The organism is Asanoa sp. NPDC049573 (genome assembly GCF_040676615.1).
Classification (GTDB): Bacteria; Actinomycetota; Actinomycetes; order Mycobacteriales; family Micromonosporaceae; genus Asanoa.
This window is the reverse complement of sequence record NZ_JBFAPI010000005.1, coordinates 180,953-266,262: the sequence shown is the minus strand read 5'-3', so window position 1 is coordinate 266,262 and position 85,310 is coordinate 180,953. Positions and strand designations below refer to the sequence as shown.

General features: G+C 71.7%; 91 protein-coding genes, 2 pseudogenes and 1 riboswitch. Of the genes and pseudogenes, 40 read left to right on the top strand and 53 right to left on the bottom strand.

The window, feature by feature from the left end:
* Together AB0J74_RS14245 and AB0J74_RS14240 are read right to left on the bottom strand one after the other, a co-directional pair.
* Nucleotides 1-518: hypothetical protein (locus AB0J74_RS14245; RefSeq protein ID WP_363448152.1), on the bottom strand; the 518-nt coding region annotated here is incomplete at its 3' end.
* Nucleotides 519-906: 388 nt separating this feature from the next.
* Nucleotides 907-1,395, bottom strand: coding sequence for a MarR family transcriptional regulator (locus AB0J74_RS14240; RefSeq protein WP_363448150.1), 489 nt, complete (start codon nt 1,393-1,395; stop codon nt 907-909).
* 95 nt (nt 1,396-1,490) lie between these two features.
* Between AB0J74_RS14240 and AB0J74_RS14235 the strand changes: the two genes are divergently transcribed.
* Nucleotides 1,491-2,543, top strand: a complete 1,053-nt coding sequence (locus AB0J74_RS14235) for an SGNH/GDSL hydrolase family protein (RefSeq protein WP_363448149.1) — start codon at nt 1,491-1,493, stop codon at nt 2,541-2,543.
* A gap of 474 nt (nt 2,544-3,017) precedes the next feature.
* Nucleotides 3,018-3,434 carry a DUF3883 domain-containing protein gene (locus AB0J74_RS14230; RefSeq protein ID WP_363448148.1) on the top strand — a complete coding sequence of 139 codons (417 nt, stop codon included), beginning with the start codon at nt 3,018-3,020 and terminating at the stop codon, nt 3,432-3,434.
* Between the two features lie 16 nt (nt 3,435-3,450).
* Here the strand turns inward: AB0J74_RS14230 and AB0J74_RS14225 are convergent, their stop codons facing one another.
* Nucleotides 3,451-4,080 carry a glyoxalase gene (locus AB0J74_RS14225; protein ID WP_363448147.1) on the bottom strand — a complete coding sequence of 210 codons (630 nt, stop codon included), beginning with the start codon at nt 4,078-4,080 and terminating at the stop codon, nt 3,451-3,453.
* Between the two features lie 78 nt (nt 4,081-4,158).
* On the opposite strand from AB0J74_RS14225, the gene AB0J74_RS14220 reads away from it, so the two are divergent.
* Nucleotides 4,159-4,506, top strand: coding sequence for an MmcQ/YjbR family DNA-binding protein (locus AB0J74_RS14220; protein ID WP_363448146.1), 348 nt, complete (start codon nt 4,159-4,161; stop codon nt 4,504-4,506).
* Nucleotides 4,507-4,660: 154 nt separating this feature from the next.
* Nucleotides 4,661-4,909: a DUF6529 family protein gene (locus tag AB0J74_RS14215; protein WP_363448145.1), complete on the top strand. Its 249-nt coding sequence runs from the start codon at nt 4,661-4,663 to the stop codon at nt 4,907-4,909.
* Between the two features lie 26 nt (nt 4,910-4,935).
* Here AB0J74_RS14215 and AB0J74_RS14210 read toward each other — a convergent pair whose 3' ends face one another.
* The 7 genes from AB0J74_RS14210 to AB0J74_RS14180 form a co-directional block, all read right to left on the bottom strand.
* Complete coding sequence (locus AB0J74_RS14210) at nt 4,936-5,247, bottom strand: hypothetical protein (RefSeq protein WP_363448143.1); 312 nt, start codon at nt 5,245-5,247, stop codon at nt 4,936-4,938.
* A gap of 17 nt (nt 5,248-5,264) precedes the next feature.
* Nucleotides 5,265-5,669, bottom strand: coding sequence for a cytidine deaminase (locus AB0J74_RS14205; RefSeq protein ID WP_363448142.1), 405 nt, complete (start codon nt 5,667-5,669; stop codon nt 5,265-5,267).
* A 5-nt stretch (nt 5,670-5,674) separates the two neighbouring features.
* Complete coding sequence (locus AB0J74_RS14200; protein WP_363448141.1) at nt 5,675-6,802, bottom strand: hypothetical protein; 1,128 nt, start codon at nt 6,800-6,802, stop codon at nt 5,675-5,677.
* The gene (locus AB0J74_RS14195; RefSeq protein ID WP_363448140.1) at nt 6,792-9,035 is read right to left on the bottom strand and encodes a xanthine dehydrogenase family protein molybdopterin-binding subunit; all 2,244 of its coding nucleotides are present in this window, start codon (nt 9,033-9,035) and stop codon (nt 6,792-6,794) included. The genes AB0J74_RS14200 and AB0J74_RS14195 overlap by 11 nt, the downstream gene beginning before the upstream one ends.
* Nucleotides 9,036-9,105: 70 nt before the next feature.
* Nucleotides 9,106-10,089, bottom strand: coding sequence for a xanthine dehydrogenase family protein subunit M (locus AB0J74_RS14190; RefSeq protein ID WP_363448369.1), 984 nt, complete (start codon nt 10,087-10,089; stop codon nt 9,106-9,108).
* A 2-nt stretch (nt 10,090-10,091) separates the two neighbouring features.
* A complete protein-coding gene (locus tag AB0J74_RS14185) occupies nt 10,092-10,628 on the bottom strand; it encodes a (2Fe-2S)-binding protein (protein WP_363448139.1) in 537 nt (178 codons plus the stop codon).
* 85 nt (nt 10,629-10,713) lie between these two features.
* Nucleotides 10,714-11,967, bottom strand: coding sequence for an FAD-dependent oxidoreductase (locus AB0J74_RS14180; protein ID WP_363448138.1), 1,254 nt, complete (start codon nt 11,965-11,967; stop codon nt 10,714-10,716).
* A gap of 77 nt (nt 11,968-12,044) precedes the next feature.
* Between AB0J74_RS14180 and AB0J74_RS14175 the strand changes: the two genes are divergently transcribed.
* Both AB0J74_RS14175 and AB0J74_RS14170 read left to right on the top strand, forming a co-directional pair.
* A complete protein-coding gene (locus AB0J74_RS14175; RefSeq protein WP_363448136.1) occupies nt 12,045-13,103 on the top strand; it encodes a methyltransferase domain-containing protein in 1,059 nt (352 codons plus the stop codon).
* Nucleotides 13,104-13,230: 127 nt separating this feature from the next.
* A complete protein-coding gene (locus AB0J74_RS14170) occupies nt 13,231-13,467 on the top strand; it encodes a hypothetical protein (RefSeq protein ID WP_363448135.1) in 237 nt (78 codons plus the stop codon).
* A gap of 1 nt (nt 13,468) precedes the next feature.
* Here AB0J74_RS14170 and AB0J74_RS14165 read toward each other — a convergent pair whose 3' ends face one another.
* Together AB0J74_RS14165 and AB0J74_RS14160 are read right to left on the bottom strand one after the other, a co-directional pair.
* Nucleotides 13,469-14,680: a deoxyguanosinetriphosphate triphosphohydrolase gene (locus tag AB0J74_RS14165; protein ID WP_363448133.1), complete on the bottom strand. Its 1,212-nt coding sequence runs from the start codon at nt 14,678-14,680 to the stop codon at nt 13,469-13,471.
* Nucleotides 14,681-14,690: 10 nt separating this feature from the next.
* Nucleotides 14,691-15,044: a VOC family protein gene (locus AB0J74_RS14160; protein ID WP_363448131.1), complete on the bottom strand. Its 354-nt coding sequence runs from the start codon at nt 15,042-15,044 to the stop codon at nt 14,691-14,693.
* Nucleotides 15,045-15,379: 335 nt separating this feature from the next.
* On the opposite strand from AB0J74_RS14160, the gene AB0J74_RS14155 reads away from it, so the two are divergent.
* From AB0J74_RS14155 to AB0J74_RS14140, 4 genes are all read left to right on the top strand, one after another.
* Nucleotides 15,380-15,760: a hypothetical protein gene (locus tag AB0J74_RS14155; RefSeq protein ID WP_116066072.1), complete on the top strand. Its 381-nt coding sequence runs from the start codon at nt 15,380-15,382 to the stop codon at nt 15,758-15,760.
* Between the two features lie 104 nt (nt 15,761-15,864).
* Nucleotides 15,865-16,890 (top strand): ADAM 12 protein, encoded by a 1,026-nt coding sequence (locus AB0J74_RS14150; RefSeq protein WP_363448129.1) that lies wholly within the window; start codon nt 15,865-15,867, stop codon nt 16,888-16,890.
* Nucleotides 16,891-16,947: 57 nt separating this feature from the next.
* A complete protein-coding gene (locus AB0J74_RS14145) occupies nt 16,948-17,442 on the top strand; it encodes a roadblock/LC7 domain-containing protein (RefSeq protein ID WP_363448128.1) in 495 nt (164 codons plus the stop codon).
* A 71-nt stretch (nt 17,443-17,513) separates the two neighbouring features.
* Nucleotides 17,514-17,885 (top strand): hypothetical protein, encoded by a 372-nt coding sequence (locus tag AB0J74_RS14140; RefSeq protein WP_363448127.1) that lies wholly within the window; start codon nt 17,514-17,516, stop codon nt 17,883-17,885.
* A 57-nt stretch (nt 17,886-17,942) separates the two neighbouring features.
* Here the strand turns inward: AB0J74_RS14140 and ppdK are convergent, their stop codons facing one another.
* The 4 genes from ppdK to AB0J74_RS14120 form a co-directional block, all read right to left on the bottom strand.
* Nucleotides 17,943-20,630, bottom strand: coding sequence for a pyruvate, phosphate dikinase (gene ppdK / locus AB0J74_RS14135; RefSeq protein ID WP_363448126.1), 2,688 nt, complete (start codon nt 20,628-20,630; stop codon nt 17,943-17,945).
* 172 nt (nt 20,631-20,802) lie between these two features.
* Entirely contained in the window at nt 20,803-21,180 is a 378-nt protein-coding gene (locus AB0J74_RS14130) for a VOC family protein (RefSeq protein WP_363448125.1), read from the bottom strand.
* Nucleotides 21,181-21,230: 50 nt separating this feature from the next.
* Nucleotides 21,231-22,931 carry a lysine--tRNA ligase gene (gene lysS / locus AB0J74_RS14125; protein ID WP_363448124.1) on the bottom strand — a complete coding sequence of 567 codons (1,701 nt, stop codon included), beginning with the start codon at nt 22,929-22,931 and terminating at the stop codon, nt 21,231-21,233.
* Nucleotides 22,932-22,976: 45 nt separating this feature from the next.
* A complete protein-coding gene (locus AB0J74_RS14120) occupies nt 22,977-23,567 on the bottom strand; it encodes a TetR/AcrR family transcriptional regulator (protein ID WP_363448123.1) in 591 nt (196 codons plus the stop codon).
* Nucleotides 23,568-23,689: 122 nt separating this feature from the next.
* Between AB0J74_RS14120 and AB0J74_RS14115 the strand changes: the two genes are divergently transcribed.
* Nucleotides 23,690-24,376, top strand: a complete 687-nt coding sequence (locus tag AB0J74_RS14115) for a hypothetical protein (RefSeq protein WP_363448122.1) — start codon at nt 23,690-23,692, stop codon at nt 24,374-24,376.
* Between the two features lie 40 nt (nt 24,377-24,416).
* Here AB0J74_RS14115 and dusB read toward each other — a convergent pair whose 3' ends face one another.
* Nucleotides 24,417-25,535 carry a tRNA dihydrouridine synthase DusB gene (gene dusB, locus AB0J74_RS14110; RefSeq protein ID WP_363448121.1) on the bottom strand — a complete coding sequence of 373 codons (1,119 nt, stop codon included), beginning with the start codon at nt 25,533-25,535 and terminating at the stop codon, nt 24,417-24,419.
* Nucleotides 25,536-25,579: 44 nt separating this feature from the next.
* Here dusB and AB0J74_RS14105 point away from each other — a divergent pair, with 44 nt between their 5' ends.
* Genes AB0J74_RS14105 through AB0J74_RS14095 form a run of 3 tightly spaced genes read left to right on the top strand, consistent with a single transcriptional unit; the run spans nt 25,580 to nt 28,424 of the window.
* Entirely contained in the window at nt 25,580-26,746 is a 1,167-nt protein-coding gene (locus AB0J74_RS14105) for a crosslink repair DNA glycosylase YcaQ family protein (protein WP_363448120.1), read from the top strand.
* A gap of 2 nt (nt 26,747-26,748) precedes the next feature.
* Complete coding sequence (locus AB0J74_RS14100) at nt 26,749-27,270, top strand: XdhC family protein (protein WP_363448119.1); 522 nt, start codon at nt 26,749-26,751, stop codon at nt 27,268-27,270.
* Complete coding sequence (locus tag AB0J74_RS14095; protein WP_363448118.1) at nt 27,270-28,424, top strand: DUF6236 family protein; 1,155 nt, start codon at nt 27,270-27,272, stop codon at nt 28,422-28,424. Before AB0J74_RS14100 ends, AB0J74_RS14095 begins: the two co-directional genes overlap by 1 nt.
* Before the next feature lie 81 nt (nt 28,425-28,505).
* Here AB0J74_RS14095 and AB0J74_RS14090 read toward each other — a convergent pair whose 3' ends face one another.
* On the bottom strand, nt 28,506-28,997 hold the full coding sequence (locus AB0J74_RS14090; RefSeq protein WP_363448117.1) for a tetratricopeptide repeat protein: 492 nt from the start codon (nt 28,995-28,997) through the stop codon (nt 28,506-28,508).
* Between AB0J74_RS14090 and AB0J74_RS14085 the strand changes: the two genes are divergently transcribed.
* Nucleotides 28,996-30,063: a DUF5937 family protein gene (locus tag AB0J74_RS14085; protein ID WP_363448116.1), complete on the top strand. Its 1,068-nt coding sequence runs from the start codon at nt 28,996-28,998 to the stop codon at nt 30,061-30,063. The two genes, AB0J74_RS14090 and AB0J74_RS14085, sit on opposite strands and share 2 nt — an antisense overlap.
* 29 nt (nt 30,064-30,092) lie before the next feature.
* Here AB0J74_RS14085 and AB0J74_RS14080 read toward each other — a convergent pair whose 3' ends face one another.
* The 5 genes from AB0J74_RS14080 to AB0J74_RS14060 all read right to left on the bottom strand — a co-directional run bounded on the left by AB0J74_RS14080 (nt 30,093) and on the right by AB0J74_RS14060 (nt 34,514).
* Nucleotides 30,093-31,238: a hypothetical protein gene (locus AB0J74_RS14080; protein ID WP_363448115.1), complete on the bottom strand. Its 1,146-nt coding sequence runs from the start codon at nt 31,236-31,238 to the stop codon at nt 30,093-30,095.
* Entirely contained in the window at nt 31,235-31,807 is a 573-nt protein-coding gene (locus AB0J74_RS14075; protein WP_363448113.1) for a sigma-70 family RNA polymerase sigma factor, read from the bottom strand. Before AB0J74_RS14075 ends, AB0J74_RS14080 begins: the two co-directional genes overlap by 4 nt.
* A 272-nt stretch (nt 31,808-32,079) precedes the next feature.
* Nucleotides 32,080-33,450, bottom strand: coding sequence for a glycine--tRNA ligase (locus AB0J74_RS14070; protein ID WP_363448112.1), 1,371 nt, complete (start codon nt 33,448-33,450; stop codon nt 32,080-32,082).
* 103 nt (nt 33,451-33,553) lie between these two features.
* The gene (locus tag AB0J74_RS14065; protein ID WP_363448111.1) at nt 33,554-34,147 is read right to left on the bottom strand and encodes a hypothetical protein; all 594 of its coding nucleotides are present in this window, start codon (nt 34,145-34,147) and stop codon (nt 33,554-33,556) included.
* Between the two features lie 25 nt (nt 34,148-34,172).
* A complete protein-coding gene (locus tag AB0J74_RS14060; RefSeq protein ID WP_363448110.1) occupies nt 34,173-34,514 on the bottom strand; it encodes an antibiotic biosynthesis monooxygenase in 342 nt (113 codons plus the stop codon).
* Nucleotides 34,515-34,541: 27 nt separating this feature from the next.
* On the opposite strand from AB0J74_RS14060, the gene AB0J74_RS14055 reads away from it, so the two are divergent.
* The 8 genes from AB0J74_RS14055 (at nt 34,542) to AB0J74_RS14020 (ending at nt 39,529) form a co-directional block, all read left to right on the top strand.
* Complete coding sequence (locus tag AB0J74_RS14055; RefSeq protein ID WP_363448108.1) at nt 34,542-34,799, top strand: hypothetical protein; 258 nt, start codon at nt 34,542-34,544, stop codon at nt 34,797-34,799.
* 60 nt (nt 34,800-34,859) lie between these two features.
* On the top strand, nt 34,860-35,792 hold the full coding sequence (locus tag AB0J74_RS14050) for a zinc ABC transporter substrate-binding protein (RefSeq protein ID WP_363448107.1): 933 nt from the start codon (nt 34,860-34,862) through the stop codon (nt 35,790-35,792).
* Complete coding sequence (locus AB0J74_RS14045) at nt 35,789-36,544, top strand: ATP-binding cassette domain-containing protein (protein ID WP_363448106.1); 756 nt, start codon at nt 35,789-35,791, stop codon at nt 36,542-36,544. Before AB0J74_RS14050 ends, AB0J74_RS14045 begins: the two co-directional genes overlap by 4 nt.
* Entirely contained in the window at nt 36,541-37,449 is a 909-nt protein-coding gene (locus AB0J74_RS14040; RefSeq protein WP_363448105.1) for a metal ABC transporter permease, read from the top strand. Before AB0J74_RS14045 ends, AB0J74_RS14040 begins: the two co-directional genes overlap by 4 nt.
* A 25-nt stretch (nt 37,450-37,474) precedes the next feature.
* Nucleotides 37,475-37,774: a metalloregulator ArsR/SmtB family transcription factor gene (locus AB0J74_RS14035; protein WP_363448104.1), complete on the top strand. Its 300-nt coding sequence runs from the start codon at nt 37,475-37,477 to the stop codon at nt 37,772-37,774.
* Nucleotides 37,771-38,163, top strand: a complete 393-nt coding sequence (locus tag AB0J74_RS14030) for a Fur family transcriptional regulator (protein WP_363448103.1) — start codon at nt 37,771-37,773, stop codon at nt 38,161-38,163. Before AB0J74_RS14035 ends, AB0J74_RS14030 begins: the two co-directional genes overlap by 4 nt.
* Before the next feature lie 36 nt (nt 38,164-38,199).
* Nucleotides 38,200-38,802, top strand: coding sequence for a hypothetical protein (locus AB0J74_RS14025; protein ID WP_363448102.1), 603 nt, complete (start codon nt 38,200-38,202; stop codon nt 38,800-38,802).
* Between the two features lie 82 nt (nt 38,803-38,884).
* A complete protein-coding gene (locus tag AB0J74_RS14020; protein WP_363448101.1) occupies nt 38,885-39,529 on the top strand; it encodes a DedA family protein in 645 nt (214 codons plus the stop codon).
* A 23-nt stretch (nt 39,530-39,552) separates the two neighbouring features.
* Here AB0J74_RS14020 and AB0J74_RS14015 read toward each other — a convergent pair whose 3' ends face one another.
* From AB0J74_RS14015 to AB0J74_RS14005, 3 genes are all read right to left on the bottom strand, one after another.
* Complete coding sequence (locus AB0J74_RS14015) at nt 39,553-41,472, bottom strand: acyl-CoA dehydrogenase family protein (RefSeq protein WP_363448368.1); 1,920 nt, start codon at nt 41,470-41,472, stop codon at nt 39,553-39,555.
* Nucleotides 41,473-41,578: 106 nt separating this feature from the next.
* On the bottom strand, nt 41,579-42,118 hold the full coding sequence (locus AB0J74_RS14010; RefSeq protein ID WP_363448100.1) for a DUF6328 family protein: 540 nt from the start codon (nt 42,116-42,118) through the stop codon (nt 41,579-41,581).
* A gap of 93 nt (nt 42,119-42,211) precedes the next feature.
* Complete coding sequence (locus tag AB0J74_RS14005; RefSeq protein WP_363448099.1) at nt 42,212-42,352, bottom strand: hypothetical protein; 141 nt, start codon at nt 42,350-42,352, stop codon at nt 42,212-42,214.
* A 133-nt stretch (nt 42,353-42,485) separates the two neighbouring features.
* On the opposite strand from AB0J74_RS14005, the gene AB0J74_RS14000 reads away from it, so the two are divergent.
* Nucleotides 42,486-42,854 (top strand): hypothetical protein, encoded by a 369-nt coding sequence (locus AB0J74_RS14000; protein ID WP_363448098.1) that lies wholly within the window; start codon nt 42,486-42,488, stop codon nt 42,852-42,854.
* Here AB0J74_RS14000 and AB0J74_RS13995 read toward each other — a convergent pair.
* Together AB0J74_RS13995 and AB0J74_RS13990 are read right to left on the bottom strand one after the other, a co-directional pair.
* The gene (locus AB0J74_RS13995; RefSeq protein ID WP_363448097.1) at nt 42,851-43,666 is read right to left on the bottom strand and encodes an AAC(3) family N-acetyltransferase; all 816 of its coding nucleotides are present in this window, start codon (nt 43,664-43,666) and stop codon (nt 42,851-42,853) included. The two genes, AB0J74_RS14000 and AB0J74_RS13995, sit on opposite strands and share 4 nt — an antisense overlap.
* A complete protein-coding gene (locus tag AB0J74_RS13990; protein ID WP_363448096.1) occupies nt 43,663-44,487 on the bottom strand; it encodes an alpha/beta hydrolase in 825 nt (274 codons plus the stop codon). Before AB0J74_RS13990 ends, AB0J74_RS13995 begins: the two co-directional genes overlap by 4 nt.
* Before the next feature lie 49 nt (nt 44,488-44,536).
* A riboswitch (TPP riboswitch) is annotated at nt 44,537-44,641 on the top strand.
* Nucleotides 44,642-44,710: 69 nt separating this feature from the next.
* On the opposite strand from AB0J74_RS13990, the gene AB0J74_RS13985 reads away from it, so the two are divergent.
* From AB0J74_RS13985 to AB0J74_RS13970, 4 genes are read left to right on the top strand one after another with little or no spacing between them, the layout of a single operon-like run.
* Nucleotides 44,711-45,292: an ECF transporter S component gene (locus tag AB0J74_RS13985; protein WP_363448095.1), complete on the top strand. Its 582-nt coding sequence runs from the start codon at nt 44,711-44,713 to the stop codon at nt 45,290-45,292.
* A gap of 4 nt (nt 45,293-45,296) precedes the next feature.
* Complete coding sequence (locus AB0J74_RS13980; RefSeq protein WP_363448094.1) at nt 45,297-46,700, top strand: ABC transporter ATP-binding protein; 1,404 nt, start codon at nt 45,297-45,299, stop codon at nt 46,698-46,700.
* A complete protein-coding gene (locus AB0J74_RS13975) occupies nt 46,697-47,497 on the top strand; it encodes an energy-coupling factor transporter transmembrane component T (protein WP_363448093.1) in 801 nt (266 codons plus the stop codon). The genes AB0J74_RS13980 and AB0J74_RS13975 overlap by 4 nt, the downstream gene beginning before the upstream one ends.
* A gap of 37 nt (nt 47,498-47,534) precedes the next feature.
* Complete coding sequence (locus AB0J74_RS13970) at nt 47,535-48,155, top strand: N-acetyltransferase (RefSeq protein ID WP_363448091.1); 621 nt, start codon at nt 47,535-47,537, stop codon at nt 48,153-48,155.
* A gap of 21 nt (nt 48,156-48,176) precedes the next feature.
* Here the strand turns inward: AB0J74_RS13970 and AB0J74_RS13965 are convergent, their stop codons facing one another.
* From AB0J74_RS13965 to recO, 3 genes are all read right to left on the bottom strand, one after another.
* Entirely contained in the window at nt 48,177-48,350 is a 174-nt protein-coding gene (locus AB0J74_RS13965; RefSeq protein WP_363448090.1) for a hypothetical protein, read from the bottom strand.
* Nucleotides 48,351-48,529: 179 nt separating this feature from the next.
* Nucleotides 48,530-49,345, bottom strand: a complete 816-nt coding sequence (locus AB0J74_RS13960; protein WP_363448089.1) for an isoprenyl transferase — start codon at nt 49,343-49,345, stop codon at nt 48,530-48,532.
* A complete protein-coding gene (gene recO, locus AB0J74_RS13955) occupies nt 49,342-50,118 on the bottom strand; it encodes a DNA repair protein RecO (protein WP_363448088.1) in 777 nt (258 codons plus the stop codon). Before recO ends, AB0J74_RS13960 begins: the two co-directional genes overlap by 4 nt.
* A 76-nt stretch (nt 50,119-50,194) precedes the next feature.
* On the opposite strand from recO, the gene AB0J74_RS13950 reads away from it, so the two are divergent.
* Nucleotides 50,195-51,187: an SMP-30/gluconolactonase/LRE family protein gene (locus tag AB0J74_RS13950; protein ID WP_363448086.1), complete on the top strand. Its 993-nt coding sequence runs from the start codon at nt 50,195-50,197 to the stop codon at nt 51,185-51,187.
* Nucleotides 51,188-51,385: 198 nt separating this feature from the next.
* Here AB0J74_RS13950 and AB0J74_RS13945 read toward each other — a convergent pair whose 3' ends face one another.
* The 9 genes from AB0J74_RS13945 to AB0J74_RS13905 all read right to left on the bottom strand — a co-directional run bounded on the left by AB0J74_RS13945 (nt 51,386) and on the right by AB0J74_RS13905 (nt 59,403).
* Complete coding sequence (locus tag AB0J74_RS13945; protein WP_363448085.1) at nt 51,386-52,588, bottom strand: acyltransferase; 1,203 nt, start codon at nt 52,586-52,588, stop codon at nt 51,386-51,388.
* Nucleotides 52,589-52,653: 65 nt separating this feature from the next.
* The gene (locus AB0J74_RS13940) at nt 52,654-53,427 is read right to left on the bottom strand and encodes an NAD(P)-dependent oxidoreductase (RefSeq protein WP_363448084.1); all 774 of its coding nucleotides are present in this window, start codon (nt 53,425-53,427) and stop codon (nt 52,654-52,656) included.
* A 15-nt stretch (nt 53,428-53,442) separates the two neighbouring features.
* Nucleotides 53,443-54,327 carry a GTPase Era gene (era, locus tag AB0J74_RS13935; protein WP_363448083.1) on the bottom strand — a complete coding sequence of 295 codons (885 nt, stop codon included), beginning with the start codon at nt 54,325-54,327 and terminating at the stop codon, nt 53,443-53,445.
* Nucleotides 54,324-54,689, bottom strand: a complete 366-nt coding sequence (locus AB0J74_RS13930; protein ID WP_363448081.1) for a cytidine deaminase — start codon at nt 54,687-54,689, stop codon at nt 54,324-54,326. Before AB0J74_RS13930 ends, era begins: the two co-directional genes overlap by 4 nt.
* The gene (locus AB0J74_RS13925; RefSeq protein ID WP_363448367.1) at nt 54,682-56,031 is read right to left on the bottom strand and encodes a hemolysin family protein; all 1,350 of its coding nucleotides are present in this window, start codon (nt 56,029-56,031) and stop codon (nt 54,682-54,684) included. Before AB0J74_RS13925 ends, AB0J74_RS13930 begins: the two co-directional genes overlap by 8 nt.
* Nucleotides 56,031-56,498: an rRNA maturation RNase YbeY gene (gene ybeY / locus AB0J74_RS13920; protein WP_363448080.1), complete on the bottom strand. Its 468-nt coding sequence runs from the start codon at nt 56,496-56,498 to the stop codon at nt 56,031-56,033. Before ybeY ends, AB0J74_RS13925 begins: the two co-directional genes overlap by 1 nt.
* 18 nt (nt 56,499-56,516) lie before the next feature.
* A complete protein-coding gene (locus tag AB0J74_RS13915) occupies nt 56,517-57,581 on the bottom strand; it encodes a PhoH family protein (protein WP_363448078.1) in 1,065 nt (354 codons plus the stop codon).
* A gap of 98 nt (nt 57,582-57,679) precedes the next feature.
* Nucleotides 57,680-59,026 (bottom strand): serine hydrolase domain-containing protein, encoded by a 1,347-nt coding sequence (locus AB0J74_RS13910; protein ID WP_363448077.1) that lies wholly within the window; start codon nt 59,024-59,026, stop codon nt 57,680-57,682.
* Nucleotides 59,023-59,403: a histidine triad nucleotide-binding protein gene (locus AB0J74_RS13905; RefSeq protein WP_363448366.1), complete on the bottom strand. Its 381-nt coding sequence runs from the start codon at nt 59,401-59,403 to the stop codon at nt 59,023-59,025. The genes AB0J74_RS13910 and AB0J74_RS13905 overlap by 4 nt, the downstream gene beginning before the upstream one ends.
* Before the next feature lie 10 nt (nt 59,404-59,413).
* Here AB0J74_RS13905 and AB0J74_RS13900 point away from each other — a divergent pair, with 10 nt between their 5' ends.
* A complete protein-coding gene (locus tag AB0J74_RS13900) occupies nt 59,414-61,855 on the top strand; it encodes a glycoside hydrolase family 3 C-terminal domain-containing protein (protein WP_363448076.1) in 2,442 nt (813 codons plus the stop codon).
* A 168-nt stretch (nt 61,856-62,023) separates the two neighbouring features.
* Here the strand turns inward: AB0J74_RS13900 and AB0J74_RS13895 are convergent, their stop codons facing one another.
* The 3 genes from AB0J74_RS13895 to hrcA all read right to left on the bottom strand — a co-directional run bounded on the left by AB0J74_RS13895 (nt 62,024) and on the right by hrcA (nt 64,993).
* A complete protein-coding gene (locus tag AB0J74_RS13895) occupies nt 62,024-62,767 on the bottom strand; it encodes a 16S rRNA (uracil(1498)-N(3))-methyltransferase (RefSeq protein WP_363448075.1) in 744 nt (247 codons plus the stop codon).
* A 3-nt stretch (nt 62,768-62,770) separates the two neighbouring features.
* The gene (dnaJ, locus tag AB0J74_RS13890; protein ID WP_363448365.1) at nt 62,771-63,907 is read right to left on the bottom strand and encodes a molecular chaperone DnaJ; all 1,137 of its coding nucleotides are present in this window, start codon (nt 63,905-63,907) and stop codon (nt 62,771-62,773) included.
* 66 nt (nt 63,908-63,973) lie between these two features.
* On the bottom strand, nt 63,974-64,993 hold the full coding sequence (gene hrcA, locus AB0J74_RS13885; RefSeq protein ID WP_363448074.1) for a heat-inducible transcriptional repressor HrcA: 1,020 nt from the start codon (nt 64,991-64,993) through the stop codon (nt 63,974-63,976).
* Nucleotides 64,994-65,155: 162 nt separating this feature from the next.
* On the opposite strand from hrcA, the gene AB0J74_RS13880 reads away from it, so the two are divergent.
* On the top strand, nt 65,156-65,740 hold the full coding sequence (locus AB0J74_RS13880; protein ID WP_363448073.1) for a DUF4870 domain-containing protein: 585 nt from the start codon (nt 65,156-65,158) through the stop codon (nt 65,738-65,740).
* A gap of 35 nt (nt 65,741-65,775) precedes the next feature.
* Here AB0J74_RS13880 and hemW read toward each other — a convergent pair whose 3' ends face one another.
* Entirely contained in the window at nt 65,776-66,984 is a 1,209-nt protein-coding gene (hemW, locus tag AB0J74_RS13875; RefSeq protein ID WP_363448072.1) for a radical SAM family heme chaperone HemW, read from the bottom strand.
* A gap of 18 nt (nt 66,985-67,002) precedes the next feature.
* On the opposite strand from hemW, the gene AB0J74_RS13870 reads away from it, so the two are divergent.
* From AB0J74_RS13870 to AB0J74_RS13860, 3 genes are all read left to right on the top strand, one after another.
* Nucleotides 67,003-67,785, top strand: coding sequence for an enoyl-CoA hydratase family protein (locus tag AB0J74_RS13870; protein WP_363448071.1), 783 nt, complete (start codon nt 67,003-67,005; stop codon nt 67,783-67,785).
* 52 nt (nt 67,786-67,837) lie between these two features.
* Nucleotides 67,838-68,695: a hypothetical protein gene (locus AB0J74_RS13865; RefSeq protein WP_363448070.1), complete on the top strand. Its 858-nt coding sequence runs from the start codon at nt 67,838-67,840 to the stop codon at nt 68,693-68,695.
* Between the two features lie 321 nt (nt 68,696-69,016).
* Nucleotides 69,017-69,919 (top strand): phytanoyl-CoA dioxygenase family protein, encoded by a 903-nt coding sequence (locus AB0J74_RS13860; protein WP_363448069.1) that lies wholly within the window; start codon nt 69,017-69,019, stop codon nt 69,917-69,919.
* A 147-nt stretch (nt 69,920-70,066) separates the two neighbouring features.
* Here AB0J74_RS13860 and AB0J74_RS13855 read toward each other — a convergent pair whose 3' ends face one another.
* The 3 genes from AB0J74_RS13855 to AB0J74_RS13845 form a co-directional block, all read right to left on the bottom strand.
* Complete coding sequence (locus tag AB0J74_RS13855; protein WP_363448068.1) at nt 70,067-70,702, bottom strand: MOSC domain-containing protein; 636 nt, start codon at nt 70,700-70,702, stop codon at nt 70,067-70,069.
* Nucleotides 70,703-70,771: 69 nt separating this feature from the next.
* On the bottom strand, nt 70,772-71,038 hold the full coding sequence (gene rpsT, locus AB0J74_RS13850; protein WP_363448067.1) for a 30S ribosomal protein S20: 267 nt from the start codon (nt 71,036-71,038) through the stop codon (nt 70,772-70,774).
* 160 nt (nt 71,039-71,198) lie between these two features.
* Nucleotides 71,199-72,182, bottom strand: a complete 984-nt coding sequence (locus tag AB0J74_RS13845; RefSeq protein WP_363448065.1) for a phosphotransferase — start codon at nt 72,180-72,182, stop codon at nt 71,199-71,201.
* Between the two features lie 78 nt (nt 72,183-72,260).
* Here AB0J74_RS13845 and lepA point away from each other — a divergent pair, with 78 nt between their 5' ends.
* The 6 genes from lepA (at nt 72,261) to AB0J74_RS13815 (ending at nt 78,300) form a co-directional block, all read left to right on the top strand.
* A complete protein-coding gene (gene lepA, locus AB0J74_RS13840; protein ID WP_363448064.1) occupies nt 72,261-74,141 on the top strand; it encodes a translation elongation factor 4 in 1,881 nt (626 codons plus the stop codon).
* Nucleotides 74,138-74,662, top strand: a complete 525-nt coding sequence (locus tag AB0J74_RS13835) for an NUDIX domain-containing protein (protein ID WP_363448062.1) — start codon at nt 74,138-74,140, stop codon at nt 74,660-74,662. The genes lepA and AB0J74_RS13835 overlap by 4 nt, the downstream gene beginning before the upstream one ends.
* A 92-nt stretch (nt 74,663-74,754) precedes the next feature.
* Nucleotides 74,755-75,042 (top strand): GlsB/YeaQ/YmgE family stress response membrane protein, encoded by a 288-nt coding sequence (locus AB0J74_RS13830; RefSeq protein WP_089249282.1) that lies wholly within the window; start codon nt 74,755-74,757, stop codon nt 75,040-75,042.
* A gap of 149 nt (nt 75,043-75,191) precedes the next feature.
* The gene (locus tag AB0J74_RS13825; RefSeq protein ID WP_363448060.1) at nt 75,192-76,484 is read left to right on the top strand and encodes a sugar ABC transporter substrate-binding protein; all 1,293 of its coding nucleotides are present in this window, start codon (nt 75,192-75,194) and stop codon (nt 76,482-76,484) included.
* Nucleotides 76,481-77,473, top strand: a complete 993-nt coding sequence (locus tag AB0J74_RS13820) for a sugar ABC transporter permease (protein ID WP_363448059.1) — start codon at nt 76,481-76,483, stop codon at nt 77,471-77,473. Before AB0J74_RS13825 ends, AB0J74_RS13820 begins: the two co-directional genes overlap by 4 nt.
* Nucleotides 77,470-78,300, top strand: a complete 831-nt coding sequence (locus AB0J74_RS13815; protein ID WP_363448058.1) for a carbohydrate ABC transporter permease — start codon at nt 77,470-77,472, stop codon at nt 78,298-78,300. The genes AB0J74_RS13820 and AB0J74_RS13815 overlap by 4 nt, the downstream gene beginning before the upstream one ends.
* Nucleotides 78,301-78,742: 442 nt before the next feature.
* Here the strand turns inward: AB0J74_RS13815 and AB0J74_RS13810 are convergent, their stop codons facing one another.
* The 6 genes and pseudogenes from AB0J74_RS13810 to AB0J74_RS13785 form a co-directional block, all read right to left on the bottom strand.
* Entirely contained in the window at nt 78,743-79,192 is a 450-nt protein-coding gene (locus AB0J74_RS13810; RefSeq protein ID WP_363448364.1) for a heme-degrading domain-containing protein, read from the bottom strand.
* Nucleotides 79,193-79,239: 47 nt separating this feature from the next.
* A complete protein-coding gene (locus AB0J74_RS13805) occupies nt 79,240-79,551 on the bottom strand; it encodes a hypothetical protein (protein ID WP_363448057.1) in 312 nt (103 codons plus the stop codon).
* A 335-nt stretch (nt 79,552-79,886) separates the two neighbouring features.
* A complete protein-coding gene (locus AB0J74_RS13800; RefSeq protein ID WP_363448056.1) occupies nt 79,887-80,579 on the bottom strand; it encodes a hypothetical protein in 693 nt (230 codons plus the stop codon).
* 131 nt (nt 80,580-80,710) lie between these two features.
* Nucleotides 80,711-81,721, bottom strand: a pseudogene (gene holA, locus AB0J74_RS13795) (DNA polymerase III subunit delta); the annotation flags it as partial.
* Nucleotides 81,722-81,814: 93 nt separating this feature from the next.
* Nucleotides 81,815-83,974: pseudogene (locus AB0J74_RS13790) on the bottom strand (ComEC/Rec2 family competence protein); the annotation flags it as partial.
* A 665-nt stretch (nt 83,975-84,639) separates the two neighbouring features.
* Nucleotides 84,640-85,310: ComEA family DNA-binding protein (locus tag AB0J74_RS13785; RefSeq protein ID WP_363448055.1), on the bottom strand; the 671-nt coding region annotated here is incomplete at its 5' end.

Below are 85,310 nucleotides of genomic sequence, written 5' to 3'. Positions count from 1 at the left end.
GTCCTCGCTGACTCTCGGGCCGCCGTCTCCTTCGCCACCTCGGTCGCGGTCCTCGCTGACTCTCGGGCCGCCGTCTCCTTCGCCACCTCGGTCGCGGTCCTCGCTGACTCTCGGGCCGCCGTCTCCTTCGCCACCTCGGTCGCGGTCTTGGTAGCTACCTTGGCTGGTTCCTCGTCGGGCGACTCGTCCTCCTCGGTCTGGTCGTCCCGAGCTGGCTCGTTCTTGGCCTTCTCACCCTTGGCCTGGCCGCCGTCTTCCGAATCCTGGTCGTCGGCGCGGTCGTCCTGGGCGACTACCTCGCTGTCGCGGATCACGGCGTCGTCCTCAACCACATCTTCCGGCGAGCCACTCTCATTGATGGACTCACCGCCATGGCGGGAACCGCCGTCGCCGCTGGAGGCGTATTCGGTGAGTCTGTCCGTGAGTTCACCGGCGAGCGCGCCCACGAAGTCCCGCAGGCCCGCGACCAACTTGCCGCCGGTTGTACCGATTCCGTTACCGCTCGTACCCTGGCTCACCTGTCGTCCCCTCCGGAACCCCGCATCGACGCCGCCCATTCGGTGAGGCGGTCACCGATCCTGCCGGCGGCGCGCGCGAAGACGCCGATCGCGGCAGACTTGCGCAACGCGACCGAGCTTGCGCACTAGGCCTCGGCCCGACGCCGATGAGTGACCGCCCCGACGGTTGCCGGGGCTCCCGGCGCTGGCCGCGCGGCCACAATGGCCGCGTACCCGCGGTCGGCGCGGCGAAACGCGGCTTACGTCACGAAGAGAAGGTTTGGTCAGCGCTTCGGCTCGTCAACAACGTCAGAGCCCGACCCCGGCGGGTCCGGCAAATGACGGTTCTCACCGACCACGTTTTTCTGATCCTCCAAGGTCTGACCCTTCCGGGTGCCCTGCACCAGCCTCAACCGGCCGTGCGGCGTTTCCGTGGCGCGGCGGAGCGCGGGGGTTGCGATCGCATGTGGTCGCGGACCCGGGTCATGATGTCGCCCAGGTGGTGCACGTCCGCATCGGACAGAGACTCGAACAACAGCCGTTGTACGACCTGGATGTGCCCCGGCAGCACGCGCTCGACCAGGGCGGCCCCCTTCGGCGTGATGGTGACGAGGGTGGCGCGCTCGTCGTCGGGGCTGGGCCGGCGGGTGATGAGGCCGGCCTTCTCCAGCAGGCCGGCCTGGTAGGTCAGCCCGCTGCGGCTGTAGACCACCCCGTCGGCCAGCTCGGTCATCGTCAACCGGCCGTCGGCGGCGGCGAGCCGGGTCAGCAGTTGAAACTGCACGTAGCTGAGGTCGCCCTCGGTGCGCAGATGCTGCTCGACCTGGTGTTGGAGCAGGCTGACGGCTTCCGTGAGGGCGAAGTAGGCCCCGGGCTGCCGGGGATCGGGGCTGGTCATCACGATCACCGTACCTGTTTCGAACTCGAAGCAAGTGGCGAGCGTCACCCTCGTTTCGCTGTGCTTCGAATTCGAAGCAGATTACCGTCGTACGCATGACCTGGATCGCTGGTTTCCGCTCCGCCGTGATCAGTCCCTACGAGCAGATCAAGCTCAGCGAGCCGCGCGGCTTCGCCGACCAGACCGTGCGTCAGGTGCTCCATCTGGCCGGTGGTGGCTCGCGTCTGCGGGTACGCCTGACGAACCACTATGGCCGCGCCCCGCTGACGATCGGGTCCGCCGCGGTCGACGGTCGCGACCTTGCCTTCGACGGCGCCGGGAAGGTCGTCATCCCGCCCGGGCAGGAGGCGGTCAGCGACCCGGTCGACCTGGCCGTCGCCGACGACCTCGAGCTCAGCCTCTCCTTCCCCGAGGAGACCGGGCTGGCCACCTATTCGCACAAGCCGGCCGAACTCGCGCACATCGTGGGCGGCGAGTCGGTCGAAGGCCGGTTCTTCGTCTCGGGCGTCGACGTGGACGCCCCCGCCGACACGGCGATCGCGGTCGCCTTCGGTGACTCCTGGTTCGAGGGCGTCGGTTCGACGGTCGGCGCGAACCACCGCTCCGTCGACTACCTCAACCGCCGCCTCGACCGCGGTTGGGTGGTCAACCAGGGCATCGCCGGCAACCGCCTGCTCCGCGACGAGATCGGCGAACACGCGTTGGCCCGCTTCGACCGCGACGTGCTCGCGACGCCCGGCGTGACCCACGTGCTGGTGCACTTCGGCATCAACGACCTCGGGCTGCCCGGCATGGTCGGCGAGCCACCGGCCACCGCCGAGGCCCTGGTCGCGGGCTTCACGGAGCTGGCCGACCGCGCGCACGACGCCGGCTTGAAGATCGTGGTCGCCACCATCGGTCCGTTCGCGGGTGCCGTCTATCCCGGGATCAGCACGCCGGAGGGGCTGGCCACCCGGCGCGAGGTGAACGAGTGGATCCGCACCACCGACGCGTTCGACGGCATCTTCGACGTGGACCGGGCGGTCGCCGACCCAGCGTCCCCGGACCACATCCACCCGTCCCTCGACGCCGGCGACGGCATGCACCTCAACGACCTCGGCGCGCAGGCCATGGCCGGCGCCGTGGACCTGCGCACCCTCGCTCTGTAACGCGGCATCGCTGATCGTCGTCACACCCTGCCCGCTCACCCGGTGCCGCGGCAGGTCCGCCGGTCGTACGGTGAGCGGCCCAGAGGCTCTGCGGTGCGGGAGGACAACTGGTGCACTTCGTGCTCAACGGGGTCGGCCGGGACCTCGACCCGGAGGCTGTCATAACGAGGCTGCGAGACGTGGGCTACGTCGCGCTGCGGCACCTGCGCGCACTCGGATTCGAGATCGTGAACGGCGGCGCCCAGCCGGCACCGCGGTTCGCCTCGGTATCAGCCCCCGCCCTCACCCGACCCACGGGTAGGAGCTGGCCGCGGGAGGGCGCTGTGCAGGAGGCGCTCGCCGACCTTTTGAGGCGCCCGCGTACGACCGCTACCGCGACCTTGCTGCCCGCACCCGCACCGGTCGCCGCGCGGCGAACATTCACGTTGTCCTGCTCTCGGCTGACGGGACCTACAGCAGCGAATGGTGGAAACCATGACCGATCCACTCCGGCTGACAGGAAACCGGACCGTTGAGGATGCCGCGATCGCCTTCGTGGTGCGGTGGGAGGCCGAGCACGGCCGGACCGCCCGGGACATCCGCGGCACCGGAGCCGCCGCGGACGTCGCCGGGAGCGAGCGTGTCATCGAAGTGAAGGCGTACGGGCAGTCGGCGCGGGGTCAGGACCTCTGGCTCGAGCCGAGGCAGAGGTCCGAGGCGGCCGTCAACCCGCGGTTCTGGCTCTACGTCGTCGAAAACGTCCGGCAGGGCAACCCCGCCCACTTCCGGCTCCTCCAGATCGGCGGTGAAGATCTTCGGCGTCTTATGGAACGGGCCGTCGAACGTCGGTACTTCACCGTCCCGTGGCCGGTCGCCGTCTACGACGCGCTCGCCGCTCACCCGCCGACCTGAGAGCTCCGGTTCGCGGCTAACGCAGGGACCTGTCGTGGGCCGCTTCCCAGGCGAATCCGTCCGGGTCGGTGAAGGGGTCCGTGTCGCCGGCGATCGTGATTCGGTGCGATCCGGTGCCGTCCGGGGCGACGCCGGCGTCCTTGGCCAGGGCGCGACGGCGGTAGAGGGCCAGCTTGATCGGGCTCGACTCGGCCGCGAACTCGACGTACACGCGACCGAAGCTCTTCCCGACGGTCAGGCCCTGTTCGACGTAGAAGCGCTTGCTCGCGGCGATGTCCGCGACACCCAGCAGCAGCACGATCTGGTCGATCTTCCGGTCGGCGGGGCCGGTGTCCTTCTTCGCGGACGTCGCGATCTTCCAGATCGCCCCGTCCGGCGCTTGCAGGACACCGCCGTAGCCCCACAGCGACTTCGCCGCCGGCTTCAGCGTCGTGGCGCCGGCGGCGAGGCCCGCCTCGAACAAGGCGTTGACCGTGGCCGGCTGCGAGACCGTGAGCGAGAGCGTAAAACCGCGGAAGCCCGTCGTCGGCGGTTGCGCGTCGCGTAGCCGGATCCGGGTGGTGTCCAGGCCGAAGGCGGTGGTGTAGAAGCGGTGGGCGGCCGAGACGTCGGCCACGTCGAGGGTTACGGATTCGATTGCTGTCATGCCCACGACGCTATTGGCCCTGGGGCGACCGACGCTTCTTCATTCCTGACCGGTCCGGCCGGCGATATGGTGACCACCATGACCCGGGACGATCTGGTGGCGTATTGCCTGGCCAAGCCGGGTGCGTGGCCGGACGAGCCGTGGGAGGGCGACACGGTCGCCAAGGTGGGCAGCAAGATCTTCGCATTTCTCGGTGCCGGGCCGCCGCCGACGGTCGGGCTCAAGTGCGGCCCCAACCGCGAGGTCGCCGACGAATGGCTCAGGCGCTACCCCGACTCGGCGAGATCGATGGCCTACATCGGACGCTCGGGCTGGAACACGCTCACCGTCGGCACGGGCATCCCCGACGACGAGATCCTCGAGGCGATCGACACCTCCTACGACACGGTGGTCAGCAAGCTCCCGAAGCGCGAGCGCCCAACGTGAACGCTCGCGCTCGGCGTCTTCGGCAGGGTGCACACGCCGTGGGCGACGTTCCCTGGGCCCGGCCCTTCCGTCGATCTACGCGATGAAGGTCTGGTTCGGTCCAACTGGTCACGGTGCTGGCGATGTACGGCAAGCTCGGCCTACGCCGCCGGCCGTGGGTCGGCCCCGTGACCGCACGAGCGGCTTGCTGGCGTTCCTGCTGAGCCTGCCGGTCGCGGCCGCGTGCCTCTGGGCGTTCGGGCTCCAGTCCCTACGACGCCCGCGTGCTCACCCACGGCCTCGGCGCGATGTCTACGGCGCCTTAGTCGCCAAGATCCTCGTCCTGCACAGCAGCCGCCTGCAGGCTGGGCCCAGTCTGCTCCTGGCGACCGTGGTCGGCGCGGCCACGAGCAGCGCCTTCTAGTACGTCGCCACCCACGGCCTGCCGACCTAGCGCAGGCGCCGGAAGAGCGGCGTGCGGTGCGGCACGATCAGGCTGCGGATCATCTCATCGAGCGACTCTCCGCTGACCCGGTTGCGCGACGTCACCCGCTGAAGGTCCGCCACCGCGGCGTCGTAGGCGTTGTCGTCCGTCGAGGCGACGAAGACGTCCTCGCCGCGCGCGGTGATCTCCAGAACGTTTCCGAGGGCGTCGTACCCGTGGAACTCGCCGTCGACGACGTCCGTCGCCTCGAGCCACTGCGCGGCCAGGTCCGCGCTGGCGAAGGCAAACGCCTCGGCATCGGTGTCGACCACGACCACCGGGATGTCCCTGGCCGTCATGCGATCGCTTCCGGCCACTCGTGCTCGGGCAGCAACTCGCGCAGCGGCGCCCACCGGGTCGAGCCCAGGACCACCTCGGTGTCGAGGTTGTCCGGGTGCAGTTGGCGGATGAACTCGCGGCAGCGGCCGCAGGGCGGCAACACGTAGATGCGGTCGTCGCGTTCGTCGCGCCACACCGCGACGATCCGGGCGATCCGCTCCTCCCCCGCCGTCAGCATCGCCGCGATCGCGCTCGCCTCCGCGCAGAAGCCTGTCCCGCAGGCGGTGTCCACACAGACCCCGACGTAGCGGTTGCCGTCGAAGGTCAGCAGGGCCGCGCCGACGTCGCCGACCAGACGGCCCTGCAGGCGGCGCGGCGCGACCACCGCCAGCGCCGACGCGATCAGCTCCTCGAAATCCATGGACATCAGGCTAGGTCGCGGGCGAACGGCCAGCGGCGGCCGACGGCGACGTGGGTGATGACCGAGAAGGCCAGCGCGTTGAGGCAGGCGTGCACCACGAAGTCGCTGGGCTCCAAGTGGCCGAAGTCCACGGTGTGCGCGTAGGCGGTCAGGACCACGTAGAGGATCAGGGCCACCGCCGACACCACCGTGACCGACAGCCATTTGTCCATCACCGCCGTGATGTGCGGGCGGACCGCGTTCTCGAACAGCATCGAGACCGACAGCGCCGCCGCCGTGAAGGCCGCCGCGCCGGCGATGATCAGGCCGGGGCTGACCGCGAGATGGATCAGGGTGTACGTGGCCCAGCCACCCAGGATCACCACGGCGTTGGCCGCCGACAGCCGCAGCCAGCGCCGCCGGATCAGGTTGAACGGCCAGCCCCGCCACGTCACGTAGAGCCACGTCTGCCAGGCCCCCGTCGTCACGAGCAGCGCACCGAGCGACCCGCCGGACATCGGCCCCGTCTGCGTGTGCAACCCGGACCCGGGAGGCGGCCGCACATCGGCGACGAAGTAGTAGACCAGCAGCGCGGCGCCGAAGGCCAGCACGCCGGCCAGCAGCCCGGCCGGGATCCGCGGCAGCTTGCGCAGTGGCCAGCCCTCGCACACCAGCGTGAACTGGAGGATCGCCGCGAACGCGGCGCCGGCCAGCGGCAGCGTGGCGGGGAACGTCGGCAGGTGCCCGGGCCCGGGATTCGGGTCGAAGACGCCGCGCGGGTCGACGCCGCCGGCTATCAACTGGCCGAGAAACGTGAGCCCGACGCCTGCGGCGACGATGAACAGGGTGTTGAGCCAGCCGGCCAACCAGCGCGGCGCCAGTGCCGTGCCGGGCCAGTCCTCCCACCAGAACGCCACGACGGCGACCGGGACCAGGGAATAGGTGACCAGCGGGCCGATCACCACCAGCGATCGGGCCGGGCCGTCGAGCGCGAACGCCAGCGCCGCCGCGATCGGGATCACCAACAGCAGGCCGGACAGGCCGAGCCAGGGCTGGCGCGCGACGCTGCGCTGGATGGAGGCACGGACGGCCGGTCGTTGCTCCTGCGGCGGGGCGCTGATGACCGGCCGTTCGGATAACGCCTCAGCCGGCACCGTTCATCACTACCTCGGCGGTCATCGGCAGTTCGTTCATCCGCCGGCCGGTGGCGTGGAAGACCGCGTTGGCGATCGCCGCCGCCGCACCGACCTGGCCCACCTCGCCGACGCCCTTGACGCCCAGCGGGCCGACGACGTCGTCCTCGACCTCGACGAACTCGACCTGGATGTCGGGGATGTCGGCGTGCACCGGCACCAGGTACTCGCCCAGGTTGTTCAGCGCCCACCGCCCCGTGGCGCGATCGATCTGGTTGCCCTCCAGCAGCGCCTGCGAGAGCCCCCACAGCATCCCGCCGAGCAGCTGGCTGCGCGCCAGCTTCGGGTTGAGCACGCGACCGGGCGCGAACACGCCGACCATCCGCCGCACCCGGACCAGCCCCAGGTCCTTGTCGACCGCCACCTCGGCGAACTGCGCGCCGAAGGTGAGCAGGCCGTGCGGGGTGTCGAAGGGCGGCGGCGTCCACGAGCCCAGCGCCTCCAGGTCCAGCAGCCGGTTGCGCCGCAACAGGTCCGAATAGGACTCGGAGATCGACGGGTCCAGAGTGGAGGTCATCCGGCCGCCGGCGACCCGCACCGAACTGGGCGAGAGGCCGTGCAGCGGCGAATGCGAGTCGTTGACCGCGTGCGCGATCAGCTCGTTGCGCAACGTCGTGGCCGCGTTGTGCACGGCCGACGACGCCATCGTGGCGCCCATCGAGCCGACCGCCGATGTCGAGTTGGGCAGGTCGGTGTCGCCGGCCTCGAAGCGCAACACCCCCATGTCGACGCCCAGCCCGTCGGCGCCGACCTGCGACATCGACGTGGTCACGCCGATGCCGAACTCCTGCGCGCTGGTCTGGATGACGACGCTGCCGTCGTTGAAGATCCGGGCCCGGGCGTGCTGCACCGGCATGAAGAACGCCACCGGATAGCCGGCGCCGGCCACGCCGGTGCCGATCAGGTCGTTGCCTTCCTGCCGCACACCGGGCCTCGGGTCGCGGTAGGCCCAGCCGAACAGCGAAGCGCCCTTGCGCAGGCAGTCGGCCATGCCGTCGCTGGACCAGGTGTTGCCGTGGTTGTCGACCGGCGGGTGGTTCATGATGCGCAACTCGACCGGGTCCATGTCGAGCTCGTACGCCAGCCGGTCCATCCCGGTCTCCAGCGTGAACGAACCGAGGGACTCCCCCGGCGCCCGGGTGAACGTCGGCGTCATCGTGTTGCCCTTGATCAGGCTGTGCGTGCCGAGGTAGTTGTCACAGCCGTAGATCTGCGTCGAGACGCCGGTGGCCGGCTCGGCCCAGTCGTCGAACGGCGAGGTGACCGACGTCTTCTGGTGCCGGATCGCGGTCAACCGGCCGTCCCGGCCGGCGCCCAGGGTGATCCGCTGCTCCTGCTCCTCGCGGTGCCCGTTGGAGGTGAAGCTCTGCGGCCGGGTCAGCGCGAGCCGCACCGGGCGGCGGACGTGCCGGGCGGCCATCGCGGCCAGCGTCACGTGCGGCCAGACCATCGCCTTGGAGCCGAACCCGCCACCGACGAAATGGGTGATCACCCGGACGTCGGACAGCGGGATGCCCAGCAGGGTCGCGACCGTGAGCTGGCTCGCGCGGACCCCCATCGTCGAGTCCCAGACGGTGAGCCGGTCACCGTCCCACTGCGCGGTCGTCACGCCGGTTTCCAGTGGATTGTGGTGGTTGGCCGCGAAGTGATAGGTCGCGTCGACGGTGACCTCGGCCGAGGCCAACGCCGCCTCGACGTCGCCGCGCTCGTCGCGGGCCGGCAGCAGGCCACCGAAGAGCATTTCCGGCACGTACGCCTGGGAGCGCCCGTCTTCGATCGTGGCGATCGGCACGCCCACGTCGTAGGTGATGTCGAGCAGCCGGGCGGCGTGTGCGGCCTGCTCCTGCGACTCGGCGACCACCAGCGCGACCGGCTGACCCCAGTAGTGCACGACCTCGTCCTGCATCGGGAAGAAGCTCTCGCCCGGTGCGGGCTGGCCGGCCAGCGAGGGCAGCAGGTGCGGCTGGTTGGCGACCTTGGGCGTGTTCTGGTGGGTCATGATGCCCAGCACGCCGCCGGCCGCCTCGGCCGCGGTGGTGTCGATCGAGACGACCCGCCCGTTGGCGATCGAGGAGCCGACGATCAGCCCGTAGGCCAGGCCCGGCAGCACGACCTCGCCGCAGTAGCGGCCCGACCCGGTGACCTTGTCAGGCCCGTCGACCCGGTTGACCGGCTTGCCCACGACCGGACTCATGCCGCCGCCTCCCTTCGGTCGGCGGAGCACGAGCCCGCAGGGCTGAGTCGACTCCGCTCGCTTCGCTCGCTCATGCGATCACCTCGCTCAGCTCGCGGACGATAGCCCGCTTCGTGAACGGCACCTTGAAGGCGTTCATCGGACGGATGTCGGCGTCGTGCAGTTCGGCGTCCGCCGCGGCCGCGAAGTTCTCGACCGTCGCCGGCCGGCCGATCAGCGCCTCCTCGGCGCGGTGCGCCCGCCACGGCACGGTGCCCACGCCGCCGAGCGCGAGCCGCAGTTCGGCGACGTTGCCGGCGTCGTCGACCCGCATCGCGGTGAAGACCGAGACCAGCGCGAACTCGTAGGAGGCCCGGTCGCGGTGCTTGGCGTAGCGGGACGCGCGGGCGACCGGCAGGTCGGGAACGTCGATCGCGACGATCAACTCGCCGTGGGCCAGGGGGTGCTCGACGCTCGGGGTGTCGCCCGGCCGCAGGAAGAAGCTCTCGATCGGGATCGTCCGGGTCCCGTCGGGGCCGATCGTGCGGACCACCGCGTCGAGCGCGACCAGCGCCACCGCGACATCGGACGGGTGGGTCGCGATGCACTGGTCGGAGGTGCCCAGGATGGCGTGGCCGCGGTTGACGCCGTTCATCGCGGAACAGCCGCTGCCCGGCTCGCGCTTGTTGCACGGGGACTGGCCGTCGCGGAAGTAGGCGCAGCGGGTGCGCTGGCACATGTTGCCGCCCATCGACGCCATGTTGCGCAACTGTTCGGAGGCGCCCAGCAGCAGCGCCTGCGACATGCCGGGATAGCGCTCGAGGATGCGCGGTGCCCGGGCGACGTCGGTCATCCGGGCCATCGCGCCGATGCGTACGCCGCCGTCGTCGATGTCTTCGAGATAGGTCAGCGGCAGGTCGTTGACGTCGACCAGCAACGACGGCGAGACCACGCCGAGCCGCACCAGATCGATCTCGGTGGTGCCGCCGGCCAGGAACGCGCTGTCCGGGTTGGCGCTGACCGCGGCGACCGCGTCGTCGATGGAACCGGCCCGGAAGAAGCTCAACGGCCGCATCGTCACCGACCCCCGTCGCCGTCGTCGTCGGCGTCGCGGACCGCGCGGATCGCGGCGTGGATGTTCGGGTACGCCTGGCAGCGGCAGATGTTGCCGCTCATGTGCTCGGCGATGTCGGCGTCGGTGGTGGCGTTGCCCTCGCGGATCAGCGCGACCGCCGACATGATCTGCCCCGGGGTGCAGTAGCCGCACTGGAAGGCGTCGTGGTCGATGAACGCCTGCTGCATCGGATGCAGTTCGCCTTCCTGCGCGAGCCCCTCGATCGTGGAGATCTGGTGTCCCTCGCAGGTCATCGCGAGCGTCAGGCAGGCCAGCACCCGCCGGCCGTCCTGCCAGACCGTGCAGGCGCCACAGGTGCCCTGGTCGCAACCCTTCTTGGTGCCGGTCAGGTCGAGATGGTCGCGCAGCGCGTCGAGCAGGCTGACCCGCGGTTCGAGCTCGACCACGTAGGTCGAGCCGTTGACGTCGAGACTGACCGGCACGCTTTCCGGACCTTGCACACCCGTGACCGCGGCCGCGGTCGACTGGTTGATAGCCATCGCTCGCTCCTCGGCACTTAGCAGCCAGAACCCCAGCATTGCCGGGCCGGCCGAGGGCGTGCGGACGATCGGGGAATCCGGCGTGCTATCCGTCGAGAAGCGTGGTGAGGGGCACGTTGGGGTCGGCGAGGCGGTCGAGGTCGACGTCCTTGCCGGTGTAGCCGGCACGCACGAGTTTCTGGATATCGTCCTGGACGTCCCATACGTTGACGTTCATCCCGGCCAGCACGTGCCCGCGCCGCGTCCAGAACACCATGAACTCCGGCGCCTTGCCGTCCACGATGGACGGGTCGCCGCGGAACACCACCCGGTCGTAGCCGCCGCGCGGGAACCAGCCGGCCAGCTCCATGCCCAGGTCGTACTGGTCGGTGAAGAAGTAGGGCAGCCGGTCGTAGGAGACCTCCTGCCCGAGCATGGACCTGGCCGCCACCGGCCCACCGTTGAGCGCGTTGGCCCAGTGCTCCACGCGTACGTGCTCGTGCAGGAGCGGGTGGTAGGAGGACGCGACGTCGCCGCAGGCGTGGATATCGGGGTCGCTGGTGCGCAGGGCGGCGTCGGTGACCACGCCGTTGTCGACCCGCAGCCCGGCCGAGCGGGCCAGCTCGACGTCGGGCGCGATGCCCACCGCGACCACCGCCGCCGACGCCGGCACCTCGGTGTTGTCGTCGAGCACGGCGTGGGTGATCCGGTCGCCGAGGCCGCCGAGCTCGCGGACCTGCGTGTCGAAGTGGAACTCGACGCCGTGCGCCTCGTGCAGCGCGCGGAACACGGCGCCGGCCTCGTCGCCGAGCACCTGCCGCAACGGCGTCCGGTCGGACTCCACCACCGTCACGTCGCAGCCGTAGTGGCGGGCCGCGGCGGCGATCTCCAGCCCGATCCAGCCCGCGCCGATCACCAGCACCGGGTCGCCGGCCCGCAGCGTGGCGCCGAGCGCCTCGGACTGCTCGATCGTGCGCAGGTAGTGGACCCGGGGGCCTTCACCGCCGGGCAGCTCCAGGGTGCGCGGCGAGGAACCGGTGGCCAGCAGCAGCTTGCGGTAGGGCAGCGACTCGCCACCCTCGAGGGTGACCCGGTGGCCGGCCGGATCGATCGCGGTCGCCCGGGTGCCGAGCCGCAACTCGATCCGCTGCTCGGCGTAGAACGCGGCATCGTGGACGAACGCCTTCTGCCGCTCCTCCTTGCCGAGCAGGTAGCCCTTGGACAGCGGCGGGCGCTCGTATGGCAGCTGCTCCTCCGCGCCGACCAGCACGATGTCGCCGTCGAAGCCCTCGGCGCGCAGCGTCGACGCGGCACGCGCCCCGGCCAGCGAAGCACCCACGATCACGAACTGGTCGCTCATCCGGACAGTCTCCCAGAAACCACACACGGTCGCGTTTTACGCGGTGCGATGTTCGCCCGGTGGCTAACGTCCTTTTGATGACGCAGACCGCGGAAGAGTTCGCCGACCGCATGTTCCGTTCGGCGCTGGGCACGGCGGAGATGCTCTCGGTCTACCTGGGCGAACGGCTCGGCTGGTACCAGGCGCTGGCCGACGGCGGCCCGGCCAACCCGCAGGAGCTCGTCGAGCGGGCTTGCGGGGTGGAGCGGTATGCCCGCGAATGGCTCGAGCAGCAGGCGTCGTACGGCATCCTGACCGCTTCCGGCGACGGCCGGTTCACCCTTCCCCCGGGCGCCGCGGAGGTGCTCACCGACAGCAGCAGCCTCAACTACCTCGCGCCGATGGCCAGCGCGTTCGCGGCGGCCGCGATGCAACTGCCGGCACTGGTCGGCGCCTACCGTGACGGCGGCGGGGTCGGCTGGTCGGCCTACGGCACCGAGATGCGCGAGGCGCAGGCCGAGCTGAACCGGCCCTGGTTCGAGCACGCGCTGCCCGCGGCGCTGGCCGGCGTGCCGGCGCTCGACGAGGCGCTGCGCCGGCCCGGCGCCCGGATCGCCGACGTCGGCTGCGGCGCGGGCTGGTCGTCGATCGCGCTGGCCCGGGCCTACCCGCAGGCGCGGGTCGACGGCTTCGACGTCGACAAGCCGTCGGTGGCGATTGCCACCGCGAACGCCCGCGACGCGGGCCTGCGCGGCCGGGTGGCGTTCCAGCTCGTCGACGCGGCCAGCGGGCTGCCCGGCACCGGCGACTACGACGCGGCGTTCGCGTTCGAGTGCGTGCACGACCTGCCCCGGCCGGTCGAGGTGCTGGCGGCGATCCGCGGCGCGGTGCGGCCCGGCGCGCCGGTCGTGGTGATGGACGAGGCCGTCGGCGAGTCGTTCCTGGCACCTGGCGACGACGTAGAGCGGCTGATGTACGGCTTCAGCACGCTGGTCTGCCTGCCCGACAGCATGTCGCACGCGGACTCGGTCGGCACCGGCACCGTGATGCGCCCCAGCGTGCTGCGCCGCTATGCCCGGGAGGCCGGCTTCGCCGATGTGGAGGTCCTGCCGATCGACGACTTCGGGTTCTTCCGGTTCTACCAGCTGACCCACTAGGTATACCTACACGCTTGGTCCGGTGCGGCTAAGGAGGGTGCGGCCGGGAAGTTAGGGAACGGCTCCCGATGTCGGGGTGCGCCCGTCCGAACAGGATGGATACATCACCGAGACCGAGGAGCCCCCGATGTATCAGCACCCCGACCTGATGCTCACCATCGCCCACGACCACCAGCGCGACCTGATCGCCGACGCCGACCGCAAGCGGCTGTTCAACCGGATCAACCGCCGCCGGCACGGTCGCGGCCGCGCACGCGCCGACCAGGAGCCCTCCAGACGCGTCCGGCTGACCCCGGGTGCCTTCGCGGTGCGGGCCCAGGCGGTGGGCGCGCTCGCCCTGCGCGACGTCGGCCCGGCGCACTGAGCTACCGCGTCAGGCGGTGGTGCCACTCGACCGCCGAGGGGTCGGTCAACGACGCGACCTGGTCGATGACCACCCGCAGCCGGGCCGGGTCGTCGGCGGCCGCCTTCCATTGCGCCGAGAACGCCGGGTCGAGGCCCTCCGGTGCCCGGTCGAGCAGCACCGCGGCGAGTTCGGTGAGCACGTCGCGCTGCCGCTCGTAGCGGTCCCGGGCGCCGGGCCGGCGCATCACATAGCGCAGCGCGATGCCCTTGAGCAGCGCGCACTGCGCCCTGATCAGCGGCGGCACGACCAGGTCGGCGGCGTAGCGGCGCAGCGCGCGGGCGCCGTGCGCGGCCCGGGTCGCCTCGACCGCCGCCGCCACGAACCGGCCGGTCAACACGCTGGTCATCGCCTTGAGCGCGGCCTGTGCCCGCTGGCTGCCGTCGTGGTCGGCGACCGAGACCAGCGCCGGGTCGGCGAGTAGGTCGTCGAGCACCGGCGCGAGCGCCGAGGGCGGCTCCGGCGAGTACGCGTCGGCGGCCGCCCGGCAGACCGCCGCGCGCTCGTCGGCATCGTCGATCAGCAGGCGCACCCGCACATACCCGCCGTGGATGCCGTCCTCCACGTCGTGCACCGAGTAGGCGACGTCGTCGGCCCAGTCCATCACCTGGGCCTCCAGGCAGCGCCGCTCCGGCTCCGGCGCCGCCTGCCGCAACCACCCGAAGACCGGCAGGTCGTCGGCGTAGACGCCGAACTTGCGCCGACCCTCCTGGCGCTGCCAGGGATATTTGCAGGTGGCGTCCAGCGAGGCCCGGGTCAGGTTGAGCCCGGCGCCGAGCACCTTGGCCTCCAGCCGGGTCAGCACCCGCAGCGTCTGCGCGTTGCCCTCGAAGCCGCCGCACGCGCGGGCCAACTCGTCGAGGGCGGCCTCGCCGTTGTGCCCGAACGGCGGATGCCCGAGGTCGTGTGCGAGCCCGGCCACGTCGACCACGTCGGGGTCGCAGCCGAGCCGGGCGCCCATCTCGCGGCCGATCTGGGCGACCTCGAGCGAGTGGGTCAGCCGGGTGCGCAGGAAGTCGTCGGTGCCGGCCATGTGCACCTGGGTCTTGGCCGCCAGCCGGCGGAACGCCGCCGAGTGCAGCACCCGGGCCCGGTCGCGCTCGAACGGGCCACGCCCCGCGCCGGTGTCCTTGGGCGGCTCGGGCACCCAGCGCTCCGGGTCGCCTGTGATCACACGGTTAAACCTACTGTTTCGGTGACAGGACGCAGAACTCGTTGCCCTCCGGATCGGCCAGCACGATCCAGCCGGCGCCGGCCGACTGGCCGACGTCGACGTGCCGCGCACCCATGTCGACCAGCCGCTCGACCTCGGCCTCCTGGTCGTCGGGGCGCAGGTCGATGTGCAGCCGGTTCTTGCGCTCCTTGGCCTCGGGCACCGGCACGAAGATCAGGCCGGGCACCTCGTCGGGCAACCGCCGGATCTCCACCTCGTCGGGCTTCTCGTAGGTGATCTGGTAGTTGAGCGCCTCGGCCCACCACCGGGCTAGCCGGGCCGGGTCGCGCGCGTCGACCACCAGGTTCTCCCAGCGATTGCCCATGAAAGACCTCCGATGCGGACACGCGGATGGACGGGAACGACAAGGTGTCCGCCAGGTTACGCCCACGATCGCCGGTGCGCCCTCCTTGGTGGCCATGAGGGCGCAGCGGGGCACATGCCCATCTCGACCCGGTTTGGCAATACCCGATCAGTCCATAGTTGCTGGCCGATCGCCGAGGGTGAGACAGCTGCGGACGATCTTCGCCCCGGAGTAGTTTCGCGGAAGCACATCGTCATGGCCGGCGCAGCCGCCGGCCCCGACCCGTTACCCGGGATTCTCGTGCGCCCTCTGGCCGGAGTGGACGCGGGAGGCAACACCCGGGTGGAGGAGCACGTGTGTCCGGCATAGACGACTGCCTCCGGCAGGCGATGACCATCCCCGGCGCGATCGGGGCGAGCGTGGTCGACTACACGACCGGTTTCGCGCTCGCCTGGGCGGGCAATGCGCCCACCGGCGACCCCGACGCGTCCGCCGCTGGTTCGTCCGACGTCATACACGCGGCGACCAGCCGCGCACCTTTCGCGTCGACGCGCCCCAACGACCTGGTCGAAGACGTGGTCATCACGACGCACGGTGGCTACCACCTGCTCCGGATGATCCGCACCGACTTCGACAGCCGGTTGCTGCTCTACGTGTGGCTCGACCGCCACGAGGGCAACCTGGCCGTCGCTCAGCGGCGCATCCGCATCCTCGCCGACGACCTCGTCGCGGCTTAGCCGCTCCACCGACCCCGGTGACCTACCCGCACGCGGCCTCGGCCGCCCCGGACATGTCCCCTAGATCCGAAAGGCCCGTCGCAATCGACCTGTCAGGAGGAGCGTTGGCCAAGTCCGTCCGGATCCCCCGCACGGGCTCGCCACGGCGCGCCCTGACCCAGCTCGCCACCGCCGGCGCGACCGGCGCGCTGCACATCGGCACCGACGACTGCCTCTACCTGTTCGCCGGCGAGGTGGTCTTCGCCGAGTCGGGCAGCTCCCCCGGCATCGGCGACCTGCTCACCGCGTCCGGCCGGCTGGCCGAGCAGACCTGGCTGGCCGCGCTGGCCCGGGGCGGCGCGGCCGGCAAGGCCGACGTGCGGCCCGGCGCCTGGCTGGTCCAGCAGGGCCACCTCACGCACGGCGAGCTCGAGCTGTGCGTGCTCGGCGCGATCTACGACGCCGCCTACTTCGCGCTCGGTTCGGCCAGCGCGGTGTTGCGCTTCGTCGACGGCGAGACACACGGCATGGGCGCGGTCACCTCGGTCGAGGCCGCCGTGCTGAGCAAGGAGTCGGCCCGCCGGCGCAAGCTGCTCGACGAGATCTACCCCGAGCCCGGGCTCGACCACGCCCCGCTGCTGCCGATCCGCCGCCCACCCACGCCGCGGGTGGTGCTCTCCGCGCTGCAGTGGGAGATCGTCGGCCGCGCCGACGGCTCGCTCGCGCCGACCGCCATCGCCCGCGCGCTCGGCCGTGCCGGCTACGCCGTGCTCACCGAGGTCCGCAGGCTCGCCGCCAGCGGCCTGGTCGCGCTGCCCGCCGGCGCCCTGCCGCTGCCGATACACAGTGGACGCGACGAGCGGCCCTCGCGCGGCGCGCCGCCACGGGTCGCCGAGCCCGCCACCAGGGCCCGGGTCGAGGTGCCCCGGCGCCGCGCCCCGGCCGAGCCAGACGGCGCCGCCCCACCCATCCGCGCCTCCGTCCCGGCGCCGCCGGCCCCACCCGGTGCGCTGCCCGCATTGCCGCGGCGGGCGCCGGGCGAACGACTACCTGTCCTCCCGGACCCGCCCGAGAGCACCTCCCCACCGCCCGTCCCGGCCGACGAGGCGCTACTCAAGCGAATCCGCACGGCGCTCAAGGCGCTGCGATGAGCCGCGGCCCGCCGGCACTGCCGGCCGCCGACACCCAGACCGAAGGAGAGACCGCCAGTGGACACCGATCACGCGATCGCCGCCGCACTACGCACGCTGCGCGAGGTCCCAGACGTGGTCGGGTCGGTCCTGGCCGGCCCCGACGGGCTGCTCATCGCCAGTGACGTCGACCGGGTCGAGCCCGACACGGTCGCCGCGATGGCCGCGGCGACGGTCGGCCTCGGCCGGCGCTTCGCGGAGACGGTCGGCCTCGGCATCCACCGCGAGACGGTCATCCAGGCCGACGGCGGTTGCCTGGTCAGCTACGTCGCCGGCGCCGGCGCGCTGTTGACCGTCGTCGCCATGCCCCAGGCCAACCTGGCCCTGGTGCACCGCACCTCCCGCGTCGTGGCGCAACGGCTCGGCGCTCTCGTCGAGACGCTCGCCGCCCAACCCCCGGGGCGGTCACCCGCCGGCGGCAACCCGCCACCGGCGCCGCCGGCGCGCGAACCGCTGCCCCGCCGCAACACCCGCACCACCGGATCGGGCCGACCCAGCGCCGCCCGGTCCTGAACACCGGCCCCCGGCCGTCGTCGGCTTCGACGGCCTGGGCCGCAGGCCCGAACCCAACGGAGGACAGGCTCATGACTGACATGGACACCGCACTCAAAGAGTGCATGACGATCGAAGGCGCCATCGGTGTCGCGCTCGTCGACTACACCAGCGGCATGTCGCTGGGCGTGGTGGGCGGAGGAAAAGACCTCGACCTCACGGTCGCCGCGGCCGGCAACACGGATGTGGTGCGGGCGAAGCTGCGCACGCTCGAGATGCTCGGGCTCAAGGAGGGCATCGAGGACATCCTGATCAGCCTCGACACGCAATACCACCTGATCCGGCTGCTGACCGGTCGGGCCGGCAAGGGCCTGTTCCTCTACATCGCATTGCAGCGCAGCCGCGCCAACCTGGCGATGGCCCGCCACCAGCTCCGCAAGATCGAAGCGGAGATGGAGCTCTAGGCCGTCCCCTCGCACGCCGCGCCCGCCATGGGAGGTGGTGGGCGCGGCGCGCCGGGCTCAGCGGCTGTCCGAGCCGCCCGTCTCGACGGCGGCGCGGCCGGCCTCGAGGCGGGCGATCGGCACCCGGAACGGTGAGCACGACACGTAGTCGAGGCCGACCTCGTGGAAGAAGTGCACCGAGTCGGGGTCACCGCCGTGCTCGCCGCAGACGCCCAGCTTGAGATCGGGACGGGCGGCCCGGCCCTCGTCGATCGCGATCCGGATCAGCCGGCCGACGCCGTCGCGGTCGATCGACTCGAACGGCGAGATGCCGAAGATGCCCAGTTCCAGATAGCGCCAGAAGAACGCGCCCTCGACGTCGTCACGGCTGAAGCCCCACGACATCTGGGTCAGGTCGTTGGTGCCGAAGGAGAAGAACTGGGCCGCCTCGGCGATCTGGCCCGCGGTCAGCGCGGCGCGCGGCACCTCGATCATCGTGCCGATGAGCACCTCGACGCCGCTGTCGGCGACCACCTCGGCGATGATCCGCTCGGCCTCGGTGCGCACCGTCTCCAGCTCCTGCACGGCGCCGACCAGCGGCACCATGATCTCGGGCTTGGGCGCGCCGCCGGCCTTGGCCCGTTCGACCGCGGCCTCGACGATCGCGCGCACCTGCATCGCGAACAGGCCCGGGATGACCAGGCCGAGCCGCACACCGCGCAGGCCCAGCATCGGGTTCTGCTCGTGCATCCGGCGCACGGCGGCCAGCAGCTTCTCGTCGCGGCCGGCGTCTTCGCCCCGCTCGTGCGCGACCGCGACGTGCACCGCGAGCTCCTCCAGCGACGGCAGGAACTCGTGCAGCGGCGGGTCGATCAGCCGGATGGTGACCGGCAGCCCGTCCATCTCGCGGAAGATCTCGACGAAGTCGGCCCGCTGCAACGGGAGCAGTTCGGCCAGCGCGGCTTCCCGCTCGGGCGGGGTGTTGGCCAGGATCAGCCGCTCGACCAGCTCCCGCCGGTCGCCCAGGAACATGTGCTCGGTGCGGCACAGCCCGATCCCCTGCGCGCCGAACCGGCGGGCCCGCGCCGAGTCGGTGCCGGTGTCGCTGTTGGCCCGCACCGCGAGCCGGCGCCGGGCGTCGGCGTGCGACATGATCCGGTGGACGGCGGTGACCAGGTGGTCGTCGGCCTGCTCCGGGTCGAGCGTGCCCTCGAAGTAGCGGACCACCTCGGAGGGCTGCACCGGCACCTCGCCGAGGTAGATCTTCCCGGTGGTGCCGTCGATGGAAATCACGTCGCCCTCGGCGACCGTGGTGCCGTTGACCGCGAACTTCTTGCCGCGCACGTCGACGTCGAGCGTGTCGGCGCCGCAGACGCAGGTCTTGCCCATCCCCCGGGCGACCACGGCCGCATGGCTGGTCTTGCCGCCGCGGGAGGTCAGGATGCCCTGTGCGGCGATCATGCCGGGCAGGTCGTCGGGGTTGGTCTCGCGGCGCACCAGGATCACGTCGTCACCGCCGGCCGCCATCTCCTTGGCCGTCTGCGCGTCGAAGACGACCTTGCCGACGGCCGCGCCGGGCGAGGCGCCGACGCCCTTGGCGAGCTGGCCCGGATTGCTGGACAGGTCGAAGCGGGGGAACATCAGCTGGGCCAGTTGCGCCCCCGTGACCCGGTGCATCGCCTCGTCGAGGTCGATCACGCCCTCGTCGACGAGCTGGTTGGCGATGATGAACGCGGCCGCGGCCGTGCGCTTGCCGACCCGGGTCTGCAGCATCCAGAGCTTGCCGCGCTCGATGGTGAACTCGATGTCGCAGAGGTCCTTGTAGTGCTCCTCCAACGTGGTCATGATCCGCATCAGGTCCGCGTACGACGTCTGGTCGAGCTTTTCCAGGTCTTGCAGTGGCACGGTGTTGCGGATGCCGGCGACCACGTCTTCGCCCTGTGCGTTGGCCAGGTAGTCGCCGTAGACGCCCTGCGCCCCCGAGGCCGGGTCGCGGGTGAAGGCGACGCCGGTGCCGGAGTCGGAGCCGAGGTTGCCGAAGACCATCGCCACCACGTTGACCGCGGTGCCCAGGTCGGTCGGGATCCGCTCCTGCCGGCGGTAAAGCACCGCGCGGTCGGCGTTCCACGACTCGAAGACCGCGCGGATCGCCAGGTCGAGCTGCTCCTTCGGGTCCTGCGGGAAGTCACGCCCGGTGTGCTTGGCGAAGATCTTCTTGAACGAGCCGACCAGGGTACGCAGGTCGTCGGCGTCCAGATCGAGGTCGTTCTCCGTGCCCTTGCTCTGCTTGGCCGCGTCGATCGCGTGTTCGAACTCGTCGCCCGGCACGTCGCAGACCGTCTTGCCGAACATCTGGATCAGCCGCCGGTAGGAGTCCCAGGCGAACCGGTCGTTGCCGCCGGCCTGCCGGGACAGCCCGTCGACGGACGCGTCGTTGAGCCCGACGTTGAGGACCGTCTCCATCATGCCGGGCATCGAGAACGCCGCGCCGGAGCGCACCGAGACCAGCAGCGGGTCGCCGGGCTCGCCCAGCTTGCGGCCCATCGCCGACTCGAGGGCGTCGAGGTGCTTGGCGATCTCGTCCGCCAGGCCCTCCGGCTGCTGCCCCGAGTCGAGGTAGGCCCGGCAGGCCTCCGTGGTGATCGTGAACCCGGGCGGCACCGGCAAGCCGATGTTGGTCATCTCGGCCAGGTTGGCGCCCTTGCCGCCGAGCAGGTCGCGGAGGTCCTTGTTCCCTTCCGCGAAGTCATAGACGAACTTTGTCACCGGAGTCCTCCCGCGCGCTCAACACTGAACGACCACTCAGTTACCCATTCCCACCGTGGGCGCAGGTTAAGCGAGGTTCCAGGCCGGTTGGGAGCCCTCGGTGACTATCAGCACAACGCTACGCACACGGACGGTGGTGGGAGCGTTTTCCCGAGCAAATCCACGCACGCCACTATGCGGACTGCCACAGCCCGATCAGGTTGCCCTCGGTGTCGGAGAAGTAGCCCGTGAAGCCCATCTCGCCGACCGCCTGCCGGCCCATCCGGGTCTTCCCGCCGTTCTTCTCGACCGTGGCGAGGGCGGCGTCGATGTCGTCGACGTCGATCGTGACCACCGGCGTCTTGAACATGCCGCTGCGCTTCATCATCCCGCCGTTGATCGCGCCGGGGTCCTTCGGACGCCCGTCCTGCCCGCTCGGCGTGGTGCCCAGCATCGCGTACGACATCTCGGGCATGTCCTGGATGTTCCAGCCGAAGGACTCGGCGTAGAAGCGCTCGGCGCGCGCTACGTCGTCGGCCGGGATCTCGAAATGGGTCACGCTGCCCTTCATCGGACGACCTCCTCACGTCGGCCGGCGCGGTGCCCTCCCCTGCTTCGAGCCTACGACCCGCCGAGCAGTGCCCGGACCCGGTCGGCACCCGTGGCCAGCAACAGCGTGGGCAGCCGCGGGCCGGTCTCCTTGCCGATCAGGAGGCGGTAGAGCAGGGCGAAGAACGACCGCTGGGCGACCTTGAGCTCCGGGGTCGGCTTCACGTCCGAGGGAAGGCCGAGCAGCTGCTTGGGTACGCCGTAGACGAGCGTCGTCAGCCCGGCCAGCGACCAGTTGTCGTCGAGCCCGTCGCGCAGCATCCGCAGCGCCTGGCGCTGGTCGTCGTCGATGCCGCCGAGCAGCACCGCGTCGGGCTCCTCACGGACCCGGGTGCGCTCGTCGGGGGTGAGCTGGGTGCGCACCCAGTTGCTGGCGCAGTCGAGCCGGGGCCGGGTCTCGTCGAGGTCCTTGACCGGGTCGGCCGGGTCGAGGTCGCGCAGGATCCGCAGCGTCTGGTCGTCGTTGCCGGTGGTGATGTCGACGATGGAGGCCAGGGTGCGGTAGGGCACCGCGCGCGGCGTCAGCGGCAGCGGCCCGGCGGCGGTGCTGGCGCTGCGCCCGTAGGCGGCGACGTCGCCGCTGGTGGCCGTGCCGTTCTCGACCCGCGCGGTGAGCCCGTCCCACTCGTCGTAGAGCCGCTGGACCTCCTGGTCGAACGCGATGTCGAAGGACTGGTTGGGCCGGCGGCGGGCGTAGAGCCAACGCAGCAGCGGCGGCTCCATGATCTCCAGCGCGTCGGCCGCGGTCGGCACCCCGCCGCGCGAGCTGCTCATCTTGGCCATGCCCTTGATGCCGACGAAGGCGTACATCGGGCCGATCGGCGGCTCGGCGCCGAACACCTCGCGGACGAGTTGGCTGCCGACCACGAAACTGGAGCCGGGCGAGCTGTGGTCGACGCCGCTGGGCTCGAACAGCACGCCCTCGTAGGCCCAGCGCATCGGCCAGTCGACCTTCCAGACCAGCTTGCCGTAGTTGAACTCGTTCAGCAGCACGGTCTCGGTGTGGCCGCAGGCGCAGGTGTAGGTCAGCGCGGTGGTCGCGTCGTCGTACGCCGTGACGGTTGTCGTGTCCTTGCCGCAGTCGGCGCAGTAGGGCTTGTAGGGGTAGTAGCCGCTCGCGGTGCCGCCGTCTTCCTCGCTCGCCGCGCCGGAGCCCTCGACGGCCGCAAGCTCGTCGGGGTTGGTCACGGCCTTGCCCGGCTTCTTCTTCGTGCGGTAGCGGCCCAGCACCTCGTCGATCTTGGCGCGCTGGCTCATCGCGTGCAGGATCTGCGCCCGGTAGGCACCGGAGGTGTACATCGCGGTCTGGCTGATCGGCGTGACCTCGATGCCGAGCCGGGTCATGGCGGCCATCAGCGGCGCCTTGAAGTGCTCGGCCCAGTTGGGGTATTCGCTGCCGGCCGGCGCCGGGACCGCGGTCAGCGGCTTGCCGATGTGCTCGGCCCAGGACGGGTCGATCCCGGCCGGGACCTTGCGGAACCGGTCGAAGTCGTCCCAGGAGAGCAGGTGGCGGACCTCGCGGCCGCGGCGCCGGATCTCGTCGGCGACCAGGTGCGGCGTCATCAGCTCGCGCTGGTTGCCCAGGTGCACCGGGCCGGACGGGCTCAGGCCGCTCGCGCACACGATCGGCTTGCCGGGCGCCCGCCGGTCGGCTTCAGCGATCACCTCGTCGGCGAACCGCGCCACCCAGTCCGACTCGATTGCCTGCGCCACTGTCGCCCCTTCGCCCGTTTTCTCGCTCTTGCCGCCCGAACGAAATTACCCCACCGGCGCGGGTGGGTTGAGGCCGCGTCGAACCAGCTCCAGGACGTCGTCGACCTGGGCCAGCGTGACCGGTCGGGTGCGGATCAGGGCGCGGTAGTAGAACGGGCCGTAGAGCAGCTCGACCACGTCTTCGAGGTCGACGTCGGCGCGGAGTTGGCCCTGCTCCTGGGCCCGGCGCAGCCGTTCGCGGGCCGCCTGGACGCGGGGCAGGATGATCGCGTCGAGAAATGACTTCGCCACGTCCGGATCGTCCTGGGCCGCGCCGATCAGGCTGAGGTAAGGCGACAGCCGGGGGCTGGACAGCAGCGTGGCCACGCCGGTCATCTGGGTGTGCAGGTCGGCGTAGAGGTCGCCGGTGTCCGGGAAGTCGGTCGCCCGGCCGGCGAGCTCGTTGACGGCCTCCAGCAGGACCGCAGCCTTCGAGGGCCACCAGCGATAGATCGTCTGCTTGCCGACCTGCGCCTTCTTGGCGATCTCCTCCATCGTCGTGCGGGCCAGCCCCTGCTCCCGGCACAGGTCGAGCGCCGCGGCCAGGATCGCCGACCGGGCTCGATCGCTGCGTCGTTCCTGGTTGGGCTGGGTCATGGCGTCGATCATAGCAACTCGGCGAGACGAGACGTCTTGACTCGTGGGTCGCGGCGGGCTTAGTGTCTGGCTACGGCGAGACGAGACGTCTCGTTTCGAACCTCTCGTGGAAGGACCCCGCCATGAGCGAGGCAGCAACCCGCAGGTCAGTCGGCATCTTCGGCATCGTGGCCAGCCTGTTCATCGTCGCCCAGGTGCCGCTCTACTTCCTCTACTCCGGTGCCCCGCCGGACTCGAACATCCTCACCCGGAGCTTGATCGGCTGCGTGGGCTGCACGGTCTACCTCGTCTTCTTCACCGGCCTGCGGCATCTGGTCCTGGGCGTCGACCCGCGCTACGACTGGGCGGCCACGGTCCTGCAGACGGCGGGCGTGCTCTGGGTGGCGATGGTCTTCGTGCCGCAGTCGATGGAGGTCGGCGCCGCGATCTCGGTCGACCACGACATCGACACGACCACGGAGGGGCCCTTCGCGGCAGCGCAGTACCTGCTGCAGGGCGGCATCTCCCGCCTGCTGATGGCCCTGTTCCTGATCACCCTCGGCATCGTGGTCACCCGGCTGCGCTTCCTGCCGTCGTGGGTGGGCCGCTCGGCGTACGTCCTGGCCGTGATCAACCTGGCCTTCGTCCCGGCGGTCTTCTTCGGCGACGACGCGGCCGACTTCTACAGCGCACAGGGCTGGGGCACGACGGCCACCATGGGCGCGGTCTGGAGCCTGTGGACGCTGGCGGTGAGCATCAGCATCCTGCGCAGCGCGCGCCGGGTGCGGGCCTCGGCCCGACAGGCAGAGCCGGCACCGGCGTACGCCTGAGATGTGTTTGGTGCCCAGGGCTTGCACCCTGGGCACTCGCCTACCCGCCCGAGTCGGCCATCTCCGCGCCCTCGGGGACCAGGTCGGTGTCGCGGGAGGCCAGCCAGCCGTCCGGGAGGTGGACCTTGCCCGGTGCGTTGGTGCGGCCGCGGGGTTGGCCCAGCGTTTCCAGGGGGAACGGGGTGTCTGCGTCGAGCTTGCCGAGCAGGTCGTCGAGTTCGGCCAGGGTCGAGACCATGGCCAGGCTGCGGCGCAGTTCGGCGCCGACCGGGAAGCCCTTCAGATACCAGGCGACGTGCTTGCGGATGTCGACGCAGGCGTCGCGCTCGCTGCCGAACGCGTCGGTGAGCAACTCGGCGTGCCGGCGCAGGACGTGGGCGACCTCGCCCAGCGTCGGCAGCTTCCGGGTCGGGCGGCCGGCGAACGCGGCCTCCAGGTCGGCGAACAGCCACGGGCGGCCGAGGCAGCCGCGGCCGACGACGACGCCGTCGGCGCCGGTCTGGTCGACCATCCGGAGAGCGTCTTCGGCCTCCCAGATGTCGCCGTTGCCGAGGACCGGCACGTCGAGCGCCTGCTTCAACGTGGCGATCGACTCCCAGTCAGCGGTGCCCGAATAGCGCTGGGCCGCCGTGCGGGCGTGCAGCGCCACCGCCGCCACGCCGGCGTCCTGGGCGGCCAGGCCGGCTTCCACGTACGTCAGGTGGTCGTCGTCGATGCCCTTGCGCATCTTGACCGTGACCGGCACCGCGCCGCCGGCGGCGTCGACGGCCGCGCGGACCAGGCGGGCGAACAGGTGCCGGCGCCAGGGCAGGGCCGCGCCGCCGCCCTTGCGGGTGACCTTCGGGACCGGGCAGCCGAAGTTGAGGTCGACGTGGTCGGCCAGGTCCTCCGCGACGATCATCCGCACCGCGGCGGCGGTCACGTCGGGGTCGACGCCGTAGAGCTGGAGGCTGCGCGGGCGCTCGTCACCGCCGAAGGCGATCATCTTCAAGGTCTTGGGGTTGCGCTCCACCAGCGCCCGCGTCGTGATCATCTCGCAGACGTAGAGGCCGCCGCCCTGCTCACGGCAGAGTTGCCGGAACGCCACGTTGGTGATCCCGGCCATCGGGGCCAGGACCACCGGCGGGTCGACCAGGTGCGGTCCGAGGGTGAGCGACACGCCTTCGAGCGTACGTTGTCGTACCCGCGAGGCATCCTGCCCTCATGGCTGACGCACAGCTCAGCACCGCCGCCGTCGCTGCCCATCGGGTCGCCGTGCACGGTGGCGGCGGCGTTCTCGAGGTCGGCATTCAGGACACGCCACCGGGTACGAGCGCCCACCAGGCCCTGGCCGTCCGCGGCGTGGTGGTGGCCGACGACGGGCTCGCGCACGGCGCCCGCGGCGCGGTCGTGGCCGGCGACGGGCTCGCGCACGGCGCCCGCGGCGCGGTCGTGGCCGGCGACGGGCTCGCGGACGGCGCCCGCGGCGCGATGGCCGGCGACGGGCTCGCGCTCGTGCACGGCGCCCGCGGCGCGATGCACCTGCATTGGGCCGCCGACCTGCCCGCGCTGGCCGCCGCGCTGCGCCCAGATGAACAGGGCGACCTGCGCAAACAGGCCTTCGGGCCGTTCTTCGCGGGCCTTTCCGGGTCGGTCGGGGCCGCCCTCGACGAGGTGGCCGGCGCGATGGCGGCGGTGATGGGCGACGGGGTGCGGCGGAGCAAGGGTGAGCTGTCGAGTGCGCTTCGTGGCACGGTCGACGCGCGGCTGCGGCCGTTCTGTGAGCGCTGCGGCGCCGATCACGTCGCCGACGCGCTGTTCCGGCTGGCGTCGCTCCCCGCCGGGCTGCGCCTGCTGCCCAACGGCGACGGCTCGGCCGATTTCGTGTCCGGCCCGCTTCTCGGCGGCCTTCCAGACGTCGATGCGGCTCGACGGGAGTTGGTCCGGCGGTTCCTCCGCTATGCCGGCCCGACCGACCGCGACGGCCTCGCCGGCTGGCTGGGCCTGTCCCCTTCCGCCGCGCGCCGGTGGTGGGCGCTGGCCGAGGTGGTGCCGGTCTCGGTCGCCGGGCGCCGGCTCTACCTGCATCCCGACGACCTGGCCGCGGCCCGCACGGCGCCGGGCCCGCGGGCCGTGTGGCTGCTGCCGCCCAACGACCCGGTGCTCGAACTCGGCGACCGCACATTGCTCGTGCCCGAGGCCGCCGACCGCAAGCGGGTCTGGCGGCCCACCGCCAACCCCGGTGTGCTGCTCGTCGACGGCATCGTGGCCGGCATCTGGCGGCGGCGGGCCGGCACGGTCACGGTGACGCCGTTCGGGTCGCTGTCCCCGGCCGGCCGCCGCCGGCTCGCGGCAGTCACCGAGGGCGAGGTGGTCGTGGCAGAGTCATAGGCGTGACCGACCACGTGCATGACGCCTCCTGCGCCGTCGCCCATGGCGAGGCGCCGGCACCCCGCGACGAGCCCAAGACGCTGGTCGCCATCTTCGCCTCGCCGATGTCGGCGCAACTGCTGCGTTACGCGGCCGACCTCGGCTACAACACGGTGCTCGTCGAGCCCGACCCGACCAAGCTGGACCGCACCGTCGTCGGGGCGGTGGCCACTGTGGACGCGGCGGGCCTCGACAGCAACACCGACGTCGTGGTCTGCGACCACCACCGGGGCGAGCTCGGCACGCTGCTGCGCGATGCGCTCGCCGGCCAGACCCGATGGATCGGGCTGATGGGCAACCCGCACCACGAGGGCCCACACGTCAAGGCGCTGCGCGACTTGGGCGTCCCCGACGACGAGATCGCCCGCGTGCACCGGCCGATCGGGCTCAACATCGGCTCGCGTACGCCCGCTGAAATCGCCGTGGCCACGCTCGCCGGCCTGATCGCCGACCGCAACGCCCGCCCGGGTGGCTTCGAGTTCTGATGGGTGCGCTGGCGCTCTACTACCCGTGGATGCACTTCCAGTCGGACAACTGGGTCAAGCTGGCGCTGCTCACCTGGGACGGCGTGGTCCGGATCCGGTCCACGGCGATCTTCGACCGCGACAGCGACGCGGTGCGGCGGATCGCGGCGGAGACCGACTTCCTGACCGACGTCGTCCCGGCGCGGCCCGTGCTGCACCGCGTCGCGACCACGTTCCTGGAGATCGTCAGCAACCACCGCGACCAGCTCGCCGAACGCTACGGCGTCGAGGCGCCGCAGCATGAGTTCCGGATGCCGCCGTCGCAGCTGCCCGACGGCGGCTCGGACTCGTCAAGGTTCTGGATCTACACCGGTCCGCACCTCACCAAGGTCACCGCCATCCTCCGGGACGCCCTGGTGGACGCGGGCCTGGCCGTCCAACGCGAACGGACCAACGGGACCTGGCTCGGCCTGCACCCGACGTTGGGCGCGGTCTACACGGCCTGCCTCGCCGACGCGGTCGCCAGCGCCAACCTGCTCTCACCGGCGACCGACGACGCCCGCATGCACCGCGCCGTCGGCGCCCTCGACCAGGCCGTCGAGGTGCTGCTCGGTGCCAGGTCACCGACGCCGTCGCGCGACGAGCCCGACGTGGCCTACCTCCACCTGGCCCTCGACGCCGTCATCCGCCCCACCACCCTCGACGCGGTGCCCGTCGGGAAGCTGATCGCCTTCCGCGAGCGGCATGTCGCCGAGCTGTCGGCGTTCCGCGCGCACGTGGCCGGCCTGGCGACGGAACTCGCCCAGGTCGCCGCCGTCGAGAGCCCCGCGGTCGCCCGCGCCCATCTCGAGGCCCTCTACCGCGAGAAGACCCGGCCGCACCTCGACGACCTGCGGGGTGCGTTGCGCGGGATGGGCATCGAGTCGACCGTCGGCGTGCTCGGCCTCAAGGTCGACGTCCCCGCCGCGGCCGGGACGCTGGTGGGCGGCGCGGCGGCGGCGGCCGGCGGCCAACTGGCGGTGGCGGGAACGGCGGTCGCGCTGACGGTCCTGCCCTACCTCGCGGGCCGGGTCTTCGCGCACCGCACGCGGGCCAGGTCCTCCCCCGTCGCCTACCTGCTCGCGGCCGAACGCGACCTGACCGGCCGGTCCCTCCTGGACCGCATCCGCGCGTAGGTCCGTCACCCGAGCCGGGGCCCGATGTCGATCCAGACCGCTGCGGGTCAGGCTGGCGACCCACGACCCAAGCAGTCCGGGTTACCGCTCGTCGACGAGCAGCCGGGCGTAGTTGGCCATCGAGCGTTGGTAGCGGGGCAGGTGCGGCGCGAGTGCTCCCAGCGCCAGCGACGCCGCCTCCCGCTCCCGGCCGACGTCGACCAGGGCCAGTGCCAGAAATCCGAGCACCGCGTCGTCGAGTTCGTCGCTCCCGGCTTCCCGTTCGGCCGTCAGCAGGGCCACGCTCTCCGACGCCTGGCCGAGGTTGCGCAACGAACTGGCAAGCTGGATGACCGCCCGGCGGCGCCGGAGCCCGGTCAGGCCGACCGCGAGCGCCTGCCGGTAGAGCGGGACGGCGCGATCCGAGTGCCCGGTCGAGTCGAGGGCCGCGGCCCGCTCGAAATCACCCACCGCGTTGCCAGGGCCGAGTTCGTCGGCGAGCGCGCCGATCCGGGCCACGAAATCGTCCTCGGCGTAGCTGTCCATCGCCGCCCACAGGTCGGCGACCCGCTGCTCCCACGTCTGCGTCGTCATGCGGATCATGGTGCGCGAGTTGCTAGGCTGCGCACCACTGATTCGGCCAGGGCCGAATCACCCAGCGGAGAGGAGCCGAGCCATCGCCGCGACGCTGCGGTTCAGCGCCGCCGACCTGTTGCGCTGCCGGTTCGCGATCTCGCCTGCCTTCGAGACGCTGTCGGCGGTCCGGCTCACGCTGCCGCACGAGGCGCCGGGGCAACACCAGAAGTGGCTCGACGCCGCCGCCGGCCGGCTCGACGGCATCGACCTGCGGCCGATCACCCTGCTGCAGCCCCGACGCGGCTACACCCCCGACTTCCTGTCACCGCCACCGACCGAGGCGGCCGCCACCTTCGACGACGACCTGGCCCGGATCGCCGCCACCCCGCCCGACCGGGTGGCCGCCGAGATCGCCCGATCCCTCGGCGACACGCCGGGAGCGGCGGACAGCGAGACCGGCCGACTTCTCCGACACGACCCAGCAGCGGCCCTCGACACACTGACCGGCCTGATCCGCACCGCCTGGCACGCGCTCGTCGAACCCGTCTGGCCCCGGGTCCGCGCCCTGCTCGACGCCGACATCGGCTTCCAGAGCCGCCGCCTGGCCGAGGGCGGCCTCGACCGGCTGTTCGCCGAACTGCACCCCACGCTGCGCTGGCAGGACAACACCCTGATCCGCGCGTACGGCGACGACGACCACCGTGACCTCGCCGGCCAAGGGCTCGTGCTGTTGCCCAGCGCGTTCAAGTGGGACCAGGTCGTCGTCGTGCTCGACGAGCCGTGGCAGCCAACCGTCATCTACCCGGCGCGCGGGTCGGGCACGCTCTGGCAGCAGATCAGCGGCACACCCGACGAGGCCCTGGGCCGCCTGATCGGGCGTACCAGGGCAGCCCTGCTCATCGGTTTGTCCGCGCCCGCGACCACCACCGCCCTCGCACGCCGGCACGCGCTGGCGCCGGCCACCGTCTCACAGCACCTGACCGTGCTGCGCGACGCCGGCTTCGTCGTCGGCGAACGGCACCGGCACGAGATCCGTTACCGGCGTACGCCGCTCGGCTGCGCGGCCATCGACAAAGGACAGTGACAGGGCCCCTGTCGCGGCCGAGCAACCGCCTAGAGGCGGGCCGTCGTCACCCGGGAGGATTCGTACGTCGTGGCGGCCTCGGGAAGGCCCGGCATGGTGGACACGTCCTTGACCAGCATGCCGGTCTTGGCGTCAATGGTCAGCACCTCGCCGCCCTCGCCGCCGAACAGCTGGGGGCCAGCGGTGATCGTCAGCGTGGCCTTGCCGTCGGTGGTCGAGTTCGTGACGCTGACCGCGGAGATGGTGGACAGCAGACGCAGCACACCGGCCCGGACCTGCGTGTTGCCGCCGCCGGCGGACAGCGCTTCGGTGCTGTACGTCCACAGGGCGTTGTCGAGGTGCTGCTGGACGGCCGCGGGGCTGTAGGGCTTCGGCTTGGCGTCGCCGCCCTTCTGCTTGATGATCGCCTGGGCGGCCGCCTGCTCCCTGTCCCACTCCGCCTTCTGCGCCACGGGGTCGAGGCCGACCAGCGGGTCCTTGGCTGCTTTGAGTATCTGGGTGCGGCCGTCGGCCGGGCTGCTGTCCGCCGCGGCGACGGCCGCCCTGAGGAGCGGAGCGTAGCCGCCGGCGTTCATCTGGTCCTGGTGGCTGGTGATCGCACGCTTGATGTCCTTCACGCTGTTGCCGGTGTAGATCGAGCGACCGTCGGTGTAGAGCGTGTAGACGACCTGCATGGTCTTGGTGCCGTGGACCTGAGTCGCTTTCACCAGCCACGCGTCACCCGCCGACGGGGTGGCCGTCTTGATGGACCCGGCCAGAGTCATCAGCGGCGCGCGGTCGGTGGACCCGTCGACGGTGGCCGACCCTGAGGCGGGGGCCGACGAATCCTTGCCGGCCACCGCGCCCCCGGTCCCCGACGAGTTGAGCACCACAGCGACGACCGCCGCGGCCGCGGCAACCCCCACCCCGGCGCCGATGCCGAACCGGCTCAAAGTACTGATCCCGCGGCGGCGCTGAATCGCCGGGCCGGATTCGTGTTCGCGCGTGGTCGTCGTCGTTTCCATGGTCGAAGTCGTCTCCATAGTCGTGTCCTCCGCTGATATCGGGCCCAGCAACCGCACGGTTCCGGGGTCGGCCATCGCCGCCCGCAGCACCGCCCGCGCCCGCTGATACGCCTCCGGGCGCAGTGGTTCTGCGCTGCCCAACTCACCGATCAGATCGAGTTCGTCGGTCATCGGTGCCTCTCCTTCGCGCTGTTGCGATCCTTCAGAAGCGCGGAGACCCCCGGCGCGTCGCGCAATGCCGTCCTGGCCTGGCTCAGCAGCCGCCGCGCGGTGCCGGCCGGCATGCCGAGCGCCCGCGCGGCGTCGGCTGCGGTCAGGTCCTCCCAGGCGACGAGCCTCAGGACCTCCCGCTCTTCGGGCTTGAGCCGCAGCAGAGCCGACCGGAGTACCGCCCGGGTGTCCACGCCGAGGTCCACCGCAGACCACGGATCCCATCCAGTAGCCAGCTCCGTCACGTCTCCGACCAGGTCCTCGGCCGGCCGGGACCGCCAGTAGCGACGCAAGCGATTCAAGGCCACCCCGTACAGCCACGGCCGGGCATCGTCGTACGACTGGTCGTACTTTCGCCGCGACTCGAACGCCGCAACCCAGACCTCGCCCAGCAGGTCCTCAGCCGCATCGCGCCCTGCCCGGCGAGCGAGGTAGGAACCGACGGCGGCCTCGTGACGCTCGACCACCTCCACGAAGGCGTCGACATCGTCATCCAGCGACCGGCCTATCAACTCCGCGTCCGAAGCCATGGCCCTCCTCTGCAAACGCTTCCAACCTGACATTGCCAATCAGGCGGGGAAGTGTTCAGGCGCCAAGGCGCCGAGGTCCGAGGACGAACGGTGTTGTCGCCGTGCCTGCTCCGCCGCCGGCAGCGCCAGGCGTCGGCGGCGATGACCACATCGCCCAGGTCGAGCGACCTACTCGGCGATCGCGGTGTAGGAACGGCTGCCGGCCACGACCGCGCACACCGCCGCGGTGAGTACCACGACGAGGCGGTGCCGCCCTTCCTTCGGCCGGAACGCTAGAGGCGGTCGAGCAGGTAGCGTTCGATCGCCTCGAGCGGGATGCGCTCCTGGGTCATCGTGTCGCGGTCGCGAACCGTCACCGCGTCGTCGGTCAGCGTGTCGAAGTCGACCGTGACGCAGTAGGGCGTGCCGATCTCGTCCTGCCGGCGGTAACGGCGGCCGATGGCCTGCGAGTCGTCGAACTCGACCACCCAGCGCTTGCGCAGCCGGGCGGCCAGGTCGCGGGCCTTCGGCGACAGCTCCGGGTTGCGCGACAGCGGCAGCACGGCGACCTTGACCGGCGCGAGCCGCTTGTCGAAGCGCATCACCGTGCGCTTGTCGACGCCGCCCTTGGTGTTGGGCGCCTCGTCCTCGTCGTAGGCCTCGAGCAGGAACGCCAGCACGGCCCGGGTCAGGCCGGCGGCGGGCTCGATCACGTAGGGCACCCAGCGTTCCTTCTTCTCGGGGTCGAAGTAGGACAGGTCGACGCCCGAGTGCTTGGAGTGGGTGGTCAGGTCGAAATCGGTGCGGTTGGCGATGCCCTCGAGCTCGGCGAACTCGGTGCCGCCGAACTGGAAGCGGTATTCGATGTCGACGGTGCGCTTCGAATAGTGCGACAGCTTCTCTTTGGGGTGCTCGTAGAAGCGCAGGTTGGCCTCGGACAGGCCGAGGTCGCGGTACCAGTTCCAGCGCTCCTGGAGCCAGTATTCGTGCCACTTCTCGTCGGTGCCGGGCTCGACGAAGAACTCCATCTCCATCTGCTCGAACTCGCGGGTCCGGAAGATGAAGTTGCCCGGAGTGATCTCGTTGCGGAACGACTTGCCGACCTGGGCCACGCCGAACGGCGGCTTCTTGCGCGCTGCGGTCGCCACGTTGTTGTAGTTGATGAAGATGCCCTGCGCGGTCTCGGGCCGCAGGTAGTGCAGGCCCTCCTCGTTCTCGACCGGGCCGAGGTAGGTCTTCATCAGGCCGTTGAACATCCGCGGCTCGGTGAACGCGCCCTTGACGCCGCAGTTCGGGCAGTTGATCTCGGACAGGCCGGTCGGCGGGCGCTCGTGCTTGGCTTCGAACGCCTCTTCGAGGTGGTCGGCGCGGAACCGCTTGTGGCACGACTGGCACTCGGTCAGCGGGTCGACGAACTCGCCGAGGTGGCCGGAGGCTGCCCACACGTCACGCGAGAGGACCACGGCGGAGTCGAGGCCGACGATGTCGTCGCGCTCCTGGACCATCCGCTGCCACCACTGCCGGCGCACGTTCTCCTTGAGCTCGACGCCGAGGGGGCCGTAATCCCACGCCGACCGCGTGCCTCCGTAGATCTCGCTGGAGGGGAAGACGAAACCGCGCCGCTTGGCGAGGCTGACGATGGCGTCGATGCGATCGGCTGGCATGGGTTTCCTCCTACGCCGGCTGGCGGTCGGCGGGGGCTCAAAGGGACAGACACACAAACGATCGCCCGACGGTACGGTTACCCGCCCGGCGACCAGACCGAGATTAGTCGGTGGTGCCGCACACCTCGAAATCGCCGGTCCCGGTGTCCTGCTCCATCACGAACTTCACCGTCGACGACGAACCGGAGGCGTAGACGAGGTCGACCGGCACCACGATCGAGGTGACCATCTCGGTCTTGCGGACCACGAACGACGAGATCCGGGGCGCCCGGGCCTGCTCGCGGGCGAACTCGGTCGCGGTCTGCCGGGCCTGCTGGCCTTCGCAGAGCAGCGAGTAGGCCTGGGCGTACTCGGAGCGCTCGAGCGCCGAGACGTAGTCGGTGGCGGCGACCCGGGCCCGCTCGTCGAGCGCCTGGACGCCGAAGATGGTCAGGCCGCTCAGGGCGACCGCGCCGCCGCCGCAGCACAGCAGCAGGAACAGGCCGGCCGCGCCGAGCCCGAACCAGAGCCGCATGGTGCGGCCCTCGGTGGGCGGCGCGGCGAACGGCGGGACGACGCCGGGGCCTTGCGGCGGCGGGGGCGGCCCGGTGAACAGCGGCGACCCGCCGGGTGCGGGTGCCGGCGAGTCGGGCGCCGGCGTGTCGTAACCCGAGTGCGGGCCGGGCGGGATCTCCGGCGGGCCGGGCATCGGGTTCATGTTCGCCAGAATAATGCGAGCCGGCTCACCGGCCGGGGCCTACCGACCGGTCGCTGGCCCGGATCACCACTTCGCCGCCGGGCTCGGCGCTGGCCAGCGGCTCGAACGCCGACGGTTCGTCGAGTGACTCGGCCAGCAGCGGGCTGGCGTGCACCTTCACGTCGAACGCGCCCAGCGCCCGCCGGTAGGTGCCGACCGATTCCCACTCGGTGACCAGGGTCCAGGCGGTCGGGTCGTCGAGCCCGCGGGCCAGTTGCCCGGACCGGTAGCCCCGACAGGCGGCCAGGGCCGCCAGGGCGGCGTGGGCCCGCTCGGTGAACCCGTCGGCGGCCTCCTCGGCCACCACGAACCGGTTGACGACGAGCACGACCGAACCTCCTCGTAGAGTGTCGGCATGCAGCCTACGCAGCCCGCCCGGGCCGAGCGCCTGGCCCGGGTCAACCCGACCCGGGCGTTCCTGGGCGCCCTGGTGGTCGTGCTGGCCGGGCTGTTCCTGCCGGGCATCGTCGGCGGCGTGCTGCTGCTCGCGCTCGCCGCGGGCATGATCGCGCTGATCCGGATGACCTGGTCGGTGCAGACGCCGCCGACCCGCCTCCTGCGTCTCGTGCTGCTCACGGCCCTCATCGGCATCGCCATCATCAAGATCCTTTAGGCCGTACGCGAATCCATGCGTTTTTGACAATAATTTTCATTGTCGGAGACAGTTGTGGACATGCGCCGCCGCCGAACCGTCTCCGCGGTCATCGCCGGTCTCGCCGCACTCGCGGTGACCGGCGTGGGGGCGTGCACCACCGGCTCGGCCGCCGCGGCCGGCAAGGTCGACGTGGTGGCCGCGTTCTACCCCCTGCAGTTCGTCAGCGAGCAGGTCGGCGGCGCCCACGTCGCGGTGACCAACCTGGCCAAGCCCGGTGCCGAGCCACATGACCTGGAGCTCAGCGCCCGCCAGGTCGGCCGGGTCTCCGACGCCAAGGTGATCGTCTACCTCAAGGGCTTCCAGCCGGCGGTGGACGACGCCGTCGACCAGGTGGGCGGCGACCGCGCCTTCGACGTCGGCGGGGCGGTCCCGCTGCTCGCGGCCGGCGATAGCGATCACGTGCACGAGGGTGAGACCGGCCACAGTGACGGGAGCACCGACCCGCACGTCTGGCTCGACCCCACCCGGCTCGCCACGATCGGCCAGCAGGTCGCCGACCGGCTCGCCGCCGCCGACCCCGATCACGCGGCCGACTACACCGCCAACGCCGCCCGGCTGCGCACCGCGCTGACCGGTCTCGACCAGCAGTTCGCGGCCGGGCTGGCCAACTGCCAGCGGCGCGAGCTGGTGACCGGGCACGCCGCCTTCGGCTATCTCGCCCAGCGCTACCACCTGGAGCAGGTCGGGCTGACCGGGGTGACCCCCGACACCGAGCCGGCGCCGCAGCGACTGGCCGCCGTCGCCCAGGAGGCGCGGGAGCACGGCGCCACCACGATCTTCTTCGAGACGCTGGTCAGCCCCAAGGTCGCCGACACGATCGCGCACGAGGTGGGCGCGAAGACCGCGGTGCTCGACCCCATCGAGGGCCTGCAACCCGGCGCGACCGGCGACTACTTTTCGATCATGCGCGCCAACCTGACCACCCTCCGCACCGCCCTGGACTGCACATGAGCACACCGGTCGTCGAGGTCACCAATGCCGTCGTCGGCTACGACGAGCGGATCGTGCTGCGCGGCGTCTCGCTCACCGTCCAGCGCGGCGACGTGGCCGCGATCCTCGGCGCCAACGGCTCCGGCAAGTCGACGCTGGTCCGCTCGATCCTGCGGCTGGTGCCGCTGAGCGCCGGTGAGATCACCCTGTTCGGCGACCGGAAGTTCAAGCGCTGGGAGCGGATCGGGTACGTGCCGCAGCGGATCGGCGCCGGCACCGGCGTGCCCGCCACCGTGGCCGAGGTCGTCGGCTCCGGCCTGGTCGCCCGCCGGGGCATCTTCCGCCCGCCGCGCGCCGCCGACCGGGCCGCTGTGGCCGCCGCGCTCGACGCGGTCGGGCTGGCCGACCGGGCCGCCGACCCGGTCGCCAGCCTCTCCGGCGGCCAGCAGCAGCGCACGCTGATCGCCCGGGCGCTGGCCGGCCGTCCCGAGTTGCTGGTCCTCGACGAGCCGACTGCCGGGGTCGACGCCACCAGCCAGGCCGCGTTCGCCGGCGCGCTGGGCGACTTCGTCGCCGGTGGCGGCACCGTGCTGCTGGTCGCGCACGAACTCGGCCCGCTGCAGCCGCTGATCACCCGCTGCGTCGTCGTGCACCACGGCGAGGTCGCACACCAGGGCGCCGTGCCGGAACCGGCCGGCCACCACGCCGACCCCGGGCACGACCACGTCCATCCGCACGCGCACGAGGAGCGGGCCGGGATGTGGGGAGCATGAGCATCTTCGCCAACGAATTCATGATCCGGGCGTTCATCGGCGCCGTGGTGATCGGCCTGACCGCGCCCGCGCTCGGCATCTACCTCGTGCAGCGGCGGATGTCGCTGATCGGCGACGGGGTCGGCCACGTCGCGCTGACCGGCGTCGGCGTCGGCCTGCTGCTCGACAAGTCACCGGTGCTCACGGCGGTGGTCGTGTCGGCGGTCGGCGCGATCGCCATCGAACTGATCCGCGAGCGCGGCCGCACCTCCGGCGACGTGGCGCTCGCGCTGCTCTTCTACGGCGGCATAGCCGGCGGCGTCATGCTGGTCGGCCTGTCCGGGAGTCGCAGCAACGCCAACCTGATGACCTACCTGTTCGGGTCGCTGGCCACCACCTCCCGGTCCGACCTGATCCTGATCGTGGTCCTCGGCGCGGTGGTGCTCGGCCTGGCCCTGGGCCTGCGCCCGGCGCTGTTCGCGGCCAGCCACGACGAGGAGTACGCCCGGGTCTCCGGCCTGCCGGTGCGGGCGCTGAACCTGCTGGTCGCGGTGCTGACCGCGGTCACCGTGACGATCTCCATGCGGGCGGTCGGCCTGCTGCTGGTCAGCGCGCTGATGGTGGTGCCGGTCGCGACCGCGCAACAGGTGGCCCGCGGCTTCGTCGCCACGATGGGCCTCGCGATGGTGCTCGGCGTCACGGCTGCCGGCTCCGGGGTCTGGCTGGCCTGGGAGATCGACACCGCCCTGGGCGCGACGATCGTGATCCTGGCCATCGCCGGCTTCCTGATCGTCGCGGTCGCCGTGGCCGCCACCCGGGCGGTGCGAAAACGCGCGGCCCTGCGCGCCGGCCGGCCCGACCGTGGACCGGGCCGGCCGGTCCCCGCCGACGCGGAGCCACCCGAGGTCGTCCTGGACCGGAGCTGATCCGGTGCTGAGCTACGGTTCCGGTATGACGGCGGGCAACGGCTACGAGTCGTACGAGCGGGCAGGCGAACTCCTGCGCGCCCTGGCGGCACCGATCCGGGTCGCGATCGTCACCGAACTCGGCACCGGCGAACGGTGCGTGCACGAACTGGTCGAGTCGCTGGGCGCGGCCCAACCGCTGGTGTCCCAACACCTGCGGGTGCTGCGCGGCGCCGGCATCGTGCGCGGTTCGCGGCGGGGGCGGGAGATCGCGTACTCCCTTGTCGACGAGCACATCGCCCACATCGTGGCCGACGCGGTCAGCCACGCCCGGGAGGCATCATGACCAGTGAGGCCGGTGCGTTGCGCAACACACACCAGCGGCGCGCGGTCAGCACGCTGCTGGGTTCGGTCGAAGGCTTCCACAGCGCGCAGGAACTGCACTCGATGCTGCGCGACCGCGGCGAGCGGGTCGGCCTGACCACCGTCTACCGCACGCTGCAGGGGCTGGCCGACGCCGGCGAGATCGACGTGATGCGCCCACCGGGCGGCGAGCACCTCTACCGCCGCTGCAGCGAGGGGCATCACCACCACCTGGTCTGCCGCTCCTGCGGTTCGACCGTCGAGGTCGAGGGGCCCGCGGTCGAGAACTGGGCCGACCGGGTCGCGGCCAAGCACGGCTTCACCGACGTCAGCCACACCCTGGAAATCTTCGGCACCTGCCAGAACTGCTGACGTGCGGCGGCGCCCCGGTTAGGGGACGCTGAGCGCGTGAAGATTTACGCCGACCGTTTCCCCCGGTTCCTGTTCCAGGTCGTCACCGACCTGCTCGTGATCGCGTGGGTCTACGCCTGGATCCGCGCCGCGCTGTGGTTGCAGGACCAGGTGCAGAAGCTGGGCGTGCCCGGCCAGAAGCTGGAGGGTGCCGGCAGCGCGCTGGCCGACAACCTGGCCGACGCGGGCGGCAAGGTCGGCAAGGTCCCGCTGGTCGGCGACCAGTTGACCGAGCCGTTCGGCAAGGCGGCCGACGCCGCCCGCGCGGTCGCCGAGGCGGGCCAGTCGCAGCAGGACGTGGTCGGCAACCTGGCCCTGGCCCTCGCGATCATCACCGCGGTCGTGCCGATCCTGTTCGTACTGCTGCTGTGGCTGCCGCTGCGGGTCCGCTGGATGCGCCGGGCCGGCGCGGCGTCCCGGGTCCGAAAGTCGCCGGCCGGCCGCGACCTGCTGGCCCTGCGCGCGCTGGCCACCCAGCCGCTGAGCAAGCTGGCCAAACTCGGCCCCGACGTCGCCGAGTCCTGGCGGGCCAACGACGACTCCACTGTGGATGCCCTGGCCGCGCTCGAGCTGAGGTCCCTCGGCCTGCGGCAACGGTGATCATCGGCACTGGGTGATCGGCACATCCGCGGATAGGCTTTGACGATCAAGAGCCCGGCTCAGCTACCACGATCGTCTCGGCATGGATGGCTTCTTCGATTCCCTTGATCCGTTCGTCACGTCGCCGTGGGTATATGGCGTGGTTTTCGCGCTCGCCGCTCTTGATGCTTTTCTTCCGATTGTTCCCAGCGAAGCAACCCTGATCACCGCTGGGGTGTTTGCCGCCAGCGGGCGGCCCAACGTCCTGCTCGTCATCCTCGCCGGCGGTGCCGGCGCCATGCTGGGCGACCACATCTCGTACCTCATCGGGCGGGCCGGCGGCGAGAACATCATCCGGCGGATACCCGAGGGGACCCGCCGGGCCCGGACCTTCGAGCGGGTACGGCACCTGCTCTACGCGCACGGCGGCATCGCGCTGGTGATCGCCCGCTACATCCCGGGCGGCCGGACGGCGATCACGCTCACCACGGGCGCGATCAGGTATCCGCGACCGCGGTTCACCGCCTTCGACGCGCTGGCCTGCTTCTCCTGGGCGGCGTACACGACGCTGCTCGGGTTCGTCGGTGGCGCGGCCTTCCAGGACCACCCGGTCCAGGGCCTGGCGCTCGGCTTCGGGATCGCGCTGGTCCTCGCCGGGGTGGCCGAGTTGATCCAGTGGCTGCGGCACCGGCGGCAGCGGTCGAACACCCCGCCCCAACCAGAGGAAGTCGGCGCCCGCAAGCAGTAGCGGGCGCCGACCTCACAACCTGATCAGGACAGCGGTGGAATCCGGCGGCGGACGTCGTCGGCCGTCGACGGGCCCGGCTTCCAGGTGGCCACCCAGGGCTGGTCGCCCTTCGGCCGCATGACCCCCTCCTCCAGCCAGGCGTAGCGGCCGTCGAGGACGCGCCTGGCCGCCTTGACGTCGACCGAGTCGGTGTTGTCCCACAGCGCGGTGAACAGCGCCTCCGCGCGGACCCGGGCCTGCCGGCAGAACAGGTCGGCCAACTCCATGCCCTCGGGACGGTCGGCGCTCTCGGCGGTGGCCCGCACGCAGACCGACGCCATCGCGAACAGTTCCGCGCCAATGTCGACGATCCGGCCCAGGAAGACCTCGCGGTCCTCCATCCGCGCCTGCCAGCGCGACATGCCGTAGAACGTCGACCGGGCCAGCTTGCGGGCCGCCCGCTCGACGTAGCGCAGGTGGTGCGCCAGCGGACCGTACTCGTTGAAGGCGTTCGGGTTCTGGCCCTTGCCGACCGCGAGGCCGGGCAGCCACTTGGCGTAGAAGGCGGTCGCCCGGGCACCGGCCTTGGCCTTGCGGCCCAGGTCGGCCTTCGGGTCGATGATGTCACCGGCCACCGAGAGGTGCGCGTCGACGGCCTCGCGCGCGATCAGCAGGTGCATGATCTCCGTCGAGCCTTCGAAGATCCGGTTGATCCGCAGGTCGCGCAGGATCTGCTCGGTCGCGGCCGGGCGTTCGCCGCGGGCCGCCAGCGAGTCGGCCGTCTCGTAGCCGCGGCCGCCGCGGATCTGCACCAACTCGTCGGCGATCTTCCACGCCATCTCGCTGGCATAGAGCTTGACCAGCGCCGCCTCGATGCGGATGTCGTTGCGGTCGTCGTCGGCCAGCATGCAGCACAGGTTGAGCATCGTCTCCATGCCGTAGGTGGTCGCCGCCATGAAGGCCAGCTTCGTGGCGATCGCCTCGTGGTCGCCGACGGGACGGCCCCACTGCACCCGGTCGGCGGACCACTCGCGGGCCACGTTGAGCGACCACTTGCCGGCGCCGACGCACATCGCGGGCAGCGACAACCGGCCGGTGTTGAGGGTGGTCAGCGCGATCTTCAGGCCGCGACCCTCACCGCCGATGATCTGATCCGCGGGTACGAACACGTCGTGGAAGCGGGTGAGGCTGTTCTCCAGCCCCTTGAGGCCCAGGAAGTCGTTGCGCCGCTCGATCGTGATGCCGGGCGAGTCGCCCTCGACGACGAAGGCCGTGATGCCGCCGCGCCGCCCCTCCGACTTGGGCACCCGGGCCATCACCACGAGCAGGGTCGCGACCGTGCCGTTGGTGGCCCAGAGCTTGACACCGTTGAGGCGGTAGCCGCCCTCGACCGGCTCGGCGATCGTGCCGAGGCGGGCCGGGTCGGAGCCGACGTCGGGCTCGGTGAGCAGGAACGCGGACACCTCGCCGCCGGCGAGCCGGGGCAGGTAGCGGCGCTTCTGCTCGGCGGTGCCGAACAGCTTGAGCGGCTGGGGCACGCCGATCGACTGGTGCGCGGAGAGCAGCGCGCCGATCGCCGGGCTGACCGAGCCGACCAGCATCAGGCTGCGGGCGTAGTCGAGGTTGGTCAGGCCGAGGCCGCCGTATTTCTCGTCGATCTTCATGCCGAACGCGCCGAGCCGGGCGAGGTTGTGGAAGACCTCGTCGGGAATCCGGTTGTCGCGCTCGATCTGGGCGCCGTCGACCTCGTTGCGCACGTACGCGTTGAGCTTCTTGAGGAATTCCTCGCCCTTGGCGGTGCGGAGCGGGTCGGGCTGCGGCCACGGGTCGATCAGGTCGAGCCGCAACCGGCCGAGGAAGAGTTCCTTGCCGAAGCTGGGCTTGGTCCAGTCGGTTTCCCGGGACGCCTCGGCGACCTCGCGGGACTCCTGGTATGAAACCATGCCGGCTTCCTCCGGAAGCATCCCGGCGCCGTCGCCGCCTGCCTCGGGCGGCCTGTTCTGCGTCGTCGTCACGGCTTCCCCCTTTGTCCGGGCTGGGCTGTGCTGTTCCTGACGGTACCTCGCTTTGTTACTGGTCGGTAGGCTTCTCGAAGTCCTCCGGGTGCTCCCGGCGCCGGGTGATCTCGGCTTCGGTCGCGTCCGGTTCCCCCCAGTCTCGCCGTGACCAGGGCAGCGCCGCCCAGAAAGTGATGAAGAAGAGGGCCGCGATGCCGCTGACAATGATCGCGACCGTGCGCGACAGGATGAAGTCGGTGATCAGCAGCACCGCACTGACCATCGAGATCAGCAGGAAGGCCAGCCCGCCGGTGGCCATCCGATGACCGAACCGGACGAGTTCCGGCTTGCGGCCCTGGCGGAACAGCGCCCGGTGGAACGCGACCGGCGCGATGATCATCGCGGTGGCGGCCGCCGCGGACAGCAGCGAGACCATGTAGACGTCGCGCTGGAACTCGGTCGTCCGCGGGAAGCCGTTGCTGAAGGGCAGCGTGAGCAGGAACGCGAAGAGGATCTGGACGCCCGTCTGCGCGACCCGCAACTCCTGAAGGAGATCGGCGAAGTTGCGGTCCCACCGCTCCTTCGGCGTCTCCGGTTGCGGCTCGTCGGCCATGCGGGCTCCTTCGCGTAGCTCTCATCGTGGACGGTCAGCACACCGGTCCGCGGTCATTTCCCGCATGCGCGACCGGCGAAACGCGAGATCCGATCAGCTCAGCCGGGCGACGACCTTGCGCAACTGCTCGGCGTAGCGCTCGCGGAACTCCGGCGAGTCCGGCAGCAGCATCAGGAACGGTGAATCCAGGTCGGCCGCCGTCGCGACCGACGAGGGCGGCTTCGGCTTCCTCACCGACCGCTGCACCGACCTGCTCGGCTTCACCGGCGCCGAGATCAACGACCCCACCGCGGCGCCGCCGGACCGGCACTACGGCGTCTGCCGGATCCTGCTTCGCCAGTTCCTGCTCGACGGGCTCGACGACGTGGTGCACCTGGGCAGGACCTTCATCGGGTACGACCTGTCCGGCGACCGGGTTTCGGCCCGGTTCGCCGACGGCAGCACCGCGGTCGCCGACGTGACCCTGCGCCGCGAGCTGAGCGCGGCCGGGTCGGCCGAGGTCGTCGCGGCGATCTCCCGCTACGAGCGCGAGATGCTCCGCTACGGCTTCGCCGCGGTGCGGAAGTCGTTGCGCAATGCCGAGCAGGCCGCGCACTCGACCGCGCCGGGCCGGGCCGCGTTCCGCACCGTCCTGCGGCTGACCGCGGCGATTCCGCCCCTGCGCCGGAACATGGCGCGCGATCTCGGCAACCAGGCCGTGCACGCTCCCTTCGCGCCGCGACGCGACGGGGGCTAGGCGCGGTTGTCGGTCATCCAGCGTTCGGCGAAGTCGACCGCCGCGCGCTGCGACATCAGCCGGGACAGCGCGCCGCCGACCCGGCCGGTGCGGGTCGTGCCGAGCGCGTCGAAGTCGGCGCCGAGCAACTCGAAATCGCCCTCGTCGAGGTCGATGTCGTCCCACCAGACCCACTCGCGGCCGCCGTCGGCGCTCTGCACCGCCGCGCCCAGCCGGGCCGGCGGTGGCGCCGGCCGGCGGTATTCGGCCAGGTGCAGCGAGGTGTTGGAGTCGTGGCCGACCCCGAGCAGAAGCACGTCGCCGTCGAGGCCATAGATCTTGCCGAGCGGCGAGTCCGGGCCGAGCATCGCGGCCCGCGGCTGGCCGTAGACGACCTCCTGCGCCAGCCGGCCCAGGGCGGCGAACGAGACCTGCGGGTGGTCACTGCGCTGCGCGCCCGGCCAGGTGCGGACCACCTCGGCGATCGCGCCCATCCAACGGCTCGGCGTCACCGCCGGGTCGAAGCCGGGCATGTTCTCCTGGATCACCGGCCACCAACTCTGCGGTACGGGCGGGTTCTGCCACTGCGCCGGGTCGGAGTTGTCGGGCGTATGGGTGGGCACCACCAGCGTGCCGTCCGGGCCCAGCGCGTCGCGCAGCGCGAGCACGACCGCGTGCGGCCCACCGGCCACGAAACCGACCGGCTTGAGCGAGGCGTGCACCAGCAGCGTCGAGCCGGGCCGCACGCCGAGCGCGGACAGGTCGGCGGCGAGCGACTCGCGGGTGTGCGGCGTGCGCTCGCCGGCCGCGGCCGGGTGGTTGCTGTTGCTCACGATGCGTCCGCGATGCGTTTCAGGATGGCCTGGGCGAGAACCTCCGGCTGCGCGTCGGTGACCCAGTGGTCGACGCCCGGCAGCGGCAGGAAGCGGTAGTCGCCGGTCACGTGGTCGCCGGCCGCGAAGGCGGTGGCCGGCGCGACCGCCGTGTCGCGGTCGCCCCAGACAAACGTCGTCGGCCGCTCGACCGGACCGACCTTGACCAGGTCTTCGATCACCAGGGCGCGATACCAGTTGAGCGTGGCGGTCAGCGCGCCCGGCTCCAGCAGCGCGGCGGCGTAGACCTCGAGCCGGCCACCGACGCCGTCGAGCACCTTGCGCAACCCGGCGCCGCCGTCGCGGGACAGCACGTGCTCGGCCTTGCCGGCCATCCGGAACAGGTCGACGTAGGAGGAGCGGCGCTGCTGCTCGGGATCGGTCAGCAGGGCCTGGCCGAACGCGGCCGGGTGCGGCACGGAGACGGCGGTCAGCGAGCGGACCCGCTCCGGGTGTTCGGCGGCCAACTGCCAGGCGACCAGCGACCCGAAGTCGTGGCCGACCAGGTCGGCGCGGCCGCCGGCCAACTCGTCGACGAACGCGGCCGCGTCGGCGACGCACTCGGCCATCCGGTAGGCGTCGACCCCGCTGGGTCGCGCATCCGGCGTGTAGCCGCGCTGGTCGACCGCGAACGTCCGCAGCCCGGCGGCGTTGAGGTAGGGCGTCACGTCGTCCCAGCTGTGCCGGTTGACCGGGAACCCGTGCAACAGGATCACCGGCGCGCCGCCCGGCGGACCACCCTCGGTGACCTCGAACCTCAGCCCCCGCGTCTCGATCCGCATGCGCGCGAGCGTACCGCCGTAACCCGGTGTTAGCCTGGTGGAACAACTTCACATCCGACAGGGGAGCGCGCAGCGCTGAGAGTGCGGTATCTTCCGCAGACCCTCGAACCTGATCTGGGTAATGCCAGCGCAGGGAGTTCGGTCTTCTCCAGCCGCGCCATGTCCGTTCCATCGGGCATGGCGTGCGTCTTCTCCTGGTTCACCGAACTGGGAGGGCTACACCATGACCAACACCGTCAATCGATGGCGGACCGTCGACATCGTCGTCGGCGCCGTCCTGGGCGTCGCGTTCGGCGTCGTCTTCTGGGCCTGGGGCCTGCTCTACAACGGACCGGCCGACGCGATCCCGCTGCCCGCGCGCACCCTGCTCTACGGCATCTGGCTGCTGCCGGCCGTGCTGGGCGCGCTGGTCATCCGCAAGCCCGGCGCCGCGCTGTTCACCGAGACGGTCGCCGCGCTGGTCTCGGTCGCCCTGGGCACCGTCTGGGGCTGGATGATCGTGCTGCAGGGCCCGTTGGAGGGCCTCGGCGCGGAACTCGTCTTCGCGCTGTTCGCCTACCGCGTCTACAAGCTGCCGGTGGCCATGCTCGCCGGCGCGGCCGCCGGCCTGGTGGCGGCCGTCTACGACGTCGTCTACTACTACCCGGGCATGGCGTGGGGCAGCTTCCAACTCCCCTACCTGGCGATCACCACGGCCAGTTCGGCGGTCGTGGCCGGGGTCGGCGGGTGGCTGTTGACCCGGGCCCTGGTCAACACCGGAGCCCTGGACCGGTTCCCGGCCGGCCGGGAACGCGCGGCGGTCTGAGCCGTTGAGCGCCGTCGAACTGCACGGCTTCGGTTGGCGGCACGCCGGCCGCAAGGCGTGGGCGGTGCGCGGGGTGGACCTGCGCATCGAGCGTGGCGAGCGGGTGCTGCTGCTCGGTCCCTCCGGGGCCGGCAAGAGCACCCTGCTGGCCGCGCTGGCCGGCCTGCTCGCCGACGACTCCGGCGAGCGGGAGGGCACCGCCGAGATCGACGGCCTCGACACCCGCAAGGCCCGCGAACGGGTCGGCATCGTCTTCCAGGACCCGGCCACGCAACTGGTGATGTCGCGGGTCGGTGACGACGTCGCGTTCGGGCTGGAGAACCGGGCCGTCCCGGCATCGGAGATCTGGCCGAGGGTGGGCGAGGCGCTCGACGCCGTCGGCTTCGGGCACCCGCTCGACCGGCCCACCCGGGCGCTGTCCGGCGGCGAGCAACAGCGGCTGGCCCTGGCCGGCGTCCTCGCGCTGCGCCCCGACCTGCTGCTCCTCGACGAGCCGACGGCCAACCTGGACCCGGTCGGCGCCGACCTGGTGCGGGCGTCGCTGCGCACGGCGGTGTCCCGGGACACCACGGTGATCATGGTCGAGCACCGGCTGGAGCCGGTCATCCCGTTCGTCGACCGGGTCGTCGTGCTGGCGCCCGGCGGCGGCGTGACCGCGTCCGGTTCGCCGGCCGAGGTGTTCGGCACGCACGGCGCCGCCCTGGCCGCCGACGGGATCTGGGTGCCCGGCCGGCCACTGCCGCCACCCCGGCGGGCGGCCGCCTCCCCCGGCGAGGTGCTGGTCACCGCCGACCGGCTGGCGCTGCCGCCGCGACTGGCACAGACCGACCTGTCGGTACGCACCGGCGAGGCGCTCGCCGTGGTCGGGCCCAACGGGGTGGGCAAGTCGACCCTGGCCCTGCTGCTCGGCGGCCTGCTGAAGCCGGCGTCGGGGCGGGTGGTCGCGTCGTCGCTGCTGGCCGGCGCCGACGCGGCCCGGCCGCCACACCGCTGGCGGGCCGCCGACCTGACCGCCCGGATCGGCTCGGTGTTCCAGGACCCGGAGCACCAGTTCGTCGCCTCGACCGTGCGCGACGAGTTGGCGGTCGGCCCGCGCAAGCTGGGCCGCCCGCTCGCGGTGGTCGACGAGTTGCTGGAGCGGCTGCGGCTCGAACACCTGGCGCGGGCCAACCCGTACACCCTCAGTGGTGGTGAGGCCCGACGCCTGAGCGTCGCGACGGCGTTGGCGTCCGCGCCGCGGCTGTTGCTGCTCGACGAGCCGACGTTCGGGCAGGACCGGCGCACCTGGATCGAGTTGGTCGCGCTGCTGGCCGACCTGCGCGACGAGGGGCACGGGGTGCTCGCGGTGACCCACGACGCGGCGTTCGTCGACGCGCTCGCCGACCGGCGGCTGGAGCTGACCCGATGACGCTCACCGCGGTGATGGTCCGCTCCTCGGCGCCGCTGGCCCGGCGCAACCCGGTCGCGAAGCTGATCGCGGCCACCGTGTTCGCGGTCGGCGTGCTGACCACGCTCGACCCGTTGACGCCGGCGCTGGCGATCGCGGCCGAGCTGATCCTGCTGCCGTTCTTCGGCGTGCGCTACGGCACCCTGCTGCGCCGCGGCTGGCCGCTGCTGGTGTCCGTGTTCGGCATCGTGCTGACCACCATCCTGTTCGGCGCCAGTCGGGGCGGCGAGTCGGTGTTCGCGGTCGGCCCGCTCGACGTGACCACCGGCGTGCTGACCGTCGCGCTCGGGCTGGCGTTGCGACTGGTCGCGCTCGCCCTGCCCGGCATCATGGTGTTCAGCACCACCGACCCGACCGACCTGGCCGACGCGCTGGTGCAGAACGCCCGGGCGCCGGCGCGGTTCGCGATCGGCACGCTGGCCGCGTTCCGGCTCATCCCGCTGCTCGGTGAGGAGTGGCAGGCGCTGCGGATGGCCCGCCGGGCGCGCGGCGTCGACGCCGGCGGCAACCCGGTTCTGGCCGCCCGGCTGTTCGCGTCGACCGTGTTCGCGCTGCTGGTCGGCGCGATCCGGCGGGGCACCCGGCTGGCGTTGGCGATGGACGCGCGGGGCTTCGACAGCGGCCTTCCGCGTACGCATGCCCGCGCGCAACGCTTCACCCGCGCCGACACGCTCTTCGTGGCCGGTGCGGCCCTGCTCACCGTTGCGATCCTCACCGTGAGCATCACCACCGATACGTTCCGGCCCGTTCTGGGCTAGTGTCTCGCTCCAACGCGTGCGAAACGAGGCGGTGGCGATGAGCGTACGACTGGCCGAAGTGACCGATCCGGCGGAGATCGAGGCGCTGGTGCCGCACGTCTGGCGGATCTTCCAGATGGTGTCCACCGGCGCGGCGTTGGGCTGGGCGGTGCCACCCAGCCAGGCCGAGGTGCGCGAGTTGCTGACCACCGTGGTCGAGGGAGCCGCGGTGTCCGAGGCGGCGCTGCTGGTCGCCTACGCGTCGGGCGAGGATGTCGTCGGGCCGGCCGGCATCGACAGCGCCCCGATGCCGCTGGCCGACGGCAGCGTGCTCGCCGGTCTCGGCTACTGGCGGCGTTATGCCCGGCAGACCCACCGGCCGCACGCCGACCTGGAGCGGGTCGCGGTGCCGGCCGGCTACCAGGGGCGCGGCATCGGGCGGGCGATCACCGAAGGGCTGGTGGCCAGTGCCCGCAAGGCCGGCATCGAGGTGTTGACGCTCGACGCCCGCGGTGACAACGAGCGGGCCCTCGCGCTCTATCGCACGCTGGGTTTCAACGAGTACGGCCGGCTGATCGACTTCGTCGCGGTCGGGCATCTGCGTTATGACAAGGTGCTCTACGCGCTCGACCTGCGCCGGCCGTGGCCGCGGCTGGAAGGCGGAAGAGGCCCGCGCTAGGCGGGCCTCTTCCACTGTGGACTAGGCGCGACGGAAGGCGTAGTTCTTCGGCTGCGCCGCCGGCTTGCTGCGACCGCCCTTTGTGGACGATCGGCCGAGCTCGCGGTCCGGCTGGCCGGCCGCCTTGGCGCGCGCCCGCCGGGCCGCGCGGTTGCCGGCCTCGGGAGTCTCAGATGGTTGGTTGGCTGCAGGCATGCGAAGACCTCCGAAAGCAGAGGGAGAACAGACGGATGCCCGGTGGCGTAACGATTATTTCGACAATGACGCCCCGGGCGCTCGAAGACCGCCGTCAACGGCGGACCGGCACACAGAATCCCTGGGGTCATCAGTAACGCATGCGAAGACGATACCTCGGCGCCGCACGCGTGGCTAGGTCATTCCGGCGGCGGCGGCGCTACCGGGTTGGGGATCGCACCACCGAAGCGCCGGTCGCGCTGGGCGAACAGCTCGCAGGCATACCAGAGGTGGCGCCGGTCGAAGTCGGGCCAGAGGGTGTCGAGGAAGACCAGTTCCGCGTACGCCGACTGCCAGAGCATGAAGTTGGACGTGCGCTGCTCCCCCGACGGGCGCAGGAACATGTCCACCTCGGGCACTTCCGGGTGGTAGAGATAGCGCTGGATGGTCTTCTCGGTGACCTTGGCCGGGTCGATCTTCCCCGCCGCCGCGTCCCGGGCGATCGCGGCCGCCGCGTCGGCGATCTCCGCCTGGCCGCCGTAGTTGACGCAGAACTGCAGGGTCAGCTTGGTGTTGTCCTTCGACATCTCCTCGGCGGTCTGCAGTTCGGAGATCACGCTCTTCCACAGCCGACCGGCCCGGCCCGACCAGACCACCCGCACGCCGAGGTCGACGAGTTGGTCGCGGCGGCGCCGGATGACGTCGCGGTTGAAGCCCATCAGGAAGCGGACCTCTTCCGGCGAACGCCGCCAGTTCTCGGTCGAGAACGCGTACGCCGTCAGGTAGGGCAGCCCGATCTCGATCGCGCCCTCGATGGTGTCGAACAGCGAGTGTTCGCCCCGCTCGTGGCCCGCCGTGCGGGCCAGCCCGCGCTCCTTGGCCCAGCGGCCGTTGCCGTCCATCACGATCGCGACGTGCTTGGGCAGGCTCCCCGCCGGCAACTCGGGCGGGCGGGCCCCCGAGACGTGCGGCGTCGGCGGCCGCACCGCGCGGCGCGCGGCCCGTGACCTGATCATTTCTGTTCCCCCGTTGTGCGATCGACCAGCGGCAGCGAGCGTAACCCGCGTTCGAGGTGCCACTGCAGGTGTGCCGCGACCAGCCCGCTGCACTCGCGGCGCGGCCCGACCTCGGCCGTGTCGGCGACGTGCCAGTTGCCGGACGCGAGAGCGACCATCAAATGCAGCGTGTCGGGCGCCGGGTGGGCCGCGCCGGGTGGCCGGCAATCCGGACAAACAGCCCCGCCGGCGGGCACCGAGAACGCCTTGTGCAGCCCCGCGGTGCCACAGACCGCGCATTCGGTCAGCGCCGGCGCCCAGCCCGCGATCCCCATCCCGCGCAGCAGGTAGGCGTCGAGGACCAAGGTGCCGGCGTGCTCGCGCAGGGCCAGCGCCCGGAAGGCGCCGAGTGTGAGAAGAAACAACCGCAGCGACGGCTCGTGCTCGACCGGGGTCAGCCGCTCCGCGGTCTCGGAGATCGCGCTGGCCGCCGTGTAGCGGGGGTAGTCGTCGAGGAACCGCTTCCCGTAGAGCTCGATCGCCTCGACCTGGCTGACCGAGTGCAGCCCGCCACCGGCCCCGCTGGGGTCGCCGGCGATCTGCAGGTCGACGTGACCGAACGGCTCCAGCCGCGCCCCGAACCGCGAGGTGGTCCGCCGGACGCCCCGGGCGACCGCCCGCAACCGCCCGTGCCGGCGGCTGAGCAGCGTGATGATCCGGTCGGACTCGCCCAACTTCTGCACGCGCAGCACCACCGCGTCGTCGCGGTAGAGCTGGCGGCGGTATCCGGGCACCGGCCAATTGTGGTCCCTGTTTTCGCCAGCTGTCTCGGCGGGTTCTGTGAAGATCGATCTGGATTAGTGTGTCGGGATGAGCAGCCGCCCACGGATCGACCCCGTCGTCTGGCAGCCACCGACGCCGTCCTTGCGGGCCCGCCGCCGGGCGAGCGACCCCCCGATGCCGCGCCCGTCGTTCCTCCCGGTCGACGGCGTCGGCCCGGAAGACGTGGTGGCGCACCCCGACGGGCATCTCTACACGGGCCTGGCCGACGGCCGGGTCCTGCGCCTGTCGCCGGCCGGCGACCCACCGCGGGTCGTCGGCGACACAGGCGGCCGCCCACTGGGCGTCGAGGTCGATGCCGACGGCGACCTGGTCATCTGCGACGCACACCGGGGCCTGCTCCGGATGTCCGTCGAGAACGGCGCGACCACGGTCCTCGCCGACGGCTTCCGGCTGTGCGACAACGCCGCGATAGCCCGCGACGGCACGATCTACTTCAGCGACTCGTCGCAACGCTACGGCCTGGCCCATTGGCGGGCCGACATCATGGAGCACACGGGTACGGGCCGCCTGCTGAGCCGCTCCCCCGCCGGCGAGGTCTCGGTGCTCCTCGACGGCCTGCAGTTCGCCAACGGCGTCGCCCTGGCCGCCGACGAGTCGTTCGTGGCAGTGGCCGAGACGGGCGCCTACCGGATCACCCGGGTGCAGTTGACGGGCCCGGACGCCGGCCGCCGCGACATCCTGGTCGACAACCTGCCGGGTTTCCCCGACAACCTCTCGACGGGCGCCGACGGCCGCATCTGGATCGCGCTCGCCACACCACGCAACGCGTTGCTCGACCGCCTCCACGCCCGACCCCCGGCGCTGCGCCGGGCAGTCTGGGCGCTGCCGGAGGCGCTCCAGCCGGCGCCGGCCCGCACCACGTGGGTCATGGCCGTGGACACGGCCGGCTCGGTGGTGGCGGACCTGCAAACCCCCGACGCCGGCTACCACATGGTGACGGGCGTCCGCGAACACGAGGGCCACCTCTACCTGGGCAGCCTCACCGAACAAAGCGTCGCCGTGGTGCCGCTACCCCACTAGAGCATCACCTTCCAACGGGTCGCCGCAGCCCCCACGCCGGTCGGGCGTGTCGCGGCAGGCACGAGTACCTCTCCCCGACCCGACATGTTCTCGCATGTACGTACATCCGAAAACATGTACGCACTCGGCAACCCACAGCGGGATGAGAGGCGATCGCGAGCAACGCTGCCGCTGTCGTCAGGCTTTGGTTCGTTCGGCTTATGCGCGCTGGCTCGGTGCGGCTGCCCAGCGGGAGACGATGGCGTCGTGGCGGTGTTCTTCGAGGGCGCCGGCCCGGTCCCAGCGCCACAGCAGGATCGGGCGGGTCGGGTCTGGCGCGGCGGCTGGGCGGGCCGGATCGGCGACGGCTGGCACGGGCACCGGGGCCGGCGCCGGGGAGACCGGGACCGGCATTGCGGGCTCGCGGCGGCGGGCGCCGGGGAGGATGACCGGGCGGCGGCGGGCGGCCAGGTCTTCGACCCAGCCGAACAATGCGACCGCGACCGCTACGAGCACGGCCACGCCGGCCAGGCGGACCGCGGCCCGGTCGGCCTGGAGGCCCTCGTAGCCCAGCGGGGCCGCGACCCACGCGATCAGGATTACGACCGGCATGTGCCAGAGGTAGATGGTCAGCGCGCGGGAGTTGAGCACGGTGACGGATCGGTCGAACCAGGACCAACGGGTGATCCAGTCGGCGGTCGCGGGGAGGAAGCCGAGGGCCACCACGATCAGGCCGGCCGACCACAGGGCGTTGCCGAGGGGGATGTCGTTGAGGTCGTAGCCGCGGAAGCCGGGGTGGGTCAGGATCCACGCCAGGCCGAGGCCGCACAGTAGCGACGCGGCCACGATCAGGGCCTTGCGGGACCAGCGGCGGAGCAGGCCGTCGTGGTGCGCGAAGCCGAGCATCCAGGCGCCGAGGTAGAGGCCGAAGTCGCGCAGGACCGGTGGGCCGGACAGCAGGCCGGCTTCGAAGACGAGCAGCAGCAGATAGGGCGCGATCAGGGTGGGCACCGGGTAGCGGCGGAACAGCCACAGCGCCAGCGGCGAGACGAGCACGAACCAGAGGTAGTCGCGCAGGTACCAGATCGTGCTCAGGGCCAGGGCGCCCCAGTGGTTGGCCGGTGGGTCACTGAGCGGTACCACCCAGAGCAGCAGCTTCCAGTGCACGGCGAGGCCGGTCAGCACCATCGCCGGTACGAAGAGCGCGGACAGCACCCACAGGCTCGGCAGCAGGCGGCGGAGGCGACGGCCGACCGCGGCGGCGCCAGAGCGGTCCAGTGAGGACGCCATCAGCGAGCCGCCGAGTGCGAACATCACCGACATCGCCGGCATAAAGGATAGGAGTGTCCACCCTGACGTGTGGTAGACGACGACGCGCACGATGGCCAGTGCGCGCAGCAGGTCTATGTAACGGTTCCGCATCGGGTCAAGCCGTACCCCACGATGTTTCACGATCAAACCTCAGAAGGCGGTGAGCATTCCCACTGTCACCAACGAGGCTTGCCGAGCGGGAGCGCGGTGAACGTGCCGCCGAGGTGGGTGTGCGCGGCCGCGTCGCTGGGTGCGGCCAGGTGCGCGACGGTCGCGGAGTCGTCTTCCGGGGCGTAGCCGAGTTCGCTGTCGGGCTCCAACCAGCCCGACGAGTTGTTGCTCACGCCCCAGACAACGCGGAAGCCGGTGACGGGGGTTTCGACCAGGGCCCGCATCAGGCGCACGCAGTCGCCGGGCGACAGCCAGATCGGCACGTCCACCTCCGTCCAGGGCGTTTCCTGGAACGCTCCGATCCGCACCGCGAAGACGGTCATGCCGAACCGGTCGCTGTAGAGGCTGCCGAGCGACTCGACGGCCGCCTTGGTCCAGCCGTAGAAGGTGTCGGGCCGGGGCGCGGACGACGCCGGGAGCGGGGGCGCGGTCGGCGACCGGAAACCGGCCGCGTGGATCGAGGACGCGAGGATCACCTTGGGTACGCCGGCCAGGCGCGCCGCCTCCAGCACCGTGCGGGTGCCGTCGAGGTTGACCCGGACCAGGTCTTCCCAGACCGACTCGCTGGGGATGGCGGCCAGGTGGATCACCACGTCGACGCCGGCGCAGGCCTCGGTCACGGCATCGAGGTCACTGATCAGCCCGCGGATCGTCTCGACCCCGTCGACCGGCTGCTGGGCCGCCACGTCGAAGGAACGCACCGCGTAGTCGCCGGCAAGACGCCGGGTGAGCAGGCTACCGATCCGGCCGGCGCCTCCAGTGATCAGCACCCGCCGCATCGGACCTCCCGTTGCTCAGAACCCCAGCTTGCGCAGCTGCCGGGGATCGCGCTGCCACTCCTTGGCGACGCGGACGTGCAGGTCGAGGTAGACCCGGCGGCCCAGGAGCGCCTCGATCTCCTGGCGCGAACGGGTGCCGATCTCCTTGAGCCGGCTCGCCCGAGCCCCGATCACGATAGCTTTCTGGCTCTGGCGCTCGACGTAGACGTCAGCATAGATCTTGGTGATGTTGTCCTCGTCGAACATCTCCTCCACGACGACGGCGATCGAGTGGGGCAGCTCGTCGCGGACACCCTCCAGCGCCGCCTCGCGGACCAGCTCCGCGATCAGCACCTGCTCGGGCTCGTCGGTGATCATGTCGTCGGGGTAGAGCCGCGGCGAGTCGGGCAGGAACCCGGTCACCACGTCGACCAGGGTCTCGATCTGCTCGCCGGTGACCGCGCTGACCGGGACCACGTCGGCGAACTCGGCCAGCTCGCCGACGGCGGCGAGCTGCCGGGCCAGGGTGGCCTTGTCGACCAGGTCGGTCTTGGTCACGACCGCGATCACGGTGGCCTTCAGCTCGGCCAGCTCGCCGGTGATGAACTTGTCGCCGCGACCGACCGGCTCGTTGGCCGGGATGCACAGGCCGATCACGTCGACCTCGCTCCAGGTGGTGCGGACCAGGTCGTTGAGGCGCTCGCCGAGCAGCGTGCGGGGCCGGTGCAGGCCGGGGGTGTCGACCAGGACGAGCTGCGACTCGGGGCGGTGCAGCACGGCGCGGATCACGTGCCGGGTGGTCTGTGGCTTGCTCGACGTGATGGCGATCTTCTGGCCGACGATCGCGTTGGTCAGCGTCGACTTGCCGGCGTTGGGGCGCCCGACGAAGCAGGCGAAGCCGGCCCTGAAGTTGTTCTTCATGCGCCGACCGTGCCGAGCACGGTGCCGTCCGGTGCGGCCACGTGGATCGGGGCGTCGGCGGACAGGTCGCGGACCGCCGCGTGGCCGGCGCCGTCGAGGGTGCTGGCCTCGGTGACCACCGCGGCCGCCTCGACCTTGCTCGCGCCGGCCGCGGCCGCCGAGGCGACGGCGAGTTGCAGCGCGGTCATGCTCAGCGAGGGCAGGGCGACCGTCGCCGCGGCGTAGGTGCGGCCGTCCTGGTCGCGGACCGCGGCGCCCTCCACCGCACCGGCCCGGGCACGGGCGCCGCGCGCCAGCGTGACCAGCTTGGTGTCTTCGGCGTCGAGCTGAGCGGGGGGCCCGAGGTCGGGCGACTCAAACATCCGCGTGTTGCCTCTCGTCACTGTCTTCGTTCTGGTTGTCGGCGTTTCCCTCGGCCCGGCGGACCAGCACCGTGTCGATCCGGTTGCGGCGGCCGACCACGCCCTCGGCGACCATGTGCAGGCCGTCGACCGTGGCCTCGGCGCCCGGGATCGGCACCCGGCCCAGCGCCTGGGCCAGCAGGCCGCCGACCGTCTCCACCTCGTCGGTGGGCAGGTCGACGTCGAAGAGCTCGCTGAGGTCTTCGACCGGGACCCGCGCGGCGACGCGCACGGCGCCGTCGTTGAGGTGTTCGATCGGCGGGCGCTCGTTGTCGTATTCGTCGGTGATCTCGCCGACGATCTCTTCCAGGATGTCTTCGATGGTGACCAGGCCGGCGGTGCCGCCGTACTCGTCGACCACGACGACCAGATGGGTGCGGGCCGCCTGCATCTCGGAGAGCAGGTCGTCGACGGGCTTGGACTCGGGCACGAAGGTGGCGTCGCGCATGATCTCGCCGACCGGGCCGTCTTCGCCGTCGGGGTCGCCCTGGTCCCGCCGGATCACGTCTTTGAGGTAGAGGATGCCGAGCACGTCGTCGACGTTCTCGCCGATCACCGGGATGCGCGAGAAGCCGGAGCGCATGAACAGCGCGAGGGCCTGGCGCAGCGTCTTGGTGCTCTCGATCCACACCATGTCGGTGCGCGGCACCATCACCTCGCGGGCGATGGTGTCGCCGAGTGCGAACACCGAGTGGATCATCTGCCGCTCGCCGCTCTCCACCACGCCGCGCTGCTCGGCCAGGTCGACCAGCTCGCGCAGCTCGACCTGGGTGGCGAACGGGCCCTCGCGGAAGCCGCGGCCCGGCGTGACCGCGTTGCCGATCAGGATCAGCAGCGAGGCAAGCGGGTTGAGCGCCCGGCCCAGCCAGCGGACCAGGGGCGCGGTGGCCCGGCCGACCGCGTAGGCGTTCTGCCGGCCTATCGTGCGGGGCGCGACGCCGACGACGACGAAGCTCACCACCGTCATCGCGCTCGCGGTGACCAGCGCCGCCCGCCAGCCGGCACCCCAGGTGTCGACCGCGACCAGCGCGACCAGCGTGGTCGCGGTGAGCTCGCAGATCAGCCGCAGGAGCAGCAGCAGGTTGATGTGGCGGACCGCGTCGGACGCGACGATCTGCAGGGTGCGGGCACCCCGGACGCCCTCGCGGGCCAGCTCGCCGGCGCGGGCCGGCGACACCGCGCCGAGGGCGGCGTCGGTCATCGCGAAGAACCCGCCGAGCACGACCAGGCCGGCGGCGATCAGCAGCAGCTGGATGTCGGGCAGCCCCGGTTGGATGGCGGCGGCGTCGACGGCTAAGTGGATCACCGTGCCCGCGCCGCCCGCCAGCCGGCCAGGAGCCGTGACTGCAGCTCGAACATCTCCCGCTCCTCGTCGGGCTCGGCGTGGTCGTAGCCGAGCAGGTGCAGGACCCCGTGCACGGTGAGCAGGTGCAGCTCGTCGGCGGCGGTGTGGCCGGCCGTCGCCGCCTGCTTGGCCGCCACCTCCGGGCACAGCACGATGTCACCGAGCAGGGCCGGCTCGGAGCCGCTGACCTCGCCGGGACCGTGGTCGACGCTGCCCTCGTCCATCGGGAAGGCCAGCACGTCGGTCGGACCGTCGCCGCCCATCCACCGGTGGTTGAGCTCGGTCATGTAGTCGACGTCGACGAGCAGCACCGACAGCTCGGCGAGCGGGTTGACACCCATCTCGTCGAGGGCGTGGCGGGCGACGGCGAGCACCGCGTCGGTGTCGACGGCGACGCCGGACTCGTTGGCGATCTCGATGGACAAGACTTCCTCTTTCGAAAGCTAGCGGCGCCGGCCGGCTCGGCCGGTCGCCTGCGCGGCACCCCGGCCGGGGACCGCGTGCACACCCTGGGCCTGGCGGGCCTCGCGCTCTTCGTCCCACTTGCCGTAGGCGTCGACGATCTCGCCGACCAGCCGGTGGCGGACCACGTCGCTGCTGCTCAGCGTCGCGAAGTGGATGTCGTCGAGGCCGTCGAGGATCTCCCGCACGAGGCGCAGCCCGCTGGTCGAGCCGCCCGGCAGGTCGACCTGGGTGATGTCGCCGGTGACCACGACCTTGGAACCGAACCCGAGCCGGGTCAGGAACATCTTCATCTGCTCGGGCGTCGTGTTCTGGGCCTCGTCGAGGATGATGAACGCGTCGTTGAGCGTGCGGCCACGCATGTAGGCCAGCGGCGCGACCTCGATCGTGCCCGCCGCCATCAGCTTCGGGATCGACTCGGGGTCGAGCATGTCGTGCAGCGCGTCGTAGAGCGGGCGCAGGTAGGGGTCGATCTTCTCGTAGAGCGTGCCGGGCAGGAAGCCCAGCCGCTCGCCCGCCTCGACCGCCGGCCGGGTCAGGATGATCCGGTTGACCTGCTTGGCCTGCAGTGCCTGCACGGCCTTGGCCATGGCCAGGTAGGTCTTGCCGGTGCCGGCGGGGCCGATGCCGAAGACGATGGTGTTCTCGTCGATGGAGTCGACGTAGCGCCGCTGGCCCAGCGTCTTGGGGCGGATGGTGCGCCCGCGCCGGGACAGGATGTTGAGCGTGAGCACCTCGGCGGGGCGTTCGACGGTGCCCTGCTCGAGCATGCCGACCGTGCGGCGGACCGCGTCGGTGGTCAGCGTCTCGCCCTTCTGGATCAGCTCGAGAAGCTCGGTGAACAGGCGCTCGGCCTGGGCGTTCTCGGCCGGGGCGCCGGTGATGGTGATCTCGTTGCCGCGCACGTGGACGTCGCTGGCGACCGAGCGCTCGACGAGCCGCAGGATCTCGTCTCCTGCGCCGAGGAGGTTGACCATGATCTGCGAGTCAGGCACTGTGATCTTGGTCTGAACCCGGGGCTGCCCGGGCGGTGGGGTGCCGGTCATAAGTCGGACCCGTGGGCCCTGCGCCACCTGCTCTCATCTCGGTGCGGACGTAGACGCCAATCGTATCGGTTCAACCTGGTGACCACCGCGCCCATTTCCTACGCGCGAAACGATCGCCCTTCGAACGTCTGCTGGTCGCGGGTCAACCGGTAGGTGGCCCAATGCATGCGCACCACCCGCCCCTGGTCGTCGCGGGTCAACCGGAGCAACTCACCGACTTCACGACCGGATATTGTACGAAGAATGTCGGGATTGTCGGCCGATGGGCGGAAAATCGCCGGCGGCTTGCCCGCCGGGTCCGCCGCGCCCCTGGCCCGCAGCGCACCGCCGTACCAGCCGAACACGTGCTCGAAGCCCTCGCTCCACCAGCGGCCGACCACCGAGCGGTAAGCCTCCGGCGCCGGTTCGCCCGGCGTCCACGGCTCGATCTCGGCCGGGTCGCCGTCGGCCGCCGCGGTGAGCAACCGGTGCGGCAGGTCGACGGTCTCCAGCGCGGTGCCGGAGGCGCCCAGCACGGCGGCGCCGAACCCGGCCGGGCCGGGGTCACCGGTCAGCGCGCGGGGCCGCCCGTAGACGCCGGCCAGGAAGCCGGGCATCGCGCCGTCGTGCCCGACGTGCGTCACCCGGTCGCCGCGCGGCACCAGGATCAGTCCGAGCCCGAACCCGGCCGCCCAGAGCCCCTGGTCGGTGGTGGTCAGCGGCCAGCGCATCTCGTCGAGGGTGGCCTCCGCGAGCACGGCACCGGCCGGGTCGACGGTCGCCGGGTCGGCCAGGAACGCGGCCCACTTCGCCATGTCGGCGGCGGTGCTCCAGAGCTGCGCGGCCGGGCCGACAGCGCCGAAGTCCAGCGGCGGCTCGGGGAAGGCGGCGTCGGAGTAGGCGTCGACCAGGTAGCCGGTGGTCGCGGTGGCCGGCCGCACGGCCGAGGTGGCGGCCAGCCCGAGCGGGCCGAGCACCTTGTCGGCGAGCACCTCGGCCCAGGTGCCGCCGCGCATCCGGGCGACGGTCAGGCCGAGCAGCGCGACGCCCAGGTTGGAGTAGTGGAAGCGGCGGGCCGGCGGCAGCACCCGCTCGGCCCGTTCCAGGTCGGCGACCAGCGTGGCGGCGTCCGGCGCGACCAGGGTGTCCCAGACGTCGCCGTAGGGCTCGCGCTGGATGCCGCTGGTGTGCGAGAGCAGCCGGCGGATGGTCAGGTCGCCGTGCGCCGGCACGTCCAGGTGTCGGCCGATCGGGTCGTCGAGGTCGAGCAGGCCCTCGTCGCGGGCCTGCATGACCAGCACCGCGGTGAACGTCTTGGTGACCGAGCCGATCCGGAACGCGGCATCCGGCTCGGCACCGACCGCAGCGGTCCACAGCGGACGGTCGGCGCGGTGCACGGCGGCGGACAGCGCCGGGATGCGGGCCTGGGCCTGGGTCTCCCGGACCAGCCGGTCGAGCGCCTTCACTTGCACACCATCGGGCCGAGCGGCTCGCCGCCGAGCAGGTGCGCGTGCACGTGGAAGACCTCCTGGCCGCCGTACTCGCCGGTGTTGAAGATCAGCCGGAAGCCGTCGGCGAGCAGGCCCTCGGTCTCGGCCACGACGGCGGCGGTCTCCAGCAGTTCGCCGGCGAGTCCCGGGTCGGCCTGCGCCAGGGTGGCGACGTCGACGTAGTGCTCCTTCGTCACCACCAGCACGTGCACCTCGGCCTTGGGATTGACGTCGCGGAAGGCCAGGGTGGTCTCGGTCTCGCGGACCACTGTCGCCGGGATGTCGCCGGCCACGATGCGGCAGAAGAGGCAGTCGCTCACGAGGGGGATCGTAAGCGCGCTCTCATAAGGCATGATGTCCGGCGTGGTGGACACGACGCATTCAGCCGCGATAGAGAGCGCTCTCGCGACCCTCGACCTCGACACCAAGGTCCGGCTTCTGACTGGTCAGGACTATTGGCGGCTACCCGCGATCCCGGAGATCGGGTTGGCCAACCTGACCATGTCCGACGGGCCGATCGGCGTCCGCGGGGTGCGCTGGTCGCCCGACAATCCCTCGGTCGCGCTGCCCAGCCCGACCGCGCTCGCGGCGACCTGGGACCCGGAGCTGTCCCGGCTCGCTGGCAACGTGCTCGGCCAGGAGTGCCGCAGCCGGGGCATCCACATCCTGCTCGCCCCGACCGTCAACCTGCACCGCAGCCCGCTGGCCGGCCGGCACTTCGAGTGCTATTCCGAGGACCCGCTGCTGACCGCCGAGATCGGCATCGGCTACGTCGCGGGGCTCCAGGAGCAGGGCGTCGGCGCGCAGGTCAAGCACTACGTCGCCAATGACTCGGAGACCGAGCGGTTCACCGTCGACGTGCGGGTGTCCGAGCGCGCGCTGCGCGAGCTCTACCTGGTGCCGTTCGAGAAGATCGTGGCCGCCGGCGTGTGGAGCCTGATGGCCGCCTATAACAGCGTCAACGGCGCGCTGATGACCGAGCAGGACGACCTGGTCAACGGCCTGCTCAAGGGCGAGTGGGGCTTCGACGGCGCGGTCGTCTCCGACTGGACGGCGGCCCGCACGACGGTGCCCACCGCGACCGGCGGCCTCGACGTGGTGATGCCGGCCTTCGCCGGGCCGTGGGGCGACAAGCTGGCCGCCGCGGTCCGCGCCGGTGACGTCACCGAGGAGCAGATCGACGACAAGGTACGCCGGATCCTGCTGCTCGCCGGCCGGGTCGGTGCCTGGGACCGGGTACCGCCCGCGGTGCCGTCCGAGGCGGTGACCACCGGCCTCGACATCGACGCCGCGGCCCGGCAGATCGCCACCCGCTCGTTCGTGCTGGCCCGTAACGCGGTCCTTCCCCTCGATGCCGGCGGGCTGCGCCGCGTCGCCGTGCTCGGTGCGCTGGCCGACGACGCCCGGATCCAGGGCGGCGGCTCGGCCCGGGTGCTCCCCCGCCACGTCATCTCCCCGCTGGCCGGGCTGACCGCCGCGCTCCCGGACGCCGAGGTGGTCTACGCCGTCGGCGCCGACCCGCGCCCGGAACTCGCGCCCGCCACCGGCATCGAGTGGACCCCGATCGCCACCACGCTGCGCGACGCCGGCGGCGAGGCGCTCTACACGGCGACGATCGACGCCGCCGACATCCGCTGGATGGGCGAGTTGCCGGACGGTGTCGACCCCGCCGCGGCCGCCACGGCGGAGATCTCGGCGACGTTCACCCCCTCGGTCACCGGCACCCACCTGCTGGCCGCCAACGGCTTCGGCAACCTGGAGTTCCGGGTCGGCGGCGAGACGCTGCTCGACGAGGCGGTGTACGCGCCCGGCGACGACCCGGTGACCAGAGCGTTCCTCACCCCGGTGGAGAAGCGGTTCGCCGTCGAGGCGATCGCCGGAAAGCCGGTCGAGGTGGTGCTGACCCACAAGATCTACCCGGGCCGGCACGGCTTCGTGACGCTCACCCTCGGGCACGGCCGCCCGGTCGCCGACGACGAGACGCTGCTCGACGAGGCGGCCCGGCTCGCGGCCGACGCCGACGTCGCGGTCGTGGTCGTCGGCACCACCGAGGAGGTCGAGTCCGAGGGCTTCGACCGCACCACGCTGGCCCTGCCGGGGCGCCAGGACGAGTTGGTCGCCCGGGTCGCGGCGGCCAACCCGCGCACGGTGGTCGTGGTCAACTCGGGCTCGCCGGTGCTGATGCCGTGGGTCGACGACGTCGCGGCGGTGCTGCTGACCTGGTTCCCCGGTCAGGAGGCCGGCGCCGCGCTGGCCGACGTGCTGCTCGGGGTGGCCGAGCCGGGCGGCCGGCTGCCGACCACGTGGCCGCGGACGATGGAAGACCTGCCGGTGCTGTCGACCACGCCGACCGACGGGACGCTGGTCTACGCCGAAGACGTACTGATCGGCTACCGGGGCTGGTCGGCAGGGCCCGCTGCCGGTCTCGAAGGCCGAGACCGCGAACCGCTGTTCCCGTTCGGCCACGGCCTGGGCTACACGACCTGGTCCTACGAGTCGCTCACGGTCGACGACGGCACCGCCGTGGTCACCGTCCGCAACTCCGGCACCCGGGCCGGTCGCGAGGTGGTCCAGGTGTACGTGGGCGCCACCGCCGAGGGCGGCCCGGTGCGGCCGGCGCGCTGGCTCGCCGGTTTCGCCGGGGTGTCGGCTGCGCCCGGCGAGTCGGTGACCGTGCGCATCCCGCTCCCGGAACGGACGTTCCAGGTCTGGGACGGCGGCTGGCGGACGGTTCCGGGCAGCTACCGGGTCGAGGCGTCGGCCGCGGTGAACGATCCGAAACTGACGGCGACGGTCGATGTGTGACTGAACGTCGATCTTGCCCAGGTCGGCAAATGGCGCACAGTCGAACTTCGCTCGAACGGGGAACGCGGACTTGCTGAAGACCGGGTGATGTGGTCTCGTATATGGGACGGCCGGCGCCTTCCCCCGTGGGCGCCGGCCGTCACTTATGTCGATGTCCCCGTGAGCTTCCTATGTGGAGCCCCAGCGCCCCAACCGGGCGCTGAGCACCGCCAGCGCGGCCACGCCGGCCGTCGACGTGCGCAGCACCGTCGGCCCGAGCCGCACCGCGGTGGCACCCGCCTTCTCGAACGCGGCGATCTCCTCCGGCGCGATCCCACCCTCCGGCCCGACCACCAGCACCACGTCGCCGCGCGCCGGCAGGGTGGCCGTGGCCAGCGGCGCCGCGGCCTCCTCGTGCAACACGAACGCGGCGGCGGCGCGGCCGAGCCGGCCGGCGACCGCGGTGGTCGACTCGTCGGGGTCGCCGCCGACCGCCGGGCACCAAGCGCGGCGGGACTGCTTGGCCGCCTCGCGCGCGGTCGCCACCCAGCGGTCGCGGGCCTTGCCGCCGCGTTCGGCCCGCCAGCGGGCCACCGAGCGGGCGGCCGCCCACGGCACGATCTCGTCGACGCCGACCTCGGTCATCGCCTGCACGGCCAGCTCGCCCCGGTCGCCCTTGGCGATGCCCTGCACGACGACGAGGCGCGGGTCGGGCGGCGGCTCGTACGCCCGGGATCGGATCGTCACGGTCAGCGCGTTGCGGCCGGCGGCGGTGACCACCGCCGCCGCCGTGCCACCGCGGCCGTCGGCGAGCAGCAGCTCCTCGCCCGCGCCGATCCGTTGCACGGTGGCCGCGTGCCGCCCCTCCGGGCCGTCGAGCAGCAACTCGTCGCCCTCGGGTAGCGCGTCGACGAGGAAGAGCGGCCGGCTCAACCGTCAGTGCCCGTTGAACGCGTCGCGCATCCGGGAGAAGAAGCCGCCCTGCTTGGTCAGCTCGGCCACCTCTTCGCCGCGGGACCGGGAGAACTCGCGGAGGGCCTTCTCCTGGTCGCCCGACAGCTTGGTCGGGGTGCGCACGTCGAGGTGCACGTAGAGGTCGCCACGCCCGGCGCCGCGCAGGTGCGGCACGCCCCGGGCGCGCAGCCGCAGCGTCGAGTTGGGCTGCGTGCCCGGCTTGACGTCGACCGTCTCCTCGCTGTCGAGCGTCTTGATCGTCAGCCGGGTGCCCAGCGCGGCCGCCGTCATCGGCACCGTCACCCGGCAGTGCAGGTCGTCACCCTTGCGGGAGTAGACGTCGTGCGGCCGCTCGTGGATCTCGACGTAGAGGTCACCGGCGGTGCCGCCGCCCGGGCCGACCTCGCCCTGCTGGGCCAGGCGGATCCGCATGCCGTCTTCGACGCCGGCCGGGATCTTCACGGTCAGCGAGCGGCGGGTGCGGACCCGGCCGTCGCCGGCGCAGGTCGGGCAGGCGTGCGGGATGACCGTGCCGTAGCCCTGGCAGACCGTGCAGGGCCGGGACGAGACGACCTGGCCGAGGAAGGTGCGCTGGACCGACTGGACCTCGCCACGGCCGCCACAGGTCTCACAGGTGGCCAGGTGGGTGCCGGCCGCGGTGCCGGCGCCGGCACAGGTGGTGCAGAGCACCGCGGTGTCGACGGTGATCGGCGCCTCGACGCCGAACGCGGTCTCCAGCAGGTCGAGCTCGAGCCGCAGGATCGCGTCGGCGCCCGGCCGGGTGCGCGGCCGCGGGCCGCGGGCGCCGGCGCCGGCGGCGCCGAAGAACGCGTCCATGATGTCCTGGAAGCCGACGAACGGCCCGGCACCGCCGGGACCGCCGCCCGGCCCGCCGCCACCCGGGGCGAGCGGGTCGCCGCCCAGGTCGACAATCTGCCGCTTCTGGTCGTCGGAGAGGACCTCGTAGGCCGCGTTGATCTCTTTGAACTTCTCCGCGGCGGCGGGATCCGGGTTGACGTCGGGGTGGAACTGACGAGCCAGCTTCCGGTAGGCGCGCTTGATCTCGTCGTCGCTGGCATCTCGGGCCACGCCGAGAATCCCGTAGTAATCCCTGGCCACTGTGTTCTGAGTCCTCATAGTCGTCTCGCTTGTGCCGGCCGCCGATGATCAGGTGGGGGGTGGGTGTCAGTTCTGGGCCAGCAGCTCGCCTACGTAGCGTGCCACGGCGCGCACGGTGGCGATGGTGCCGGGGTAGTCCATCCGGGTCGGTCCGAGCACACCCAGCCCGCCGACGACGGTAACCCCTGGCCCGTACCCGGTGCTCACGATCGAGGCCGACCGCAGGTTGTCGATCTCGTTCTCGTCACCGATCCGGACCCGGGTGATCGGCTCGACCTCACCGATCAGCTTGAGCAGGATGACCTCTTCCTCGAGCGCTTCGAGTATCGGACGCAGCGAACCCGAGAAGTCGAGCAGGCCGCCCCGGGTCAGGTTGGCTGTGCCGGCGAGCGCCACGCGTTCCTCGTGCCGCTCCACCAGTGTCTCCAGCAACACCGTGGAGAGCGCGACGGTGGCCGCCCGCAGCTCGGGCGCGGACTCTTCGACCAACGACTGCACCAGCGGCGGAGTGTCGGAGAGCTTGCAACCGCAGAGCTTCTCGTTGGTCAGCCGGCGCAGCGTGGTGACCTGGCTCTCGTCGAGCGGCGCGGGCAGCTCGACGAGGCGCTGCTCGACCCGGCCGGTGTTGGCGATCATGACCACCATCAGCCGGGTGGTGGAGATCGGCACCAGCTCCAGGTGGCGCACCGACGACCGGGCCAGGCTCGGGTATTGCACGACCGCGACCTGGCGGGTGAGCTGCGCGAGCAGGCGCACGGTGCGGTGCACGACGTCGTCGAGGTCGACCGCGCCCACCAGGAACCGCTCGATCGCGCGACGCTCGGCCGGGCTCAGCGGCTTGACCGTCGAGAGCCGGTCGACGAAGAGCCGGTAGCCGCGGTCGGTGGGCACCCGGCCGGCACTGGTGTGCGGCTGCCGGATGTAGCCCTCCTCCTCGAGCACGGCCATGTCGTTTCGCACCGTCGCCGGGGAAACGCCCAGCTGGTGACGCTCGACCAGCGCCTTGCTGCCGACCGGTTCCTGGGTTGACACGTAGTCTTCGACGATCGCTCGCAACACGTCGAGCTTGCGGTCATCGAGAGCCATGCGTCACCCCCTCCAGCCTCCTGGCACTCGACTGTAGCGAGTGCCAGTCTACGACGCACCGGTCCACCAAGCGATGATCGCTGTTTGCCGTGGCCAAGCTGTCCAGAACAAGTCACAACTCGCATCTGGCGCGCGTTGATCGATACCCCTACGGTGTCGGGCATGACTGAGCCGCCCCGGCCACCCGGTGAGGGTTACCCGGATCCCAACGCCGCGCCCCCGCCCACCTCGGGTGGCGGCGCCTACCCGCCGCCCACTTCCGGTGGCGGTGCCTACCCACCCGCCGGTGGCTACCCGCCGCCGGGTGGCTACCCGCCGCCGCAGCAGGGAGGCTATCCGCCGCAGGGCGGTGGCTACCCGCCCCAGCAGGGCGGCTACTACGGCGGCGCCGCCCCGTCGGGCTACGCCAACAGTGACGAGAAGACCTGGGCGCTGATCGCGCACTTCGGCGGCGCCCTCGGTGCGTTCGTCAGCCTCGGTGTGCTCGGCTTCGTCGGCCCGCTGATCGCCTACCTGGCGAAGGGCCAGCAGTCGCCGACCGTGCGGGCACACGCCCTCACGGCGCTCAACTTCCAACTGCTCTGGTCGATCATCGCGTTCGTGCTGGTCTTCGTGAGCTGGTGCCTGCTGTTCATCCCGAGCGTGATCGTCCTGGTCATCCAGGTGATCTTCGGAATCATCGCGGGCGTCAAGGCCAACGAGGGTCAGGTCTACCGCTACCCGATGAGCGTCAACATGATCAAGTAAGACCCGCGGTCGCGCGCTCTGCTCGGCTCAGATCGCTAGCCGAGCAGGTCGCGCACCACGGCGTCGGCGAGCAGCCGGCCGCGGAAGGTCAACACCGCTTGTCCGTCGCCGGCGATCGTCAGCAGCCCGTCGGCCCGGGCCCGTTCCGCGGCGGCCCGGCCGGCCGGGTCGAGCACGTCCAGCGGCAGCCCACTGGCCAGCCGCGTCCGCAGCATGACCTCTTCCGTGTGCCGGTCCTCGGCGGTGAGCACCTCCCGGCCGGCCCCCGGCGACACGCCGTCGGCCAGCCGCTGCGCGTACCCGGCGGGGTGCTTGACGTTCCACCAGCGCACGCCGCCGACGTGGCTGTGCGCGCCCGGCCCGACGCCCCACCAGTCGCCGCCGGTCCAGTAGAGCAGGTTGTGCCGGCACCGCCCGGCCTCGGTGGTGGCCCAGTTCGACACCTCGTACCAGCCGAAGCCGGCCGCGGTCAGGGTCTGCTCGGCGGCCAGGTAGCGGTCGGCGGCGACGTCGTCGGAGGGCTGCGGCAGTTCGCCGCGGCGGATCCGGGCGGCCAGCCGGGTGCCGTCCTCGACGATCAGGCTGTAGGCGCTGACGTGGTCGACGCCGGCACCGATCGCGGCGGCCAGCGAGGCGGCGAAGTCGTCGGCCGTCTCGCCCGGCGTTCCGTAGATCAGGTCGAGGTTGACGTGGTCGAAGCCGGCTTCCCGGGCCTCGGTCGCGGCCTGCGCCGCCCGGCCCGGCGAGTGCCTGCGGTCGAGCACCCGCAACACGCCCGGCGCGACCGACTGCATGCCCAGCGAGACCCGGGTGTAGCCGGCCGACCGCAGCGCCCGCAGGCTGGCCGGTGTCACCGACTCGGGGTTGGCCTCGGTGGTCACCTCGACGTCGGCCGCGAGCCCCCAGGTCTTGTCGATCGCCGCCAGGATCCGGGCCAGGTCGTCGGTGGGCAGCAGGGTCGGCGTGCCGCCGCCGACGAAGACGGTGTCGACGGCCGGCGCCGCTCCCAGCGTCCGGGCCGCGAGTTCGAGTTCGGCCAGCACCGTGTCGGCGTAGCCCTCGGGCCGCCAGCCCGGCAGGTCACCAGGTGCGTAGGTGTTGAAGTCGCAGTAGCCGCAGCGGCTGGCGCAGAACGGCACGTGCACGTAGACGCCGAAGCCGCGCGCGCCGACCGCGCGCAGGGCCGACGCGGGCAACGCGCCGTCCGACGGCATCGGTTCGCCGTCGGGAAGAGGACCGGGCATGCGACTAGTGTGCGCCACATGACATCCGGGGATCCTCTCGTACGGGTCGAGACCGACCGCGGCGTGGCCACCCTCACGCTGGACAGCCCGCACAACCGCAACGCGCTGTCGACGCCGCTGATGACCGAGCTGACCGCCGCGCTGGCGACGGCCACGGCCGACCCCGCGGTGCGGGTGGTGGTGCTCTCGCACACCGGCCCGGTGTTCTGCTCGGGTGCCGACCTGAAAGAGACCGCGACGGCGTACGCCTCGGGAAAGGTCCCGGTCGGAATGCTCGGCGACGTGCTCGCGACGGTGGTCGAGTGCCCGAAGCCGGTCGTCGCCCGGGTCGGCGGCCCGGCCCGGGCCGGCGGGCTGGGGCTGATCGCCGCGGCCGACATCGCGATCTGCGCGACCGAGGCGACGTTCGCGTTCACCGAGGTGCGCCTCGGCGTGATCCCGGCGGTCATCTCGGCCACCGTGCTGAGCCGGCTGCACCCGCGGGCGGCCCAGGCGCTCTACCTGACCGGCGAGGTGTTCGACGGCATCCGCGCGGTCGAGGTCGGCCTGGTCACCGCGGCCGTCGGGGTCGAGGAGCTGGACGCGACGGTCCGCTCCTACTGCGCGGCGCTGGTGCGCGGCGCGCCGAACGCGCTGGCGGGCACGAAGGAGCTGTTGGTGCGCGCCTCGCTGCCCTCGGTCCGGGAGGACGCGGCCGAACTGGCTGCCCGCTCGATCGGCTATTTCCTGTCCGAGGAGGGCCGCGAGGGCGTGGCCGCGTTCCGGGAAAAGCGCGACCCCTCGTGGGTCCCGGCCCGATGACGTTCCGCACGGTCGCCCCGCCGTCGTAACCTGTGCGACAAGGAGGTGGCGGGTGCGAGGTCGTGGGCCTGTTGTCGGCATTGTCGCGATCTTCCTGATCGCGGCTTTCGCTGTCTTTCTGAGCTCTCGCGACTTCAAGACGCCGAAGATCAGCCTGCCGTCGCCGACCCGTGACTGCACGGTGCGGTCCGGCGACGACAGCCCACCGGTCACCCTCGACGCGGCACAGATGGCCAACGCCGCCACGATCACGGCGGTCGGCGTACGCCGGAAAATCCCGGAACGCGGCGTGGTGGTCGCCCTGGCGACGGCATTGCAGGAGTCGAAGCTGGAGAACCTGGCCGGCGGCGACCGTGACTCGCTCGGCCTGTTCCAGCAGCGGCCCAGCCAGGGATGGGGCACGCCGGAGCAGATCCGCGACCCGCGCTACTCGGCCAACAAGTTCTACGCGAGCCTCAAGAAGGTGCGCGGCTGGCAGGAGATGCGGGTGACCGAGGCGGCCCAGCGGGTGCAGCGGTCGGCCTACCCGGAGGCCTACGAGAAGTGGGCCGACGAGGCCGGGGTGCTGGCGGCGGCGCTGCTCGGCCGGGCCACCTCGGCGGTGGCCTGCCAGGTGCCGGGCGAGCCCCTGATGCGCGGCACGGCGGCGTCGACGTCGCTGGCCAAGGTGCTCACCCTCGACTGGGGCAAGGTCGAAACCGTGCCGGCGGCGGGCGGCTTCGCGGTCGCCGCGACCGACGCGACGGCGGGCTGGCGCTACGCGCACTGGCTCGTCTCCCACGCCACCGACCACGGCGTCAAGACCGTCCGCTTCGCGGGGATGGAATGGTCCGCCGACGGCGGTCGGTGGTCCCCCGTCGAAGGCGCCGGCGCCGCCCTGGTCCAGGCCGAGGTCTTCGCCGACGTCTGACCGGCCGGCTGACGCCTGACCGTGAACCGCCCGATCGTCCGAGACTGAGTTTTATCTCACTTTCTGTATGATCTTGTGTCTGACTTGTTGGCATTTAGGGCGACCTAACATCGCCCGGTGTAGTGATGCCCCTCCATATCGTGCCGATCCGCCGATCGCCGTCGATCTTCGGCCGAACGGAGTCTTTCCGGGACAACAACTGCCTCTAGCATCGCCGGGGTGCGCGAAATCCCTTCGGGTTCCTGCGCCGCATCCGGGGCCGCCCGCGGCCCGAACGACGGTCGAGTGACGGCCCTGGCGACGTCACGAGGAGGAATGCACGTGTTCGACTACGGAGGCCGCACAGGCTACGAGCCGATCAGCGAGGTCGACCGGAAGGAGTTCCACGAGCAGGGCTTCATGCTCCTGCGCAACGTCCTGACCGAAGACCACCGGGCCGCGCTGGAAGCCGCCGTCGACCGGGTCTACGCCGAGGAGAAGGCCGCCGGCAACACCACCAAGGACGGCACCCTGCACCTGCTCGGCTTCCTCGACCGTGACGAGCTGTTCGGCGAGCTGCTGACCCACCCGATCGCCTTCCCCTACATGTGGGGCCTGGCCGGCTGGAACATCTACACGCACCACAACCACCTCGACGTGACGCCGCCGGCGCTCGAGCCGGAGAAGCCCTACTGGGGCTGGCACCAGGACGGCTACCGGCAGAACTCCGACCCGGAGACGATGGACCCCAACCTCCCGCGGCCGATGTTCTCGCTGAAGGTGGCCTACGTCCTGTCCGACCTGTCGGAGAAGGGCCGCGGCGCGACCAAGGTCATCCCGGGTAGCCACCTGTGGAACTCGCTCCCCCGCCCGGCCGACCTGACCGTGCAGAACCCGGATCCCGAGGGCACCGTCGAGATCACCGCCAACCCCGGCGACGCGTTCATCTTCGACCGCCGCCAGTGGCACTCCCGCTCGACGAACCTGTCCAACATCACGCGGAAGATGCTGTTCGTCGGCTACACCTACCGGTGGATCCGCCCGCTCGACGAGCTGCACCCCGACCCGACCTCCCAGTGGTGGCAGAACCGCACCCCGGTGCAGCGCCAGCTGCTCGGCGAGGGCACCCACACGGCCAACTACTGGGGCATCAACTGGGACGGCTACATCGACGACGAGATCCCGCTCCGCAAGGAGCTGAAGACCCGGGGTCTGCTGGACCGCAGCGTCCCCTGGCTGCGCTGATCTCCTAGAGACACCGATCCGGCCCGGCGCCGGCGGGGGTACGAACGTCGCCCCCGCCCGCGACCGGGCCGGACTCTATTGCTCGCACCCCTGCAGGAAGCGCCCCGGGGCTGGCGGCACGGCGGGCTGGATGACCTCGTGTGCTGCCTACGCGCCGACGCGGCGGCGGACCTTGGCCAGCAAGGGTTCGGGCAGGTCGGTGGCCGCGAGGAGGTTGGGCAGCAGGCCCGGCTCGCCGTTGAAGGCCCGGAAGGTCTCCCCCAGCGTGACGCCGTGGTCGGGGCGGTGGACGACCTCGACCGGGTCGTCGGCGCCGATCTCGCCGGGCGTCAGCACCCGCAGGTACGCGCCCGGTGCGCCGTGCTGGACGAAGCGCTTGACCAGGTCGGGGACGCTCCAGAAGCCGGCGAAGGTCTGGCAGGGCTGGCGCGGATAGGTCACCTGGACCACCGCCGAACCGATCGTCCAGCGCTCGCCGATCACCGCGCCGGTCACGTCGACGCCGAGCGTGGTCAGGTTCTCGCCGAACGCGCCCGCGCCCAGCTCCCGGCCCAGCTCGGCGGCCCACCAGTGGGCGTCTTCGACGGCGTACGCGTACACCGCCTGGTCGGGGCTGCCGTGCACCCGCCGGTTGCCGATGTAGTCGCCGTCGACGCCGGCGTCGGACACCGTGACCCGGTCACTGGTCGGGAGTTTGTCGATGCCGGTCTGGCCGCCCGGCCCGTCCGCGTAATCAGTGATCTTGCGGGTGCCGAGGTTGACCGAGAGAACACGTCCTGCCACCGGCCGAGCCTACGCAAACGAGGGCCGGGCCGCGTGAGCGGCCGGACCCTCGGCGAAGAACAGTCGGTCTCAGGCGGCGGGAGCGCTGAGCCGCTTGGCGATGGCCGACTTGCGGTTGGCCGCCTGGTTCTTGTGGATGACACCCTTGCTGACGGCCTTGTCGAGCTTGCGCGACGCGTCACGCATCAGCACCGCGGCCTTCTCGGTGTCACCGGCCTCGGTGGCCTCGTTGAACTTGCGGATGGCCGTCTTGAGCGACGACTTGACCGACTTGTTCCGCAGCCGGCGCTTCTCGTTCTGCCGGTTGCGCTTGATCTGGGACTTGATGTTCGCCACGCGACAGCCTCGTCCTGCTCCTGGTTGGGTGGAATCTAGGCGCGGGCAAACCTCGCCACACGCGAAAAGCCAGCCTACCAGGGACCCATTGACGGGCCAAAACGCCCCTGGAGGGCGCAGACCCCCCGGCCGGCACCGCCGGCCCTACACATCGCGTGCCTCAGGCCCAACCGTTGCGGGTAAGCAGCCAGGAGAGGGCCGCGTCGCCGTGCCAGCGCTGGTGGGCCCGCACGAGGGGCGAGGCGTCGTTCGGCGGCGCGGTGGCGCGGGTCAGGAAATATCCGGACATGGCGGTGAGGGCGGCGTCGAGTGCTCTGCCCGGAGCACCGGCCGCGGTCGGATGATTCGCCCACAACGAATCGGCGTCCAGGCCGTCCGCGTACGCGGTGATCAGCAGCATCGCCGTGTCGAACCAGGCCGGGCCGTGGCAGAGCCAGTTCCAGTCGCAGAGCCAGGCCCGGCCGCCGGTGTCGATCAGCACGTTGTCGACGCGGAGGTCACCGTGGACCAACGCGGTGCCCGGCGTCGTGGCCAGCGCCGGCGCGGTCGCCTCCAGGGCCGCCAACGCGGCCAGGTGGCCGCGGGCCGGTTCGGCGCCCGGCGGTAGCGGCGTGTGGCCGGCCGCGATGCCGCCCCACTCGGAGAGGTCGTCGCGGATCATCGTCGACAGCGCGGGCAGCCCGAGATCGACCAGCGCCGCCGGCGGTGAGACCAGGGCGTCCGCCGCGGTGGCCCAGGCGTCCAGCGTCGCCGACAGGTCCGCCGCCGACCAGGGCAGCGCGGGCGGGCCGCCGTCGACCGCGTCGAGACAGAGCACGAACCAGTCCGGCGTCGCCAGCGTCCAGCGCGGTCGCGGCGCCGCCACCTGCGACGGCAGCGCGGCGACGACCCGCGCCTCGTGTGCGTACCAGTCGCACAGGTGTCTCTGGTCCGACGCCCGGGCGGCCTTGACGAACACCTTGTCCCCCGCGGCGGTCTCCAGCACCGCGGCGAAGCCGCCGGTGAAGCCGGCGCCGGCGGTCGTCGCGCCGACCACCGGCGAACCGAGCCGCGCCGCGACGGCCGCGCGCAGGTCAGGGGCGAGCGAGGCCCAGGTAGGGCGGACCGCGGTGGCGTGATACGCGAACGGCGGCGGCCCGAGCATGCCGGCCATCCTGCCCTACCGCGCGGGCATGGGAGCATAGAGAGCGACCTTGACGACCGCCGACCAGAACGGACCACCGTGCCACCGACGCTCGACCCCGGCACCAACCAGATTGGTGCCACCGACCCGGCGCGTATCCGCAACTTCTGCATCATCGCCCACATCGACCACGGCAAGTCGACGCTGGCCGACCGGATGTTGCAGCTGACCGAGGTGGTCGACCCGCGTCAGATGCGTGCGCAATACCTGGACCGGATGGACATCGAGCGCGAGCGCGGCATCACGATCAAGTCACAGGCGGTCCGGATGCCGTGGACCGTGCGCGAAGGCGAGCAGGCCGGCGAGAGCGCCGTGCTCAACATGATCGATACGCCCGGCCACGTCGACTTCACCTACGAGGTGTCCCGCAGCCTGGCCGCGTGCGAGGGCGCGGTGCTGCTGGTCGACGCCGCGCAGGGCATCGAGGCGCAGACGCTGGCCAACCTCTACCTGGCGCTGGAAAACGACCTGCACATCATCCCGGTGCTCAACAAGATCGACCTGCCGGCCGCACAGCCCGACAAGTACGCCGAGGAGTTGGCCCACCTGATCGGCGGCCGGCCGGAGGACTGCCTGCGGGTCTCCGGCAAGACCGGCGAGGGCGTGGCCCACCTGCTCGACGAGATCGTCCGGCAGTTCACCCCGCCGGTCGGCGACGCCGCCGCGCCCGCCCGCGCGATGATCTTCGACTCGGTCTACGACATCTACCGCGGCGTGGTCACCTACGTCCGGGTGATCGACGGCAAGATCGAGGCGCGCGACCGGATCAAGATGATGTCGACCGGCGCGGCACACGAGTTGCTGGAGATCGGCGTCATCTCGCCGGAGATGGTCAAGGCCTCGGCGCTCGGCGTCGGCGAGGTCGGCTACATGATCACCGGCGTGAAGGACGTCCGCCAGTCCCGGGTCGGCGACACGGTGACCATCAGCGGTCGCCCGGCCACCGAGGCGCTCGGTGGCTACAAGGACCCGAAGCCGATGGTCTACTCGGGCCTCTACCCGATCGACGGCTCCGACTACCCGGCGCTGCGCGACGCGCTCGACAAGCTCAAGCTCAACGACGCCGCGCTGATCTACGAGCCGGAGACCAGCGCCGCGCTCGGCTTCGGCTTCCGGGTCGGCTTCCTCGGCCTGCTCCACCTGGAGATCATCCGGGAGCGGCTGGAGCGCGAGTTCGCCCTCGACCTGATCTCCACCGCGCCCAACGTGGTCTACCGGGTGACGATGGACGACGGCTCCGAACTGACCGTGACCAACCCGAGCGAGTTCCCGACCGGCAAGGTCGCCGAGGTCTTCGAGCCGGTGGTGCGGGCGACCGTGCTGACGCCCAACGACTACGTCGGCGCCGTGATGGAGCTGTGCCAGGGCCGCCGGGGCTCGCTGCTCGGCATGGACTACCTGTCGGCCGACCGGGTCGAGTTGCGCTACACGCTGCCGCTCGCTGAGATCATCTACGACTTCTTCGACCAGCTGAAGAGCCGCACCAAGGGCTACGCCAGCCTCGACTACGAGCCCTCCGGCGAGCAGAAGGCCGACCTGGTCAAGGTCGACATCCTGCTGCACGGCGAGCCGGTCGACGCGTTCAGCGCGATCGTCCACAAGGACAAGGCCTACAACTACGGCGTCAACATCGCGTCGAAGTTGCAGAAGCTCATCCCGCGGCAGCAGTTCGAGGTGCCGATCCAGGCCGCGATCGGCAGCCGGGTGATCGCCCGCGAGACGATCCGGGCGATCCGCAAGGACGTGCTGGCCAAGTGCTACGGCGGTGACATCACCCGCAAGCGCAAGCTGCTGGAGAAGCAGAAGGAAGGCAAGAAGCGGATGAAGATGGTCGGCCGGGTGGAGGTGCCGCAGGAGGCGTTCATCGCCGCGCTGTCGACCTCGGACTCGCCCGCCGACATCAAGGCCGCGAAGAAGTGACGCCGCTGTCCACCGGGCCGGACGCCGGCTTCTGCGCCCGCTGCGGCAGCGCGCTGGCCAGCCGCCCGCCGACGGTCTGCCCGGCGTGCGGCTACCAGCTCTACGTCAACGCCCGGCCGACGGCGAGCCTGCTGGTCGTCGACGACGCGGGCCGGTTCCTGGCGCTGCGCCGGGCGGTCGACCCGATGGCCGGGCACTGGGAGGTGCCGGGCGGGTTCTGCGACGGCTTCGAGCACCCGCGCGACGCCGCCGTGCGCGAGGGCCGCGAGGAGCTCGGGGTCGACGTGCGGGTCAACGACTTCATCGGGATGTACGTCGGCACGTACGAGTTCCAGAACGAGCGGTTGCCGGTGTTGGACTGTTTCTTCTTCGCGTCGCTCGACGTGGCCGCGATCCGGCTCGACCCGGCCGAAGCGACCGAGATGACCTGGTTTGACCTGGCCAACCCGCCGAAGATGGCGTTCTCGACAATGGACGCCGCCCTGGTCGACGCCGCGAAATCGTTGCTGTCGGCGAAATAAACCTGCCGTTCCGGTGAAAGATCCGGTTTGACTCCTCGGCGCCTCGGGAACTTTCAACGGCGTCACACACCCCCCGAGGAGGAGGAAGGGCCATGACCGCAGGTGGGATCATCACCGCCCTGATTATCGGTCTCGTCATTGGTGCGCTGGGCCGACTGGTCGTGCCCGGCCGCCAGAACATCCCGATCTGGCTGACGCTGGTCATCGGTGTCGTGGCCGCGCTGCTGGGCTCCGCGATCGCCCGCGCCGGCGGTTTCGCCGACACCGGCGGCTTCGTCGACTGGCGCGAACTGCTGCTGCAGATCGCTCTCGCCGCCGTCGGCGTGCTGCTGACCGTCAGCATGTACGGCCGCGGCCGGCGCCGGGTCAGCCGCTACTGACACACCCGACACCATGGACGGGCGCCCTTCGGGGCGCCCGTTTCCTATGTGTGACCTGAGGGCCTGTCGTAAAAGAAATTTTCGTACTAGTCTGCCGCGAAGAAGGTTACCTACATCCCCCGAACCCCCATCGCGGAAGGGAATGCCTGGTGAAGACGAGGCGGATACCGTTCCAGGTTGTCACGGTGATCCTCACGGCCGCGCTGCTCGCCAGCGCCTGCGGCAGCGACGATAGCGGCAACGAACAGCAGGCGGACCCCGCCAAGCTCACCGTCTGGATGATGGGCGAAGGCGGCGACGCACAGAACTCCTTCCTTGACGGCGTCGAGGCCGAGTTCAAGAAGAAGCATCCCGGCACCGACGTGGTCGTTCAATACATTCCGTGGCTCGAGGCGCCGAAGAAGTTCCAGGCCGCGCTCGCCGGCGGCGAGGGACCCGACGTCACCGAACTCGGCAACACCGAGACGCAGGGCTGGGCCCAGCAGGAGGCGCTCGCCGACCTGACCGACCGGCTCGGCGGCTGGGCACCCGGCAAGGACATCCTGCCCGACCTCGTGAAGAACGCCCAGCTCGACGGCAAGCAATACGGCATTCCCTGGTACGCCGGGGTGCGCGCGATCTACTACCGCACCGACTGGTTCCAGGAGGCGGGCGTGCAGCCGCCGAAGACCTGGGACGAGCTGGTCAGCGTGGCCAAGGCGGTGCAGGCCAAGAAGCCCGGCACCTACGGCATCGCCCTGCCCGGCAACTCCGAGCTGCCGTTCTACTCGTTCCTGTGGGGCGCCGGCGGCGAGATCGCGACCGACAGCGGTGGCACCTGGAAGTCCGGCTACACCTCCCCCGAGTCGCGCAAGGCCGTGAAGTTCTGGACCGACCTGGTCACCGTGCACAAGGTGGCACCGCCCGCGGCCGCCGCCTGGAACGAGGTCGACGCCCGCACCCAGTTCGCGACCGGCAAGGCGGCGATGGCGTTCGGCGGCAGCTGGCAGCAGGCCGCGATGCTGGAGGCCGACCCCAACCTCGACAAGGTCTGGGGCACCTTCCCGATCCCCGGCCCGACCGGCGGCGCGGCTCCCGCGTTCGCGGGCGGCTCCGACATCGCGATCTGGGAAGACAGCAAGGTCAAGGACGTGGCCTGGGACTACATGACCGTGCTGCTCGACAAGGAGAACAACAAGAAGTACGCCGACAGCCTCAAGTTCTTCCCGGTCTACACCGACCTGGTCGCGGCGGGCTACAACGATGACAAGATCATGGCGGCGTTCGCGGCCACGATGAAGGCCACCAAGCTCACGCCGATGACGCCGAAGTGGGTCGAGGTCAGCCGGACCAAGACGGTGACCCAGGCGATGAACACGGCGGTCATCAAGGGTCAGAAGACGGTCGACCAGGCGACCACCGACGCGGCCGCCGAGATCGAGAGCATCCTCAACGCGAAGTGAGCACCGATACCCGCGTCGTTCCCGACGTGACACCGGAGCGGCCCGCGCCGCCGGCCCGATCATGGAGCCGGGGGCCGGGCCGCCTCCCGTACCTGCTCATGCTGCCCTGCCTGATCGTGATCTCGGCCCTGCTGCTGTGGCCGCTCGGGCAGATCGTGGTGATGTCGCTCTACGACCTCGACAGCGTGCGGCAGGTCCGCGGCCAGCGCGAGTGGCCGTGGGCGGGTCTGGCCAACTACCGCGAGATCCTGACCGACCCGTTCTTCCAGATGGTGCTGCGCAACACGGTGCTGTTCGCGCTGGCCAACGTCGCGCTGACGATGGTGCTGGGCACGCTGGTCGGCCTGTTGCTGCACCGGCTCGGCCAGCGGATGGCCGCGTTCGTCGGCGGCTGCGTGCTGCTGGCGTGGGCGACACCGGCGCTGACCGGCACGATCACCTGGAAATGGATCTTCGACGACACGAACGGGCTGGTCACGTGGCTGTTCAACGCGCTGCCGGACGGGGTGTCTTCTGGACTTTTCGGACGGTCTGACTGGACCGGCTACGGCTGGTTCAACTCGCCGCTGTCGTTCTTCTCGATCCTCACGCTGGTCATCGTGTGGCACTCGTTCCCGTTCATCGCGGTGTCGGTGCTGGCCGGCCTCAAGAGCCTGCCGTCGGAGTTGCTGGAGGCGGCCCGGGTCGACGGCGCCAGCGCGTGGCGGTCGTTCTGGTCGATCACGTTCCCGCTGCTGCGCCCGGTCTTCGGCATCCTCGTGGTGCTCTCCACCATCTGGGACTTCAAGGTCTTCACGCAGCAGTACGTGCTGGCCGGCGGCACCCAGGACCGCCCGACGTTCATGCTGTCCATCTACTCGTACGCGACCGCGTTCTCCCCGCCCCCGAAGTACGGCCTGGGCGCCGCGATCGCGGTGGTGCTCACGGTGATCCTGCTGATCGTCACCGGCGTGTACGTACGTACCCTGCTCAAGCAGGAGGAGCTGTGAAGCGGTCCGCGCTCAACCTGGCCGGCCTGCTGGTGGCGGCGTTCGCGGTCTTCCCGGTCGTCTGGATGGTGGCGACGTCGTTCAAGACCACTCCCGAGATCTTCTCCGGCGGCCCGGTCCCCTTCCCGCGGCACCCGACGCTGGCGCACTATCGCGCGATCCTGTCCGGCGACCTCATCCCCGGCGTCTCGTTCCTGGACTTCTTCCGCAACAGCGTGATCGTGGCCGTCGCCACGGTGGTGATCAGCGGCCTGATCGCACTGCTGGCGGCGACGGCGGTGTCCCGGTTCCGTTTCCGGTTGCGGACCACTTTCCTGGTGCTGCTGCTGGTCGTGCAGATGATCCCGCTGGAAGCGCTGGTCATTCCCCTCTTCTTGATGATCCAGCGGCTGGGCCTCTACGACACGCTGGGCAGCCTGGTGCTGACCTATGTGGGCTTCTCGCTGCCGTTCGCGGTCTGGATGCTGCGGGGTTTCGTGGCCGCGGTCCCGGTGGAACTCGAGGAGGCGGCCGCGATCGACGGCGCCAGCCGGTTGCAGATCTACCGCCGCATCCTGTTCCCGCTGGTAGCGCCGGGCCTGGTGGCGACGAGCATCTTCTCGTTCATCGTGGCCTGGAACGAATTGATCTTCGCGCTCACGTTCCTCAACGACCAGAGCCGCTACACCCTCCCGGTCGCGATGACGTTCTTCTTCGGCCGCGACGACACGGCGTGGGGCCCGGTGATGGCGGCGTCGACGCTCCTCACCCTCCCGGTCCTGGTCTTCTTCCTGATCGTGCAGCGCCGCATGGTGGGTGGGTTGTCAGCGGGTGCTCTGAAGGGCTGAGGGTTCGCCGTCGTTCGCTGAGTGGCTCGGCCGGGACCGGGATGGCGTCGCAGTGGGCGCCGGCAGCCCGTCAGGCCGGGTGGCGTCGCGGTGGCCCCCGGCAGCCCGTCAGGCCGGGTGGCGTCGCGGTGGCCGTCGGCAGCCCGTCAGGCCGGGTGGCGTCGCGGTGGCCCCCCGGCAGCCCGTCAGGCCGGGTGGCGTCGCGGTGGCCCCCCGGCAGCCCGTCAGGCCGGGTGGCGCCGCGGTGGCCCCCCGGCAGCCCGTCAGGCCGGGTGGCATCGCGGTGGCCCCCGGCAGCCCGTCAGGCCGGGTGGCCGCGGGCAGCTTGTTCGGGCGGCATCTGGACGCCCGCGCGCTGTTTGGTCGAACCGGCGTCCGGGTTGGCCGATGTCAGCGACGCCGGCGGCCTGATTCGCCGGGCCCGTGCGGCGGCGCCTGCCCGTTATGCCTTGTCTTCGAGGAAGAGCCCGAGGGCCTCGACGACGAGGCGGTGGTCGTCGAGTTGGGGCAGGCCCGAGACGGTGACGGTGCCGACCGGGCCGGTGCCCTTGAGGATGATCGGGAAGCAGCCGCCGTGTGCGGCGTACAAGGCCGGGTCGAGGTGTGGTTGTGCCTCCTCGAAGGTGGTGCCCCGGTCGCGGTAGCCCTGCCCGACGCTGTAGGAGCTGTGCCCGAACCGCCGGACGACCCGGATCTTGCGTTCGATCCAGTCGTCGTTGTCGGGCGAGGTGCCGGCCAGCGCGCAGTGGAAGACCTGCTGGTCGCCGAGCCGAATGTCGACGGTGACCGCGTGCCCCCGCTCCCGCGCCATGGCGACGAGGCGATTGCCCAGCTCCCAGGCATCTTCATGGCCGAACCGGTCAAACTGGAGACGTTCTTCCTGCTCCTGCAGCTCTGGCGTCACGGGTTGCCGTTCCTTTCCTGGATCGTCCCGACGATCTAAGCAGCCACCTGCGCGTCGCGCGCGAGGCGCCGCCGCCAGCGATAGCGACGCCACAACCCGACGGCGACCGCGGCGAAGATGAGCAGGGCGCCGGAGCCCTTCCAGGCCCGCTCGAACCACCACCGGTTGTCGCCGAAGGCCGCTTCACCGGCGGCCCTGAGCCAGACCAGGACCCAGAGCCACTGCCAGCCTCGCGGCCACCACGGCTCGGTGGGCGACTCGGTTGCCGCAGTCCACACCATCCCACCCGAGGCGACCACGACACCGACCGGTACCCCGATACGCCAGACGCCCTCCCAGAACGACATCGACCGATCTTGGCACCCGGGTGGGCGCGCTCGCCAGAGCCGTTCGGCGCCCGGAGCCCCCGTCGCGCGCCCGTCCGGGCCGTCGATCAGGTTGACGCCGTGGGTCGCGCTCAGCACCACGCACCTAAGGCTGGTTGCGGCCCGCTGCAACCGAATAGGCCGCTCGGTTGCAACTCCGGCTGGGCGACGTGTTGCGGATCGGCGAACGGCTTCGCCGAAGTCGGCGAGACAGGACAGCGCGGCGGCCACTGCCGGCTCGACCGGCCCGTGTGCCCGCGATGGGCTACGGCGCTCTGCGGGTGGTCGCGCCGGGCGGCAGGTCGCGCCGGTGGCGCCTACTCGTAGCGGCGGGTGGCGGCGTGACGGGCGCGTTGGGCCGGGGTGTCGAAGACGTCGGCGGCCCAGTCGCGGGTTGTCGGGGTGCGGGCCGCCTTGCCCTGGTGCAGGTCGACCGGCGGCGAGTTGACCGCCGCGGCGGGATGCGGGTGGCCGGACGTCGGGGGCGCGCTGCCGTGGGCGACGCGGCGGGCCTCGGCCGCGCCTCGGGACCAGTCCGGGTCCGGGTCTGGGTCGCGGGCGCCGGGGTCGCTCTCGTCGGAGGCGGTCGGCTCGATGATCGGTGCGGCCGCGGTAGCTGGTTCCGCCGGGGTCGAGCGGTAGACGCGGCCCACTTTGTCGGCGCCGGCGCCGCCCGGGACGCTGGCGCGGCCGATCGTGCGGAATGGGCGCAGGGGGCGCATCGGGCGGCGGCCGGGGCCCGGCGAGACCGCCCGGACCGCCGCGCCGGCGACGACGTCGTTGATTTTGACCATCGCGGCGACGCACAGCGGCAGGAGGACGGTGCCCCAGAGGGGGATCAGTTCGGCCAGGGCCAGGATGATCGCGAGCGCGGTCGCGCCCTCCAGGAAGACGAAGCACAGGGTCGAATTCGGTTTGATGTGTTGGAGGCGCAGCGCCCGGGCGTAGAACGGGCGGGCGCTCACCTGGCGGGCCGGGGCGAACGGGGCCGAGAGTCGTCGTGCGGTCACCGGCCACCACCCGATCTGCGGTCGCCCGCCGTGGAACCGCCGCGGCCCGCCGCGGCGGCCCGGGCGGCGGCGCGGCCGTCCATCGGCTGCCCGGGGCGACCGGACGGGCCGCCGGCTGGCGCCTCGGAGCCGCTCGCACCGGAGCGGGCGGCCACGACGGCGAAGACGGCGCGTTCCAGGGCGTACCCCCGGTCGTCGGCACCGCCCTTGACCTCGGCGTTGCAGTCGGCGGCGGCGCGCATCGCGACGACGAGGCCCTCCGGGGTCCAGCCGCGACCCTGGCGCTGCGCGCGTTCGATCTTCCACGCCGGCATGCCCAGGCTGCTCGCCATCTGGTAGGCGTTGCCCCGGCCAGCGGACGCCACCCGGGCGACCGTGCGGACGCCGTCGGCGATCGCGTCGGCGATCGGGACCGGGTCGACCCCCACGTGCAGCGCCCAGCGCAACGCCTCGAGCGCCGCCGGCACGTCGCCGACCATCGCGGCGTCGGCCACCGTGAAGCCGGTCACCTCGGCGCGGCCGCGGTAGTAGCGGGCCACCGTCGCGGCGTCGATCCGGCCCTCGACGTCGGCCAGCAGCTGCGAGCACGCCGCCGACAGGTCACGCAGGTCGTTGCCGACCGCGGCCAGCAACGCCTCGGCCGCTTCTTCGGAGCCGCGCGTGTTGCCGCGCTTGAGTTCTTCGCGGACGAAGGCCACCCGGTCGCGGTGGGACTTGAGCTTCGCGGCGGTGACCACGTCGGCGCCGGCGGCGCGCAGGCCGTCGGCGAGTGCCTTGGCCCGCCCGCCGCCGGTGTGCGTGACCACCAGCAGCACGTCGGGGTCGGGGTGCTTCGCGTAGTCGAGCAACGCGGTCACGAGGTCCTTGCGCGCGTCTTGCCCACCGCGGATGACGACCAGCCGGCGGCCGCCGAACAGCGACGGGCTGATCATCTCGGACAGCTCGCCCGGGGCAAGGTTGTTGGCTTCGTAATGCCGGACGTCGGTGGACGCGTCGGCCGCCCGGGCGGCTTCGACGGCCTTCTCGACGGCACGCGTCACCAGCAGTTCCTCGTCGCCGAGCACGAGTTGTGTTGTGGGAAGGCCGCTGGTCACCGGGCCATACTCGCACGCGCCCCTGACTGATCGAACGTCCTCACCCATATGAGTTGTCGATCACTCATCAACCGTAAATCCCGACAAATTGCGTTTCGCCGTGAGCTGTGCCGCGATGGGTCGATCATCCCGTGCACGGGATTATTCACGTGCACCAGGAGCGCCCGATGTCACGACCGCGAGACCACCTCCTCTCCGTACGACGGCCAGGTCTCCGGCCAGGTCGGTGCGCAGCACCCGTGCGCCGTCGCGCCCGAGTCGGGCCAGCAGGGCGGGGTTCGGGTGGCCGTAGCCGTTGTCGACCCCGACCGACACCAACGCCACCACCGGGTCGACGGCTTCGAGGAAGGCCGGTTCCTGATAGGCCGAACCGTGGTGGGCGACCTTGAGCACCTGGGCCCGCAGCGCCGCCGCGCCGTAGCGGTCGACGGCCGCGCGTTGCTCCTCCTCTTCGGCGTCGCCGGGAAGCATGACGCCCACCCCGTCGACGGTCGCCCGGAGAACGAGTGAGTTGTTGTTCGGGTCGGATCGTGTTCCGGTCATCTCCACCAGCGGCCCGAAGGCGAACAGGTCGACCGCCCCGAGCGACGACCGCCACCCCGCGTCCACGGCGGTGACGGCGGCACCCGACTCGGCGGCCACGCGTACGACAAGGTCTCGACCCTCGATCGGCTCCGCGTGCCGTGGGGTGGCGACGGCCACGATCCGCCGACCGCGGCCGACGCCCTCGATGCCACCCGCATGGTCGGCGTGGAAGTGGGTGACGACGAGCAGGAGCACGGTCCGTACGCCGAGCCGGTCGAGACACCCGTCGGCCGCGGCAGGCTCCGGCCCGGTGTCGACCACGACCGCGCTCGTGGCGCCGGCCCGCAGCACCGCCATGTCGCCCTGGCCGATGTCGCACGCCACGACCACCCAGCCCGGCGGCGGCCAGGTGCTGGTCATGATCCGCACGGGCAGCGCCCCGACGACGACCGCGACGGTCACGACGGCGACCAGCCGCCGCGCGACGCGGTGCCGCACGGCGAACAGCAGGACCAGCGTCAACGCGCCCAGCAGCAGCCCACCGCCGACCCCGCCGGGCCACGGCAGGCTGCCCATCGGGGTGTTCGCGCCGTAGCGGGCGATGAATACCAGCCAGCGCGCCGGCCAGTGCGCGAGCCAGGCGAGGAAGCCCGCACCCGCCGGCCACACGGCGGAGACGATCGTCGCGCCGACACCGAGGACGGTCGCCGGTGCCACGGCCGGGGCGGCCAGCAGGTTGGCCGGGATCGACACGACGCTCACCGCTCCGGAAAGCGCTGCGACGACCGGGCCGCAGGTCACCTGGGCTGCCGCCGGGATAGCGAGGGCCTCGGCCAGGCCCGGCGGCACGCGCCGGCCGCGCAACCAGTCGCGGATCCTCGGCGCCAGCATGAGCAGGCCGCCGGTGGCCAGCACCGACAGCGCGAAGCCGGCGTCGCCGGCGAGTTCCGGGTCGACCACGACCAGCACGACGATGGCGGCCGCGAGCGCCGGGAGCGCGGCCCGTGATCGTCCGCTGGCCAACGCCATGAGACCGATCGCGCCCATGGTCGCGGCGCGTACGACGCTGGGCGACGGACGGACCAGGATCACGAACGCGACCAGCGCCAGCCCGCAGAGGATCGCGGACGTCCAGCGGCCGGCGCGGCACCAGCGGGTGACGAGGAGTACGAAGCCGATCACGATGGCCACGTTGGCGCCCGAGACGGCGGTCAGGTGCGTCAGGCCGGTGGTCCGGAAGTCGTCGACCACGGCCGGGTCCAGGCGGCTCGTGTCGCCGAGGACGAGGCCAGGCAGGAGGCCGCCGGCTTCGGGTGGCAGCGTGGCACAGGCGCGCTGCAGGCCGGCGCGGAGTGAGCCGGCCGCCCGCTGCGCCCAGGACGTGCGGCCGAGCAACTCGGGCGCGGCGCTGGACGAGACGACCGCGGCGGTCAGGTCGCCGCCACGCGGCCGGTCGAGCCGGCCCTCCACCCGGACCCGCTGGCCCGGCAGCGGCGCACCCCAGGCCGGATGGGTGGCGAGCACGAGAACGCGAACCCGCGCCTCGATCCGGCGCTGCTCGTCGTCGACCGGCCGAAGCCACCGCAACTCGGCGCCGACGACGTACATCGGCCGGCTCGAGCTCGACACGAGGCGCGGATCGTCGCGCACCACGATCTCGGCCACCACGGACGTCCGATTCGCGGTGAGCGCGGTGATGGCCGGCGCCTCCCGCACCGCGACGCGAGCGGCGGTCGCGCCGGCCCCGCACACAACCCCGAGCAGCACGGCGACAGCGACCCGACGCGCGGCCGGCCCCGCGATGGCCGCCCGAAGGCGCCGCACGATGGCGTGCGCCGGGTCGCTCGCGGCGCCACCAACTCGCGAGCGCGAGGTCACGGCGCGAACAGCGCGCGCCCACGCACTCGCGGCGCCAGCAGCGCCCGCCGGGGCGGTCACGGCAACGCGCCTGCGCGGTCGCAGGCAGGCGGCACCGCCCGCCGGGGCGGTCACGGCAACGCGCCTGGGCGGTCGCAGGCAGGCGGCAGCGCCCGCCGGGGCGGTCACGGCAACGCGCCTGCGTGGCCGCAGGTAGGCGGCAGCGCTCCCCTGGCCAACGGCAACCCGCGTGCGCGGCTGCAGGCAGGCGGCAGCGCCCGCCTGGCCAACGGCAACCCGCGTGCGCGGCCGCAGGTAGGCGGCGACGGCCGCGCCCGCAGGCGCCGCCGGGTTCCGCAAGCGCCAGAATGATGCTCGCCGACCCAGGAGGAGCAGCCCGGCAAGGAGCGCCGCTCCGGTCGCGACCATCGCGCCCGTTCGGGCGGTGACGAACAGTGCGAGCAGCGCGCTCAGCCACGTGCCGAGTGCCATCCCGGCAAGTCGCAGGTCCGGCGGCGGCCGGGTCTGACCCGGCGCCGCGTCGGTGCCGTCCGTCGGTCCGGGCGCCTCGGCCACGACGGCGGTCATACCGTCACCAGGTCCTTGAGCTCCTCGAAGCGACTGGCGCCGATGCCGTCGACGTTGCGCAGGTCGCCGACCGTCTTGAAGCCGCCCTTTGCCGCGCGGTGGTCGAGGATGCGCTGCGCGAGTACCGGGCCGACCCCAGGCAGGCTGTCGAGCTCGGCCAGCGTCGCGCTGTTCAGATTGATCTTGCCGCCTGCGGCCGGGGCGGCCTGAGGGGACTCGCCGCCGACGGGGGCGGGTGGCGGGGTCACGCCGATGAGGACCAGCTCACCGTCGGTGAGGCGGCGGGCGAGGTTGACCGATGCGAGGTCCGTGCCGGGCAGCGTCCCGCCGGCCGCCTCGACCGCGTCGGCGACGCGGGCGCCGGCGGGCAACCGCACCAGACCGGGCTTGCGGACCTTGCCCGCCACCGACACCACGATGTCGCCGGCCGCGCTCGTCGCCGGCGCCGCGTCGACAGCGGGCGGTGCCGAAACCGCCGCCACGGGCTCGATCTTGGGCCGGGCCCGGTAGGCGAAGAACGCCGCGGCCAGCACCACCACGATCGCCACCGCCGCGAGGGCCTTGACGCCACGCCGCCCGGGATCGAACGGCCCGGGACCACCGAGCAGCCGGGCCGGCGGTTCAGGCGCCCCGGGCCCAGCCGGCGAAACCTCAGGCGGCCAAACCT

Excerpts from the sequence above, each read along its gene's own strand:
- AB0J74_RS14020 (WP_363448101.1), top strand. The coding sequence starts at position 38,885 with ATGGATGGCTTCTTCGATTCCCTTGATCCGTTCGTCACGTCGCCGTGG.
- AB0J74_RS13845 (WP_363448065.1), bottom strand. The coding sequence starts at position 72,182 with ATGCTCGGGCCGCCGCCGTTCGCGTATCACGCCACCGCGGTCCGCCCT.
- AB0J74_RS13930 (WP_363448081.1), bottom strand. The coding sequence starts at position 54,689 with ATGTTTGAGTCGCCCGACCTCGGGCCCCCCGCTCAGCTCGACGCCGAA.
- AB0J74_RS14225 (WP_363448147.1), bottom strand. The coding sequence starts at position 4,080 with ATGACAGCAATCGAATCCGTAACCCTCGACGTGGCCGACGTCTCGGCC.
- hemW (WP_363448072.1), bottom strand. The coding sequence starts at position 66,984 with ATGCCCGGTCCTCTTCCCGACGGCGAACCGATGCCGTCGGACGGCGCG.
- AB0J74_RS14010 (WP_363448100.1), bottom strand. The coding sequence starts at position 42,118 with ATGGCCGACGAGCCGCAACCGGAGACGCCGAAGGAGCGGTGGGACCGC.
- AB0J74_RS13830 (WP_089249282.1), top strand. The coding sequence starts at position 74,755 with ATGACCGCAGGTGGGATCATCACCGCCCTGATTATCGGTCTCGTCATT.
- AB0J74_RS14140 (WP_363448127.1), top strand. The coding sequence starts at position 17,514 with ATGACTGACATGGACACCGCACTCAAAGAGTGCATGACGATCGAAGGC.
- AB0J74_RS14045 (WP_363448106.1), top strand. The coding sequence starts at position 35,789 with ATGAGCACACCGGTCGTCGAGGTCACCAATGCCGTCGTCGGCTACGAC.
- AB0J74_RS13960 (WP_363448089.1), bottom strand. The coding sequence starts at position 49,345 with ATGATCAGGTCACGGGCCGCGCGCCGCGCGGTGCGGCCGCCGACGCCG.
- AB0J74_RS13970 (WP_363448091.1), top strand. The coding sequence starts at position 47,535 with ATGAGCGTACGACTGGCCGAAGTGACCGATCCGGCGGAGATCGAGGCG.
- AB0J74_RS13940 (WP_363448084.1), bottom strand. The coding sequence starts at position 53,427 with ATGCGGCGGGTGCTGATCACTGGAGGCGCCGGCCGGATCGGTAGCCTG.
- AB0J74_RS14095 (WP_363448118.1), top strand. The coding sequence starts at position 27,270 with ATGGGTGCGCTGGCGCTCTACTACCCGTGGATGCACTTCCAGTCGGAC.
- AB0J74_RS13975 (WP_363448093.1), top strand. The coding sequence starts at position 46,697 with ATGACGCTCACCGCGGTGATGGTCCGCTCCTCGGCGCCGCTGGCCCGG.
- AB0J74_RS14230 (WP_363448148.1), top strand. The coding sequence starts at position 3,018 with ATGACCGATCCACTCCGGCTGACAGGAAACCGGACCGTTGAGGATGCC.
- AB0J74_RS13950 (WP_363448086.1), top strand. The coding sequence starts at position 50,195 with ATGAGCAGCCGCCCACGGATCGACCCCGTCGTCTGGCAGCCACCGACG.
- AB0J74_RS14030 (WP_363448103.1), top strand. The coding sequence starts at position 37,771 with ATGACCAGTGAGGCCGGTGCGTTGCGCAACACACACCAGCGGCGCGCG.
- AB0J74_RS13985 (WP_363448095.1), top strand. The coding sequence starts at position 44,711 with ATGACCAACACCGTCAATCGATGGCGGACCGTCGACATCGTCGTCGGC.
- AB0J74_RS14085 (WP_363448116.1), top strand. The coding sequence starts at position 28,996 with ATGCGGATCATGGTGCGCGAGTTGCTAGGCTGCGCACCACTGATTCGG.
- AB0J74_RS14205 (WP_363448142.1), bottom strand. The coding sequence starts at position 5,669 with ATGGATTTCGAGGAGCTGATCGCGTCGGCGCTGGCGGTGGTCGCGCCG.
- hrcA (WP_363448074.1), bottom strand. The coding sequence starts at position 64,993 with ATGGCTCTCGATGACCGCAAGCTCGACGTGTTGCGAGCGATCGTCGAA.
- AB0J74_RS14015 (WP_363448368.1), bottom strand. The coding sequence starts at position 41,472 with ATGCTTCCGGAGGAAGCCGGCATGGTTTCATACCAGGAGTCCCGCGAG.
- AB0J74_RS14220 (WP_363448146.1), top strand. The coding sequence starts at position 4,159 with ATGACCCGGGACGATCTGGTGGCGTATTGCCTGGCCAAGCCGGGTGCG.
- AB0J74_RS14105 (WP_363448120.1), top strand. The coding sequence starts at position 25,580 with ATGGCTGACGCACAGCTCAGCACCGCCGCCGTCGCTGCCCATCGGGTC.
- AB0J74_RS13945 (WP_363448085.1), bottom strand. The coding sequence starts at position 52,588 with ATGCGGAACCGTTACATAGACCTGCTGCGCGCACTGGCCATCGTGCGC.
- AB0J74_RS13880 (WP_363448073.1), top strand. The coding sequence starts at position 65,156 with ATGACTGAGCCGCCCCGGCCACCCGGTGAGGGTTACCCGGATCCCAAC.
- AB0J74_RS13965 (WP_363448090.1), bottom strand. The coding sequence starts at position 48,350 with ATGCCTGCAGCCAACCAACCATCTGAGACTCCCGAGGCCGGCAACCGC.
- AB0J74_RS13905 (WP_363448366.1), bottom strand. The coding sequence starts at position 59,403 with ATGCCTTATGAGAGCGCGCTTACGATCCCCCTCGTGAGCGACTGCCTC.
- AB0J74_RS14090 (WP_363448117.1), bottom strand. The coding sequence starts at position 28,997 with ATGACGACGCAGACGTGGGAGCAGCGGGTCGCCGACCTGTGGGCGGCG.
- AB0J74_RS14120 (WP_363448123.1), bottom strand. The coding sequence starts at position 23,567 with ATGACCCAGCCCAACCAGGAACGACGCAGCGATCGAGCCCGGTCGGCG.
- AB0J74_RS14235 (WP_363448149.1), top strand. The coding sequence starts at position 1,491 with ATGACCTGGATCGCTGGTTTCCGCTCCGCCGTGATCAGTCCCTACGAG.
- AB0J74_RS14170 (WP_363448135.1), top strand. The coding sequence starts at position 13,231 with ATGTATCAGCACCCCGACCTGATGCTCACCATCGCCCACGACCACCAG.
- AB0J74_RS14160 (WP_363448131.1), bottom strand. The coding sequence starts at position 15,044 with ATGGGCAATCGCTGGGAGAACCTGGTGGTCGACGCGCGCGACCCGGCC.
- AB0J74_RS14080 (WP_363448115.1), bottom strand. The coding sequence starts at position 31,238 with ATGACCGACGAACTCGATCTGATCGGTGAGTTGGGCAGCGCAGAACCA.
- AB0J74_RS14175 (WP_363448136.1), top strand. The coding sequence starts at position 12,045 with ATGACGCAGACCGCGGAAGAGTTCGCCGACCGCATGTTCCGTTCGGCG.
- AB0J74_RS14240 (WP_363448150.1), bottom strand. The coding sequence starts at position 1,395 with ATGACCAGCCCCGATCCCCGGCAGCCCGGGGCCTACTTCGCCCTCACG.
- AB0J74_RS14055 (WP_363448108.1), top strand. The coding sequence starts at position 34,542 with ATGCAGCCTACGCAGCCCGCCCGGGCCGAGCGCCTGGCCCGGGTCAAC.
- AB0J74_RS13805 (WP_363448057.1), bottom strand. The coding sequence starts at position 79,551 with ATGTCGTTCTGGGAGGGCGTCTGGCGTATCGGGGTACCGGTCGGTGTC.
- AB0J74_RS13915 (WP_363448078.1), bottom strand. The coding sequence starts at position 57,581 with ATGACCGGCACCCCACCGCCCGGGCAGCCCCGGGTTCAGACCAAGATC.
- AB0J74_RS14075 (WP_363448113.1), bottom strand. The coding sequence starts at position 31,807 with ATGGCTTCGGACGCGGAGTTGATAGGCCGGTCGCTGGATGACGATGTC.
- AB0J74_RS14065 (WP_363448111.1), bottom strand. The coding sequence starts at position 34,147 with ATGAACCCGATGCCCGGCCCGCCGGAGATCCCGCCCGGCCCGCACTCG.
- AB0J74_RS14115 (WP_363448122.1), top strand. The coding sequence starts at position 23,690 with ATGAGCGAGGCAGCAACCCGCAGGTCAGTCGGCATCTTCGGCATCGTG.
- AB0J74_RS14070 (WP_363448112.1), bottom strand. The coding sequence starts at position 33,450 with ATGCCAGCCGATCGCATCGACGCCATCGTCAGCCTCGCCAAGCGGCGC.
- AB0J74_RS14195 (WP_363448140.1), bottom strand. The coding sequence starts at position 9,035 with ATGAGTCCGGTCGTGGGCAAGCCGGTCAACCGGGTCGACGGGCCTGAC.
- AB0J74_RS14035 (WP_363448104.1), top strand. The coding sequence starts at position 37,475 with ATGACGGCGGGCAACGGCTACGAGTCGTACGAGCGGGCAGGCGAACTC.
- AB0J74_RS13990 (WP_363448096.1), bottom strand. The coding sequence starts at position 44,487 with ATGCGGATCGAGACGCGGGGGCTGAGGTTCGAGGTCACCGAGGGTGGT.
- AB0J74_RS14185 (WP_363448139.1), bottom strand. The coding sequence starts at position 10,628 with ATGGCTATCAACCAGTCGACCGCGGCCGCGGTCACGGGTGTGCAAGGT.
- AB0J74_RS14050 (WP_363448107.1), top strand. The coding sequence starts at position 34,860 with ATGCGCCGCCGCCGAACCGTCTCCGCGGTCATCGCCGGTCTCGCCGCA.
- AB0J74_RS14040 (WP_363448105.1), top strand. The coding sequence starts at position 36,541 with ATGAGCATCTTCGCCAACGAATTCATGATCCGGGCGTTCATCGGCGCC.
- AB0J74_RS13870 (WP_363448071.1), top strand. The coding sequence starts at position 67,003 with ATGACATCCGGGGATCCTCTCGTACGGGTCGAGACCGACCGCGGCGTG.
- AB0J74_RS14190 (WP_363448369.1), bottom strand. The coding sequence starts at position 10,089 with ATGCGGCCGTTGAGCTTCTTCCGGGCCGGTTCCATCGACGACGCGGTC.
- era (WP_363448083.1), bottom strand. The coding sequence starts at position 54,327 with ATGAAGAACAACTTCAGGGCCGGCTTCGCCTGCTTCGTCGGGCGCCCC.
- AB0J74_RS14180 (WP_363448138.1), bottom strand. The coding sequence starts at position 11,967 with ATGAGCGACCAGTTCGTGATCGTGGGTGCTTCGCTGGCCGGGGCGCGT.
- AB0J74_RS14130 (WP_363448125.1), bottom strand. The coding sequence starts at position 21,180 with ATGAAGGGCAGCGTGACCCATTTCGAGATCCCGGCCGACGACGTAGCG.